This window comes from Candidatus Zixiibacteriota bacterium, from assembly GCA_035574315.1.
Taxonomy (GTDB): Bacteria; Desulfobacterota; Binatia; order UBA9968; family UBA9968; genus DATLYW01.
In genome coordinates, this window is record DATLYW010000007.1 from 1 (window position 1) to 113,675 (window position 113,675).

Below are 113,675 nucleotides of genomic sequence, written 5' to 3' on the forward strand. Positions count from 1 at the left end.
CCGTTTAATTGCCGCATCCCCCTGCTGAGATTCCCCTCCGGAGTTTCGATCATCAGATGATAGTGATTGCCCATCAAGCAGTACGCATAGCAGCGCCAGCGATACCGAAAGATCACTTCGCCCAACAGATCCAAAAAGGCCCTGCGATCCCCATCGTCCTCGAAAATCGGCTCCTGGCGGTCGCCACGAGAGGTGACGTGGTACAGAGCGCCGGAATATTCAATCCGCAAGGGCCGCGCCATAGGCGTCCACCCTATAACACAAAGACGTCATAGTACAATGCTAGACCTGACCCCAACGCCTGCGCTCGAAGATCGGCTCCTGGCGGTCGCCACGAGAGGTGACGTGATACAGAGCGCCGGAATATTCAATCCGCAAGGGCCGAGCCATAGGGGCCCCACCCTATAACACAAAGACGTGATAGTACAATGCTAGACCTGACCCCAACGCCTGCGTGACCCCAACGGCCTGCGCTACGTATGGATTTCCGCCGCATCGATCCGTCGAAGGCGTGAATCCTGTTGCCCGAGGCGGCGGACCGATAGCCCTGCGCTACCCGATAGCACCAATCGGCGCGCTACTTTAGAGGGTCCTGAAATGGGCGATGGTATCCTCGAGAAAATGTTTGAGGCTCGCTTCGTTCTTGCCCGCGCGATATAGATCCATCGACCCAACAAGTTCTCGCGCGAACTCCATGCCGCCCAGCGTGCTCGGATGCCCGGCATCGACGATGGCCTTGGAAAGAACCGCCTTATAATGGCCTCTTTCGCATTTTCTCTTGCCGATTCTCGGGCGAACTCCGACAACCTGCGCAAATGAGTCTGGATCAGCGAGAAACCAGCGCTCGATGTGAGGGTCTGGGCAAGCGATAACTGTCCGGCCGGTAAATTGCGGCTGGATGGTTTTTTCAATATCCCTTCTCGCCCGACTCCAGCGGTTGCAGTTGGCATCGATGGCGACAAAGAGAAGGTCCGGCATCGGAAGACTTTCGGGAGCTTTCAAGACACTTTTTTGATACAGCGACAATTCTTCACATACGCGCGGATGGCCGCCTCTCGCGGAGCGCACGCGAAGAATCAGACTTTTCTTCTGTTCCGTTGCGATCCGGCTGATCATAGCTTTCAGAAATTCTTCGTGGGCACGATCTTCAACGAAAAGATCCGCCGTGAGCGGTCTACTCATCGATCATTCCCCGAAGGATGAGATTCTCGAAGAGCCCATCTTCGGTCCCGGTTGTGAGAGCCTTGGCGATTTCCTGATCTTTGAAGAGTGGCCCGGTTGCAATAAACGGAGAGATCTCGGTACCGCCTGGCCCCTGTCGGACTCTTAACAGAGCGATCTCCTTCGGGCGGTCTTTGGCAAGTTTCAGCACAGCGTCACAGAAAAGAGGCGAGTGGGTGGTGACAATAACTTGCCGGCCTTGATCGCTGGCCAGCGACGCTAGAAGTTCTACGATCAGCTCCAAACGACGCGGATGAACGCCGTTCTCTGGCTCTTCGAAGGCGAGAAGCGAACCGCTCCAGGGGTTGACCGTCAGAGCACACAGTGCAAGCACCCGAAGAGTGCCTTCGGAAACGATACGCGACGAAAATTCTTTTCCGCCCTGACGAACCAGAATGTCCAGCGTGCCGCGCTTCTTGTCCAAGTCCACTGCAAGATCCTCTACGCTTGGTATCAAGGAGCGGAGAGTTCGTTTGACGGCGTCAAACCGCTTCGGCTGCTCGGCTCGTAGCCGGTATAAAAATGGCGCGATATCTTCTCCCAAAACTCCCATGTCCCGCACATCTGACGGTGGACGCGCCGAACGCATGGCAACGCGGGGATCAAGGTAATAAGTGCGCCAACCCGACAGCTCGTTCCGGCAACGCTCGATGGCGCGGTATTCAATGCCGCTCCATCGCGGATCCGACAAAATCGTGTAATTTTGCCCGAGATTTTCCCGTCTGGGATTCGCGGGTTTGCTTTTGCGGCGAATTCGGATGTGATCTTCGATTCTTTCTATCGACGGATTTCCTTTTGGCTCACCCCGTTTCCCCAGCGTAGCAAGATACTCGTCCTGCACGCTCAAGCTGCCGGAACCCGGTTGGATCTCAATCGTTACCCGATAGTTGTAGAGAAAATGCTCCCTGCCTACGTCTAATTCCGCCTCTAGAGAAAACCTTGCGCTCCTTTGGCTTAGCAGCGCAGCGAGTCCCCCCTCCGGGAAAGCAAACGCCTCTATTGGATATCCCCTTATGGGTTCCGACAAGGCATCGGACAACGTCCGGCTCGTTCCAAGGCGAGACAGCGCTTGGATCGCGTCCAGGAGATTACTTTTCCCTGCCGCGTTGGGACCGAAGAGCACCGCCATCCGAGGAAATTCGACAGCGACGTCTTCCAGCGACTTAAAGCGTCTGACGATCAATTTTCTTAACACGAAGTTTCCCTTTTCTTACGAGACCCACCAGTAGCACATTGTGCCCTGACCCAACGGTGTAGCCTTTTTCATGTAATCAAATCTTTACCTTTGACATAAGGCTGATTCAACGTGTTCCGGAGCCGCACGTGCACTTCTCTTCCCGCTGCTCTGTCGCGCAACCGGGTGAACCGGCCAGAAACCGGCCTGGAAACCGGGACTCGGGACGCTGGACGCGGGACATTTCCGTTCCCGCTCATCCCCGCGGTGTGTAGTCGTTCAGCACGACGTCGATGACCGAGAGCCTTCCCCTGGCGCTTTCCTCCAGGGCTCTGGCGACCGCGGCGTGGATCTGTCCCGGATCGGTGACGCGAACGCCGTAGCCGCCGTAAATCTCCGCGTACAGCCGGTAGTCGGGGTTCGGCGCGATCGGCCCGCCGAAATGAACGCTGCTCCTTTTCGCCGCGCCGTCGGGATAATAGCGCAGCAGGCCGCGCTCCATCGACAGGTAGCGCTGGTTGTTGAAGACCACGACGATGACCGGCAGCTCGTATTCCTGCGCCAGGCCGAGGCACGCGGGTACCGGATTGTAGTGAAACCCGCCGTCGCCGATCAGGACGAAAACCGGCTTTTCCGGGCGCGCCAGCTTGGCACCCACGCCGTAGCCGAGGCTGACGCCGAGGCCGCCCGTGACGCGCGCGAGATACGACATCGGCTCGCTGCGCGGAAGCGTGCTCTGGATCAGCGTACGGTGCACCGTCGTCTCCTCCAGCACGATCGCCTCCGCGGGGATCGATTCGGCCAGCGCCTGGCAGAGCCAGCGCGGGTCGATGGGAACGTCGGCCCGATGCGCGGCGGCGTCGCTCCGCGCCGCCGCGGCCTGCCGCTCGTGCTCTTCCCGGATCTCGCGCGCCCGCTCCTCCCAGGCGGCGCGGTTCGCCGCGTGGGCTTCGGTCTGCTTGACGCGGCGCGCGAGCGCGGAAAGCGTCACCGCCGGAGGCGCGACGAGCGCCAGATCGACCGCGTAGCCCCAGAACGGCAGCCGCGAGTACGGGTACTCGTCGCCCAGGAACAGGACCTTGGCGTCCGCCCTCGGCCCTTTCTCCAGCGGATACCACGGAGTGACCGCGTCCGCGACCAGCACGAGATCGGCGCTGGCGACGCGCCGCGCATCGTAGGCGAGATAGAGCGGGTGGGTGCGCGGAAAGTTCAAAAAGGCCGGGCGGAACGACTCCATCACCGGCATCGCCAGCGCCTCGCAAAGCTCGACGAACGGCGCGACCGCCGCGGCGTCGCGCCCCGCGTGCTCCGTCACCGCGACCGGAGACTGCGCGTTCAGCAGCAGCCGGGCCGCTTCGTCGAGCGCGCGTTCATCCAGCTCCGCCGGCCGCGTCACACGGCGGGCGCGACGGTATTCGGGCAAGGCGACCTCGTCCAGCAGGCACTCGAAAGGAAGGCCGAGCAGCACCGGACCTGCCGGCGGCTCCACGGCGATCTCCAGGGCGCGCTCGATCGACGCGATCAGGATCGACGAAGACGCGATCCGCTCGCTCCACTTCACGCAGCGCCTGAGAAGCTCGGCGGGACCGCCGACGTCGGTGAGATCGTGAACCCACTGGTTGCCCGGGTCGGGAAGGCGTTTCTCCTCGCCGAAGGCGGAGGACTCGCCGCAGCAGACCACCATCGGCACGCGCTCCTGGTAGGCGGCGCGAAGAAACATCGCCGCGTTCAGCGGCCCGGCGGTGGCGTGGAGCAGCACCGCCTGGGGCCTGCCTGTGACCTTGGTGTAACCCGACGCCGCGGCGACCGCCGCCGCCTCGTGACGGCAGTTGATGTAAGTCGGACGCGACTCGCCGCGCTCCCGCGCTTCCGCGAGCGCCTCCCAGACCGGGGGCCACTCGGTTCCCGGAGACGAGAAGACGTAGTCGACGCCCGCGCGCCTGAAAATCTCGACCAGTGCCTTTCCGCCGTGCATGCTGCCTCCTCCTGAACGAGTCTCCGGCGGCACCGGGCGGCCCTTGCCGCCGGTCCGAGCGCCGCGGCGCGATCGTAGTCGAGGCCAAGCCGCGCTGTCAACGCGACCCGTGGAATGGATCGATTTTTTCGACTGCAGCGGGCGGAGAAAAAAAGGCGCTTCGAACGGCGGGGTTACGTTGCCTCACCGCGGCTTGACGCCGCGGCGGCGTCCACCGAGCAGCCGGCAAAGATAGCGCGACAAGGGCCGCCCGGTCTCGCACGGAGCCGAGCCCGGATCGGCCTGAATCCGGTCGATCAGGGCCTGGGCCATGAGAAAGGCGCAGGCGTCGGCCTCTTCTTGCGTCGCGAAGGTGCGAGGCGGCGGACCGAGGAGATGGCTGAAGCTCTGGACCCATAACCGCCTCCAGCCTCTCTCGGTGCGGTGGGAGACCCACGCCTCGGGAACCCATTCGGAAGCCTTGATCTGATAGGAAGCGGCGCGCATGGCGCGCCCCTTGTACTCCCGCACGCGAAAGATTTCACCGAGCTCCCACCGCATAGAACAAATCCAACCGGAGGTTGCTCCGCCGTGGGGCAAGAGACGTGCCAGTGACGCCCGCGCACAACGACGAACATCGATGGACAACCTTTCGCACCGAAGCGCCGGGATCGTACAGCCGGCGCCCCGGTTTGTCCGGAGAGAGCCCGCGTGCCAGACCATGATCCAGGGCCGCCGCGATTTGCTCTGATTTTCCGCGCGCTTGCAGCCCCGCGCCCGGTTTTTACAGGCCTTTTGCATCACTCCCGGGCCCGCAAGACCGTAAGGCTATTTTCCCGTCAATCTAGGGTGTTCACCCGATAGCGGACTCCTCAGGGGTGGGCGAGAGTCACCCTCGAAATCGGCCGTTCTCCGGGCGCGCCCGAAGCGGGGCGCGAGAGGGAAACTCATGAGCGATACCACGCCTGCAAGCCTGCCGCGTTCCGCAACGCGCTGCGGGATCGTGCTTTCGGGGGGGACGGGAGGCGACTGCGCGAGTTCGTGCGCCGGTTGCGCGGCGACGATCTCCCCAAGCAGTACGTCAACTTCATCGGCCGCCGCTCGATGCTGGAACACACCTGTGACAGGGCCGCGCGCGTCGTTCCTCTGGAGAAGCTGTTCGTCGTCGTCTCCAAAGAGCACTTGAGCTTTCCGGAAGTCCGCCGGCAGCTCGCGGCCGTGCCGCCCGACAACGTGGTCGTCCAGCCCGCAAACAGGGACACCGTCCCGGGAATCCTGCTCCCGCTGCTCCATGTCCACAAGCGTTATCCGGACGCGATCGTCGCGATCTTCCCTTCGGATCATTTCGTGCTCGAGGAAGAGCGCTTCATGAGCCACGTCCGGCGCGCGTTCAGCGTGGTCGAGTCGGACCTTTCCCGCCTGGTGCTCCTGGGTGTGGACCCTCGAGGACCCGACCCGGACTACGGCTATATCGTGCCGGGAAAAAAGATCGACGATTCTCGATCCTGCTCGGTCCGCCAGATCGAGATGTTCGTGGAAAAGCCCCCTTCCGAGGCGGCAGCCAAGGTCATTTCGCGCGAGGCGCTGTGGAATACGATGGTGACCGTCTTCGCCTGCAAGACCTTCCTGTCGGTGGTCCCGCGCGCGGTCCCCGGGCTTCATCGGATGATCGAGGAGGTCCGGGCCGCCGTCGACACCCCGGACGAGAAGGACGTCACCGAACGGGTTTATCAGAGGCTCCCCGCGCTCAACTTCTCCAAAGGCATCCTCGAGGCGCTCCCGTTCGAGCACCGCCGCTCCCTGGTCGTCCTGCCGGCGCGCGGCGTGACCTGGGCCGACTGGGGAACTCCGGAGCGCCTGCTCGGCACGCTGCGCCTGATCGGGGAGCAAATCAGCGCCCGGCGACCGCGCGATCCCGCGCCGGAAAATCTTCCGGCTTCCACCGCAAGCCGCCGTCCGAGACCCGGAACGTTCAAAAGCGCGCCGTCGCGCTGACCCGCTGAGCCGGCGTGCCTCAGGCCGCCCGCAGAATCTCTTCGGTTCGCGCGTCGACGACGACCTTCTACGAATAAAAAGCCAGAACCCGGGAACCGGAAACCGCAAGTGGTTTGGAGCCGCAACGCGCGGCAAAAGTTTTCGCTCCCGCCCCTCGAATCGAGCTTGATTTCGCTTTCCCGGTGATTGTAGATTGCACGCGTCGGCCAACCCCTCGACTGGAGGAAGCGGAAATGACCAGATTTCCCACCGTCGATGCCGACGGTCACCTGGAAGAGACCCACATCGACTGGCGCGAGCGGCTCCCGGCGCGGTTCCGCGCCGCGGCGCCGGAGCGCCGCCCCGGCAACGACGGCCATACGCGGCTCTTCATCGAGGGCAAGCCGTGGCCGAAGCCGAGCGGTCCCGGGATCGGGATCGGCGGTCCCTACAACCGGCCGCACCCCCGCCGCGAAGGCATGAAGGATCCGCGGGCGCGGCTGATCGACATGGACAGCGAGCAGATCGACGTCGCAGTCCTTTTCGGCGGGAGCTTCGGGGGATCGATCCCGGCGCTGGAAGACGGCGAGCTCGCCGCCGAGTTGGCGCGGGCGCGCAACAGCTGGGTGGCGGAATACTGCTCGGCGAACCCGTCGCGCCTCAAGGGCACCGCAGTGCTCCCGCAACAGAATATCCCCGCGGCCGTGGCCGAGCTCGAGCGCGCCGTGACGCAACTGGGATTCGTCGGCGTCTCTTTCTTTCCCAACCTGCGCGGCCGTCACATGGGCGATCCTTACTTCTTTCCGATCTACGCCGCGGCCGAGCGACTGAACGTACCGATCTGCGTCCACATGTTTCTCGGCCGGTATGGCTCCGAGGCCACGGGGACGATGCGTGTCGACAATTTCTTTTACTCGCACCTCTTCGGCCACGTCTTCGAGCAGATGATCGCGCTTTCGGTAGTCGTCGGCGAGGGGTTGCTGGACCGTTTTCCGAAGCTCCGGTTCGTCTTTCTCGAATCGGGCTGCGGCTGGGTGCCCTACTGGCTCAACCGCCTGGACGAGCATTTCGAGATCCTCGGGGTCCAGCTGCCCACGCTCAAGACCGAGCCCAGCCGGTTGCTGGAGCGCGGCCAGATCTATTTCTCCTGCGAGCCCGACGAAACCGAGCTGGCGCACGCGGCAGAAGCGATCGGCGACGACTGGATCGTCTTTGCATCGGATTACAGCCATTTCGACAGCCGCTATCCCGGCGCTTCCCTGCCGATCGTCAACCACACGGCGCTGAGCGACGCTTCCAAACGGAAAATCCTCAACGACAACGCCCGCCGTCTTTACCCGCTCGACTGACGCGGGCGCCTCGCGGAGGTGCAGATGGACCGCCGACTCGATCGCCTGGAACGACGGCCCTCCGGCCAGTCCCGCCGGCTCCTCGCGTGCCTCGCCGTGGTGGCGGCGTTTCTCCCGCTCCGAGTCGCCGCCGAGAACGTGAAAATCGGCGTGCCGTCGTTCACGGTCACCACGATGCCGCTCGCCGTGGCGCGCGAGCAACGCTTCTTCCAGGAAGAGGGGCTCAACGTCGACCTCATCCTGATGGCCGCCGCGCTGAACATCAAGGTGCTGCTCAGCGGCGACATCCAGTACGCCACGACGGTGGGGTCCGGGGTGGTCGCCGCGGTGCGGGGCATCGACACCCGGGTCGTGATGTGCTTCGTTGACCGGCCGCTGCTGGATCTCGTCGGGACGCCCGACATCGGCGGTATCGCCGACCTCAAGGGCAAGCTCCTCGGCATCTCCTCCCGCGGCGGCCTGCACGACGTCACCATGCGCAGCATCCTGGCCAGGTCGGGGATCGATCCGTCGCAGGTGACGATGCTGGCGGTCGGCGCGCAGGGTAACATGCTCGCCGCGCTCCAGGCGCGGCGCATTGCCGCGGGGCTCCTCAACCCGCCGCACAACTTCATCGCCTACCGCGAGGGCTTCAAGCCGCTCGGCTTCGGCGGCAACTTCGTCCGGCTCCCGAGCACCGGTCTGGTGACGATGAAGGAGACCATCGAGCGCTCTCCGGACCAGGTGCGCCGCGTGATCCGGGCGCTCGCGCGCGCCCGGGCCTTCGCCCGCGCGAACAAGCCGGCAACCGTCGCCATCCTGAAGCGCTTCCTGCGGCTGGAAGACGACGACCTGGTGTCGAAGATCTACGACTACCACAAAAAGGCCGAGACCCCGGACGGCAGGATCGACCCGGAGCTGATGCGCACCGTGATCCGGGAGACCCGGCTCGCCGAGGGGATCACGCGCGAGATCGACCCGAAACAGGTCTTCGACTTCTCGCTGATCGAGCCCGCCCGCTAGCGCAACCGCCCGGCTTGACAGGCGGCCCGGTCCGCGATATGCCCCGATACCCGAGTCCGAACAGGAGGTGGCGCGATGGTTCAAAGGATGATGGCGACAGTCAGTCTTTTCGCTCTCGCGGCTCTGCTCGCCGTGCCTGCGGAGGCGGGCGCGGCCCAGGCCCGGACCAAGATCCGCTATGCCCTGGGCGACGTGGTCTCGATCGACGAGTTGCCGCTGCTGATCGCCGCCGAGCGCGCCAAGGCGCGCGGCGTCGACGTGGAGATCACGTCCTTCAAGAACGAAGAGCTCGCGACCCAGGCCGTGATCAACGGTCAGGCCGATGTCGGCCAGGGAACCCCGTACGCCGCGGTGCAAAAAGCGACGGTTCCGATCCGCTTTTTCTTCCAGCTGAGCGCGCTGCAGTTTTTCCCGGTCGTCAACAAGGAGAGCTACAAGAGCTGGAAGGACCTCGACGGCCAGGAGATCGCGGTGCACGCGCGCGGCTCGGGGACCGAAGCGATCATGATCCTGATGGCCAAGAACCACGGCATCAAGTACAAGAACATCAGCTACGTCCCGGGATCCCAGGTGCGCGCTCTGGCGTTGCTCAAGGGCAACATCAAGGCCACCATTCTCGACGCCCCTAACAAGAACCTGGTCATGAAGGAGGCGCCGGACAAGTTCATCGTGCTGCCGCTGGGAAACGTCAAGGCGAGCGACGAAGCGCTGTTCGCGACGCGCGCGTTTCTCGATAAGAACCGCGCCGCGGTCCGGATCTTCCTCGAGGAGCTGATCAAGGTCAATCGCGCGATCAACAAGGACCCGGCCTGGATCGTCGAGGAACGGAAGCGCCTGGGGCTTCTGAAGGATCTTCCGGCCAAGCTCGAGGGGGAAATCCTGCCGTTTTACAAGGAAGCGGTGCAGAACGGCGTCTTTCCCGACGACGGCGGCGGCGAGAGCGCAGCGAAGAACGACCTCGAATTCTACAGTCTTTCCGGCGCGATCAAGGGCGAGAACCTCAAGGTCGAGGATTTCTGGTATCTCGCCCCGCTCAAGGAGGCCCTGGCCAGCCTCAAATAGGGCCCGGCCCGCGTACCCTGCGCCCGGTGCGGCTCGTTTGCGGGGCGCGCCGGGCGGCTTCCCGCAAACGATCGCATCCCGAGGATACTGCCCGGTGACGACCGCAAGAGAGAAGGCCACGAACCGGCTCTTCTGGCAGCTGCTCTCTTTCGCCTTCTTCTTCGGCAGCTGGGAAGTCGCCGGACGGTGGCCGATCAGCTTCGCCTTTGCGCCCTTCAGCAGCACGCTGTGGGCGCTCCTGGAAATGACCGCCGACGGCAGCCTGCCGAAAGCCTATCTTTCCACGCTGCAGCCCCTCGTGATCGGCATCGCGCTCTGCGGCGCGGGGGGCATCGGCTTCGGTATCGCGATGGGGCTTTCGCGCTCGGTGGAGTGGCTGGCGCTGCCGGCCTTGATCATCCTGCAGGCCGCGCCGATGGCTGCGATCATTCCGCTGATCACCTTCACCTACGGCATCGGTCTTACCTCGAAGGTGCTCGCCGTCGTGGTGCTCGCCGCTCCCGTGGTCGTCATGAATTCCTACAAGGGTATCCGCAATACCAACCCGTCGCTGATCCAGATGTGCCGCGCCTTTCTGGGAACCCCGCGCCAGGAGCTGGTGAAAATCATCCTGCCGCACGCCGCTGCGCTGATCTTCGCCGGCCTGAGGCTCGGCCTCGCCATGGGCTTCATCGGCATCGTCATCGCCGAGCTGCTCATCACCCCCACCGGGATCGGCGACCTGATCAGCTATCACAGCTCGGTCGCCGACTACCCGAAGATGTTCGCCGCGATCGCCTCGATCGTGGCGCTCGCGGCCATTTCGATCTACCTGCTCGAGCGGCTGGAACGAAGGCTCTTTCCGCCGGAAATCCGGGGATCCTGAGAATGTCCGCGGAAGCGATCGTCGAAGTGCGGGGGGTGGGAAAAACCTACGAGGGCGGCGTCGAGGCCCTGCGGGACGTCGAGTTTTCCATTCCCCGCGGCAAGCTCAGCACCCTTCTCGGACCGAGCGGCTGCGGCAAGACCACCCTGCTCAAGATCATCGCCGGGCTCATCCCCCCGAGCCGCGGCGAGGTTCGGGTGAAGGGCAAAAAAGTGGAAGGGCCGGGACCCGAGCGGGCCTTCGTCTTCCAGGACTTCGCGCTGCTGCCCTGGGCGAACGTGCTGCGCAACGTGGCTTTCGGCCTCGAGCTGCGGGGCGTTCCGAAGCCGCGCCGCGAGGAGATCGCGCGCAAATACATCGCCGAGGTCGGGCTCTCGCAGTTCGAGTCGAGCTATCCCCATCAGCTCTCCGGCGGAATGCGGCAGCGGGTGGGGCTCGCGCGGGCCCTCGCCGTCGATGCCGACATCATCCTGATGGACGAGCCCTTTTCCTCGGTCGACGAGCAGACGCGGCGCAAATTCCAGGAAGACCTCCTCGATCTGTTGCGGCACCGGCAAAAGACCGTGGTCTTCGTTACCCACAGCATCGAGGAAGCGGCGTACCTCTCGGATCAGATCGTGCTCTTGTCGCCGCGCCCGGGAACCGTCTCGAAGATCATCCGCCCCGAGATCGACCGCGGCGCGCGCCAGCCGGACGAGATACGCCGCGACAAGAACTACCTCGACGTGATCGACGAAATCTGGCAGATCCTGAGGCGGTACGTATGACGTCGCCGCGGCACGGCTTGAACGTTTTGAACATTCGACCGCTGTTGCGAGATCCCGGCCAGGGTAACAGGATACCAACGTCTGCAGAGCAACGAGCGCACTTGCCGGGCTATTGTTTGTCATGATTCTGTTCGGCAGAAGGATTCCGTCCGTTTTTTCGCTCCTCCTCTGGTTCGTCGTCTGGGAGCTGGTCGGGCGGGCGAGGTTCTCCGCCATCGTTCCGCCGTTCTCGGCCGTGGTGGCCGCCGGCTTCACCTTCGTGCCGACCGAGAAATTCGCCGACGCCGCCATCATTTCGCTGCGCTCTTTCTTCCTCGGCATGGGCTCCGCCCTGCTCGTCGGAGTCCCCGTCGGCATCGTCATGGCGCGGCTGGAGAGCGCCGGAAGGATTCTCGGGACGTGGGTGAACATCTTCGCCAGCGCCCCGATTTCCGCGATCGTGCCGATCCTGATGGCGGTGCTCGGCATCGGCGAGACCACGGTGGTGGTGACGGTCTTCCTGTTCGCCGTCTTCGTCATCGCCCTCGACACGCAGGTGGGCGTCCGGCAGGCCGACCGTTCGCTCGTCGAGATGGCGCGCTGCTTCGGCGCCCGGCCCTGGCAGATCTACACCAAGGTCCTGTTGCTCAGCGCGCTCCCCGAGATGCTCGCGGGATTCCGCCTCGGCGCGATCCGCGGCGTCAAAGGCGTGGTGATCGGCCAGCTTTTGATCTCGATCATCGGAGTCGGCGAGCTTTTCGAGCTCTATTCCCAGTATTTCCTGATGGAAGAGTTCTGGGCGCTGGTCATCATCGTCTTTCTGTTCGCGTTCGCCGTCTCGGAGGCGATCGCTTTCATCGAACGGCGGGTCGAGTACTACGCCGGCGCGCGCTGACGCCGTCCGGCCGTCACGACCGGCCGCTCCAGCCGGGCAGGTAATCCTCGAGCTTGATCGAGTCGGCGCCGGGAACCCGGATCTCCTCCGGATAGTTCGCTTTGCGCGTGGCGTCGACGCCCACCTTGGTCACCAGGTGCGATCCCGCCGCCGGGTCGTAGGAGGCCGGGTCGAGCGGCGAGCCCTTGGCGTGCGTCACCATGAAGATGTCGGTGTCGGCGCGCACGCGGGTCGCGATCGCGTGCAAGACCTCGTCGTCGCTGAGGATGTCGACGTCCTGGTCGACGACGACGACGTACTTGAGGAACGGGTCGGCGGCGAACGCCGCCATCGCGGCGTTCTTGGGCTCGCCCTCGATGATCTTCTCGATGGCGAGATAGCAGATGAACCGGCAGCGTCCCGAAGGGGGCACGTGCACCGCCCGCACCTTGGGCGACGCGAGTTTCACGGTCTTCATGATCGTCGTCGAGCGCACGATCCCGGAAAGGAGCAGGTTGTCCGCGTGCCCGACGAAGCTCGACTGGTAGAGCGCGTCGCGCCTCATGGTGATCGCCTTGACGCGCACGATCGGATTGTTGCGCTGCGGCCCGTAGGTGCCCGGGTATTCGCCGAACGGCGCTTCGGGCTTGCGCACGCGCGGCGGAATTTCGCATTCGAGCACGATTTCCGCCCGGGCCGGAACTTCGAGATCGAGCGTGCGGCAGCGGACCAGCTCCACGGGCTCGCCCAGGATGCCGCCGGCTACGGCGAACTCGTCGGTTTCCAGCGAGGTGAAGGAGAGACAGCCGATGTAGAACGCCGGATGATGGCCGATCGCGACCGCCATCGGCGTCGGGCGGTCGCGCCGCTCGTAGGCCTGCCAGATGTAGTGCCCGTGGGCGGTTTCCGAAAGCTGCACACCGAGGGTGTCGGGGGAGTGCACCATCAGCCGGTAGATACCGGCGTTGCGCACCCCTGAGTCGGGGTCGCGCATGATCCCGAAGCCGGCGGTGATATAACGGCCCGCGTCCTTCTCGTGATAGGTGAGGATCGGAAGCCGCGTCACGTCGACCTCGCTTCCCGTCGACACGATCTCCTGCACCGGCGCCTCGCCGACGATCACCGGCGGCAGCGGAGAATCCTCGCGGGCGGCGTACTCGCGGATGAATTCCGGCAGCGAAGCGTTCTTGAGGCCGATGGCGCGAAAGAGGCGGCGCGCGTCCGCGTGCACGTTGGTCACCACCGGAAGCGCCGAGCCCCTCACCTTCTCGAAGATCACGATCGGAAACTTCCGCTCTTTTTCCAGGCGCGCGAGCACCCCCGTGACCTCGAAGCGCGGATCGACCTCCCGCTGGACGCGCAAGAGCTGCTGCGGCTCCTCGGCTTCGATCTCTCTCAGGAAATCGCGCAGGTCCTTGGGCATGAGGGCATCCCTTGCGAGCGCGCCGCTCACTTCTTCAAGAAGCTCAGGTCGAGCGCGTTTTCGACCTTGACGCGCTGCTGCATCCCGTTTCGCGCGAACCACTCGGCCTGATCGGCGAGATTTTCCACCAGCACGCGACCGTTGGGCTCCTGATAGTGCGGGATCGCGGCGCGGATCGTGTTCGCCGGAACCTTGGTGTACTTCTCGAGGATCGCCGCGATCTCGGGATCCTTGAGGCCGTTCTTGTGAAACAGCGCCGCCCCTTTGAGATAGGCGTTCATCCAGCGCTGCGCCACCGCCCTTCGCTCCGCGATGAACCTGCCCGAATAGATGATCACGCCGACCTGGACGGGACCCAGGCCGCGCACCTCGTCCGGCGTACGGAAGCGAACCGCGACGCCGCGCTCCTGAAAGCGCGCCGCCCACGGCTCGACGGCGTAGGCCGCGTCCACGGCCCTGGTCTCCAGCGCCTTGAGCTGGCTCGGGGCGTTGAGAAAGGTGAGCTCGACGTCGTTGATGGTGAGCCCGACCTCCTCGGCCATCTTGCCGATCAGGTAGTGCTGGATGTTTCCCTTCGCCAGGAGCGCGATCTTCTTTCCTTTGAGGTCCCGGAAACTCTTGACCTGACCCGAGTCGACGAGATCCTTGCGCACCGTGAGCAGCGTGAAACCGTGGCCCTCGCGCGCCTGTCCCTTGTCGGCGACGATGCGAAACGGCGCCTGCTGCGCGACCGCGTTGAACAGGCCCGCGCTCGCCGAACCGACCGAGACCTCCAGCTCGCCCGCGACCAGCGCCGGGACCATCTTGGCCGCCGAAGCGAAGCTCGAGATCTCCGTGACGATGCCCTGCTCCTTGAAAAATCCCTTCTCGATCGCGATGTAGATCGCCGCGTTGGAGATCGCGGAAAGGTCGCCGAGCTTGACGGTGTCCGTTTGCGCGCGGGCGGGGGAAAGCGGCCACGCGCCTGCCGTTGCCGCCAGCATCGATCCGATCAGGAACCAAGCACGCCCTGCATTCTTGCGCATCGTCGCCCCCTCCTCTCGAAGCGGAATGGTCTGAGCGCGTTCTTGCCTTGCCGTGCCGGACGAGACCCCACGGCGCATCTAACACGCGCCCGTGACGCTGTCAACGCGTTCGGCGGGGCTCCTGTCGCGCTCCGATTGACACGAGCCGCCCGGCCGTCATAAGCTCCGTGGCGCTCACGCGAGGAGGTTGGGATGAAGACGATCGATGCCGACGGCCATATTGTCGAAAAGGATCCGGAGATCCGCAGGTTCCTGCCCGAGCCGTTCTGCCGGCGGGGGCGGCCTCTGCTGCCGTCCGACGGCATGGATACGGGAATGGGCGGCCGTCTCGGAGGGCTGGAAAACAACGATGTTCCGACGCGGCTGCGCGACATGGACACCGAAGGGATCGACCTCTCCGTGCTCTTTCCGACGAGCAGCTTCGCCGTGAGCAGCGTCATCGAGCGCGACTACGCGATCGCGTACGCCCGCGCCTACAACGACTTCGTCGCCGACGTCTGCCGCCAGTCGCCCCGGCTCAAGGCGGTCGCCCTGGTTCCGTTCCAGGACCCGCAAGCCGCGGTCCGGGAAGCCGAGCGCGCGATCACGAAGCTCGGCCTCGCCGGAGTCACGATCGCCACCCAGGGGCTCAGGGAGCATCTCGGATCGCAAACCTTCTGGCCGATCTACGAGACGCTGGAGCGGCTCGACGTGCCCCTTTGCGTCCACAACCGGCGCCAGGGGCCCGCAGGAGAGATCCGCTTCGACAGCTTCATCTTCATGCACAGCATCGGGCGCCCGGTGGAGACCTTCATCCAGTTCGCCGGCATGATCTACGGCGGCGTGCCGGAGCGCTTCCCGAAGCTGCGCGTCGCCTTCCTGGAATGCGGTGCCGGCTGGGTCCTCTACTGGATGGAGCGCCTGGACGAGGAATGGGAGAAGCGGGGCGAGGTGGAAGCGCCGCTCTGCAGGAAGAAGCCGAGCGATTACGTGAAGAGCGGGAACTGGTTCTTCGCCACGGAGCCCGAGGAGGAAATGCTCCCCTATGTGATCGAGCGTATCGGCGACGACAAGATCCTGTTCGCCTCCGATTATCCCCACTGGGACGGGATGTTCCCGCGCGCGGTCGCGACCATCCGCGACCGCAAGGACCTCTCGGAACAGACCAAGGCGCGAATTCTCGGCGAGAACGCGAAGCGGTTCTACGGCTGGCCGTAGCCGTTCTCCGGGCTCGTTTCTCTTTCCGGACGGCGAAAAGCTACTGCCTGGAGCGTAAGGCGCGCGATCGGGTGATCGACTGCTCGATTTCGTGCGCCGCTTCCGGGCGCACCCGGCGGACCGCTTGCAGCAGCGCTTCCGCCTGGTCGGGATCGGGATCCCCGACCACGCAACCGCTTTTCAACCGCCGGTAGACGGCCGAGGACCCGGCAACCTTGCCGATTCTCACGAAACCGCGCGCGGCAGGCCGCTTGCCTGAGCGATGATTTCATCAACGCTCCGATCGAGATCGAGAGGCCGGTTGACGCGCGCGGCGTCGCGGCGCGCCACGAGGGCGTAAACTTCCAGGCGGTTGCCCTCGGGATCGAGGAAATAGCACGAGACGGTGTTTCCCATGACCTCGTAAGCGTGGCTGACGCAGTGGTCGATCGGAACGCCGAGCGCCTTGAAGCGCTCGTAGAAGGCTTTCACGTCGGCCGGAGTTTCCACCTGCCAGGCGACGTGCGCGACGATCTTGGCTTCGCCTTCCCGCCCCTTGACGAGCGCCAGCTGGTGATCGTCGAGCCGCGGATCGGGGGTCATGAAAACCATGCGGCCCGGGTACGCGCGGTACTCGACGAGACCGAGCACGTCGCGGTAGAAGGCCGTCATCTTGTCGAGGTCGCGGACGTAGAGCACCACGTGGCTGAGCCTCTGGATCTTCGGCATGGCGAGGCCCTCCGATCTCGCGCCGCTTCGCGGACGGCGCGGTTCAGAACGCTCCCGTATCGAGCAGCGAATAGATGATGTCCTTCAGAGCCGGATCGATGGTGTCGAGGCGGCTGACCGGCGGACCGCCGGCCAGGGATTCGAGGATCTCGGCAAGGTCCTCCTGCCGGACGCCCGCGTACCAGGTCTTCTGCGGGTGAATCACGATATTCGGCCCGTGCTCGCACGCGCCGAAGCAAAGGTAGGGTCTCACCTCGACATCGAGCGAGCGGGCGGCCACCTCCTCCGCCAGCCGGTTCATGAGCTGTTCCGAGCCCCGGCTCTTGCAGTCGACGTTCTGGCACACGAAGCATGTCTGTTTCATCGGCGCGCGCACCTCTCGACCCCAGCTTAGCCCAATCCGAGCCGCCGATACAACAGACGGCGCGGCCCCGGGCGCCGATTTGACAGCCGCCGGCGAGTTCAATAATCTGCGCCGCAACGCGCCGCCTCCTGTCCGGTCCGTCGCCGGCGGCCGGTGCGCGGAGGGAACCGCCGTGAAAGTCGGGTTGAGCCCGCTTCAGGGTCAGGAGAGCTTCGAGGAAACGCTCCGCGAGTGCGAGCGCGCGGAAGAGGCGGGCTTCGATTCGGTCTGGCTCGGCGAGCACCACAACAATCCCGTGCTGTACCCGGCGCCGCTCCTCGGCCTCGCGGCTCTCGCCGCGCGCACGCGCCGCCTTCGGCTCGGAACCGGAGTGCTCCTCCTTCCCCTGTATCACCCGCTGGCGGTGGCGGAGGAAGGAGCGCTGGTGGACCGGATCTCCGCCGGCCGCCTGATTCTCGGAGTCGGCGCGGGCTACGCGCCGGAGGAATTCGCCGCCTTCGGTCTTTCGCTCGCGGAGCGGCGCGGCCGGATGGACGAAGGAGCCATGCTGCTCGGGCGCCTCTGGACGGAAGAAAAGGTCACCTTTCGCGGCAAGCACTATCGAGTGGAAAACGCGACCGTGACCCCGCGCCCCCTGCAGCGTCCGAGACCGCCGATCTGGTTCGGAGCCTGGACGGAAGCCGCGCTGCGGCGGGCGGCGCGCTTCGGCGATGCCTGGCTCGCCGGACCCTCGGCGGCGCTGGGCGAGCTTTCGCCGTGCGCCCGTCTGTACAGGGAGGCATGCGCCGAAAACGGTCGGGGCGCGGGCGAGGTCGCGCTGTTCCGCTACGTGTTCGTGGCCGAGAGCGCCAGCGAGGCGGCCGCTCTCGCAGGCAAAGGTTTTCTGCGCGCCTTCGAGAGCATGTATTTCCGCTGGCCGCATCCCGTCGTGAAACGTCCCGAGGGGAAGATCGACATCGGCAGGCTCGCCGAGGACCGGATCGTCATCGGCGACCCGGATACCTGCCTGAGCACGATCCGGCGCTTCGCGCGCGAGCTCGGAGTCGGGCATCTGATCTGCCGTTTTTCCGTTCCGGGGATTTCCCGGGAAGCCTGCCGCCGCTCACTCGACCTGTTCGCGAGCGAGCTTCTGCCGGCGCTCCACGCGTGCGCGACGTAGCCACGATCTCTGCTGTAGAGCAGCCGGACCGCCGTCCCCCCGCAAGAATCTTGGCTCCAGGCCCCGACGAAGCCTCCCCTCAGGGTTACTTGGCCGGGGGAAGTTTGGCCTCCGGAATCTCGACCCTGCCGATCCGTCTGATCGCTGCCGCGAGCATCTTTGCGTCCTTCTCCCAGAATTTCTGGAATTCCGGCGCATCCATGTAGGCAATCGGGGTTGCCAGCTTCTCCATAGCGGCCTTGAACTCGGGCGTGTTCACCGCCTGCTTCACGGTCTCGCGGATCCTGGCCATGACGGCGTTCGGCGTCCCCCGAGGAGCGAACATTCCCGCCCAGATATAGAACTCGATGTCGTAGCCGAGCTCTCTGAAAGTGGGCACGTCGGGCAGCGAAGCGACCCTCTTCGCGCCCCAACCCGCCAGCGGACGGAGCTTGCCCGCCTTGATTTGCGGAATCACGACAGCCGGTCCGGATGCCAGGGTATCCACATGCCCTCCGAGGATCGCCGTCAATGCCGGCCCCGCCCCGGCGTAGGGCACGTGCTTCAACTCGATCCCCGCGGCGTGGGAAAACATCTCCGTCGCCATGTGCAAGGTGCCGTAGACCCCGGAAGAAGAAAAGGAGATCTCGCCCGGCCGCTTTTTTGCGTCGTCCACGAAGTCCTTGATGCTCTTCCACGGACGGTCCGCATGCACGACGAAGATCGTCGGGTCCGCGGAAATCAGCGCAATGGGAACGAGCTGGTCCATGGTGTAGGCCGGCTTGCGGTTGAACAGCTTGTCCGCTTCCGGGATGATCGAAATGCTCGACAGCGCCATCAGCAAGGTGTAGCCGTCGGGTTTGCTGTTGGCGACGAAAGACATGCCGACCGCGCCGGCCGCTCCGGTCTTGTTGACGACGACAACCGGACTCTTGAGGACCTTCTCCATCGCCGCCGCCACCGGCCGGGCCGTGAGATCGGCCACGCCTCCCGGAGGAAACGGCGCGACCAGCGTGATAGGACGGCTCGGGTATTTCTCTTGCGCCAGCGATTCGACGCCGGTGCCGAGCGCCGCGGCGACCAGAAGCACGAAAAAAGCCATCCGGCGGCGGCCGTGGTGAATATCGCGATCACCGATCGTGCTCATCGTTCACCTCCCGTCAGGGTCTGGATATCCTGTTCTTGCCCGTGGGCAAGCCCGAGTTTTTGCCGCCAATCCTTTCTCTTCATGAGGACAGGAACCGCGCTCAGCAGGAGCAACGCGAGACCCGCGGCCAGCAGCCCCGCCGCGATCGGGCGGTGGAAAAAAATTCGATAGCTTCCCGACGACATCGACAGCGACTGCCGAAAGCTCATTTCCAGCATCGGCGCCAGCACCAGCCCCAATACTATCGGCGCGGTCTCGAAGTCAAACTTGCGCAGCAAATAACCGAGCGCGCCCATGACCGCCATGATGCCGACGTCGACTGCGCTCCCGTTGACCGCGTACACTCCGAGAACGCAAAACATCAGGATGGCGGGGTAAAGCAGAGGGTAGGGAATCCTCAGCACGTTGACGAAGACCCCGACGAGCGGGAGATTCAAGATCAAAAGGACGAGGTTCCCGACGTACATGCTGGCAATGAAGCCCCAGAAAAGGTCCGGCTGCTGCGAGATGAGCAGAGGTCCCGGCGAGATTCCGTGCACCATCATCGCCGCGATCATCACCGCGGGGATCGGGCCCGACGGCACCCCGAGCGCGAGCATGGGCACGAAAGCGCCCGACGTGGCAGAATTGTTGGCCGACTCCGGACCCGCAACGCCTTCGATGGCGCCGTGGCCGAAGCGCTCCGGATGCCTCGACAGACGTCGTTCCAGCGCATAGGAGACGAACGACGAGATGATGTGGGCCGAGCCCGGAATGATGCCGACCAGGAAGCCGAGAACGGTTCCCCGACCGATCGGCCACAGCGAATCCCGCCACTCCTCGCGGGACGGAAGCAGCTCTTTCAAGCGGGGCTTGATCACTTCCGGCACGGAGGGCTGTCCGGCGGTGAGCAGAATCTCGGAAAGACCGAACAGTCCGACCGCCACCGGAACCACTCCGATCCCGTCACCGAGCTCGAGCAAGCCGTAACCGAAGCGAAAGAATCCCGTCATGGGATCGATACCGATCATGCCGAGCAGAAGGCCGAGGATCGCCATGGCGAGAGACTTCAGCGTCGAGCCCCCGCTCATGTACGCGAGCGCGAGGAGGCCTAGAAGCAACAGGGCAAAATATTCAGGCGGTCCGAAACGGAGCGCGAAATTCGCCAGCGGCGGAGCGAGAAGCATCAGGCCGAGAACGCTCGCCGTCCCCGCGACGTAGGAACCGACCGCGGCAACGGCCAGAGCGGCGCCGGCCCGGCCCTTGCGGGTCAGCGCGTAACCGTCCAGGCAGGTCATGACGGAAGCCGCCTCGCCGGGGATGCGCATCAAGATCGAGGTCGTGGATCCGCCGTACATGGCTCCATAGTAGATCCCGGCCAGAAGCACGATGGCCGAAGTCGGATCGAGACCGAAAGACGCGGGCAAGAGCAGGCTGATGCCGGCGAGCGGACCTACTCCCGGCAGCACGCCGACCAGCGTTCCGACGACGCAGCCGATCACCGCGTACGGCAGCACGCCCGGGGCAACGGCCACTGAAAACCCGGTATAGAGATTATTCAGGGTTTCAACCATACGGTCAGAACCCGAGCGGTCCTTCGGGGAGCGGCACTCTCAGGATCGTATGAAAGAGAAAAAAAGAACCGAACGCCATCGTCGAGGCAAATGCCAGCGACACCAGCCAGCCCTGCTTTTCGACGACCTTGACCAGAAACAGCAGCACCAGGACGAGCGTGAGCCGATAACCGAGACGTTCGATGGCAGCTACGGAAAACGCCGAGGCCGCCGAGATCGCCAGCGTATGGCGCCACTCCACCCAGCGAAGCGAGCCGAGCGACGGAGCGCCGCCGGAGACGCAGATCAGGGAGAGACCGGTGAGCAGGAGCAGGGCGGCCAGGACGACCGGCAGGAACCCCGGTCCCGGTTGACGCAACGTCCCGAACGGCAGATGCCGGCTTTCCCAGAGAACCCAGAGCGAGAACAGCGCCAGCACGCCTCCCGAGACCCGGTCGGTCGTCGCCATCGGGCGGATACTAGCAAGCTCTGCGCGGGGTTGCCAGCGGATTTCCGCGTTGACGGTGGCTCGGATGATTTGTTAAATGTCGTCCATCTTGGGCCAGGAGGCCGCCATGGGATTCACACTCGACAGGCTCGCCGCCGAATGCCGCCGCATCCTCGAGGAGGATCCGGGGCCTTCGGGACGGATCCGGATTCGCGATCTCGTACAGCAGGTGCTCGAGGACCGCGAGTTTCTCGCCACCTATCTCAACGACAACACCCCGGAGCGGCAGGTGCTTTACGAGGACCCCGAGCTGGGCTTTTGCATCTGCGCCCACATGAACCGCGGCCCCAAGGAATCCAATCCGCACGATCACGGCTCCTCCTGGGCGATCTACGGCCAGGCGATCGGCGAGACCGAGATGAGCGACTGGGAAGTCCTCGAACCGCCGGCCGACGGCAGGCCGGGGAAGGTGCGCCGGGCTCGGGTCTACACGCTCAAGCCGGGCATGGCCCACCTCTACAACGAAGGCGACGTGCACTCGCCGCGGCGCGCCGCGTCCACCGGTCTTATCCGGATCGAGGGAAAGAACACGGAAAAGATGAAGCGCGCCGCCTACACGGCGGTCTGAAGCGCCCCGCCGGGCGTCTTCACCGCTTTCGCGGCCGGCTTGCGGATTTCCCGAGGGCGACGAGGAACATGACGCTTTTGCGGCTTGCGTGCGGCGAGAAGAAGTCGATCACGTCATCGTCGAAAAAGGTGAGCCCGGAGGCGCCTAGGCCCAGGGCATAGGCGGCGAGATAGAGCCTGCCGCCGGTGATCGCGGCCTCGAGCAGCGCCGCCCGGTAGCCGCGATTGCCGAACCGCCCGAGCACCCGGTGGAGGTCGGCGAGAAAGTAGACGTTGACCGAGCAGTCCGCCGGGATCTCCTGCCCGAGGCCGAGGTATCCCGCCTCGCTCCGGAAGTCCCCCTCTTTCAGCAGCTCGAGAGCGCGCTCCGCCCGACGGTAGACATAAGCGCCGGGGACGAGCCCGTCTACGGCATTGACGATCAGGTAAAGATCGTTGAGCGGCGCCGCGGTGAAATCCCCCGGGATGGGGCGGGTCGCCCGCTCGATCATCGTCGAGAGCTGACGAAACCCGATCGCTTCCCGGGCGAAGCGGCGCGTCGAGCCGCGCCGCTGCACGACCTCCTCGAGTGAATCCCGCGGCAGCTCGCTTTCCCCGAGCGGCTCCAGCGGCACGAGCTTGCCCGTCGGACCGGGCTCCGCCGCCGGCTCCGTCTCGCGAGCCCGCTCGCGCCATACGGCCGCTTCCGCGCCGCTCTCCAGCGATGAGGCCTCGTGCATCGCCCGGATCTCGGGATAATCGACCTCGCTTCTCGACAGCGGCTCGGTCTCGAAGCTCGCTTCTTCGATCGCCGGCGCGCCGGTCGCGGAAACCGGAGACCCCTCGCCCAGCGCAACCAGGCTCAGCGTCCCCTCGCGAAGCGGATCCAGACCGAGCAGGCGCCCGACCAGGGCGTCTTCGAAGCCGAGCACGATGCGCGCGCGCAGGCGCCGGGCCGACGCCGCCGCGAGCAGATTCGCCAGAATCGTCCCGTTGTCCCAGTAGCAATGGCGATAGGCGCGCGCCCGGTATTTCCAGGCATTGCGCCAGTAGGTCGAGGCCGACGCGACGATCACCGGCGCCTCGGAGATCGCCGGCTCGGCGCCGCACGCGGCCGCGACCGCCGATCGGTAGTCTCCGGAGCGCAACCTGCGGAGGGAAAAATCGTGCGGCCCGAAGTGATACACGCCGGCGGCGAGCCCCGGCAACTCTCCGCAGATCGGATAGAGATCGATGTGGTAGAGCGCGCCGGTGCAGGCGGCCGCGCGGAAGAGGATCTCTCCTCCGGGGTAGCGCTTGCGTTTGGTGATTCCCGCGGCCAGGTAGAGAATTTCGGCGAGCGCCTGCAGGGAAGGAATCGCCGGCGCGCCGCTCGCGCCCTCGGCCGCGGCGATCGCGTCGAGCGCGGGCACGCCGGCGGAAGCGAGGTGCTCCGGCAGACGGATCGGCTCGAGCTTCGGATACAGCTTGAAGGGCAGGGGCTGGTTGTCCCAGTCGAGAAAATGCGGTCCGGCCTGCACGCTGCGATAGGAGTGCTTGGTGGCGTTGTGGTAGTTCCAGGCGGCCTGCAGGTCGAGATTTTTCATTCCGTTTTTTACCTCGCGCGAGCCGCAAGCGCCCTTCGGCGGCGGCGCGCCTTCGAGGCGCCTTCTCAGAGGCCTTGCAGCCGGGCGAACACTTTCTCCGGCGTCAGCGGCAGATCGAAGACGCGCACGCCGACGGCGTCCTGCACGGCGTTGGCGATCGCGGCGGCCGTCGGCACGTTGGGAATCTCGGCGATCGCTTTTCCCTGAAACGGCGTCGGTCCGGTATCGCTCTCGATCACCAGCGTCGTCAGCCTCGGCACGTCCGCCGGGTTGGGAATCTTGAACTCGCCGAGATTCGCCGTTGCGATCTTTCCGTCCACCAGCGGATTTTCCTCCATCAGCGCGAAGCCGAGCCCGGTGATCACGCCGCCGTCGATCTGGCCCTGATAGGTCAGGCGGTTGAGCACCTTGCCCGCATCGTGCACGGTGGTGAGCCTGCGTACCGTGATCTTTCCCGTGGCGCGATCGACCTCCACCTCCGCCACCTGGGCGGCGAACGAGGTGATCGGCGCCCGCGACGGCTCGTAGATGCTCAGGTGCGTGAGCGGCCCACGGTTCTCGGCGACCGCCAGGCCGATCATCTCGGCGAACGGAGCCGGCTTGCGCCCCGGCGCGGCGTATCCGCCTTTCTCCGCCCTCAGCTCCTCGCGCCGGCAGCCGAGGCGCGCCGCCGCCAGAGCGAGGATTTTTTCCTTGATCTCCGCGGCGGCCTGGTAGGCCGCATGCCCCACGCTGTTGGTCGACTTGCTCCCGCCGGTCCCCGAATCGTAGGGCGAGCTCTCGGTGTCCTCGACGCGCACCGCTACCCGATCGCGGTCGACCTCCAGGATCTCGCCGACGATCTGCTGGACCACCGTGTGGATTCCGGGACCAACGTCCGGAACGCCCACCAGAACCGTGACGCGCCCTTCGCCGTCGACGGTGATCGCGGCCCCCGAGCGTCCCGCGCCGGACGGCCGCTCGTACAGCGCGATGCCGCGGCCGACGTTCTTGGGCTTGGGCTTGCTCCAGCCGCTCGCGCTCACCGCCTTTTCCAGCGTTTCGTGCGCGAGCAGTTTATGCAGCTTCTGGCCGAACGGCGTCGGCTCGCCGTCGTTCAGGAGGTTTCTCCGCCGAAACTCCACCGGGTCCATCCCCAGCTCGCGCGCGATCACGTCGATTTGCGATTCCATGGCGAAAACCACCTGCGGGGCTCCCGGGGTGCGGGTCTGCGTGCAGGCCGGATGGTTGGTGTAGGCGCACAGCGTCTCCACCGATATCGCCGGGATTCGGTAGTAGTTCGCCACCCGGCGCGGCCCCTGGACCGTGACTTCCGGGTTGGCCTTGAGCGCCGCGTACGCGCCGCCGCCGAAGACCACCCTCGCCTCCAGCGCGCACAGGCGCGCCTTCGCATCCACGCCGGTGCGCAGCGTGATCACCGCCGGGTGGCGGTGCGGTGCGGCAACCAGCTCCTCGGCGTAGCTGTGCACGAGCTTCACCGGCCGGCCGGAGCGCTCGGCCAGAAAATAGCAGATCGGCGCTTCCAGAACCGAGCTCTTGCCGCCGAAGTCGCCGCCGACCGGCAGGATGTGAACCTTGATCCTGGCCGCATCGAGCCCCAGATCTCGCGCAAGCCGGTCCCGCAGCGAAAACGGCGACTTGTTCGAGGCCCAGATCTCCACGCTTCCGTCCGCGCCGGTCCGCACGATGCACGCGTGCGGCTCGATGTAGGCATGAAAGCCGAGCGGCGTGCGAAACGTGTGGGTGAAAATGCGCGCGGCTCTGGCGAACGCCGCTTCGACGTCGCCGCTGCTCCACCGCCCGAGCGACTGGACGTTCGGCAGCTCGGTCGAGCGTTCGGGCGCGTTCCTGTAGGCGGCCGGATTGTCGTGGAGCACGGGCGCGCCGGGCCGGATCGCTTCGAGGGGATCGGTCACGAAGGGAAGCGCCTCGTAGCGGACCTCGATCAACCCGAGGGCTTCTTCCGCGATCTCCGGCGTGTCGGCCGCAACCGCCGCCACCGGCTCCCCCGCGTAGCGCACCCGATCGCGGGCGAGCACCGGCATGTCCTTCATCCTCAGGCCGGTGAGAACCGGAGGAATGTCGGCCCCCGTGATCACCGCGCGAACGCCCGCAAGCCCGGCCGCCCTCGAAGCATCGACGCGGATGATGCGCGCGTGCGGCAGCGGGCTGCGCAAGACCTTGCCCCAGAGAGCGTCCGGCACCGCCACATCGGCCGCATACCGCGTCCGGCCCGTGACCTTGTCCTCGCCTTCGACCCGGGGTACGGACTTACCGACGAACTTGTAGCCCATGGATCTTCTTCCTCCCGATGCATTCACCGGCAGGCCCTGCAGGCCGCCGGTGAGTTCGTATGCAGGCATTGCGGAACCCGCCGAAAAAAACGGTCGAGCGTTTCCGTCTCGCGGTCCGCGGTTCGTAGCTCCGCCATACGGCGAGCCGTAGCACCTGGCGCTTTTCGAACCGCTTGAACCATCCTCGCGTTCTCACCCTCGCCGATCACGCTGGCTGCGCTCGCGCAGCTCGACCAGCCTCGCCTTGTTCACGCTCACCCCGAGGCCCGGCCCGGCGGGAAGCGCGACCCTGCCGCCCTGCAAGACGAACGGAGCGCAGAGGTCGTGCTCGCCGAGGCGCAAAAAGCCCGTCATCTCTCCTCCGCTTTGCGCATTTCCCAGCGCGGCGTGGAGGTGCATTTCGGCTGCCGAGAGGATCGCCGTGCAGGCGCTTCCCTGTCCGATGACGATCGGCAGATCCACCGCCGAGGCGATCGCGGCGACCTGCATCGCTCTGTGGAATCCGCCGATGTGCGTGAGTTTTACCTTGAAAAGATCGGCCGCCTGCTCCCTCACCACCGCGAGCGCGTCGGCTGGAGAGCCGACACTTTCCTGGGCAGCGATCGGAATACCGCAGGCGCGCCTCAGCTCGGCGAGGCTCCTGAGGTCTCCCCGGGCCAGCGGTTGCTCGGCGTCGGCGATGCGAAAGCGGCCGAGCTCGCCCAGGACGCGGCGCGCTTCCGCGAAGGAATAGGCGGCGTTGCCGTCGACCCGGACGATCGCTTCTTCTCCGACCGCCTCCCGCACCGCGGCGACCCGGTCGACGTCGGTTTCCCGGCCTTCCTGTCCGATTTTGACCTTGAAGGCACGAAACCCGCGGCGTTTGAGCTCGCGGGCGCGCTCGGCGATCGCCTGAGGCCCGAGGTCCAGGCCAAGGCCGCCAACAAGATCGATCTCGGTTCGGTACGGACCGCCGAGCAGGCGGTACAGCGGAACGCCGCAAGCCCTTGCGGCCGCGTCCCGCAGCGCCGTCTCGAGCGCGGCCTTGGCCGCCGGATGGCCGGCGCGGCTGCCGTGAAGCCTGGCCAGCACCCGGCCGGTCTCCCTGAGATCCATGCCGATCACCGCCGCAGCGAAATGCCGCTGCACCATCACCTCGAGGGTTTCCAGCGTCTCGTAAGTGTTGCCCGGGCGGCCCTGGGTCGCCTCGCCCCACCCCTCGATCCCGTCCTCCGTTTCGACGCGAACGATCAACGACCGGCAGTCTTCCAGAAAACCGGCAGCACCCCCGTAGATTTCCGCGACGGGCAGAATCAGAGGATAGACTTCGACGCGGACGATCTTCATGGCGCGCGGAGAAGGCGGCCGAGCTGCGAGGCGTCGTCGAGCCTCTCCACCCGGTCGACCGTTTCGATCAGGCGCGCGAGCTTCGCCTCCGGCAGGAGGCGGCGGGTGAGAAGCGCGACTTTTTCCTCCAGCTCCGGCCGGCTGAGCGGGTTGCGCGGCGTCCCGCGGAAGTGGACCACCAGCTCGGAGAGCCGCCTCCCGCCCTTGAGCGTTAGGTTCACGCGCGCGGCCCGGTCCCATCCCTTCCGTTCGATCTCGCGGTCGACCCGCAGCCGCACCTTGCGCATGGCGGCCGCGATTCGCGGGTCGGAGACGATCTTTTCCGAGAACGATTCCGGGTCCTTCGGATCGCGATAGAGGCTGAGCGCGACGCAGAACGGGATGCTGTACTGGGCCGCCATGAGGTCCGCCGGACGGTGGATCGCGTGATGGGTGACGAGCTTTTCGATGCCGCCGATCTCGATTGCCGCGATCTCGTCGGGACGAAAGCCGTTTCGCCGCCGCAGCGCCTCCAGCGCCTCGATCGGCGCGTGCGCGTTGATGTGGCAGGCGTAGCGCTTGATGCAGATGTTGAGCGACTCGAACTCGCGCCCCAGCCCTCGGGTGAGGCGCGCCGGATCGGGCGCGTCGGAAAAGGCGCGGCAAAACCCGAACTCCCCCTCCAGAACCGTTTCCGGCCCGGCGAAGCCGCCGCGCGCCAGGAAAGCCGCGGTCGTGCCCCCCTCGGCCGCCTTGCCGAGGTGAAGCCGCTTGACCATCGCCCCTTCCCGGCAGCGCGAGAACTCGAGAAGGCCGCCGGAATACGATCCCGCGATCCCGAGGGCGTGCACCATCCGGTCTTCGCCGAGCCCCAACAGCTTTGCCGCCGCCACGGCGGCGCCGAAGGTGCCGGTGAGCCCCGGCGCGTGAAAGCCGCGCTTTTCGAGCGAGTTCCCCGCCGCGACACCGATGCGGGACATGACCTCGCAGCCGGCCACGAAGGCGGCGAGAAAATCTTTCCCGGAAGCGCGTCGGGCCTCTGCCACCGCCAGAGCCGGCAGAAACGCGGTGGCCCCCGGGTGGACGCCTGCGCCGGGCTGGCGCACGTTGTCCAGCTCGAAAGCGTGCGCCATGACGCCGTTCGCCAGAGCCGCGAGGTGCGGCGGAACCCCGCCGCGCTGGCCTGCAATCGTCGCCGGGCCGGCGGCCCGCAGGCCCCGTACGAAGCGCACGACGCTACGGCTCCACGGTTTGGTGGAGCCGTAGAGCGCAACCGCCAGGGTGTCGAGCAGGCAGTCCTTGGCGCGCGCGAGCACCTCCCCGGGGATATCCCGGTAGCGCAACGCCACCGCGTAGCGGGCAAGGACTCTCGTCGCTCCGGGACGCATCGTCATCTAGCGCACGACCTTGACGCCGGCTTCCTTGAGGATGTCGCGCATCTGCACCGTGAGCTCATCGAAGAACCGCCGCAGCTCGCCGCTCGCGAGATAGCCGTCCTCGAACTGATTGTCGCTCAGGTATTTTTTCCAGGAAGCGGTTTTGACGAAGCGGCTGAACACCCCTTCCCAGTATTTCGTCACGTCCGCGCCCACGCCGGGAGGCGCCACGACGCCGCGAGCCTGCGGGATCGTCGGCACGTTGATTCCCTGCTCCTTGAGCGTCGGCACGTCGGGAAAGGAGGGCAGCCGTTTGTCCGTCACGGCGGCAATCACCCGGAGGTTTCCGGCCCTGATGTGCTCGCCGGCTTCCTGCGGCTCCATGACCATCATCTGGACGTGGCCGCCGAGCAGATTGGCGATGCGCTCTCCCCCGCCCGGGAACGACACGTAGACCCATTTCGCGCCGGTCGCCTTCTCGATGACAAGGCGCACCAGGTTGTCGCGCCCGGTCACCGAGCCTCCCGATTGCTTGAGCTGGCCGGGATTTTTCTTCGCCGCCTCGATGAAATCCTTCATGCTCTTGTAGGGTGAATCGGCCTTCACGGCCACCACTGCAGGCTCGAGCACGAGGCGCACGATCGGTGTCAGATCCTTCACCGTCACCGTGGCCTCCTTGCTCGTCAGCGGATTGGTGACCCAGACCCCGGTGAAAAAGCCGAGCGTGTGGGTATCCCCCTTCTTCTCCGCGAGATAGGCCATGGCGACGGCGCTGCCGCCGCCGGACTTGTTCACCACCTGCAACCGCTGCGGCACGAGCTTTTCCTTCTGCAGCATCTCGGCGATGGCCCGCGCGAAGATGTCGGAGCCGCCGCCGGGTCCGGTATGGACCACCGCTTCCACCGGCCTGGTGGGCTCGAACGCGCTCGCGCTACCGCCCGCGGCGACGACGCACGATGCGGCAAACGCGACGAAAAGGCGAAACGGTTTGCTTAGCATAAGATCCTCCCCTCGAAAATTGTCGGTGAGCTGTTTCGTTGAGCGTCTATCCATCGCAGTCCGGCCGCTCGGGGCCGCGGTCGCGTGGAGCCCGAACCGTTCAAGCCGTTCAATCGCTTCGCTCCGTTCAAGCCGTGCCGCTCCGCGGCTCGACAAAAACGGGGAGCGGAAACTGTTCATAACAGGTCAGAGTTCTTGCTCGACGGCCTTCACCCTCCACGAACGAACGCGACCCAGCATCGGGACCGCGAGCAATACCCCGGCCGACAACAGCATCGCCGCCGCGAGCGGGCTTGCGACCAGAATGGTCAGCTTGCCCTGCGACATCATCAGCGACTGGCGCAGCGCCAGCTCGAGGCGATCGCCCAGAACCATCCCCAGCACGAGCGGCGCGGCGGGGAAATCGAGCTTGCGCATCAGGTAGCCGAGCAGGCCGAAGACGCCCAGCATCCAGACGTCGAAAAAGCTGTTGCTGATGCTGTACGCTCCGACGATCGAGATCCCCAGGATCGCCGGGTAAAGGACGTAGTACGGCACCTTGAGAATCTGCGCAAAGAGCGGCACCAGCGGCAGGTTCAAGACCAGCAGCATTACGTTCCCGATGTACATGCTGGCCACCAGCCCCCAGAACAGCCCCGGATGCTCCTGGATCAAGAGAGGTCCCGGGCGCAATCCCCAGAGAAGCAGCGCGCCGAGCAGAATCGCGGTCGTCGCCGATCCGGGGATGCCCAGCGTGAGCAGCGGCACGAGCGCTCCTCCGGTCTCGGAGTTGTTGGCGCCCTCGGGGGCGGCCACCCCCTCGATCACGCCGCTGCCGAACTTCTCCGGTCGCCGCGACACGGCCTTTTCCAGGCCGTAGGAGAGAAACGACGCGATCGTGGAGCCGGCGCCGGGGAGCACCCCGATGAAAAAGCCGACCACCGAACCGTTGAGAAAGGCGAAACGCGAGTCCTTGAGATCCTGCAGGCTCGGAAGCAGATTGCGGAGACCCTTGGGCACCTTGAAGATCTCGCCGCCGCTTTTCGTCTCGAGGTTCACGAGGACCTCGGCGATGGCGAACAAACCGATGCTGACGACGACGAAATCGATGCCGTCGAGAAGCTCCATGCGGCCGAAGGTGAATCGCGACTGAGCCGTGAAGACGTCCGTTCCCACTCCCGCGAGCCACAGGCCGAAGAGCGTCGCCAGGATCGCCTTGATGACCGAGCGGCCGGTCAAGAAGGCTACCATCGCCAGGCCGAGAACCATCAGGCCGAAGTACTCGGGGGGCCCGAAGCGCAACGCGAATTTCGCCACGGGAGGGGCGATGAACATCAGGCCGAGAACGCCGAAGGTGCCCGCAACGAACGAGGCGATCGCGGAGATCCCCAGCGCCGGACCGGCGCGGCCCTGGCGGGCGAGCTGGTAGCCATCGAGGCAGGTGACCACCGAAGCCGACTCTCCCGGAACGTTCAGGAGGATGGAGGTCGTCGAGCCGCCGTACTTTGCCCCGTAATAGATCCCCGCCATCATGATCATCGCCGTCGTCGGATCCATCTTGAAGGTCAGGGGCAGCAGGAGCGCGATGGTGGCGGGCGGGCCGAGACCCGGGAGCACGCCGACAATCGTCCCGAGAAACACGCCGACGAAACACCAGAGGAGGTTCGCCGGCGTGAGCGCGATCGAAAATCCCAGGATCAGATTGGCGATCGTTTCCATTTCCCTCAGAAGCCCAGCGGCCCGGACGGCAGCGACACGCCCAGCGCAACGTTGAAAACGAGGTGAAACCCGGCCATCAGGCCGAGCGCCACCGCGGCGGCGACCCACGGCGTGCGGCGGTCCATGACCAGGAGGAGAAACGCGGTCAGCAGCCCGAGGCCGAGGACAAAGCCGAGAAACGGCATCAGCGCGACCGTCAGGGCAAATGCCGCCCACGCGGCGAGCGCGCGGCCGATTTCCCCGCGGGAGCCACGAGCGGCTCTTTCGCCGCTTTCTTTCCCGAACAGGCAGACGTAGAGCATGGCGAGCGCGCCGATGAAGATCCCGATCCCGATCCACATCGGGAAGAAACCCGGCCCCGGCCCGAACTCGGAAACGTAGGGGAGCCGTCTCGCTTCGCGAATCACGAAAAGGCCGAAAGCGGCCGAGAGGATCCCGGCCGCCAGCTCCCCCCTGTCCTTCGTCATAGACCTCGCAACCTTCGCTGTCCGCCGGCCTTCGCCATCGGAGCGCCGGCGAAGGGGCCATTCATACTGCGTTTGGCCGAGGATTTCAAAAGCGCCCGCCCGTCACTCGGCAAGCCCCACCTTTTTCAAATCCAGGTCGACCCCGAGCCCGGGACGCGCCGGCGGCGCGAGAAAGCCGTCGACGATCTCCAGCCCCGTGCACGGATCGTCGGCCATGCGCTCGAACTCGCCGATCTCGCAGGGCAGAGCCAGATCTTTCAGGCTCGCCGCCAGGTGAACGTTGGCGGCATCGATCAGGCGGCTCCCCGGCGTGGTTCCTACGAGGTATTCCACTCCGGCCGCTTCGCACAGCGCGGCGGCCTTCCTGGCCTTGAGAAGGCCGCCGAGCTTGGGAAGCTTCAAGCTGATGACGTCCGCCGCGTCGGCCTCGATGATGCGAAGCGCGTCCTGAACGGTGTTCACGCTCTCGTCGGCCATGATCCGCGTCCGCACCCTTTTTTTCACCTCGGCCATCCCTTTAACATCGCCGGCCTTCACCGGTTGCTCGACGAGGGCCACGTCGTACGGCTCCATTGCTTCGATCCGCCGGATCGCCTCCTTGACGGAGCAAACCTGGTTGAAATCGACCGCGATCATCACGCTCGGGCCGACCGCTTCCCGTACGGCTTTCACTCGCTCGACGTCTTCGGCGAGCGTGGTTCCAACCTTGAGCTTGAGGGCGCTGCATCCCCGGGAAACCAGCGGCTTCACCTTTTCCGCCATCTCCCGGGGCGGATACATTCCCATCAGGCGGGTAACCCGCACGCGCGTGCGGACGGCCCCACCCAAGAGCTTGCAGGCAGGGAGGCCGGCTGCCTTTCCCATCAGGTCGAACAGCGCCAGATCGACGCCCGATTTCGCCGGCTCGGCGCGCGCGGCGAGCGAATCGAGCCTGAGCATGATCGCCTCGACGTCGAAAGGGTCGGCGCCGACGATCGCCGGGCCGAAAACCTCGTTGATGAGATAGAGATGGCCGGCGGCGGTGTCTCCCGTGAGATAGAGCGCTCCCGGGCTCGAAAGCCCGACGCCGGTCGAGCCGTCGTCGGCGTCGATCCGGACGAAGACCAGATCGTAGACGTCGCGCCCACCGAGGGCGACCTTCCAGCCTGTAATGATATTGTGCGCCCGGTAGAGGGCGGCGCGCACCCCGGTGATCCTCATCTCTCTGCCTGCCTTCGCGGGATTCGTCCGCGCATCTCTATTTATGCGATTCGACCGCCCCAGAGCAACCCGGGGGCACGTGCGGCGATCTGCGGCCGAGATCGGGCGGCGGCCCGAATTGACCGCCTCGCCCCCGGGGATGTATAAGAAGCACGCCGGTATCGTTCGGGGTCGCGGTTCCCGGTTCTTTGGCGTCTCAGAGCGGAAGGGCGTCCGGCGTTCAGGGTCCGGCGTCTTGCGTTCGTGCCGCGCTCTGCGTGTCTCGGTTTAAAAGCTCGAAGTTCCAGGTTCGAAGTTCGAAGTGAAGACCGGGGGGAGCTCGACGACCGGCACGATCTCGCCCGGCGCATCGCGGCGCCGGACGGCTTGACCGGTTTGAAGCGCTTGAACGGTTCGAACGACCGCCGAAGGCGGTCTTTCGGCTTGGACGGAGCGAAGCGGTTGAGCGGCTCGAACGATTTGAACGGCTTCTTTAAGCCCGGAGGTGCGCCGCCATGCGCTACATCGATGCCGACGGTCACGTCGAGGAAAGCCCATCCACGTTCGACGACAAGTATCTCGATCCGGCATTCCGCTCGCGGCGGCCGCGGGTGGTAAGCGTCAACGGCCTGATCTACTGGGCGATCGAGGAGCAGCTCTTTCCGCGCCGCGTCGGCCGGGGCTGCAACAACCTCGGAACTCCGGCGAGCTACGAAGGCAGACCCGCGGCCCACAGCCTGGGCAAGCCCGAAACCGTCGGCTGCATGGAGCTTACGGATCTGGAAGCGCGGCTGCGGATCATGGACGAGGAGGAGATCACGGTTCAGGTCCTCTACCCGACGCTTTTCCTCGCCTATCCCCTGACCGAGGACACCGCGCTGGCGAGCGCCCTTTGTTCGTCGTACAACCGCTGGCTGAGCGATCGGCTCGCCGGACAGCCCCGCTTGAAATGGGCAGGCGTCGTCAACCTGGACGATGCGGCCTCGGCGGCGCGCGAGGCGCGCGAGGTCAAGCAGCTCGGCGGCAGCGCCCTCATGGTTCTCGGCACCGCGGGCGAGCGCTTGCTCGATGACCCGGCGCTCTTTCCTTTTTACGAGGCCGTGTGCGAGGAGGGGCTGCCGCTCGCCGTCCACGTGGGGTGGTCCTGTCCGTCGCTGAACAATCTCTACGGCCACATTTATCTCTCGGGAGTGGTCGCGTTTCACTTCCCGGTGTTGATGGCCTTCGCCTCGCTCGTGGGCGGCGGCGTGCTCGATCGGTTCCCTTACCTGAGGGTCGTCTTCCTCGAGGCCGGCTCGATGTGGATACCGTACATGATCGATCGCCTGAACCACCGCTTCGAAAACCAGGGGAAAAAGCTGCCGCAGTTCCTGCCGCAGACGCGGCCGCTGCAAGCGCTTCCCGTCCTCGACTACGTGAAGCAGGGCAACCTCTTCTTCAGCGCGGAGCTCGAGGACACGATCCTTCCGCACGTGCTCGAGCTGGTCGGAGACACGCAGGTCGTCATGGGGACCGACATGCCGCACGGCGACCGGGAACGTTTCGCCGCTCGCGCGCTGCGGGCGCGCGCCGACCTGAGCGGCGCGGTCAAGGAAAAAATCCTGGAGCACAACCCCTCCCGTCTGTACAATCTCGCCGGCTGAAGGTCTCGGGCCGGCTCCCCGGTGGCGCCGGACCTTTCGCGCCGGTATCATGACCTTCGCGATGCGAAACGAGAACGCTTGCGGTGCCCGCCGCCGGATGTTGCGGGCGGCGATCGGGCTTCTGTCGGGACTCTTGCCGTTGAGCGGCTGCGGCAGCGTCGGCACCGAGCCGCTACCCGGACGCCCGCCGCATCACGTCGAGGGCGGCTTTCGCAACCCCAACCCCGATTTCCACCGGCCGTCCTCGTTGACGAGGTGGAGCTTCGTGACGCGGCGTCTCGTCTCGGGGATCATCGCGCCGAGGAGCTTCGACGCGCCCCGCGTCGCGAACGACGGCGCTCTTCTGCGGTCGGGCCACGTCAATCCGAGCGTCACCTGGATCGGCCATGCGACGATCCTGATCCAGATCGACGGCATCAACATTCTCACCGATCCGCAGTGGAGCGCGCGCGCCAGCCCCGTCTCCTGGGCCGGTCCCAGGCGCCTGAATCCGCCGGGCCTGGCGTTCGAGGACCTGCCGCGAATCCACGCGGTCGTCATCTCGCACGATCACTACGACCATCTCGATCTCCCCACCGTCAAGCGGCTTGCCGAGAGCCACGATCCGCTGTTTCTCGTGCCTCTGGGGCTCAAGGCGTGGTTCGCCGCGAACGGCATGAGCCGCGTCGAGGAACTCGACTGGTGGCAGGAGCATGCTTTTCGCGGAGCCCGCTTCGTTTGCGTCCCCGCTCAGCACTTTTCGCAGCGCACGCTCTGGGACGCCAACCGGCGGCTCTGGGCTTCGTGGGTGATCGAAGCCGACGGCCGGCGCATTTATTTCAGCGGCGACACCGGCTATTTCCCGGGCTTCGCGGAGGCGGGCCGCCGGCTGGGGCCGTTCGACATCGCCGCCCTGCCGATCGGCGCCTATCTTCCGCCCGAGATCATGAAACAGGTGCACCTCACTCCGGAACAGGCCGTCCAGGCCTTCATCGACCTCAGGGGAAGCGTGCTCCTCGGCACGCACTGGGGCACCTTCGATCTCGCGGACGAGCCGCTCGACGAGCCGCCGAGGCGCATGCTGGCCGAAGCCCGGCGCCGCGGCATCGATCCCGGGCGGGCCTGGATTCTCAAGATCGGCGAAACCCGCCGCTGGTAATTCCGCCGGGCGAGGCGGGCATGCGCCTCGGCGCGTTCGTTCGCGCGAGTGGACCGCGATCCGCTTCCGAAAACCGGACGGAGGTCGGTTGCGCTTGACAGTCGCGCAAGGGCGCAATAAGGGCTGCACCAAAAGGAGGGAGCCCTGTCATGATCAAGCTGGAGCAAGCCAATCGCATCATCCAGGCGGTTTTTTCCCGCGGCCGGGAGCTCGGCTGCCGGCCGCTCAGCGCGGTCGTCGTCGAGCCCGGCGCCAGCGTCAAGGCCTTCCAGAAAGAAGACGGGTCGTCGATGATGCGCTTTGAAATGGCCTGCGGCAAAGCTTACGCCGCGCTGGCGTTGGGCCGTTCATCCTCGCTCGTCCGGGTGCGCGCGGAGCAGCGCCCGATGTTCATGGACTATCTCATCCGCGCCTCGGGCGACCGGATTTTTCCCGAGGGCGGCGGCATGCTCATCCGGGACGAAGCGGGCGAGGTGATCGGGGCCGTCGGAGTCACCGGCGACACGCAGGAACGCGACGAGGAGCTTGCGGCATACGCGATCCGCGCCGCGGGACTCAAGACGGACCAGGACTGCGCCGGCCTTGGACTCAAGGTGAGGCTGGAGAACTGACGGCCGAGCCCGGATCGCCGCCGGCCGGTCCGCAAAGCCTCACGCGATCCATTCGGACACCGGCGCCGCCGCCTCCTCCAGCGGCTGGCACACCACGTCGACGAGGCTCGGCGCCTCCAGCGCCAGCGCTTCCTTCAGAGCGGGTCCCAGCTCTTCCGGCTCCGTGACGCGCCGGGCGTACATGCCGAAGGCGGCCGCCACGGCCGCATGGTCGGTCGGCAGAAAGTCCACTCCGAAATAGCGGCCGCCGCAGGTTGCCTTCTGCCCGGCCTTGATCCAGCCGTAGCTCGCGTTTGAGAGCACGATGAACGTGATCGGCAGCCAGTACCGGATCGCCGTTTCGAGCTCGCCGCAGCTGAAGCCGAAGCTGCCGTCGCCCATGATCGAGACGCACTTGGCGCCGGGACGCGCCAAGTATGCGCCGATCGCCGCCGGCAGCGAGTAGCCGAGCGCGCCGTGGGCGCGGTTCGAGAGAAAGCGCCGTCCGCTCTGCCGAAGCGGATAGTAAGCGGCAAAATAGGGGCAGGGCGTGCCGGCGTCGGCGACGATGACGGCATCGGGATCGAGAGTGCGGGCGAGCTCCGCCACCACTCGCTCGGGGCGGATCGGCTTTTCGGCCGACGCCGCCAGCTCGGAAAACCTGCGAAATTTCCGCTCGCGCGCTTCCCGGACGGGCGTTGGATCGAGCGGTCGGCGCGTGGTTCCGAGCGCCTCGTCGAGCGCGGCAAGCGCGAGCTTCGCGTCGCCGACCAGCGGCACGTCGACCGGATAATTGGCTCCCATCACGGCGGGGTCGACGTCGATGTGAATTACTCTGGCCGTTCCCGGCGCCGGGTGGCGCCAGCGCTCGGTCGTCACCGAGCCGGCGCGGCAGCCGACGAAGACGACGAGGTCCGCGGCGTCGACGATGGCCCGGGTCTCCAACGTTCCTCCGTTCGAGCCGACGACGCCGACCGCCAGCGGGTGGTCCTCGGCGATCGCTCCCTTGCCGCTGATGCTGGTCGCGACCGGAATCGAAAGGCGCTCGGCGAGACCGACGATTTCCTGCCCGGCGCCCGAGATCAGCACCCCCCCGCCGCAGATCATCACCGGGCGCGCCGCGGTCCTCAGAAGCTCGGCGGCCCGTTCGACCAGAACCCGGTCGGGAGCGACGCGGCGCGACGGGCAGCGCCCGAGCGTTGGATCGCCGCGCAGATCGTTTCCCTCCACGGGCGCCTTTTGCACGTCGAACGGGAGGCTTACGTGAACCGCTCCCGGCCGCCCGGTCGTCGCCCGGGCGAACGCGGCGCGAAACACCCGGGGTATGTCCTCCGCGCGGTCCAGCACCGCGTTCCACTTGGTCACCGGACGCATCAGAGCGCGCTGGTCGAGCTCGGTCAACGCGTAGCGGCCGCGCGCCGGGACGGAGACATCGCTGTTGATGCAGACGAGCGGTACGGAGGAGTCGTTTGCCTCGACGATCCCCGGCAGCATGTAGGTTACTCCGCCCCCGCTCGGCCCTTCGCAGACGCCGACCTTACCGGAAACCCGCGCGTACCCGTCGGCCATGTAGCCCGCCGACCGTTCGTCCCGGGCGAGGATATGGCGGATTCCGGATGGCCGCCGGGCGAGCGCGTCGTAAAACGGCAGACTCGTGTCGCCGCACAGGCCGAAAAGGATCTCCACGCCGTGGACTCTGAGCATCTCCACGACCGCTTCGGCACCGCTCAGCTTGTCGTTCATAGCGCCGAACCTAGTCGACACGACCGGGCGCTGTCAACGAGCGGTGTCGGCGGGCGAGGGGGAGAAACCGGCTTGACACAGAGGCGCGGATTGATTTAAGTGACGGCCCTGTTCAAGCGGCGCCCGATCCACGGATCCGACAACTGGGATAACCGCGTCCCGGCCGGTGGAGGTGATCCCATGCGGAAAATCGTTGGCTTGTTGTCGTTGTTCCTCGCCGTCGCCCGATCCGGCATCCCGCACGCGGCGGCGGACGATTTTTACAAAGGTAAAACCATAAGGCTCCTGATCGGGACCTCGGTCGGAGGGGCGATGGACGACTGGGGGCGCTTCATCGCGCCGCATCTCGGCAGGAACATTCCGGGCGCGCCGGACATCGTGGTGCAGAACATGACCGGCGCCGGGACGGTGGTTGCGGCGAACCACGTCTATACCGTGGCCAGGCCCGACGGTTTGACGCTCGGTCTGGTCAACCCCGGGATCTACATCGATCAGCTTCTGGGAGCGAAGGAGATCCGGTTCGACTGGCCGAAGTTCTCCTTCATCGGCTCGCCGGAGCAGGTCGATCAGGTCCTGTTCATCCGTACGGACGCCTACAGGAGCCTCGACGATCTCCGCAAAACTGCCTCCCCGGTAAGGTGCGGCGCCACCGGACGCTCCGGACTGGCTTACTTTCTGCCGAAGCTGATGGAGGAGGGGCTCGGGCTCAAAATCAACATGGTCGTCGGATATGGAGGCGGCGGCGACATGAACCTGGCGATCGAGAAAGGAGAGCTGCATTGCCGGGCCGGAACCGTTTCCGCTTACGTTGGCCGCGAGCCCACGCGCACGTGGATCAAGAAAGGCTTCGTGGCCGCCCTGGCCCAGAGCGGCGCAAAGCGCTATTCGAAGCTGCCCGACGTTCCGACCATCTACGAGTTGATGGAAGCTCATAAGACACCCGACGCGATCAAGCGCGTTGCCAGGGTGCTGCTTTCCGCGGGCGGTTTTGGCCGTCCGTTCATCGCTCCGCCGGGACTGCCCCCGGAGCGGCTCAAAACCTTGCGGGACGCCTTTACGAAGACCATGCAGGATGCGGAGTTTCTCGCCGCAGCGAAAAAAAGGAAATGGGATATAGACGCCACGAGCGGTGAAGAGCTCGAAGCGATGGCCAGAGAAGTCATGGTTCAACCGCAAGAGGTCATCGAGAGAGTGAAAAAACTGCTGGGAAACTAGGCAGCGCCGTTGGCAGCGTGCGCGGCCCGGCGTCTTTCGTTCGCGCCGCGCTTCGCTCGGCGGCGTGCGGCAGCTGACGCACCCCTTTTCCGGTTTTTTCGTTTGTGCCCGTCTTCGGTCCCCGGTCGCCGGTCGCATCTTTCGGCACCTCCTCTCAAGTGCGTCTTAAAAGAAACACTCACTGTTCACTCGCTCAACAAAGTTGTCCGCGCCGTTTCGAAAAAGCCCGCTGAATCAAGGCCTTGGGTTTGTGGCATTTCTCTTGCGTGTTCGCCTCGTCACCGGTGTCGAACGCCATGAAGGATTGCCTCGGACAACGATGCGCCACGAGCTTTACAAAGGCTACCACATCACCGTGACCGCACGGTTCATCGACGAGCACAAGCTGTGGACCGCGATGGTGACGCTCTACTCCCCGGGAAACGTTTTCAAACGACTCTACAACCCCGACGAGCGGTTCGGTGACCCCGACGAGGCGGAAAGACGCGGCCTCGAAGCCGCTCGCGCGTGGATCGACAGCCAGAGCTGACGTCCGCGCAGGGACGACTCGGATCGGATGCGGTCCGACGAACCTCTGAAGCTCCACTCCTTCGCCGACCTCTCGCCCGGCGACAGCCTCTTGCTCCGGGATTTTCTGCGGCCACTGCGCGCCGCATGCAATCCGGCCGCTCTCATTGCGTCATGAACCCCTCTCGTCCCTCCTGGGATGTCGGGCCGACACGTTGTATAACCTTAGAGTGCCGCTTGCCCGCCGGATGCGGCCGGGCGAGCGAAGGAGGCGGCGAGCCATGGCGATTCATCCCCTGGCGGGCAAACCGGCGCCCGCCGACCTTCTGATCGACGTCGAAAGCATCGAGCGCGCCTACTACGAGCGCAAGCCGGACGTCGGCGACCCGCAACAGCTGGTGCTCTTCGGCACGAGCGGCCATCGGGGCAGCCCGCTGGACGGCACGCTCAACGAAGCGCACGTTCTCGCGATCACGCAGGCGATCTGCGAGCACCGCGCGGGGCGCGGGATCACCGGACCGCTGTTCATGGGCAAGGATACGCATGCGGTTTCCGGGCCGGCGCAAATGACCGCTTTGGAGGTTCTCGCCGCCAACGGAGTGGAAACCGTGATCCAGAGCGGCGGGGGCTTCACACCCACGCCCGCGGTCTCCCGGGCAATCCTCGAGCACAACCGCGGCCGGAGCACGGCGCCGGCCGACGGAATCGTGGTGACGCCATCGCACAATCCCCCGCGCGACGGCGGATTCAAGTACAATCCGCCGAGCGGCGGTCCCGCCGACACCGACGTCACCGACTGGATTCAGCGCCGCGCCAACGATCTGCTGCGCGGCGGCAATCGAGAAGTCAGGCGGATCTCCTACGCCGCGGCGCTGAAGGCGCCGACCACCCACGAGGCGGACTTGCTCGGCCCCTACGTCGAGGATCTGGCGAACGTGGTCGACCTCGCGGCGATCCGCGCCGCGGGCGTGCGCATCGGCATCGATCCGCTGGGCGGGGCGGCGCTTCCGTACTGGCGCCGGATCGCCGAGCGTTATCGTCTGAACCTCGAGGTCGTGAACGACCGGATCGATCCGACCTTCAGCTTCATGACCGTCGACCACGACGGAAAAATCCGGATGGACTGCTCCAGCCCCTACGCCATGGCGCGGCTGCTGGACCTCAAGGACCGCTTTCAGGTCGCGATCGGGAACGATGCCGACGCCGACCGCCACGGCATCGTCACGCCGTCGTCGGGGCTGATGAACCCGAACCACTATCTCGCAGTGGCGATCCATTATCTGCTCACCCATCGGCCCCGGTGGGATCCCCGAGCCGCCGTCGGCAAGACGCTCGTGAGCAGCTCGTTGATCGACCGGGTCGTCGAGCGGCTGGGGCGGCGGCTTTTCGAGGTGCCCGTCGGCTTCAAGTGGTTTTCCGACGGGCTCCACGGCGGCTCGCTCTGCTTCGGCGGCGAGGAGAGCGCGGGGGCGTCGTTCCTCCGCATGGACGGCTCGGTCTGGACCACGGACAAGGACGGAATCATTCTCGGGCTGCTCGCGGCCGAGATCATCGCCGTGACCGGTCGCGACGCGGCGAGCTGGTACGAGGAGCTTGCCCGCGAGCTGGGCCGGCCCTTTTACGCGCGCGCCGATCTGCCCGCGACCGCAGCGCAAAAAAGGGCGCTGCAGAAGATCCGACCCGAGGCGCTGGCCGCCGACAGTCTTGCCGGCGAGCCGGTGGTGGCCAAGCTCACGCGCGCGCCGGGAAACGGCGCCGAAATCGGCGGCCTGAAGGTCGTTGCCCGCTCGGGCTGGTTCGCCGTGCGTCCCTCGGGCACGGAAGACCTCTGCAAGGTGTACGCTGAAAGCCTGCGCTCGGCCGATCACCTGCGAGAGATCCAGGAAGAAGCGATGAAGATCGTACAGGCGGTTTTTGCCATGGCTTGAAAGAAAAACCGTTCAAGCCGTTCCAACCGTTCGATCGCTGCGCTCCGTTCGAGCCGAAAGGCAGCCTTCGGCGGTCGTTCAAAACGGTCAAGCCGTCCGGCGCCGGGAGGCGCCGGGTGCAGCCGTGCCGCTTCTCGGTCTTCGGTCCGCCGTCTTCACCTCGAACTTCGAACCTCGAACCGTTTTTCGCTTTCTATAACCCTCGGATCGTGCCGTCTTCGGCCACGCTCATCGCCGTCGCGTGGGGGGTTTTCGGCAGTCCCGGCATCAGCATCATGTTGCCGGCGACGGCCACGATGAAGCCGGCCCCGCTCGCAAGGTGAACGTCGGTGATGGTCAGCGTCCAGCCCCTCGGCGCGCCGAGCTTCCTGGGATCGTCGGACAGGGAATACTGCGTCTTGGCGATGCAGACCGGAAGTCTCCCGAACCCGAGGTCGGAAAGCATTTTCAGCTTTGCCCGCGCCTCCGCCCTGTAATCGACCGAGGTCGCGCCGTAGACTTCGGTTGCGATGACCGCGATCTTCTCCTCGGGCGCGAGCTCCGGGGTGTAGAGCGGCCTTACGCCGTCCGGGTCGGCTCGATCCGCCGCGGCGACCGCTTTGGCGGCGAGCTCGACGGCGCCCTGGCCGCCGCGGCGGAAGCAATCAGCGACCGCGAACTCGACCCCAAGACCCTCGCAAAAGCGGCCGACCGCGCGGATGCCCGACTCCTCGTCGCCGGCGAACCGATTGAGGGCGGCCACCACGGGCAACCCGAAGCGGCGGAGAACGGCGACGTGACCGGCGAGGTTCTCGAAGCCGGCCTCGAGCGCGGCGGCGCCGCCTCGATCTCCGCCCTGATGGCGCAAGCCGCGGAGCGTCGTCACGAGGACCGCGGCCGACGGTTTGAAGCCGGATGCCGGCATGACCAGGTGGACATACTTCTCCACTCCGAGGTCCGCCGCGAATCCGGTCTCGTTGACCACGTATTCCGCCAGGTCGAGCGCCAGGCGCTGCGCGATGACGCTGCTCGTGCCGTGCGCGATGTTGGCGAACGGCCCCGCATGGATCAGCGCCGGCGCGCGCTCGGTCGTCTGCACGAGGTTGGGCAGCAGGGCGTCGTTGAGCAGAACCGCCATCGCCCCCGACGCCTTGAGATCGGCCGCCCGGACGGGCCGTCCGTCGCGGCCCAGAGCGACGGTCACGGCGGCGAGCCTTCGATCCAGATCGGCCCGCGACGCGGCGAGCGCCAGGACGGCCATGATTTCGGAAGCCGCCGTGATCACGAAGCGCGACCGCCGCGCTGTTTTTCCTCCCAGGCCGATCATCACCTCGCGCAGCGCGCGGTCGTTCATGTCGACCGTGCGCGGCCAGAAGACGCGCTCGGGATCGATGCCCAGCTCGTTGCCGTGATAGAGGTGCGCGTCCGTCATCGCCGCGAGCAGATTGTGCGCCGCGGCGACGGCATGCTTGTCGCCCGTGAAATGGAGGTTGATCTTATCGGCCGGGAGAACCTGCGACCGCCCGCCGCCCGTGGCGCCCCCCTTGATGCCGAAGACGGGACCGAGCGACGGCTCGCGCAGCGTGACGATGCTCTTCTTGCCGATTGCCCGGAGAGCCTGGGCGAGGCCGATCGAAACGAGCGTCTTGCCCTCGCCGTGGGCGTCCGGAGTCGTCGCCGTGACGAGGAGCAGCTTGCCGCGAGCGGCGGTCCCGGGCGGTGGCACCCGGCTCAAGCGAACCTTGGCCGCGTAGCGGCCGTAAGGCTCGATCTCCTCGCCGCCGAGACCCAGCGCGGCGGCGACTTCGGTGATGGGAAGAAGCTCTGGGTTGTCTCCCGCCATCTTTTCCGACCGCCCGTTGAATAGCGCAATTCATGCGCCGTTGTCCACACCGGGGACGATCGAGGCGACGCGCGCTGCGGTCCACGACGGGCTGGCGGAAAGGGATGGCCGGAGGACCGCTGCGCCTGGAAAATCGCCCGCAGCAGGACGCCACGGCGCGGAACGGAAGCGCGAGCACTTCGCCGATCGCGTTGACTATGGCGCTGATCACGCCGCCGTTGCCGTGGCCCTCCCCAGGTGCTTTTCCCCCAAAGGTCTTATGGACATTTTTTCCGCCGGCCGCTATGAAGCTTCAGGGCTCCGGCCTTCAGCGGTCCGGGGCAATCTCTGGTTCCGGGAGAAGCCAATATGAAAACACCGCAGCTTCGATGGCGTGTGCTGCTTTCGGCGTGGCTGTCCGTCTTTCTTGCTTGCGGGCCGGTCCTGGCCCAGCCGGCGAAGCCGTACGAGCCTCAGGTCGGGCAGGAAGGAAAAGACGTCGTCTGGGTGCCGACGCCACAGGCCCTGGTCGAAAAGATGCTCGACATGGCGAAGGTCACCGCCAAGGACTATGTCATCGACCTCGGCTCGGGCGACGGCCGCACGGTAATCGCCGCAGCCAAACGCGGCGCACGCGCTCACGGGATCGAGTACAACCCCGACATGGTCGAGCTTTCCAGGCGCAACGCCGCCAGGGAAGGCGTGAGCGACCGGGCGACCTTCGAGCAGGCCGATCTCTTCGAGAGCGACTTCTCGCAGGCGACCGTGATCACGATGTTTCTGCTCTCGAGCATCAACCTCAAGCTGAGGCCGAAAATCCTCGACCTCAAGCCCGGAACGCGGATCGTCTCCAACACCTTCGACATGGGAGAGTGGAAGGCCGACGAGACCGGCACGGCCAGCGGCTGCAACGACTGGTGCACGGCCTTTCTCTGGATCGTCCCCGCCAAGGTGGGCGGCACCTGGAAGCTGCCGCAGGGCGAGCTCACGCTCAAGCAGACTTTTCAGATGATCTCGGGAACGCTGCGGTCCGGCAACACGGTGACGCCGGTGAGCGGCCGGCTCGACGGCGATCGCATCACGTTCACCGCGGGAAAGGCCCGCTACACCGGCCGTGTGAGCGGCAACAGCATGGAGGGCTCGGTCCAGGGAGCCCGAAGCGGGAGCTGGAGCGCAAGTCGAGCGCGCTAGCCGCCGCGGTCTGAAAAGTTCAAACGGTTCAAGCGTTCGACCGTTGCGCTCCGTTGGAGCCGAAAGACCGCCTTCGGCGGTCGTTCAAACCGGTCAAGCCGTCCGGCGCCGGAAGGTGCCGGGTGAGATCGTGCCGGCCGTCGGTCTTCACTTCGAACCTCGAACTTCGAACCGTTTTCAGCCGACACACACGGAGCGCGGCAGGAACGCAAGGCCTCGGGCCTTCAACGCCGCGCCCCGGCCGCTTCAGACCCCGCCGAACCCTTGGTCCTGCGCTTCGGCGAGCAGCCACGGGTCTTTCACCTCGGTCGTCGGCGGCTCGCCGCGGAGAACCCGCGCCACCTCGCGCGCGGCATGCGTCTGACAGTCCACGTAGGACTCGTTGGAGTTGGCAGCCGTGTGGCAGGTCACGATCACGTTCGGCAGCGTCAGGATCTTGTGGTCGGCGGGCAGGGGCTCGGGATCGGTAACGTCCAGGGCCGCGCCGGCGATCTCCCCGGCGACCAGCGCGTCGTAAAGCGCGTCCGTGTCGACCAGCCCGCCGCGGGCGCAGTTGATCAGGTAGGCGGTGTTCTTCATCGCGCGGAACTGTTCGCGGCCGAACATCCTGCGCGTCTCGTTGGTGAGCGGCGCATGCAGGCTGACGAAGTCCGAGGTGCGAATCAGCTCCGGCAACGAAACCAGCTTCACCCCGAGATCGACGGCGATCCGGGGATCGAGATAGGGATCGACCGCCTGCACGTTGAGCTTCAACCCCTGGGCGCGCGGCGCGACCTGGCGGCCCACGTGTCCCAGCCCCACGATGCCGAGAGTCCGGCCCGCGATACGGTAAACCGGGCCGCGGTACGCGTGCAGCTCGGCGGTGTGGCGCCGCCACCTGCCCTCGCGCACGTACTGGTTCATGCGCACGATCTTGCGCGAAACCGCGATCAGCAGCCCGATGGTATGCTCCGCCACCTCGATCGAGTTGCATCCGGCGGCGTTGCAAATGATGATGCCATACTCGGCGGCGGCCTTGAGGTCCATGCGATCGACGCCCACGCCGGTCCGGCAGATGACCCTGGTCCGCTTGAGCTGGGCGATCACCTCCCGCGGCAGGGGGACCGAGCCGTGCATGATGATGCCGTCGGCGTCGCGTCCCATCTCGACGACGTCCGCCTCGCTCACCGGCCGGCGGATCGTCATCTCGGCGTCCGCTTCCGCGAGGATCGGGCGGATCAGGTCCACCGGAACATCGTTGCTCCCGAAGTAAACCACGTGATACTTTGCCATCGTCAGGCTCCGAGACCGTACATTTGCGTCGGATTGTCCCACAGGATCTTGCGCCGGGCCTCGCTGGAGAGCTTGTCGTTGCCGCTGAGCGCTCCAACGGTCTTGTCCGGAAACTTGCCCACGCAATCGCTGTGCGGGTAGTCGGTGGCGATCATCAGGTAGTCGTCGCCGACGTGCTCGACGAACACCGGCGCCAGCTCCTCGCCCGCCTCGCAGCTCACCCGGCACTGGCGCTTGAAGTAATAGCTCGGCTTTTCCTTCGTGGTCCGGGCAGACCCGTGGGACTCGTGCTCCCAGTGCTCGTCCATCCGCTCCAGCCAGAACGGCACCCAGCCGCACCCGGATTCGAGGTAGGCGACCTTGAGCCTGGGAAACTTCTCGAGCACCCCGTCGGCACAGAAATTCAGGCACGCGAGCATCTGCTCCAGGGGATGGCAGGCAACGTGGCGGCCGAACTCGCTGTAGCGGTCGGAGCCGGCCTGGGGCAGGACCGTGCGCGCGCCCTCGTGCACGCAGATCGTCACGCCGAGATCGGAAGCGGTCTCGTAGATCGGGTAATAGTCCGGGCTGGTGAAGGTGCGGCCGCAGAACTTGTTCGGGCGCCAGAAGATCCCTACCAGGCCGAGCTTCTCGCGCGCGTACTTCAGCTCCGCGACCGCCCGCGCGGGGTCCTGAAGCGGGATCAGCATGACGCCGTAGAGCCGCTTTCGGTCGTAGTCGCAATACTCCGCCAGCCAGGTGTTGTAGGCACGGCAGATCGCGGCGCTGAGCTCGGGGTCGATGTCGTCGCGCCACATGATGTAGAGCCCGATCGTCGGAAAAAGAACCGCCGCGTCGACCCCCTCCCGGTCCATGTCGCGCACGTTGGAGGCCGGGTCGAACTTGCTGGCGTAGGCATCGGCGAAGGTCTCGCGCCAGCTCCTGGACCCGGAAAAGATGTAGCCGTAGTCCTGCATCACGCGCCCGGGCCGGAGCGCGGAGTCCGAGACCGGCTTGCCGTCCACCTCGCGCACCGTCTGGTTTGGCCCCGCGAGGCGCACGCGGTGCCTGAACCGCTCGGGTAGATATCGCTGATAGAGATCGGACGGCTCCAGCACGTGTCGGTCCGCGTCGATCACCTTGAATCCGTCTTTCATGGGGCTCTCCTTCCCTCGATCGGTTTCTGCCCACAAATAGGATGAAACGAGAAGCTGCGTCAAGCGTCGGCCGCATCGATCGCCGACGCGCCTCTATGGTGATCGCGAAAGCGTTTCGCTAGAATGCAGCCCGTGAGCGGACCTCGCATCCTTCAACCGGGAAAAAACTGCTGGAAGACCGCCCGCTCCTCGCGGCTCAAGTTTCTCATCGACGGCGCGGCGTACTTCGCCTTCCTCGCCGATACGCTGGCGCAGGCGCGCGAATCGATCCTGCTGATGGGGTGGGACTTCGACAGCCGCATCCGCTTGAAGCCCCGGTCCGGAAAACCCGCGGAAGCCGCGGCCGAGCTCGGCGCCTTTCTGAACTCGCTCGCCGGCCGCCGCCGCCAGTTGCACGTGCACATCCTGGTCTGGGACTTCGCGATGATCTTCGCGCTCGATCGCGAGCCGGTTCCCTTCTTCGGCACCGGCTGGCGGCGCCATCCCCGCGTTCATTACCATCAGGACGGGAGTCACCCCGTCGGCGCATCGCATCACGAGAAGATCGTGGTGGTCGACGACGCGGTGGCGTTCGTCGGCGGGCTCGATCTCGCCAAAGGGCGCTGGGACACCCCGGAGCACCGCCCCGTCGAGCCGGGGCGCGCGGAGTTCAACGGCGCGCCGCTGCCGCCGCACCACGACGTGCAGCTCGCCGTCGAAGGCGAGATCGCCGCGGCGCTCGGCGAGCTGGTGCGAAGCCGATGGCTGCGCGCGACCGGGGAGCGGCTCCGCGCCCCTTCCCCGGCCTCGAACCGTTGGCCGCCCGGAGAAACTCCCGACATCCAGGACATCGAGATCGCGATCGCGCGCACCGAACCGCCCTATCTCGGCTCCCGCGGCACGCGGGAGATCGAGCAGCTCCATCGCGACGCGATCGCCGCGGCGCGCCGCCTCATCTACATCGAGAACCAGTACCTGAGCTCCGCGGCCGTCGGCGAGGCGCTGGCGAAACGGCTGCAGGACCCGCGCGGACCGGAAATCGTGATCGTGGTTTCCTGCTCCAGCCACGGCTGGCTGGAGGCGGCTACGATGGACGTGCTGCGGGCGCGACTGCTCAGGCGGCTGCGCGAGGCCGATCGCCACGGCCGGCTGCGCGTCTACTGTCCCACCGTGGCGGGTCTGGACGAGGCCTGCCTTTCGGTCCACTCGAAGCTCATGATCGTCGACGACGACTTCGTGCGGATCGGCTCCGCGAACATCAGCAACCGCTCGATGGGGCTGGACTCCGAATGCGACCTCGCTTTCGAGGCCGGCGGCAGGGAAGAGGTGCGGCGGGCGATCGCGGACTTCCGCGACCGGCTCGTCGCCGAGCACCTGGGGGTTCCGGTCGAGAGGCTGCGCAGGGCGCGATCCGACGCGCAATCCCTGATCCGGGCCGTCGAGGCGCTGAACGGCCAGCCCGGCCGCCGCCTCGAGACCGTCGGCGGCGAAGTTCCACAGTGGCTGGAGCCGGTGATTCCCGAGACCGCCATCATCGACCCGGAGCTTCCGGTGGCTCCCGAAAAGCTCATCGCCGAATTCGTCTCGTTCGAGGAGCGCCGTCCCCGCGGGGCTTTGATGCGCGGCGCGGCGCTCCTGGCCGCTCTCGTGGCCGCAGCGGCGCTCTGGCGCTGGACGGGTCTCGTTCAATGGGTGGCGCTCGACGCGGTTTTCGAATGGGAAGCGTGGCTGCGCGGAACCGGAGCCGCTCCGCTGTGGGTCTTCGCAGGCTACCTGCTCGGAGGTCTGGCCGGCGTTCCGGTGACGCTCCTGATCGTCGCGGCCGCGTTCGTGCTGGATTTCGCCCCGGCGTTGCTATGGTCGCTTGCGGGAAGCGTCGGGAGCGCCGCGCTCGTGTACGGAGTCGGACACGTTCTCGGCCGCAAGACGGTCGCACGGTTCGCCGGGCGCCGCCTGAACCGGGTCAATCGCGTGATCGCGCGCCACGGCGTTCTCGCGGTCGCCGCCATCCGGCTGGTTCCTCTCGCTCCCTACTCTCTGGTCAATCTCGCCGCCGGCGCCGTTCGCGTCCCGTTTCGGCACTTTATCCTCGGCACCGCGCTCGGCATGGCCCCGGGCATCCTGGGTCTGACGTTCTTCGGCCGGGAGCTGGAGCTCATGCTGCGGGAACCGAACGAAGGGACCCTGCTTCTGCTTGTCGCCGTCGTCGCGCTCCTGCTCGGCTCGGTCAGATCCCTGCGGCGCTGGTTCGAGGTCAAGTACGCTCCCGGCGTGCGCGGGGCGGCGAACGGGCCAACTCGGGAGGAGCGCCGGGCGGCCTGATCGGCGGCCGGACGATCTCATGCCGCTGCCGGTGCTTTCGTATAACATCCACGAATGCGTCGGCCGGGACCGCCGTCGCGATCCCGCGCGCATCGCCGAGGTGATCCGGCAGAGTGGCGCGGAAGTCGTCGGCTTGCAGGAGGTCCACTCCGAGCACAACGGACGGAACGAACTGCACCAGATGAACTACCTCGCGGAAGCCACCGGCCTCCAGGCGATCCCGGGACCTTCGGTCGAGCGGCGCAACGGCCACTACGGCAACGCCCTGCTCACGAAGCACAGGGTGTTGAGCTTCCAGCGAATCGACCTGAGCGTTCCGGGGCGGGAGCCGCGCGGCGCCATCGACGCCGACCTCGAGATCGGCGGCGAGCCGGTGCGTTTCGTCGTCACGCACCTCGGCCTCAACCCGGCCGAGCGGCGCTGCCAGGTGCAAAAGCTCCTGGCGGCGCTCTCCCGCGAGCGCGCCCGGACCGTCGTGCTGTTGAGCGACTTCAACGAGTGGCTGCCGATCGGTCGCTCGCTCCGCTGGCTTCACGCCCGACTGGGGAAGACGAGCCCCCTCTGCACCTTTCCCGCCCGCTTTCCGATCCTCCCGCTCGACCGGATCTGGGTCTGCCCGTCGTCCGCGCTGCTCGATCTCTCGATCTTCGACTCGCCCCTCGCCCGCATCGCCTCCGATCACCTGCCGTTGAAGGCGCGCGTCAGGATCGCCGAAGCGCACCCGGCGCCCTGAGACCTTCGGCCGCCGGGTCATCGTCGCCGGGGCCGTGGCTCTCCAGGCAGCGATCGACCAGGACTTCGCCCCCCGGTCGAAGAATCGAAACCGGCGCCGCCCTTCCCTCCCTGCTTCAGCTCCGCTAGATTCGGTCCAAACCCGACGGGAGGTCTTATGGATATCATCGCTGCGCAGGATTTCCTGAAGGTTAACCATCACGGCGTGCTCGTGGCGCGACGGCGCGACGGCTCGCTGCAGATGACCCTCGTCTCGCCGGCGATCGCGCGCGACGGCCGCATCCTCATCACCGCGCGCCGGTCGACCTACAAGGTCAAGAACATCCGGCGCAATCCTCAGGTCTCGCTGCTGGTCTTCGGCGAAAAGTTCCACGGCTCGAATTACATCCAGATCGACGGCGAGGCCGAGATCGTCGAGCACCCGCAGGCCATGGAGCTCGTCATGGACTGGCATCGCCAGATCCGCGGCGAGCCCGAAAGCTGGGACGCCGTGCGGGAAAAGACCCGCGCCGAGGGCCGCATCGCCATTCTCGTCGCGATCCGCCGAGCGGGCCCGCAAAACAGAGGTTGAGCGGGCGCCGGTCTTTCTCATCGCCGGGCGATCGGATAGATTGGACCGGTTTCCGGAAACCGATCGATCGAGGTCCGCCCGCGCTGGCCGTGCAAATCAGAGTCGATTCCCGACAGCTGCTCAGGACCTTGCGCGCGGTGATCGGCGAGCGCAACCTGTTTCGCGCCGAGCGCCACCTGCGCGCGGTGGAAGATTTCATCGAGTCCGAGCTGAAAGCCTGCGGGCTGCGCGTCGAGAGCGATTTCTTCTCCTACCGGGGCCGGAGCTTCCGCAACGTGATCGGCCGCCGCGAGGGGCGCCCGGGGTCTCCGCTGGTCATCGTCGGCGCGCATTTCGACACGGTCGAAGGAACGCCGGGCGCCGACGACAACGCCAGCGGCGTCGCCGTGCTCCTTGAGGTCGCGCGCGTCCTCGGGCGGGAGGCCGGAGGACCCGAGCTGCTCTTCTGCGCGTTCAACCTCGAGGAGCTGAACATGATCGGCAGCACCCACATGGCGCGGCGCCTCAAGCGGGCGGGGGTCAAGGTCGACGCGATGATCTCGCTGGAGATGGTGGGCTACACCGACTCGCGGGCGGGCAGCCAGAAGTATCCGCCGGGCCTGAGCTGGTTCTATCCCGACCGGGGCGATTTCATCGGGCTGGTGGCGAACTGGAGCTCGGCCGGATTGCTGCGCAAGGTCGCGCGGGAAATGCGCCGGATTCGAGGCCTCCCGGTGGAGACCCTCTCGGTTCCCGGAACCGGCGGGCTGCTTCCGGCGGTGCGCCTGAGCGACCATTCGCCTTTCTGGGACCTCGGCTATCCCGCGTTGCTCGTCACGGACACCTCGTTTTACCGCAACCCCCACTATCACGCCGCCAGCGACACGCTCGAAACCCTGGACCTCGACTTCATGGCGCGCGTCGCGGAAGCGATCGCCGGCGCGCTGCGCCGATTCTAGCCGCCGCAGCGCGTCGGAGCGCCCCGGGCGAGTTGACGCACACGGCGGCCGGTGTTAACAAGGGCTGGTCTTCGGCCGAACCCCGCGGCCGGCTCGCGCGCCGCGGCGAATCACGGAGAACGTTCATGAAGGGCCCTTCACTGTACGAGAAAACCGCCTACGTCCGCTGGATCAGGGACCAGGGGATCCCGATCCATGAAGGATTCGGCGTCGAGGATGTCCGCGACCTCGCGGTCGCGCCCTGGAGCCGCATCGGCGGGAACGCCGCCTTCGTCCAGCTCCGCGGGATGCAGGGAATCACGGCGATGTACATCGCCGAGATCCCGCCGGGCGGCGCGTTGAAGCCCGAACGCCACCTCTACGAAAAGGTCGTCTGCATTCTTCAGGGAAACGGCGCCACCGAAGTCCTGGACGATCGCGGCCGCAAGCGGACCTTCGAGTGGGGCCCCTGGAGCCTGTTTGCGCCTCCGCTGAACAGCTCGCACCGGATGCTGAACGGCGGCCGCGAGCCGGTCCGGTTTCTGGCGGTGACCAACGCCCCGTTGATCTTCGACATCTACCGCAACGTCGATTTCATCTTCAATTGCCCTTACGCCTTTTCCGACCGTTACCTCGGCGAGGAAGATTATTTCACGGTCGGGAAGAAGCGCTACCCTTATGGCCTGATCAACATCTGGGAGACGAACTTCATCGCCGACGTCAAATCGGCCGCCCTCGAAGCGCTCGAAGCCAAGGGCTCCGGACTGCGGCTGAGCCAGTTCGAGATGTCGGGCAACGCCCTGATCGGCCACCTGGGCGAATGGCCGGTCGGCCGGTACCACAAGGCGCATTACCACGGCCCCGGCGCGATCATCGTGGGGCTGCAGTCCGAAGGGTACGTGCTGTTGTGGTCCAAGGAGCTCGGAATCCGGCCCTACCGGAGCGGGCACGGGGACAAAGTGGTCGAGCTCCGATGGCGCGAGGGAAGCGTCTACTGTCCGCCGGCGAACTGGTTTCACCAGCACTTCAACACCGGCAAGGAGCCGGCGCGCCACCTGGCGGTTCGCTACGGCAGCCGGCTGTATCCTCTCGGTTTCAAGGTCGCCCAGCAGCGGGCTGACGACGACGTATTCATCTCCGTCGAGGAAGGAGGCAACCTGATCGAATACGCGCTCGAGGATCCCGAGATCCGCGCCCGCTACGAAGCGGCCCTGAGGCGAAACGGTGTAACCTCGCAAATGCCGGCAGTCGCCTGACGCCGCGCGCGCAAAAACGCCGGCTCGAGGTCATCGAAGCGGCGCATCGCCGGTAAAGGCGCGCCGTCGAGCAACCGCGGGCTGCGTTTCGGGCTCAAACCCCCTTTCGATTCGATGATCTATCCCGGATGCCTGGCGCTGGCCCTGGTTCTCCTCCTGCTGCTCCTCGTCCCGTTTTTCTTCGCGCAGTTCATGCTCGCCGCGCTGACCAAGCTCGGGCTCAGCCCGGGAGCAGCCCTGGCCATTCTGCTCGGGGTCATCCTCGGGAGCGGCGTCAACATTCCGATCAAACGCTTCCACCGGGACGAAGAGATCCTCGTCGACCCGTTCGTGATGTTCGGGTTCAGCCGACTCTTCTCGCTGCCGCTGCGCCGCCGCCGCTACATGACGCTCGCCGTCAACGTCGGCGGCTGCGTGATCCCGTCGCTCCTGGCGATCTACGAATGCCTGCTGGTCGCTCAGCGGGGAGCCGGCGATCTCACGATCCTCGCCGCCGTGACGCTCGCCGACGTCGCGGTTTGCTATAGCCTCGCCCGCCCGGTGCCGCGGCTCGGCATCACCATCCCCGCGCTCCTTCCGCCGCTGGTCGCCGCGAGCCTGAGTCTCGTCCTGATCCCCGATTTCGCGCCGCCGGTGGCTTTCGTCGCCGGCGTGCTCGGACCGCTGATCGGCGCCGACCTGATGCATCTCAAAGAGATCGTAAGGATCGCTCCCGTGACCGCGAGCATCGGCGGCGCCGGAACGTTCGACGGGATCATTCTGTCGGGCCTCGCCGCCGCCCTGCTCGCGTAGCGGGCGGCCTGCAGCCGTTCAACCGCTCCCGGGCCAGCGCCGCGGAGCGAGGCCGACGGCTCCGAACGCGGGGAGGCGGGAGCAGCGGTGCGGAAACCGGCAAAGCAGATCCCGGCCCATGCGCAGAGCGGCTTCTTTTCCCTGGTAGTAGCCCGCAATCCGCGCCAGCGGCCGATAGCCCATCCGCCGGTAGAAACGCTGCGCGCTCCGGTTGCCCGCGCGCACTTCCAGCGCCACGCTCACGATTCCGGCGGTCACGGCGCACTGCTCGAGCCAGCGGACGAGCCTCCGGCCGAGACCCGCCCGCCGATGCCCCGGCGCCACGGCGAGAAGGTCGAGGTGGGCGGTGTCGTCGCCGTAGCGCATGATCGCGAATCCGACGATCCGGCCGCCCGCGCAAGCGACCACCACGTTGGCATTCGGCGCGCGGATGCTCGCGGCCACCCGCTCCGGCGTCCAGCGCCAGCGCAGTCCGTGCTCGATCAGGTCCCGCGACAGCACGGCGATCGCGGCTGCCTCGCCCGGCCGTGCCAGGCGAAGCTGCGGCTCAGAAGAAGCATCCACGCGAGCGGCTCCTCCGCAACCCTTGTACCGCCAAGCGGTCGCGGCAGCAAGGCTCCGTTCGCGGGTTGTCGGGCGGCGGCGGAGACGGCAAGATGGGGAGAGCGCGCCCAACTCGAGACGCAGCAAGGCCATGGGGAACGAAAAACCGCCGCTTCGATGGCTTCTCACCGGAAACCCGGGCGTGGGCAAGACCACGGTGATTCGCGCCGTCGTCCAGCGGCTGGAAGGCCTCGCCCTGGCGGGTTTCTACACCGGCGAGACCAGGGAAGGAGGGCGCAGAACCGGTTTTCGGATCGTCACTCTGGACGGCCAGGAGGGAATTCTCGCGACTCTGGGCTCCCGACCGCCGGTCGTGGGCAGATATTCGGTGCACCTGGAGGAGCTCGAGCGGCTCGCCGACCGTTGCCTCGACCCCGCCCGCAGCCCCGCGGACCTTTACGTGATCGACGAGATCGGCAAGATGGAGCTGCTGTCGAGCCGGTTCAGGAGGCGCATCACGGAGCTCCTGGAGGGGCCGGCGAACATCCTGGCGACGATCGCGAGAAAGGGGGACGGCTTCGTCGACCGTATCAGGCGCCGACGCGACGTCGAGCTCGTCGAGGTCACTCGCGCGAACCGCGATCGGCTGCCGGAAGAGCTCGCGCGCCGGATCGAAGCCGCCCTGGGCCCGCGCGGCACGCCTCCCGGGGCCCTCCCGCAGCGCTGACCGGCGGCGACTCCTTGCCGCGCCCGCGGCCGCGTCGAGCCGACGACGTCCTGGGATGTTTCTGCGGTCCGGTCGCCGTTGATGATTTCCGGATAAGATTTAAAATAAACCTCGATGTCCCGTGCCAACCTGAGATGTCGAATCCTTCCATGGAACCGATGGTGCGAACCCAAGACGCCTTCTACATCGTTGCGACCGACTCCAGAACCGACGCCACACGGGTCCTGAAAGACGGCGATTCGTTCGCCGTGTTCGATCTCCACGGCGACATCCAGTGGTCCGGGCCGAGCCACGAAGGGCTCTACCACGAGGGGACGCGGTTCCTTTCACGCCTGCTTTTCAAGCTCAACGGCGCCCGCCCCTTCCTGCTGAACTCCACGATCAAGGAAGACAACCTGCTCTTCGTCGTCAATCTCACCAACCCCGACGTCTATCAACGCCAACGCCTCGTTCTGCCGCGCGGCACGCTGCACATCACGCGCACCAAGCTGCTGCGGCAATCCGCGTGCTACGAGCTGATCAGGCTGATCAACTACGGCCTGGCGCCGGTCGAGGTGCAGTTTTCGGTGGAGTTCGGCGCGGATTTCGCCGATCTGTTCGAGGTTCGCGGCATGACGCGGCCGCACAAGGGCGCCTACCGGCGCGCCGAGCTGGAGCGCCAGGAGGAGATCTGTTTTTCCTACAAAGGGCTCGATCAGGTGCTCCGCCGCACCCGCATCCGCTGCTCCCCCGCGCCCGACCTGCTCGACATGTCGCAGGCGCGTTTCGTCCAGGCGCTGAAGCCCAAGGAAGAAAAGGAGTTCTGCCTGTGCTACTCCTTCGAGACCAACGGCGTCGAGCGCTCGCGCAACGACTACCACCGGGCGCGCGCCGACGCGGAGACCGCGCTCCGCGAGCTCAAGGCCCGCAGTTGCGTGATCGAGACCTCCAGCCCGAGATTCAACGCGTGGATCGCACGCTCGTCGTCCGATCTCCACATGATGCTCACGCCGACGCCGCTGGGCGTTTATCCCTACGCCGGCGTGCCCTGGTTCAGCACCCCCTTCGGCCGCGACGGCATCATCACCGCGCTCGAATATCTCTGGGTCAACAGCGAAGTCGCCCGCGGCGTGCTCGCCTACCTCGCCTCGCTGCAGGCCGAAAAGGACGACCCCGACCGGGACGCCGAGCCCGGCAAGATCCTCCACGAGATGCGCAAGGGCGAGATGGCCGCTCTCAGGGAAATCCCCTTCGATCGCTACTACGGCTCGGTCGACGCCACGCCCCTCTTCGTCGTTCTCGCGGGCGCTTACCTGGATTACACGAACGACCTGGGCTTCATCCGGACGATCTGGCCGAAAATCGACCTCGCGCTGCGCTGGCTGGACGAGTACGGCGACGGCGACGGCGACGGCTTCATCGAATACTCGCGCCGCTCCACCCGAGGGCTGGTGCACCAGGGCTGGAAGGACTCGTGGGACTCGGTCTTCCACGAGGACGGTTCCCTCGCCAGCGGCCCCGTGGCGCTATGCGAGGTTCAGGGCTATGCCTACGCCGCGCGCCTCGCGGGAGCGGCGATCGCGGCGGCTCTCGGCGACCGGAAGAGAGAGTCGGCGCTGGCGGAAAAAGCCGAACGGCTCAAGGAGGCTTTCGGGCGCTCGTTCTGGTGCGAGGATCTTTCCACCTACGCCCTGGCTCTCGACGGCGCCAAGCGGCCGTGTCGAGTCCGCGCTTCCAACGCGGGCCATTGCCTGTACTCGGGAATCGCCGGCGTCAGGGAAGCCGCGCGGGTGGCCGGGGTGCTGATGGGTGAAAGCTTCTTTTCCGGGTGGGGTGTGCGCACCCTTGCGGTTTCCGAGGCCCGCTACAACCCGATGTCGTATCACAACGGCTCCGTCTGGCCGCATGACAACGCGCTGATCGCTGCGGGACTGGCGCGCTACGGATACAAAGAGCAGGCTTCGGCGATCCTCAACGCCCTCTTCGACGCGAGCCTGTTCGTCGAGTATCGCCTGCCCGAGCTGTTCTGCGGGTTTCAGCGGCGCGAAGGCGAAGGGCCGGTTCCCTATCCGGTCGCCTGTTCGCCGCAAGCCTGGGCCGCCGGGGCCGTGTTCATGCTGCTGCAGGCCGTCCTGGGGTTGCGCATCAACGCTGCCGCCTCCCGCGTGACCTTCGTCCGTCCGATGCTGCCGGAGTTCCTCGACGAAATCTGGATCAGGAACCTCAAGATCGGCAGCAAGGGATCCGTCGACCTGATCATTCATCGGCGCGCGCGCTACGCGACCATCGGGGTGGAGCGCCGCGACGAGGGCATCGAGGTCTTCACCGAAACCTAGACGCCATCGGCCGGTGCCGTGGAACCCGGGAAAGTGTCGCCGGGGAAGACCTGCAGATACTGTCGGCTGCGCTGGACGACTGCGCCTGCGGCGAGCTCAGATCTCGGCTTCGGAATCCTCGTCGAAGCAGTCCACTTGATGCTGCCGCAACTGGTCCTCGGAGCCGAAGGCCTGGCCGCAGTAATTGCACTCGAATGGCCGCGATTCGCCGGACGCTTGTTGTTCCGCCATCTTCGAGCTTCCTCTCCTGTGAAGGGATCGGCGCCGCCGTGGCATGTTTCTTGGCGAACGCCACCCGCTTCTTACGCAATGCCCGTGCCACCGCCATGCCGGGAACCGACATGAGATCTCACGCCTGTTTACGCATCTCTGCCGGTCGCCGGCGCGGGCGGGGAAGCGTAAAAGATGTCACAGGCTGTGTAGGTTTTGGCACGTCCGGCCCCGACTCAGCGCCGGCACGGCGGACGTCCGGGGGCTAGAATCCGATTCTGCCCTCGAGGAACACGCGCGATCCGGGAAATCTTCGGTCCCGCAGTCTCCGTCTTCTGTCGTCGCGGACCCGGTCGACTTCGTCTTCGATCGTGCGGCCGATCCATTCCGCGTTGGCGACGAGTTTTTCAGGATCGACGTCCTTGCCGCTGATCGCCATGAGGTTGCGTTCGATCTCGGAGCGAATCTCGCGGAACGGATCCCAATAGTCTTCGAAGGGATTGCTGTAAGTCGTGTATTCGAGCCAGGCATGCAGGTCCCGCAGCGCCCGCTCGATCATCCCGATTGCCGCCGAGACCTCCCCTGCACGGGCTCGCGTGAGACCGAGGTAGAGCCGGGCAAGATGGTCGTCGGGGTAAACGGAAAGGGCCCGCTCGAGCGACTCCCGGGCTTCGGCCAGCTTGCCGCTCTTGTACTGGGCGCGGCCGACGTACGTCCACACCCCTTCGCGAAAAAGCTCGTACTCGAAGATGTAGCCCGGATCGATCAGCGCCGCCTGTTGAAAATACGAAAGCGCGCTGTCGGAGTCGCTGATCAGGAGCGCCCGGCGACCGGACTGAACCAGGCCGGCGGCGTGATAGCCGGCGCAGGAGGCAAGCAGACCGGCGAGCGCCATCGAACCGAGCTTCGCCGCGCTCATCGTCAAAGCTTACGAAGCGCTTGACCGCAAGTCAATTCGCTGGACGGGAACGCGGTTTCGTGGCAACAATGAGCCGGCCGTCGCTTCGCTGCCGGGCCGGAAGGCGCGGCCGGGCGGCGTCCGGACGGCGGCGGGAATCCCCGGGTGAGAGAGGTCAAGATGGGAACGTTGCTGCGATCGTTTCTCGGGCTCTGTCTCATTGTCGGTGCGACCTTCGGTCCGGCGGCGGCCCAGGAGCCAAGGCGGCTCCGGGCCGGCTATACGTCGATCTCCGGAAACATGACGCCGCTCTGGGCGGCTCGCGAAGGGGGCTACTTCAAGAAATACGGCCTCGATTTCGATCTGATCTCCATGCCGAGCGGCAACGAAGGCATGAACGCGCTGATCGCGGGCGAGCTGGAGTTCCTCGCCATCGCCGGCAGCACGACCGCCTCGGCGGCGCTGGGCGGCGCCGACGTGGTCGCTCTCGGCACGACGGTCGAGCGGCTGGTGGCGAGCCTGGTCGTCAACCCTTCCTCCGTCCAGAAGCCGGAAGACCTCAAGGGGAAATCGGTCGGCATCAGCCGGTTCGGAACCTCCATCGACACGGGCGCACGGATGGCGATTCAGCACTACGGCCTGGAGCCGGTCAGGGACGTGTCGATCGTTCAGATCGGCGCCGTCGCTTCCATCCTGAGCGCGATGCGCGGCGGCCGGATCCAGGCAGCGATCCTGACCTACCCGTCCATCCTCCAGGCGCGCCGCGAAGGCTACAGGGAAATGCTCGACATCGCCTCCCTGGGCATGCCGTACGCCTCCACCGGCATCACGACCCGCCGCGCCCTCCTGCAGCAGCGCCGCGAGCTGGCTGTGAGCTACGTCAAGGCGATCGTCGAGGCGATTGCGCGAATCAAGAAGGACAGGCCCTTCACCCTCGGGGTGATGGCGAAATACCTGAGGACGAACGACAAGGAGATCCTGGAAGGCACCTACGAGATCTCCATTGCCAGGTACCTCAAGCGGGTGCCCTACCCGAGCCCGGAAGCGTTTCGCGCCGTTCTCGAAGAGCTCTCCCAGGTGAACCCCAGGGCCAAGGGACAGGACCCGAAAAAATTCTACGACGACAGCATCCTTCGAGAGCTCGACCGAAGCGGCTTCATCAAGTCGCTCGAGTAACCGCGGCCGCGGTCGTCCGGCGTGCGGCGGAAACGATCGCCGAACGCGGTCTTTCGGCTTGAACAAGCGAAGCGATTGAACGGCTTGAACGGTTTGAACCATCCTTCTTTCTTTCGTTGACGCCAAAGCGCCGGCGGATTATCCTACGCCGGTCTTGCGAACGGTGGCCCGAAGATCCTCCCCCCGACTGAAGCGGCCGTACGGAGCTGTCCTGCTCACCGCCTGTCTTTTTGCGGCCGCCGGCGCGACGCCGGCCCGGCCGCAGGAAAAAGCGGGGGAAATCCGCCTCTTCGCCGCTCCCGACGAAAATTCCGAGGTCGTCGCGTCGATCGGTAAAGCCGAATCGCTGGCCCCGGTGGCCGAGACGCTGGGCGCCGGCGGGGTTCGCTGGTTTCTGGTGCGGAGCAAGGCCGGCGAGACGGGGTGGATCAAAGCGGGCAGCGCCGAAGCGTCGAAAACGGAGCAGTTCTTCAGGTCGCTGCCCGTCGAGCCGATCGTGATCGGCCCGCCGCCGACGTCTGCGAACGCCCCGGCGCCGGGTTCGTTCGTCGTTCCGGTCATGACGACCGCAAGCTCGGTGCTCGTGCAGGCGACGCTGAACAACAGCGTCTCCGCCTATCTGATTCTCGATACGGGGGCGACCGGGACGATGATCTCGAGCCGGATCGCCAGACAGCTTGCGCTTCACAACGTCGGCATGATGACCGGCTACTCCGTGGCGGGGCCGGTCACGCGGCCCGTCGCCCGGTTGAGCTCGCTCAAGATCGGCGATGCCGAGGTTCGGGACCTGCTGGTGTCGATTCACGACTTTCATCCGAATCCGCGAATCGAGGGGCTTTTGGGGCTGGATTTCCTGAGCCGCTTCCACATCTCCCTCGACGCCCGTAAAAAGCTCCTGGTGCTGACGCCGCGCTAGAGCGGCTCGAGGAGTTCGACTGTGAAAGCCGGCCTGGCGCCCGGGATCGAGCACCGGGAAACCTACGAGACGACGGTCGAGATGAGAGCCCGGCAACTCTCCGTCGATGTCCTTTCCACGCCCGCGATGATCGGTCTCATGGAAGCCACCTGCGTCCGCCTGGTCGCCCCCTACCTCGAGGCGAACGAGCAAACCGTCGGGATTCACGTCGACGTCAAGCATTTCGCTCCGACGCGGATCGGCCGGCGCGTCACCGTGACGGCGCAGTTGCTGGAAGCCAGCGGAAACCGTCTCCGGTTTGCGGTTTCCGCCGAGAACGATGGCGGGGTGAAGATCGGCGCGGGCACGCACCGGCGGGCGCTGATCGACACCGGTACGTTCGCCGCCAGGCGCAAGGAGACCTGAAGATCTGCGCTCCCGGAGGTTGCCGCCATGCTGATCGAGCTTGATTATCCCGAAGCGCGCCCGGTCCAGCTGGACGCGGCGCGCACGCTCCTGCTCATCGTCGACATGGAGAACGAGAACGCGCATCCCGCGGGCGCGCTCTTCATCGGAGAGCCGGTCCGAAAGATCATCCCGAAAATCGCAGGACTGCGCGAGCGCGTCCGGGCCGCGGGCGGACGCGTCGCGCACACGCAGTCGGTCCGCTCCCCCGACGCGCTGGAGTTCACCGTGTTCAACAACGTCGTGCGCAAGCTCGAGGGGAGCTGGGGGGCGGAGCTGATCGACGAGCTCAAGCCCGCGCCGGACGAGCCGCTGATCGTCAAACGGACGCACGACTGCTTCTATCGCACGGGAATGGACGAGCTGCTCTCGCGCATGGGGCTGCGCCCCGGGGAAGGACAGGTGGTCGTCACCGGCATCTCGACGCGCAACTGCGTGCAGTCGGCGGTGATGGGATTCAGCGTTCGCGACTACCGCGTCTACGTGCCGATGGACTGCACCGCACAGAAGGACGAGAAGGAAGTGCTGCAGGCCTTCTCGCTCTTTACCAGCTTCGGCTACCGGCACAACGTGACGATGACGCGCTCGGATCTGATCTCCGTTCGGCCCCTTTCGACCGGCGGCGCCGGATGAGAGGCATCCGTCGGGCGCCTTTTCCCTCGGCCGCGTTGCTTGACCGGCGCCTTCGGTTGGCAGTATTGTCTTGCCGCCCGGTATCAGGCGCGGGAGAAACGCCGTGGCAGAGAAAGGAGGCGGCGATGCCCAAGTTGCGTCACATCGCGCTCCATACCCCCGATCCGGAAAAAACCGCGGAGTTCTACAAGCGCGTCTTCGAGATGGTCGAGGTCGGGAGAACCGACTCCCCGCTCGCCCGCGGAATCTATCTGAGCGACGGGACCGTCAATCTCGCGGTGCTCCGGTTCAAGACGGCCGAAGCGGCGGACCGGCACGACGGCCTCGGACCGGTCTTCGGGCTGCACCATTTCGGCTTCTGGGTGGAGGATGCCGAAGAGACCCGCCGCCGCCTGCTGGCCGCGGGCGCAGAGTACCGCGAGAGCCGCCCGGAGGGCGCGGCCACGAGCTTCTTCGAGGAAAAGTACAAGGGCCCGGACGGCGTCATGCTCGACATCACCGCGCACGGCTGGGCCGGCGCGGAACCGGTCGGCGCGGCCGCTTCCCGGCCTGCGCGGCGGCCGGGCTCTTGAAAAAATCCGGGAGGGCGGCCTGGTCCGGCAACCGTCCGGTAGCACTCGGCTCCATGCAGGAACCTTCTTCGGGATTCATCGGGCGCGGTCTCACGCCGGATAAAACCAGCCGCTTCCTCACGGGGCGCGGAACCTACGTCGCCGATATCCGGCTGCCGTCGATGGCCCACGCCGCCCTGGCGCGCAGCCTGCACGCTCACGCCCGCATCCGCGTCGATGCGAGCGAAGCGCGCTCTCTGGAAGGCGTGCTGGGAGTCTGGACCGGCGCCGAGATCGCGGGTCGCATTGCGCCGTTTCCGGAAAGCTTCGAGATCCATCCCGCGGCGTGGCTCGAGGGAGTGAAGCCGCTCCTGCGCGGCCCGCGGCCGGAGGCGCTCGCCCGCGAAAAGGTCCATTACGTCGGTGAGCCCCTGGCCGTCGTCGTAGCCGAGGATCGCCACCTCGCCGAAGACGCCGCCGACCTCATCCGGGTCGACTACGATCCCCTCCCGGTGCTGGCCGACCCCGAAGAGGCTCTGCGCCCGGGAGCGGCGCTGGTCCATGACGGCGCTCCCGACAACATCGTTTTCAGCTTCACCGTGACCAAGGGGGACGTCGAAGGCGCTCTGCGCACCGCGCCGCGGCGGCTCGCGGAGCGCTTTCGCCACCACCGCTACTGCGCGGCGCCCCTGGAGGGGCGCGGCGTGGTGGCCTGGGCCGAGCCGAAGACCGGCGTGCTCACGGTCTGGTCGTCGACGCAGATGCCGCACCTGGTGCGGCGCCAGATCGCCGCTCAGCTCGGTCTCCCGGAAGCACTGGTGCGCGTGATCGCCCCCGATGTGGGCGGCGGCTTCGGCCCCAAGGTTTTCGTCTATCCCGAAGAAGTCCTGATTCCGTATCTGTCGTTGTGCCTCCGCCGTCCGGTGAAGTGGATCGAGGACCGGCGCGAGCATTTCGTCGCGACGGCGCACGCGCGCGACCAGGTCCACTGGGTCGAGCTCGGCTTCGACCTCGACGGGCGCATCCTGGCCCTGCGCGACCGCTTCGTGCTCGACAACGGCGCCTACAATCCGATGGGCCTGACCGACGCGTACAATACGGCGGCGCACCTCCAGGGGCCGTACAGGATTCCGAACTTCTCGGTGAGCGGCACCTGCGTTTCCACCAACAAGGTGCCCAACGCTCCCTACCGGGGTGCGGGCCGGCCCGAGGCGGTTTTCGTCATGGAGCGCTCGATCGACCTCATCGCCGGCGAGCTGGGGCTCGACCCGGCCGAAGCACGCCGCCGCAACTTCGTCCGGCCGGAAGAGATGCCCTACCTGGCCGGCATGCTCTATCGCGACGGCCGGCCGATCTGCTACGACAGCGGCGACTTCCCCGAAACCCTCGCCCGCGCCCTGGCCGCCGCCGACTACGAAGGCTGGAAAAGACGCCGGGACGAGCCGGGCCGCAACGGCCGCCGCATCGGCGTCGGCATCGGCTGCTACGTGGAGGGAACCGGCGTCGGCTCGTTCGAAGGCGCGCGCGTGCGCATCGATGCCGGCGGCCGGCTGATCGTCGCGACCGGAGCCACCGCCCACGGCCAGGGTCACGAGACCGTCTTCGCGCAGATCGCGGCCGATCTGTGGGGTGTGACGCCCGACGACGTCGTCGTCATCGAAGGAGACACGGCGGCGATTCCGTTCGGTTGCGGCGCCTTCGCCAGCCGCAGCTCGGTGGCGGCAGGCTCGGCCATCTACGAGGCCTCGGCGCGCCTCCAGGAAAAAACCCGCCGGCTCGCGGCGCATCTCCTCGAGGCCCGCCCCGACGACCTCCGGTTCGGCGGCGGGAAGGTGTTCGTCCGCGAGGCGCCGGGCCGCGCGGTGACCTTCGCCGATCTGGCGCGCGCCGCGCTTCCGGGATGGGCTTCGAACATGCCCGCCGGGCTGGAGCCGGGGCTCGAGGAGACTTTCTATTACGTTCCGCCGACGGTTACCTGGGCGAACGCCGCGCACGTGGCGGTGGTGGAGGTCGACACCGAGACGGGGGAGATCCGGCTGCTCGACTACGCGGTCGCCCACGACGCGGGCAAGCTGATCAACCCGCTGTTCGTCGCCGGCCAGATCCACGGCGGGGTGGCGCAGGGAATCGGGGCGGCGCTCTACGAGGAGATCGTCTACGACGGCGAGGGGCAGCCCTTGAATCCGAGCTTCATGCACTACCTGCTGCCCTCGGCGGCCGAGATTCCGCGGATCAAGATCGTGCACCTCGATTCGCCCTCCTCGCTCAACCCGCTGGGAGTGAAAGGGCTGGGCGAGGGTGGCGCCATTGCGCCGCCGGCGGCGATCGCCAATGCCCTGGCGGACGCGCTCGGGGGCAAAAGGGCGCGCGTGAACGAGATCCCGCTTCACCCGGAGCGGGTCCTCCAGATTCTCGCCGACGCGGAGGGCGCGAAGTGAAACCCGCCCCTTTCGACTATCTCCCGGCGAAAAGCCTGGACGAGGCGCTCGAGGCCCTCGGGAGGAACCCTCGCGGCGCGAAGCTGATCGCCGGCGGGCAGAGCCTGGTCCCGATGCTCAACCTGCGCCTCCTGCGGCCGGCGCTGCTCGTTGATCTCAACGGCGTTCCCGGCCTCGACGGCATCGCCGAAGTCCCCGGCGGGCTGGTGGTCGGAGCGGCAACGCGGCAGAGCGCGGTGGAGCGCTCAGCCGTCGTGCGGGAGAAGTGTCCGGTGCTCCCGGAGGCGATCCGCCACATCGGCCATGCGGCGATCCGTCATCGCGGCACGATCGGCGGCAGCCTGGCGCACGCGGATCCGGCGGCGGAGCTTCCGGCCGTTGCGCTGGCGCTCGACGCCGAGCTCGAGATCGCCCGCAACGGCGCTTCGCGGACGGTGCCGGCGCACGACTTTTTCGTCGACTATCTGACCACGGTGCTCCGGCCCGAAGAGATCCTGCTCCGCATTCGTTTCCCGGCCCTGGGGCCGCGGAGCGCCGGCGCCGTCGAGGAGATCGCCCGGCGCCGCGGCGACTTCGCCATCGCCGGCGTGGTGACGGTGGTCGAGCTCGACGGCGCCGGCAGGATTGCCCGCGCGTGCGTTGCGCTTTTCGGCGTTGCGCCGGTCCCGGTGCGCGCCCGCGCCGTGGAGTCCGCGCTCGCCGGCGGGCGGCCGGGTCCGGCGCAGATCCGCGAGGCGGCGGCCCTGGTCGATGCCGCCATCGATCCGCCCTCGGATATTCACGCTTCGAGCGCGTACCGGCGGCGGGTGGCGAGCGTGCTCACCGCGAGAGCTCTCGGGCGCGCGCTGGAGCGGGCGGAGGGTGGCGCTCCATGAGACCCGTACGGACCATAGAGATCGTCGCCAACGGCAGGCGCTACAGGGAGGCGGTCGAGCCGCGGCTTTCACTGGCGGACTTTCTGCGCGACCGGCTCGGGCTGACCGGGACACACCTCGGCTGCGAGCAGGGAGTTTGCGGCAGCTGCACGGTGCTCCTGGACGGCAAGACCGTCCGCTCCTGCCTCGTGCTCGCGGTGCAGGCCGACGGGCGATCGGTCACCACCGTGGAAGGGCTGGCGGGAGGGCCGGAAGATCCCGGCGGGCTGCACCCGGTCCAGCGGGCCTTCCTGGAGGCGGCCGCATTTCAGTGCGGCTACTGCACGCCGGGCTTTCTCCTGACAGTCGACGAGCTCCTGCGCGAGAACCCGGCGCCTTCGGAAGAGGAGATCCGCGAGCGGCTGAGCGGCAATCTCTGCCGCTGCACCGGCTACCAGCACATCGTCGACGCGGCGCTGCGGGCGGCCGCGCGCCCGCGCCCGGAGCAAAACCATGGCGGTCATCCTGCGCCTTAAGGACGTCCGCAAGGTCTGGCGCATCGAGCGGACCAACGAGGAGGTCGTGGCGCTCGCCGGCATCGACCTCGAGGTCTCGCAGGGAGAATTCCTCGTTCTGGTCGGGCCGTCGGGTTGCGGCAAATCGACCCTGCTGCAGATCATCGCCGGGCTGGAGACGGCGGCCGGCGGAACCGTGGAGATCCTCCGGGCGGCGGACGGGCAGAAGCAAACCGGCATGGTTTTCCAGGAGTATGCGCTCTTCCCGTGGCGTACGGTGCTGGAGAACATCGCCTTCGGTCCCGAGGCTCGCGGTATCCCGCGCGCCGAGCGCGAGGCCAACGCCCGCAGGCTCATCGACCTCGTCCATCTCAAGGGCTTCGAGAGCCGCTATCCGCACGAGCTTTCCGGGGGCATGCGCCAGCGGGTCGCGCTCGCCCGGGCGCTGGCCAACGATCCGGCGATTCTGCTGTTCGACGAGCCGCTCGCATCGCTCGACGCTCAGACGCGCAGGGTGCTGCAGGCCGAGCTGGTCCGGATCTGGCAGGAAACCAGGCGGACCTTCATCTACGTCACCCATGCTCTCGAGGAGGCCGTGCTGCTCGGCGACCGGGTCGTGCTCTTCACGGCGCGCCCGGGCCGCATCAAGGAAATCGTGCCGGTCCGCCTGCCGCGGCCGCGCAGCATCACGGGCCGCGCGGAAGCCGAGCTGCTCGAGTATCTCTCGGAGCAGATCCGCGAGGAGGTGGAGCGCTCGCTGCGGGCGGAAGGGCTGGCGTGAGCGGGCGCGTCATCGTGCAGGAGAGGAGAACCCCGCCATGGGAAAACGTTATCGGCCGCTTCGGATCGTTTCGCCGATCGCCTTTCTCGGCCTCTGGGAAATCGCCGTTCGACTGGCGGACATCGATCAGCTGCTGATCCCGTCCCCGGTTTCCGTCGTGCGCACCATGTTCGACCTCACGATCGACGGCCGGCTGCCCTGGGCGATCGGCGTAAGCCTCGTGCGCGTGCTGCAGGGTTTCGTCTACGGCGCCGCGCTGGGGATCGTGGTGGGACTTCTGGTCGGCTGGTTCCGGGCCGTCGAGGACGCCGTCGACCCGCTGGTCGCCGCGATCTACCCGATTCCCAAATCGGCCCTTTTCCCCCTCTTCATCCTGTGGTTCGGTCTCGGCGAGACCTCCAAGGTGATGACGATCATGATCGGCGTGCTGTTCCTGGTGCTCATCAACACCGTGACGGGCGTGAAGTCGCTGGATCCCGTGCTGCTCAAGGCGGCGCGCGATCTCGGCGCGAACCAGCGCCAGATCTTCACCAAGGTCGTGATTCCCGGCGCGTTGCCGAACATCTTCACCGGGCTGAGGCTCGGCGCGGGCATGGCGCTGATTCTCGTCTTCATCACCGAAATCGAGGCGACCCGCGAGGGTCTGGGTTTTCTGCTCTGGGAGTCTTATCAACTGTTGCTGGTCAAGCAGGTGTTCGGCTGCACGATCGCGTTCGGCATCCTCGGCATCCTGAGCACCTGGAGCCTGCAGTGGCTGGAGCGAGCCTGCTGCCCCTGGCGGCGGGTCTGACCCGGAGGCGCGGGAGAAAGGAAAGAGCGCATGGCGGAACGACCTCTGGTCGTGCAGGGAGGAAAGCTGATCGACGGGACCGGACGGCGCCCGGTCGAAAACGCGGCGATCGTGATCCGCGGCGGCCGGTTTCAGGCGGTCGGAAGAACGGGAGACGTCCCGATTCCGCCCGACGCCGAGGTGATCGACGTCCGGGGCAAGACCATTCTCCCGGGCTTCATCGACGGCCACGGCCATCTGGAAGATTTCCACGGCGAGCTCTACCTCCATCTGGGGATCACCACCTGCGCCTCGATCGAGCTCTACCAGGACGGTCCCTGGACGCGGGCGCAAAAGCAGGGAACCGACCTGGGGAAGATCCGCGGCCCGCGCATCTGGATGTCCGGCCGGGCGATCGGCGCGCCGGGCACCGGACACGACGCCTTCGGCTCGCGTACGCTTCGCGACAACATCATCGTGACCACCCCCGACGAGGTGCGCGCCGCCGTGAGGCGGAAAAAAGAGCTCGGCTGCGACATCCTCAAGGTCAACGAGTTCCTTTCCATGGAGCTGTTGAAGGTGGCGGTGGAGGAGGCGCACCGGCTCGACATGCCCGTGGCCGCCCACAGCTGGGACGCGGTCGGCTCGTCGCGGGCGGGCGTCGACGCTATCGAGCACATCTGGTCGGTCGGCTACAGCTCCATTCCCTACGTGCCCGCCCGACGCAAGCTCGCCGAGGATCGGCTGGGCGGGGTGATCGACCAGGAGCTCGCCGGCGCCTACTACCAGACGGAAAACTACGGCGCGGTGATCGCGGCCATGGTCGAGCACGGCGTCGCGTTCACGCCCACGATCGCCAAGTGGCTGCGTCCCCTTTCGCCGAGCGCGGAACGCTTCCGGGCCCGCGAGAACCAGATCCTGAGCCATCCGGAGGCCGACCTGCCCGCCTCGGTGCGCGCCGTGACCGAGAACGCTTACGACAAGCTGCTCAAGCGCTACACCCCCGAGCAGCTCGCGCAGGCGCGGGTCGGCTACGAAAAGGCGAACGAGTTCATCCGCCGTTTCGTCGAAGCCGGCGGCCTGCTGAAGGAAGGCTCCGACCCGCCTCGCGGGATGGCCGCCTTGCTGATGCACGAGGCGCTGGTGATGGACGTCGAGGCGGGCGTGCCGCCGCTGACCGCGATCCAGGCGGCAACCCTCAACGTGGCGAAGGCCTTCAAAAAGGACAGGGATTACGGCAGCGTCGAGCCGGGCAAGGTGGCCGACCTTTCCATCGTCGAGGGCGACCCGCTCCAGGACATCTGGGCCACGCAAAACGTGAAGATGGTGGTCATGGACGGAAAGGTAATCGATATCGAGTTCCACCGCTACAAGAACCCGATTCCTTCGTTCTACTCGTACCAGAGCCTCCCGCTCGACCTCGAGGTCTCTCCTTTGTTTCTCGTCGAGGGGACGGGCCCGACGACGCTGCGCGTGCGCTCGAAAGGAGGCATGTGGCCGTTTCACCGCGTCCTGCTGAACGGCCGGCCGCTGCCGACGAGCTTCGTCTCGAAAAACGAGCTGAAGGCCGTGATCGCGCCCGAAGCGATCCCGACGGCGGGCACTTACATCGTCACCCTGAAGTGCGAAGGAGAAACTCTTCCCGAGTCGCACCGGGCCCATCTGGTCGTCGGTTTCAAACCCTAGCCCGGACCCGGCCTCGAGCGAAGTTGCGTTCCACCGATGAAGCTTACGATCGATACGAAGCTGAACCTCAACGACGGTCATTCGATTCCCCGGCTCGGGCTCGGCGTGTGGCAGATCCGCGCGGGGCGATCGTGCGAAGCCGCGGTGCTCGCGGCCCTGGAAGCGGGGTACCGCCACATCGACACGGCGTCCTTCTACGGCAACGAGGAGAGCGTCGGAAGCGCCGTCAGAAAGAGCGGGATTCCGCGGGAGCAGATCTTCGTCACCACCAAGCTCTGGAACAGCGACCACGGAAATCCCGAGCGCGCCTTCGACGCGAGCCTGCGCCGGCTCGGCCTCGACTACGTCGATCTCTATCTGATTCACTATCCCGTGCGCGAGCGGCGGCAGAGCTGGCGTGTGCTCGAGCGGCTGCGCGAGAAGGGCAAGGCGCGCTCGATCGGCGTCAGCAACTTCACCGCGAGGCACCTGACCGAGCTGCTTGCCGGGTCGACGACGGTCCCCGCCGTGAACCAGGTCGAGCTCCACCCCTACCTCTATCAGAAGGAACTGATCGATTTCTGCCGGGAGAGGAAGATCGCCGTCGAGGCGTACAGTCCACTGACGCACGGCGAGCGGCTGAACGATCCGAGGCTCGCCGCGGTCGCCGCCCGGTACTCGTCGGGCCGCAGCGGGAAGACGAAATCGCCCGCTCAGGTCCTCATTCGCTGGGCGCTGCAGCACGACCTCGTCGTGATTCCCAAGTCGGCCGAGCGCGAGCGCATCTTCGAGAACGCCGACGTTTTCGATTTCGAGATCAGCCCGGAGGACATGCGGCTCCTCGACGGCCTGAACGAAAACCTCAGGACCTGCTGGGATCCGACGCACGCGCCGTAACGAGGGAGAGCCGCGCGCTTTCCCGCTTACCTGCGGACCGACGGCGCGCCGCCTTCGGTGCGCGGCCGGACGGCCCCCTCCTGCGCCGAGGCGCGGTTTCGATGCTCCCGCCTCCGTCCGGAGGAAGCTCCGCCGGCGGGGTGTTTTTTCTCCGGAGGAATGCTATGGTGCGTGCGCGCCGGCCGGCGCGCGCCGCGCCATCGCGTGAAAAAGCGACGGCGGGCTTCGCCGGCCGCAACGTCCGAGGAGGTGACCCATGCCGGTCAAGGTGATGCGGATCGAGGATGCGCCGATCAGGATCATGCGCTGGAACCGGGGCAAGGCGCTCCGGCTGGTGGACGAGGCCGACGGCGCGAAGAACGTCGACGTGCACATCAATCTCATCAACGTCGACTCCGGTCCGGGGCCGACTCACTACCACGCGAAGGCCGAAAACGTCTACGTGGTTCTCGAGGGAACCGTCGAGGCGATCGTCGAGGGCAAGAAATACCGGCTCGGCCCGGGAGAGGTCGCCTTCATTCCGCCCGGCGTGAGGCACGCCGCCGGCAACTGCGGCGACACCGTCGCCCGCGTGCTGGAGATCTACGCGCCCGCCGGCGAGGACTTTCACATCGTCGACGACTCCGAGAACCGCTGAGGCGCGATGCGGTTCGGCGTCCTGTTGCCTCACTTCGGCAAGCAGGCCTCGCGCTCGCGCATCATCGACGGCGCGTGCATGTGCGAGGAGCTGGGCTTCGACTCGGTCTGGGTCCGGGATCATCTCCTCTGGAACCCTCACGGAATGGAGCGCTCGGACCTCACGTTCATCGAGCCTTTCGTCACGCTTTCGGCGGTTGCGGCCGTGACGCGCAGAATCGTTCTCGGGACCGCCGTGCTCGTTCCGCTGCGCTGGCCGCTGAAGCTGTGTCAGGACCTTGCGAGCCTTTCCTTCCTTGCCGGCGGCCGGGTCATCGCCGGCATGGGGCTGGGGTTCAATCCGCCCGAGCTCGCCGCTGTCGGGCTTCGCGGGGAGGATCGTGCGGAGATCCTGCGCGAGACGGTGGCCATCGCTCGCCGGGTCTGGACGGAGAACGACGTCACCTACCGGGGCAGGCTGTTCTCGTTCGAGAACGTCACCCTCGAGCCCAAGCCGGTCGAGCCGATCCCGATCTTCTACGGCGGCAGCACGCGCGCGTCGATCCGTCGGGCCGCGGAGTACTGCGACGGATGGATCCCCGGCCGCGTCCCGCTGGCGACCTTCGACGACCGGGTGAGCTACCTGCGCCGGCTGACCGACCGGAAGATCGTCCTCGGAAACATCCCGATCACGCGCATCGAGAGGGACCGAAAGCGCGCCCGCGCGGACATCGACGTCCGGGCGCTCGCGGAAAGCTCCGAGGGGAGCAGTCGCTGGATCAGGCCGCCCTCGGGGAAATTCCAGACGATCGAGGACCTCGAAGGGCTCCTGATCGTCGGCGATCCCGACGACTGCGCCGCCGAGATCGAGAAATTCCGCGTGCGCGGAGTCGAGCACCTGGTTTTCGACCTGCGCCTCCAGTACGATCGTTTCGAGGAGAGCCTGGAGCTGATCGGCAAAGAGCTGCTCCCCCGCTTCCCCGCCCCCGCGCCCTGACGCGCGTGCGCGACCGCCTTTCCGGGGAGACGAGAACGGCAAACATCCATTGAAAGAGGAGTGAACGCACCATGCGTTTTGGAATCGAGTTCGGGAGCTATCCGGCGGATCTGCCTCCGGCCGAGGCGTGCCGCCAGATTTCGGAAAGAGCCGAGGCCGCCTACAAGAACAACTACGACGGCCTGTTCGTCGCTCAGCACTATGTCACGGGCCCGGATTCGGCGATCCTGCAGTCGATCCCGCTGCTTTCCTATCTCGCCGGCCGCTGTCCCGGCATGCACGTCGGCACGTCGATCTTCATCCTGCCTCTGCACCATCCGGTCATGGTGGCCGAGTACACGGCGACGCTGGACAATCTTTCAGGCGGGAAGTTCCTCTTCGGCGTGGGCCAGGGCTACCGCGACGCCGAGTTTCGCTCGTTCGGGATCGACAAGCGGGAGCGCCGCCAGCGGCTGGTGGAGGGACTCGAGGTGATTCGCCGGCTCTGGTCCGAGGATTCCGTGACCTTCCACGGCCGCCATTTCCGGCTCGACGGCGTCGGCATCGCCCCCAGGCCCCTGCAGCAGCCCGGGCCGCCGGTCCTGCTGGGGGCGGACACGCCCAGGACCGTGGCGAGGGTGCCCGAGGTCGCCGATCACTGGATCGCGAGCCGGCGGCACTCGAAACCGTTCCTGCGCGAGGCCCTGCCCGGTTACAAAGCCGCCCTCGAGCGGCGGGGAAGAGAGTTTCGCGGGCTGTACATGTTCCGCGACCTCTGCATCGCCGACAGCTCGCGCCAGGCCGAGGATCGAATCCGCGACGGCTACGAGCGGCGGTACCGGCGCTACCAGCAGTGGGGACAGCCGGGCGAGCGCTACGACCTGGCGTTCGACGAGCTCAAGCGCGATCGCCTGATCCTCGGCAGTCCGGCCGAGGTGACCGAGCAGGTCATGGCGTATCACGAGGAATTCGGGGTCGAGTTCATGTGGTTCATGGTGGACTGGCCGGGGATGGACCCGGGCTACACCCTCGAGACCATCCAGCGCTTCGGCGAGGAGGTGATTCCGACGGTCAAGCGCCTGACGGCTTCTTCGAGAAAGCCGGGTTGACCGGACCGGCGCGCCGCGCCTCGCCCCGAAGCGGCCCCAGCAGCTTTTGCTCCAGCTCGAGGAAGCGGTCGAGGTCCACCGCCGCGAAATACTCCTCGACGGTTGCCATGCGGTCGCGTATGCCGACGGTCGACTGGTGTTCCCTGAGGTAGGCGAGATTCTCGCGCACCGCGCGCACGACCGTGTAGCGAACCACGCCGGGAAAGGAGGCGATCCTGTAGCCGGCCGAGGCGAGAAGGGAAAGCGGGTTGAGCGACATCGGCTTGCCCTCGTCCATGCTCGCCATCAACGGGACGGGCAACCCCGCCCTGCCGATGCGCTCGATCTCCTGGGGAAGGCCCGCAACCTGGATGTTCAGCAGGTCGGCTCCCGCCTCGGCGTAGAGAAAGCCCCGACGGATCGCCTCGTCGAGGCCGAGATCGGCCGCGGCGTCGGTCCTGGCGCCGATGACGAAATCCGGATCGCTCCGAGCCGCGCACGCCGCGCGGATCTTGGCCGCGTGCTCCTCGGCCGGGACCACGGGATGCTCGGCCTCGATCATCGCGCATTTCTTGGAAGCGACCTGATCCTCGATGACGATTCCCGCTGCGCCGGCCCGCTCCAGCTCGCGCACGGTTCGCAACACCGCCAACGCGTTCCCGTAGCCCGTGTCCGCGTCCACCAGCACCGGGAGGGAGACCGCTCCCGCGACCCGGCGCGCCACGCTCGCCATGTCGCTCAGGTTCAAGAAGCCGAGATCGGGCAGGCCGAGATAAGCCGCCGCCACCGCGTTTCCCGACAGGCCGACGATCTCGAAGCCGGCTCGCTCCACCAGCCGGGCGAGGAGCGGATCGTGCGCCGAAACCGAGATCGTACAGCGCGGCTCGGCGAGGATGCGGCGCAGGGCCCGGGCGGGTCGCTCGGTCATTTGCCCCTCCCGGATCACCGGCGCGGCGGCAGCGGTCCGGCCCCCGCAAACTTTTTCAGGGTGTCGATGACCTCGGGATCGCGCGGCATCTCCGCGATCAGCCTTTTCAGCTCCGCGGCCCCGATCGGCGACGCGTCATCGCTCACGAGCTTCTTGAAGTAAGGGGCGAACTCGGGGTCCTTGAACGTCCTGGCCATCGCTTCTTCGAGCACCGCGACCCGCTCCTTCGGCGTTCCGGGCGGAAGAATGTAAGGCGATCCCACCGACCGGAAGGCACGCCACAGCCCGATCAGCTTCTTCTCCTTTTCGCTCTTCGCAAAGCTTCCGATCTCGGGCAGGTGGCCGAGCTTCGGATGTTTGTCGCCCAGCGGCACTTCCATGATCGAATGGAAGTTCATCACCCCTTTGTCCAGCCAGTCCGGGTTGCGCCGCAGCACCGAGCTGGCGTTGTTGGCTCGGGCGTCCAGCTCGCCCCGGAGCAGCGAGGCGTCCAGCTCCCGCGCGCTGTAGCCCGCGATGAAGTTCGGCTCCTTCAGATTCAGGAAGTACGCGAACAGCCTCCCGGCGACGTAGGAGACGTGCCCCACGGTCTGCGCGCCGATTCTCAGTCCGGGACGGGAGGCGAGCTTTTCCAGAGAGTCGAGCCCCAGCTCCCTGCGGGTGTAGATCACGTAATGGTTCTCGCTCTCGGGCGACCCGAGATAGATGAATTTGTCGACCTCGTAGCTCACCCCGCTCTCGCCCATCACCGCAAGGCCGACGATGGCGCCGCTCGCCGCGCCGATCGTGAGCCCGTCCGGGCGAACGTTTCTGTACAGATAGTTCGCTCCCTTCCGGCCGCCGCCGCCGTCCATGTACTGGACGACGACCGTGGGGTTTCCCGGGATGTGCTTTTTCAGAAACGGCACCACCGCCTTGACCCTGAGGTCTCCGGTCCCGCCGGGCGACGTGGTCGCGAGTAACGTTACGGTCTTCCCTTCGTAAAAATTGCTCTGCGGCCATGCCTCGACCGGCGCCAGCCACAGCAGCGCGCCGAGCGCCAGCGCGCCCGCTGTCATTTTCCCGAGGGAGCTCATAGGGTGACCTCCTTTCGTCGGTGAAGCCGTCGCGCCCGTCCCGAGCGCGCGCCCCTGCCGCTTCGCCTACGACTCCTAGCAAAATTCGCGGCGCGGTTACAAGGGTGTCTCCGGGATGAGCAAGGACGACAGCGGGTTGACAGCAAAACGCATGTCTGCGTATAGCTTCAGTGCGTCCTCCCGGGAGCGAGGTGGAACCATGGGTATGACGATCACCGAAAAGATCTGCGCCCGCGCCGCCGGAAAAGAGCGGGTAGGCCCGGGGGACATGATCGAGGCCGAGGTCGACAAGCTCTACATCAAGGACTTGAGGTTCTCGAAGGCGGAGGATCCCCAGGGTCTGTACGGCGTCTTCAAGGAAGTCCTCGCCGCGATGGGGGTCCGAAGGGCGTGGGACCCCGGCAAGGTCGTGGTCAACCTCGACGAGCAACCCGCGCGCAGCACGGCGCGCCTGGAGGGTCAGCGGCGGGCCAGGGAATTTTCCCGCGAGCACGGCGCGACCCTCTACGAAGGCTACGAGGGCGGCATCGGCCACAATGTCATGGTGGAGAAGGGACACGTTGCTCCGGGCGAGTTCATCGTCGGGGCCGACTCCCACACCTGCACCTACGGGGCCCTCGGCTGCTTCGCCACCGGCATCGGCTTTACCGAAACCGTCGGCGTGCTCGCGACCGGACGGATCTGGCTCAAGGTGCCGCCTGCCATCTACATCGAGCTGACGGGCAGCCGCCCGGCGTGGATTTCAGGCAAGGACGTGGTGCTGCGCGTGATGGCCGAGCTCGGGCCCAGCGGCGCCGTGAACCGGACTCTCGAATACGGCGGCAGCGCCGTGGCCGATCTGAGCATCGACAGCCGCCTGTCGATGTGCAACATGGCGGTGGAAAGCCTGGCGCTGAACGCGATTTTCCCGCCGGACGCGCTCGCCCTGGATTACGTGCGCCGCGTCGGGCGTGTGGAGCGCGAGCCCGTCGAGAGCGACGCGGACGCCGGGTACGAGAAGCGCCTTCGCTTCGATCTCTCGGATATGGAGCCCTTCGTCGCGGCGCCCGGCGTCCCCTCCAACGGCCGGCCGGTTCGAGAGCTCGTCGGCACGCCGATCCAGCAGGCCTTCATCGGCACCTGCTCCAGCGCGCGGATCGAGGATCTCCGGGAGGCCGCGAAAATCCTCAAGGGGAGGACCGTGCGTCCCGGGGTGCGGATGATCGTCACGCCGGGCTCCTACGGCGCCTATTTCCAGGCGCGCGAGGAAGGGCTGCTCCAGATCTTCGAGAAAGCCAAGGTGCTGATCACCGCATCGGAATGCGGCATCTGCAGCCGCCCGTCGCTCGCGGCGGGGGAGGTCTGCGTTTCTTCGGGAAACCGGAATTTCCCGGGACGGATGGGAGACCGGGGAGCCCGGATCTTTCTTGCCAGCGCGGCCACGGTCGCGGCCAGCGCCGTCGCCGGAGAGATCGTCGACCCGCGGGAGTTCCTGCCGTCATGAGGAAGCGCTTCACCGGCCGCGCCTGGAAGTTCGGCGACTGCCTCGACTCGGGCAACATCAAGAACGTGATGGCGGGCGTCGACCCCGAGTTCCGGCAGAAGGTCCGCCCCGGAGACCTGATCGTCGCCGGGATCAGCTTCGGCATGGGCTCGAGCGCGGAGGAAGCGCCGCGTTCGCTGCGCGACGCCGGGGTCGCGGCGGTGCTCGCCGAGTCGATCTCGAACATCTACCTGCGCACGCTGATCAATCTCGGCTTGCCGGCGATCGAGTGCCCCGGCATCTCGGAAATGGTCGAAACCGGGCACGAGCTCGAGGTCGACCTGGAAACGGGGACGGTGCGAAACCTCTCCACGGGACGCGCCCTCGCCTTCCCGCCCTTTTCCGATCACGCGCTCGCGATCCTCGAAAAGGGCGGATTGATTCCGTACCTCAAGTCCACGCTCGCAGGCGGGCCGGAAAAGCGGGCCTGACCGCACGGCCGCGAAGCGGGCAGGTCCTCTTGCGAAAGCCCGGCGGAAAAACGGCTCGGAGGAAACCATGAAGGCAACGACGAAGCTCAGAGAGGCGCTCCGAAGCGGCGAGCTGATCATCACTCCGGGAGTCTACGACTGCCTGACGGCCCGGCTGGCCGAGATGGCGGGATTCCCGGTCGTCAAGCTGCTCGGCAACGTCACCTGCGGCAGCATTCTCGGTCTTCCCGATCTCGGGCTCATCGGCCTCGCCGAGATGGCCGGCCACGCGAAGAACGTGGCCGCCGCGGTCGAGATCCCCGTCATGGTCGACGCCGATACCGGCTACTCGGCCGGAGCCCTCGGGATCGCGCGCACCGTAAGGGAATTCGAGCGGGCCGGCGTCGCCGGGATCGGCATGGAAGACCAGGTCACTCCCAAGAAATGCGCGCTGATTCCCGGCGGTACGCCCGTGGTGCCGCTCGACGAGCAGCTGAAGAAGCTCCAGGCCGCGGTCGAGGCCAGACAGGACCCCGACTTCGTGATCAGCGCGCGCACCGACGCCGAGTCCGTCAACGGCCTGGACGACGCGTTGCGGCGCATCAAGGCCTACGAGGCGGTCGCCGCCGACATGGTTGGTGTCGCTCTGCCGTGGATGCGAAGGGAAGGAATGCGCGAGCGCACGCTCGAGGCCTTGAAGCGCATCCGCGACGCGGTCCGCGTGCCGGTCAACTGCATGTTCATGGACGAAGCGATCCAGGCGGGCAACGTCACGCTGGAGGAGCTCCAGCGGATCGGCTTCAACATGGGCGGAAGCAACGCCGTGCGCTATACGGTCGTCAAGGCGGTCTCCGAGATGCTGGCCGTCCTCAAGAAGGAGGGCTCGACCAGGAGCTACGCCCACCGGCTCGCCACGCTCAAGGAGTACGAGGCCGTCGTGCGGCTGCCGGAATTTCTCGAGCTGGAAAAGCGCTACACTGCGTAACGACCCCGCCCGCCCTCCGTTCGTGCCGCTCTGTTCCTTTGCATGCGCGACGTCGTCCGTCCGGGGTCCTGCGTCCGGGCCGGGCTCCGCGTATCCCGGTTGAAAACGGTCTGAGGTTCGAAGCTCGAGGGGGACGAAGACCGAAGAGGGCACGAGCTTACCCGCGTCCCCCGGCGCCGGAGACGGCTTGACCGGCTTGAGCTGCTCGAACGTTTTGAACGGCCGCCGAAGGCGTCTTCCGGCTTGAACGGCGGCGAAGCGACTCTTACCTTATCTCTGGAACCGCCGCTTCGCGGCGGACAGCCCGAACGGAGTAAAGCGATCGAGCGGACTCGAGCGTTTTGAACGCTCTTTTTACTGAACCTTTGAACCGTACTACGTACCCCATTCACGAGATCGAGGAGCCTCTGCTCCAGGCGGCGCGCCGTTTCAAACGCGTGGTGCTCACCGCGCCGACCGGCTCGGGCAAGTCCACCCAGGTGCCTCAGATGCTCCTCGACGGCGGGCTTCTCGGCGACGGCCAGGTCATGGTTCTGCAGCCGCGCCGCCTCCCTGCCCGGATGCTCGCCCGGTGGGTGGCGGAGGCTCGTGGAGTGCAGCTCGGCGCGGAGGTGGGCTACCAGATGCGCTTCGAAAGCGCGGCGTCCGCCGCCACCCGCATCTGCTACGTCACCGAAGGGGTGCTGCTGCGCCGGATGATCGCCGATCCCGATCTCCGCGGAATCCGCGCGCTGGTATTCGACGAGTTTCACGAGCGGCATCTCTACGGCGACATCACCCTGGCGCGCGCTCTCGAGCTCCAGGAATCGACGCGCCCCGACCTGATTCTTCTCGTGATGTCCGCCACGCTCGACGCGGCGCCGCTCGAAAGCTATCTGCGGCCGTGCGAGCGCATCTCCTCGCAGGGCAGGACGTATCCCGTCGACATCGAATACCTGCCGCGTGCGGTCGAAAAGACCCCGGTCTGGGAGCTCGCCGCTCGCGAGCTTCGGCGGCTCCTCCGCGAGCATCCCGCCGGCGACGCCCTGGTTTTCATGCCCGGAACGTACGAGATCGCGCGCACGGTCGATGCCGCGCGCGCGGCGCTCGGTCCCGAGTTCGTCGTTCTCCCGCTCCACGGAGAGCTGCCGCGCGCGGAGCAAGATGCCGCCGTGGCCCGGTACGAAAGGCGCAAGGTCGTTGTCGCCACCAACGTCGCGGAAACCTCGCTCACCATCGACGGCGTCCGGCTGGTGATCGACACCGGACTGGCGCGGATCCCGCGTTACGACCCCTATCGCGGTATCAACACCCTGCTCGTGGAAAAAATCAGCCGGGCGGCCGCCGACCAGCGGGCGGGGCGCGCCGGCCGCACCGCCCCCGGCCGCTGCCTGCGCCTGTGGACGGTACACGAGCACGCCGGCCGGCCCGCCCAAGAGCTTCCCGAGATCAAGAGGTTGGACCTGTCGGAAGCGATCCTTACCCTGAAGGCGACCGGGGTGCGCGATATCCGCGCGTTTCGCTGGCTCGAGCCGCCGGAGCCGCGTGCGCTCGAACGCGCCGAAACGCTCCTCGCCGACCTGGGCGCAATCGACGGAAAGACCGGAGCGGTCACCGAGCTGGGGCGGCGCATGCTGGCGTTCCCCGCCCATCCCCGTTACGCGCGCATGCTGCTCGCCGCCCGGGACCACGGCTGCGTGCGGCCGGTCGCGCTGATTGCCGCCATTACGCAGGGACGCGATCTGCTGGCGCGCCGGAAGGCCGGAAGCGACTCCGCGCCCGCCGTCGAGCGCTTCGGCGTGAACGCGGAATCCGATTTCTTCGTGCTGGCGCGCGCGTGGCAGTACGCCGAGCGCTGCGGCTACGACCCCGAGCGCTGCCGCCGCTACGGCATCAACGTTCAGGCCGCGCGCCGGGTGCGGGCGCTCTTCGATCAGTTCCTCGAGATCGCCGCCGCGGAAGGGCTCGACGTGAGCGAGCGGCCGATCGACGACGCGGCCGTGCGCCGTTGCGTGCTCGTCGGCTTTTCCGACCATCTCGCCAGGCGCCTCGACGCCGCCTCGGCGCGCTGCGAGCTGGTCCACGGCCGAAAGGGCGTCCTGGCGCGCGAGAGCGCGGTCAAGGCGCCCCTGCTGGTCGCCTGCGAGGTGCGGGAGGTCGAAAGCGGCGGGGGCCGCGAGCGCGCGCTCAGCGTCGTCCTGAGCCTCGCCACCGCCGTCGAAGAGTCGTGGCTGCGGGAGCTTTTCCCCGACGAGCTCAACCGGGCGCGCGCGGTCGTCTTCGATCCGGCGTTGCGCCGGGTCGTCGTGCGGGACCAGCGACGCTTCCGCGACCTCGTCCTGGAAGAAAGCATCGCGGGCGATCCGCCGCTCGACGAGGCGGCCGAGGTCCTGGCGCGCGAGATCGCCGCGGGACGCTGCGCCCTGGAGAACTGGAACGACGCGGTGGAGCAATGGATCCTGCGCGTGAACCGCCTGCGCGAGTGGATGCCGGAGCTGTCGTTGCCGCCGATCGGAGAGGACGACCGCGCGGCGATGCTCCAGCTCGTCTGTCACGGCGCCGTGAGCGAGAAGGAGGTCCGCGAGCGGCCGGTGCTGCCGGTGGTGAAGTCGTGGCTCTCGGCCGAGCAGCAGGCGTGGGTCGAGGAGCACGCGCCCGAGCGGATCCGGCTGCCCCGCGGCCGCGCCGTCAAGGTCTCCTACTCGGAGGGCGGCCCGCCGACCATCGCGGCCCGGATCCAGGATCTCTATGGAGTGGACGGGACTCTGCGGATCGCCGCCCGCCGCGTCCCCGTCCGCGTCGAGGTGCTCGCGCCCAGCAACCGCCCGGTCCAGGTCACCGAAAATCTCTCCGCCTTCTGGCGCGACACCTACCCGAAGCTCAAGCAGCAGCTCCGGCGCAGGTACCCCAGGCACGAGTGGCGTTGAGCGGCGTGCGCTGTTTGATTTCCCGCGCGGTTTCACACACAATCCGGGTATTTACCGCCAGCGGTTTCCGGTTTCCGGCTTCAACGTTGAAGCGGCCTTCGGGCGGCACGGCTTGACCGGAGCGAAGCGATTGAACCGGTTTGAACGACCGTCGAGGTGAAATTCCATGACGCAAAAGATCGTGTCGATGCACGCGGCATACGCCAGCCGGGGCGAGGTGGTCGATGGCTTCCTGGCACGGCCCCTGACCCGCAAGCCGACGCCGGCTCTGGTGCTGCTGCACGGCTATCGAGGCGTGGACGAGGCGCAGCGTGCGGTGACGCGGAAATTCGCGGCTGCGGGCTTCGTCTGCCTTTCGCCCGATCTGTTTCACGGCAGGGTATCGCGCGATCCGGTGACCTCGGCTTATCTCAAGACCTCGCTCGATATCGAGCGGGCGGTGGAAAAGGCCGTCGACGCCGCCGCCTATCTTCGCAGCCTTCCGTTCGTGGGCGAGCGCAAGATCGCGCTTTCGGGCTTCTGCATGGGCGGAGGGCTCGCGCTCTTCGGGCTGGCTCGCTCCGACCGGTTCGCCGCCGGGGTGATCTACTACCAGAGCCTCTTTCCCGATCCCACCGAGCTGAAAACGATCCGGGCTCCGCTGCAGTGCCACTACGGCACCAACGACGCCAACACCACTCAGGCCGAGATCGACATGTTCTGCGCCGCGCTCAAGCAATACGGCAAGAAGTACGAGATCCACATGTACGAGGGGGCGAGCCACGGCTTTCTCAACAGCACCGGGAAGAAATCGGAGGTCGACCGGACCGCGTCCGAGGCGGCCTTCGCGAAGACATGCCGCTGGCTGAAGCGGGTCCTGGCGTGAGCGCGGCGACCCGCCCCGCGGTTGCCGCACCGCCTGCGTGGTGAGGCGGGCGCCGAAGATGTTCCCCATCGCTCTGGCGCTCTCGGGCTCCTTCTGGTTCGCCGCTTCGATGATCCTCATCAACCGCGGCCTGCTGACCCTCGACTACTTCAGGGGCCTGCTCGCCAACCTCGCCGTCAACGCTGCCTTTCTCTGGATCTACATCCTGATCTTCGGGGCCAGCGTCCAGCTGTGGCTGCCGGTCAACGGCGTCTTCGTCGCGGTCGGGGTTTTCGTTCCCGGGGTCGCACGGTTCGTGATCTTCAAGGGCGTGGAGCGCCTCGGCGCTGCGATCTCCTCCTGCCTGACCAACAGCGGACCGCTCTTCGCCCTCGCCCTCGCCGTAGCGTTCCTCGGTGAGCGGCCGACGACGACCAACGTTCTCGGCGCCGTCTCGATCGTGGGCGGCATCGTCGCCCTTTCCTGGAAAGGGGTGAGCAAAACCTGGCGCACGCTCGATCTCGCCTTTCCGCTGACCGCCGCTCTGCTGTTCGCCGCGCGGGACAACCTCGTGCGCTTCGCCGTGGTCAGGATCCCGGATCCGGTCGTCGGCGCGGCGATCTCGGCGACCACCTCGCTGGGAACGATGGCCGCCGCGTACGCGATCTTCGGCGAGAAGAAGCCCCTGCCGCGATCCGCCGCCGCGGGCGTCGCGTGCTTCGCCCTTTCCGGTTTCATGAACTTTCTCTCCTACGTCCTGACCTACACCGCGCTCAGCCTCGAGCGGGTCTCGATCATCTCGCCTCTGGTCAACGCCTCGTCGCTCTTCATCCTTCCGCTTTCCGCTCTCTTCCTGCGGGACGTCGAAACGCTCACCGCGCGCAAGATCGGCGCGATCGGCTTGGTGATCCTCGGAGTGTTCCTGATCTCATGGGAGAAGCTCTGACGGCGCGGCGCCTCGAGGCAGGACGCGGACCGACCCGGGCATCCACGCGGGCACCGGCCTGCGGCAAAACGAAACCATGAAGCTCCCCTTCTTTTACGGCTGGGTCATCGTCGCGATCGCGATGATCGCCGGCTTTTTCTCGGCCGGCGTGAGCAACATCACCATGGCCGTGGTGCTCAAGCCGATCAGCGAGGACCTCGGCTGGAGCCGCTCGCTCACGGCCGCTGCGGTGACCTTGGGCGCGCTCCTCGGCGGCGGGCTTTCGCCGTTCTTCGGACCGGTGGCCGATCGACTCGGCCCGCGCCTGCTCCTTCCCGCGGGCGGCCTGGTCGTCGGGCTCCTCGCCTTCGGCGTAAGCCTGAGCACGGAGCCCTGGCAGTTCTACGCGGCCTTCATCCCCGCCCGGGCGCTCACCGAGTTCTTGCTGTGCGGGATCGTTCCTTACACGGCCGTCGCCAACTGGTTTTATCGCAGGCGCCCGCGCGCGATGGGTCTGGTGGCGATGTCGGTCCCCCTGGGCTCTTCGGTGCTGTCGCTCGTCTATCAGTTCTTCGTCGCCCATTACGGCTGGCGCGGCGCTTTCGCCGCTCTCGGCTTTTCGCTGTGGTTTCTGGTCGCCCTCCCGGGGGCCATCCTCCTGCGCCGCCAGCCGGAAGACCTCGGCCTGGGCCCAGACGGAGCTCCGCCGGGAGCGACGGAAGACGCAGCGCCGCGAGGCAGCGGACAGCCCGCGGCCGCGGCGGAGCACAGCTGGAGCCGCGCCGAGGCGATGCGGACCGCCGCCCTGTGGCTGGTGGTGGCCGGCACCTTTCTCGCCTCGCTCGCCACCGGCGGCATTGCCTTCCACGCCGTCGCCTATTTCACGGACGCCGGCGTCGCTCCCGCCACGGCCGCCGGCGCGCTCAGCGTCATGGCTCTTTCCGGCGCCTTCGGCAACGCCGTCTGGGGCGTCGTTGCGGAAAAGTTCGAGCCGCCGCGGCTGAACGTCGCAACGATGCTCCTGTCGGCCGGCACCGTGGCTCTGCTGGCGCAGGTGAAAGGCGGCGCGGCCGCCTACCTTTTCGGGGTCTCCTTCGGGCTGGCGGCTCGGGGCGCCGCGGTGCTGACTCCGATTCTGCTCGCGCGCTACTTCGGCCGGCGCTCCTACGGCGCGATCAGCAGCGTGCTCGAGCCGTTTCACAAGGGAGGTCTCGGCCTCGGCGCCCTCTTTGCCGGGATGGCGTTCGATCTTACGGGCGATTACCGGCTGATCATCTGGATTTTCCTCGCAAGCTACCTCCTCTCCGCGCTGCTGATCTCCCTGGCCCGCCGGCCGGTGCCCCGCGCACACCGCGCGTGACGGAATGCGCCCGGGGGCGCGGCAGCCCCGCGAGAATCGGCTTGACGGCGCCGGGGAGTTTCGACTAACGTCGGGCCGTTTGCGCCCATCGAGCCGTCCGAGGAGGATCGGAATGCAACGACGTCTGGCGTTCCTTTGGGCCCTCTGCTTCCTGGCAACCGCTGCGGCACCCGCGCCCGCCGCCCAATCCCCGACCAAGGTCATGGTGACGACCGGCTCCTTCAGCGAGCGCGAGGCGGCCATGTTCGTCGCTCAGGACCAGGGGTTTTTCCGCCGCTACGGCCTCGATCTGACCTTCGTGCACGTCCGCAGCGGCCCCGTCGGCATGGCCGCGCTGGCGGCGGGAGAGTCGCAGCTCCACGAAGGCTCGGTCACAGGAGCCGTGCTCGGCTCGGCCGCCGAGGGAACCGATCTCGTTTTCGTCGCCGGCCTGATCAACAAGCTGATCGGCAACATCATGGCGTCGCCGAAGATCAAGAGCCCGGCGGACCTCCGGGGCAAGGTCATCGGGGTGACCAGCACCAGCGGCGGGAGCTGGATCTTCACCACGCTGGCGCTGGAGTACTGGGGGCTCGAGGCCAAGCGCGACGATATCAGCTTCCGGGTCCTCGGCGACGAGTCGGTGCGCAGCCAGGCGCTGCTCAACGGCGCGATCGCGGCGACGCATCTGGGCTACACCTTCGCGGCGCCTCTGAAGAACCGCGGCTTTACCACGCTCGCAGACCTCGCCCGGTTGCCGATTCCGTTTCAGAGCACCGGCATCATGACCCGCAAGAGCTTCATCCAGTCCTCGCCGGAGGTCGTGGAGGGCGTCCTGCGGGGGGTCGTCGACGCGATGGCGTTCATCGCCCAGCCCGAGAACCGGCCGGCGGTGCTCAAGAGCATCGCGAAAGGGCTCCGGCTGGCAAGGCCCGAGCAGGCGATCGAGGGCTACGAAAGCCTGCCGCTGCTCTACGAGCGGCGCATCTACCCCCGCGTCGACGGCATCCGCAACGTGATCCGTCTGCTCGGCGCGAGCAACGAGAAGATCCGCCGGCTGAAAGCCGAGGATCTGGTCGACGACCGCTTCGTGAGAAAACTCGAGAAGGAAGGACGCTTCTAGACGGCCGCGACGCGGCGTCGCGCATGAAGGGTCCGGCGTCTTACGCTTGCGCCGCGCTGCGCGCGGGCGGGCTTGAGCGGAGCGCAGCGGTTGAACGGCTTGAACGGCCGCCAACGACGGCCCTTCAGCTCATGATCCGCCCGCCCGAGACGTTGAGCGACTCGCCGGTGGTGTGAGAGGAGTCGCTCGATGCGAGAAACAAGGCCGCCTTCGCCACCTCGTCGTGCTTTGCGTACTTCCTCAGCGGCGTCTGCTCGAGCACGCTCTTTTCCAGCTCGGAAAACTGCATTCCCAGACCCCGCGCCCGCTCCGCGTACATCTCCCGAAGCTCGGGCTCGTCCATTCCGCCGGGGCAGATCACGTTCGCTCGCACCCCGTACGGCCCGGCTTCCTTGGCGATCGTCTGCGTGAGACCGAGAAGCCCCCACTTGGCCGCGCAGAGCGAGCCGCGAAGCGCCATCCCCTCTTTGCCGGCGGTTCCCGAGACGCTGACGATGCTGCCGCTCCGCTGCGCGATCATCTTCTTCAACACCGCCCGGCAGCAGAGAAAGACCGCTTTGAGGTTGACGGCGAGGACCGCGTCCCACTCGGCTTCGCTGATCTCCTGGACCGGGACCAGCGGGCCGCGCAGCCCCGCGCTGTTGACGAGGATGTCGATCCGGCCGAACCGCCGCGCCGTCTCCTCCACCATCGCGTCGACCTGACGGGCGTCGGTGCAGTCGGCGATGATCGCGGCGGCCTGGCCGTCCGAGCCCGCGATGTCGGCGGCCACGGCTTCGAGCTGCGCTTTCATCTTTTCCAGGTCGACCAGCGCCAGGCTTGCCCCCTCGCGTGCGAAGGTCCGCGCAATCGCCTCGCCGATCCCTCTCGCGCCGCCGACGACTATGGCAACCTGCCCTTCCAGCTTCATCTTCGCTCCTTTCTCTCGAATCTGTCGATCGCCCCGGTTTTCTTAGGATTCCCGCAGGAGCTTGTCAACGCGGCGGAGGCTTGAAAGCCGGATGACTTTCGAATAAACGACGGGTACACGGCATCCGGATCCGGCAAAAACCACCTTCGGGAGGCGTAACATGAACAGGCTCGGATCGCTGTCCCTGCTTCTCGCCGCTTTGCTGCTCGCACCTCCGGTGGCGCTGGCGCAAAAAACCGTGGTCGCCTGGACGGCCGTGAGCGCGCTCAACGGCCCCTACTGGGTGATGAAGGAGGGGGGCTTCTTGAGGCAGGAAGGGCTCGACGTCGACCTGATCTACATTCCGAGCTCCCAGACGGTCGCGCAGGCGATGCTCGCCGGGGAAGTGGCGGTTTCAGCGGCCAACAGCCAGGTCGTGGCCGACACCGGGCTGCAAGGCGGCGATCTCGTATCGATGGGCGCCATCATCAACGTCGTCGCCTTCTACATCATGGCCGTTCCCGAGATCCAAAAAGTGGAAGACCTCAGAGGGAAGGCCGTCGGCGTCACCCGCTTCGGCGCCTCCACGGATTTCGGTCTGCGAATGCTGTTGTCCAAGTACGGTTTGACCGCCGGACGCGACGTGCCCGTGCTGCAGATCGGCGGCATGCCGGAAATCGCCGGCGCGCTTTCCAAGCGCGCCATTTACGCCGCGCCGATGTCGTACCCGATGGCATACGTCGCCCAACAGGCCGGCGTGAAGATGCTCGCGAATCTGGCGAAGGAAGACATTCCCTTCATGCACGTGGGGCTGACGACCACGCGCAAGTTCCTGCGGGAACGGCGCCCTCAGGCCAAGGCGTTGATCCGCGCCTACGGGCGGGCGGTCCACTTCATGCACACGCGGAAAGAGGAGACCAAGGCGATTTTCGCCCGCTACACGAAGGTGACCGATCCCGGGATGCTGGAGGGAAGCCTGCAGTACGCCCACGACTTCGTCGAGAAGGTGCCGCTGGTCAAGGCCAAGGCGTTCCAGGTGACGCTCGAGCAGATCGCTCTCAAGAATCCCAAGGCGAAGCAGGCCAGGCCCGAGGATTTCTTCGACAACAGCCTGGTGCAGGAGCTGATCAAAGAGGGGTTTTTCACCGCGCTCTGGGGCAAGACCCCGAGTTGAGCCGCCGCGTCCCGCGAGAAGACCGTAACGGACTGACCGCGCGCCTCCCGGCGTCGGACGGTCGAACGGCTCGAGCGGCTTGAACGGCCGTCAGGCGATCGTGAGCGCCAGGCACTTCGCGCTCCCTCCGGCCTTGAGGAACTCGCCGAGCGGCGTCTCGAAAACCGCAAAGCCCAGATCCTCAAGCCGCTCGCGCACCGCGGGGCAGCCGTCGTTCATGACCACCGCATTCCCGGCCACGATGGCGTTGCAGGCGAACCTCGCCGCCTCCTCCGCCCTGACGGCGATCAGCTCCGGAACGTTCTCCTCCAGAACCCGCCGGGCATAGGCGTCGAACGCCGGCGGGTAGAACAGAGCCCTTCCGTCGCCGAGCGGACAGAAGCAGGTGTCGAGGTGGTAGTACCAGTCGTCGGTCAGCTCGAGGGAGAGGATCTCGCGCTCGACGATCTCCGCCACTTTCTGGTGCGCCGCGATGTCCGAGCGGATGTGGTACCCCGCGAACCACAGCTCGCCGCAGCGCAACAGGTCGCCCTCTCCCTCGAAGTAAAGCTCCGGCGGCAGCCGCACGATCTCGTATCCGCGATCGTGAAACCACCGCTCGAAGTGGGCTTGCTCGCCGCGCCTCGCCTCGGGGCGGAAGTTGCTGGAGATGAACCGGCGTTCCCAGACCAGCCCGGCGTTCGCGGTGAACACCATGTCCGGAAGCCCCGGCGCCGGGTCGATCAGCTCGACCTCGACGCCCAGCCGCTCCTCGAGCACCCCGCGCAGTCGCCGCCACTGCTCCTCGGCCAGCCGGCGATCGCTCGGCCGGCTGCGGCTCATCCAGGGATTGATCTCGTACTCGATGCCGTAGTAGGTCGGCGGGCACATGAGCAGCTTCATGTCGCTGCTCCGTCCTGCGCGCGCGGCTCGGCTTGCCGCGCCTCGAGCGCCAGGCACTGGCACAGCTCGCGCAGGAACGGCTCCACGTCGGTCACCAGGCCCATCGCCTGAAACGTGCCGCGGTCGGCGAGCTTCGTGACCACGGCCGGATTGATGTCGACGCAGACGGTCTTGACCGTCGCCGGAAGCAGGTTGCCCGTGGCGATCGCATGCAGCGTGGTCGCCATCATCAACGCGAAACGCACGCCCCGGATCTTCTCGCGCATGATATCCTGCGCCCGCAGCGTGTCCGTGACCACATCCGGCAGCGGCCCGTCATCGCGGATCGAGCCGGCGAGGACGAAATCGACGCCGTAGCGGATGCAGCTGTAGAAGATTCCGCTGCGCAACACTCCTTTCTCGACCGCCTGGCGGATGCTCCCGGCCTTTCGGATCTCGTTGATCGCCCAGAGGTGGTGCTCGTGGCCCTCCGCGGTGCGGATCTTCTTGTCGAGGTAGACCCCGAGCGATGTACCGTAAAGGGCGCTCTCGATGTCGTGGACCGCGAGGCCGTTTCCCGCGAACAGCACCTGAACGTACCCTCCCTCGATCAGGCGCACCAGATAGCGCCCGGCGCCCGTGTGCACGAGCCCCGGGCCGGCGACGACGAGGATGCGCCCGTTCTCCCGCCGGACGCTTTTCATCGCCTCCGCGATTTCCTGGATCAGGAGCCCCTTGGGCTGCTCGGTCGAAACCGCGCTCGACATGAACTCGAAGGCTTCCCGCGGAACCTGCCGCTCGACCGGCTGGATCTTGACCCCGCGATGGCCGACGACGATCGAGTCGCCCTTGCGCACGCGGTGAATCGGCACGCACTCGGCGCGCATCGCCTCGAGGTCCACCCGGATGCCGCAGTCCATCTCGCTCGGCTCGACCTGGATCCAGCGGTCGCCGACGCGCACCCAGGTCGGCAGGTTGGTCGTCGAATAGAAACGGTCCGGGAAAACCCCGTCCGCCGGAGCGGGCTCCAGCCGCGCCGGCTCGATTTCCTCGCTCGCGGGCAGCGCGCCGTGCTCCTTCAGCCGCGCCAGCACGCGATCCAGCTCTTCGGGCGTCGGCGCGTCGACCTGGATCCGCGCGTAGCTGCGGTCGGAGCGCCGGTGGCCGATCTTGATGTCGAGGATCTCGAACTCCGCCCCGAGATTGACGATCAGGTCGAGCACCTTGGGAAGGATCAGGGAATCGATGATGTGGCCGGAAATCTCGACGACGCTGCGCGCCATAGGCACCTCCCGCCGAAGCCGCGACCGCTATTGTCTCCCACGGGACCGCCCGGGATCAAGGCGGCGCCGGAGAGCCTCATGCCCGGGTCAACTGGCGATACTTGATCCGATGCGGCCGCTCGGCCGCGGCCCCCAGCCGGTTCCTCCGGTCGGCCTCGTACTCCGAATAGTTGCCGTCGAACCAGACCACCTTGCTGTCCCCTTCGAAAGCGAGGATATGCGTGGCGATACGGTCGAGAAACCACCGGTCGTGCGAGATCACCACCGCGCATCCGGCAAAGCTCTCCAGCGCCTCTTCCAGCGCGCGCAGCGTGTTCACGTCCAGATCGTTGGTCGGCTCGTCGAGCAGCAGCACGTTCGCCCCTTCCTTCAGCATCTTCGCCAGATGGACCCGGTTGCGCTCCCCGCCGGAAAGCTGCCCGACTTTCTTTTGCTGATCCGTCCCGGAAAAGTTGAAGCGCGCCACGTAGGCGCGCGAGTTCACCTCGCGCGGGCCGAGCCTCAGCACGTCGACCCCACCGGTGATCTCCTCCCAGATGGTCTTGTCGGGATCGAGCGCGCGGCTCTGATCGACGTAGCCGAGCACCACGGTCTCTCCGACGCGGATGGTACCGCGGTCGGGGCGCTCCTGCCCCGTGATCATGCGAAACAGCGTCGTCTTGCCGGCGCCGTTCGGCCCGATCACGCCGACGATGCCGCCCGGAGGCAGCGAAAAATTCATGTCTTCGATCAACAGCCGGTCGCCGTAGGCTTTGGAGACCCCGCTGGCCTCGATCACGACGTTTCCCAGGCGCGGGCCCGGCGGAATGTAGATTTCGAGGTCCTCGCGCCGCCGCTGCGATTCCTGGCTGAGCAGCGCCTCGTAGGCCTGGATGCGCGCCTTGCCCTTGGCGTGACGCGCCTTGGGCGACATGCGGATCCATTCGAGCTCGCGCTGCAGCGTCCTCTGACGCTCGCTCTCCGACTTCTCCTCGCGCCGCAGCCGTTCCTGCTTCTGCTCGAGCCAGGAGCTGTAGTTCCCCTTCCACGGAATGCCCGCGCCGCGGTCGAGCTCGAGAATCCAGCCCGCGACATTGTCCAGAAAATAGCGGTCGTGGGTGACCGCGATGACGGTTCCAGGGTAGTTCTGCAGGTGGTGCTCCAGCCAGGCGACCGACTCGGCGTCGAGATGGTTCGTCGGTTCGTCGAGCAGCAGGATGTCGGGCTTCTGGAGGAGCAGCCGGCACAGCGCGACCCGGCGGCGCTCGCCCCCGGACAGCACCCTGACCGGCGTCTCCGGCGGCGGGCACCGCAGCGCGTCCATCGCCATCTCGAGCCGCGCCTCGAGATCCCACGCGTCCAGCCGGTCGAGCTTCTCCTGGACCTCGCCCTGCCGTTCGAGGAGCCGGTTCATCTCCTCGTCGGAAAGCGGCTCGGCCAGCTTCGCGCTGATCGACTCGAACTCCTTCAGCAGGTCGGCGGCTTCCCGGACCCCCTCCTCGACCACCTCGCGCACCGTCCGCGTCTCGTCCAGCAAAGGTTCTTGCTCGAGGTAGCCCACGGTGTAGCCCGGAGACAGGACCGCCTCGCCCTCGAACTCCTTGTCCACCCCCGCGAGAATCCTGAGCAGCGACGATTTGCCCGAGCCGTTGAGACCGATGACCCCGATCTTGGCGCCGTAGAAATACGAAAGGTAGATGTCCTTGAGCACCGGCTTCTTGTCGTAGTACTTGCCGACGCCGACCATCGAGTAGATGACCTTGTTGGGCTCGCTGCTCATCCGTTCACAATCCCGCGTTTTTGGATCAGGCTAACCCGCCGACCCGGATTGTTCAAGAAAGCCGTCGCAGTCGAAAGGAGCTCGAAAAAACCGATGGCTCGCGGGTACTCTTTTGCAGGGTCCGCCCGTCGCTTTTGCCCTTGACTGGGTTTTTCCGTTTAACCTATTTTACGGGCGTATGAGTATCGACGGCGCACGGCCGCGGCATTGCTCACGAACGCAGATGAAAGGAGCCTCCCATGCGCGCCACCCGATTGTCGATCACCCGACGAACAAGCGGACTTTTGCTTCCGGCGACGTGGTTTATCGTGACGATGACGTTTGATCCCGCTGCGGCGCAACAACAACCCGGACAGGAGACCCCCCGGGTCAAAGGTCCGCCGGTGTGGCTCGATATGGACCAGAAGGCGCTGGATGACGCCTACGATCAGAGCGTCTGGGCGCCGAATCAACGGCACATCAGCAGGAGAAGGGCCGTGTGGAGCGAGTCGGTGCGCGCGCGGCTCAACCCGGAACGATTGGCCTACGGTCCCACCGAAGTCGAAAAGCTCGACCTCTACCGGACGAAACGGCCCAACGCGCCGACGATGATCTTCCTCCACGGCGGAGCCTGGCGCGGCGGCTCGGCGAAAGATTCGGCGTATCCCGCGGAGATGTTCGTCAGGGCCGGCGCGCATTACGTCGCGGTCGATTTCATCGACGTAATAAAAGCGGGCGGAAACCTCATGACGATGGCCGAGCAAGTGCGCCGTGCCGTCGCGTGGGTCTACAGGAACGCTGCGAGCTTCGGCGGCGATCCGAACCTCGTCTACGTTTCCGGGCACTCTTCCGGCGGCCACCTTGCCGGCGTGGTCATGGTCACGGACTGGAAAAAGGATTTCGGTCTGCCGCCCGATACCGTCAAGGGCGGAATGCTGATGAGCGGCATGTACGACCTCAAGCCCGTCCGCCTCTCGAAACGCAGTACCTATGTGAAGTTCACCGACGAGATCGAACAGGCGTTGAGCAGCCAACGGCATCTCGACAGGCTCAACGCGCCGGTCGTCGTGAGTCACGGCACCCTCGAGTCGCCCGAGTTCCAGCGGCAAGGTCGCGATTTCGTCGCCGCTCTCAAAGCGGCCGGCAAACCGGTCCGCTATATCGTCGGCGAGGGGTACAATCACTTTGAAATGCCGGAGACCTTCGGCAACCCGTACGGCCTGCTCGGCCGGGCTGCGCTCGAGCTCATCAAGCTTGCCCCGGCGCCGTAGGCGTCGGACGTTCCGGCTCGCGGCGCGTTTCCACGGATCTTGCAGCGGCAGCGGAGAAATCATGAAACCCGGAGTGGCGTCCGCGACCGTCGACCCCCTCGATGACCAAAAACGGTTCGAAGTTCGAGATTCCCGGTTCCAGGTTCGCAGCGGACGGTGCCTTTAATTATGGCCGCTTCGGCTCAATTGGTGACGGTCACGCCATAACGCTGAGCGAACTGCTGATCAGTAACTCCTGGCGTTCGAGGGGGATGGCGGAACAAAACAAAAAGCCTAAATCGCCGGCTTCCGAACGAAAGTCGTCGCCAGCAGAGCGATGGATTTCGTTTGGCTCGCTGTTTGTGGCCGTCTGTGCCCTTGCCGTCTCTATTTTTACACCAGTTGTTTGAATCATGACTACTTAAGCGCCTGATGGTGGTACTCGCCGAACAACATAACGGTGGAGATAGCTGCCCAATCATCTGGCGTGGCCGGTGAGAGCATCGAGCCGGTAGCGCGGGGGGCGAACGCTCGGAGGCGTCCAGGATGGAACTTCACATCACCGCTGTCCGCAATGACGGCCTGATCATCGAATTGGACGATGGCTCGTCGTGGGACGTGTCGGTCGGGGACAACACCAAGTCCATATGCTGGTATCCAACCATGCGCGTCATCATCGCCGAGACAGGCTTGTCCCCTTACCCGTTCACCTTGACGAATCTGGATACCGCGGGGCCAGACGTGGTTCAGGCAAGACGCAGGGAAAAAGGTCACGCATAACCTCACGCTACAAATGGCCGGGGCTCGCGAGCTTCTCGCGGGTCTGGTCTCCGCTTATATGCTCAACCAGTTAGACGAACGTCGTACCCTTCCTGCGCTTATGATCCTCACGCCACTAAACATGGTGCGGCTCCGAATGCAGGATGTCCTCGGTGCAACGGCCACGATCCGCGAGGAGAGCGTCCTATAACATTCCGCGCCAGCCGACCGGCTTCGCCGGCGGCCGAGCGCCGACGTTAGACCCACAAGGATGAACGGTCTGGAGATTCTTATCGGCTTCGCCCTCGGCATCCTGGCGTCTACGATAGCCGCCATCGTGCTAGATTATGCTGGCCGCCCACTATCTACTATGAGCGTGGACGGGCCGAGCAAGACGTGTTGCTCCACAAGGAAGGACCCTCGTGTGACGACGTGCGCATTGAACTCGTGTGAACGAAAGAGCGGTGCAATGAAGAAGCCTCGCGAGGCTCGAATTCATGCCAGCTTGGCCTTGAACCGTCCAAAAGGCGGTTGTAGCAGTTTTAGAACACTGCCCTTGTGTAAAAAATAATCGGCCGAAAAGTTTTCGCATTTTTTTCACCGCTCTTTTCGCATTTTGCAACATTGAACGGGTTGAACCGCTGAAGGCTTTCTAGCGCTTTTCCCCGGTCCGCGGAGCGCCGCCGCGATGCGGCTCCAGCCGCCAGCGGCCGTAAGCTACGAAAGATGCCATCGCTCCGACCACGAGCGGGATCAGCACGGTTACGGAAAGGCCGCCGGCCAGAGTGACGGCCGTCGCGCCGATCATGATGATCAGCAGGCCCGCCGCGGCGAGCGGGACCAGCTCCGGCCGGACCCCCAGAAGTCCAGGAAGAACGACTCCGAGACCGCCGGCGACCTCCAGCACGCCGACCAATCGAAGGAAGCCCACCGGGAGCGGCACCGGCCCGGCTAGCTGCTCGGCCGGCAGAACCAGCTTGATGCCGCCGGCCCACAGAAAGATCGCCGCCAGTAGAGCTTGACCGACCCACAACGTTTTGTTCATCGCGCGCTCCCCTCGCTGTGCTCTCGTCGCCGCCGCGCTCGACGGCGTCGAGTCGCTCGTCGAAACTCCCTCCTCAGCGCTCGAGGATTCCCTTCAAGATGTCCAGGTCCTTTTGCACCGACGCGGCATCCTCCTCGAATTTTTCGTCCGACAACCGCCGCCGAGAGAAGTGCGCGACAGAATTCGCGTGCACGTGAACCCGCACCCTCACCGGACGCTCGTGGCCGACCGCCGGCGGGATTTCCAGGTCTTCGTCCCCGGTCGTTTCCTATCCCCCGGCGATTGCTCCCACGATCATGAACGGCTCGGCGCCGCCTGCGACCGCATCCGGGAGCCTGGTGTCGGCGGCATCGTGCGAAAGGTCCTGCCCGCAGGCGAAGTAACGCACGAAGGCGCGCCGCCTTTGCGTGACGTGGTCGCGGATCGTGCCGCGGAGCATCGGGTACCGCGCCTCGAGCGCATCGAGCACGGCGCGCTGCGTGACCTCGCCCCGGACCTCCAGGACAACCTCGCCGTCGACCCGGGCGAGCTTGCGCAGTTGCGCGGGCAACACCACGCGAATCATGGCAGCGTCTGGACTTCCACGGACAGCACCGCCGGCAAGTCCCGGACGATGGGCGCCCAGCCGTCGCCGCCGTTCGCCGAGGCGTAAACCTGTCCGCCGGTGGTGCCGAAATAGACGCCGCAGGGATCGAGCGAGTCGACCGCCATGGCGTCGCGCAGCACGTTGACGTAGCAGTCGCTCTGCGGCAGCCCCTTCGTAAGCGGCTCCCATTCGTTTCCACCCGTGCGGCTGCGGTAGACGCGGAGCTTGCCGTCGGGCGGAAAATGTTCCGAGTCGCTCTTGATCGGCACGACGTAAATCGTCTCGGGCTCGTGCGCGTGCACGTCGATGACAAAGCCGAAGTCGGTGGGCAGATTGCCGCTGACCTCATGCCAGTTGCCGCCGGCGTCATCGCTGCGCATGACGTCCCAGTGCTTTTGCATAAACAGGACGTTCGGGCGAGAAGGATGCATCGCGATCCGGTGTACGCAGTGGCCGATCTCCGCTGTGGGGTCGGGGATGTACAGCGAGTGAAGCCCCTTGGTGATCGGCTTCCAGCTCTTGCCGCCGTCATCGGTGCGAAAAGCGCCGGCCGAAGAGATCGCAGTGTACATTCGACCGCTATTGCTCGGATCGAGCAGGATCGTATGGAGACACAGCCCACCGGCGCCCGGCGCCCATTTCTCGCCGGTGCCGTGTCCGCGCAGGCCGGCCAGCTCATGCCAGGTGCGTCCCCCGTCGGTGGTGCGAAACAGGGCCGCGTCCTCGACCCCGGCGTAGACGGTGTCGGGATCGTTCAGCGACGGCTCGAGGTGCCAGACGCGCTTGAATTCCCAGGGATGGGGCGTCCCGTCGTACCATTGGTGCGTCGTCAGCGGCTTGCCGGTCTCGGGGGAGGTGTCGTAGACGAACTTGTTGCTCTCGCCCTTGGGGAAACCTTCGGGCGTGGTCATCGGCTGGCCGGGCGGCGTGCCCGGCTGGTGCCACGTCATGCCGCCGTCGTCGGACCGCTGGATGATCTGCCCGAACCAGCTGCTCGACTGCGAGGCGTACAGCCGATCGGGATCCGCAGGCGACCCTTTCATATGGTAGATCTCCCAGCCTGCAAAAAAAGGCCCCTTGACGTCCCAGCGCCCCCGCTTCCCGTCCGAGCTCAAGACAAAACCGCCTTTCCGTGTCCCTACAAGAACCCGCACTCCGCTCATTCGAACTCCTTTCCGCAGTTACTTCCGCGCCGGCTCCGCCTGCTCAGGCGGCGTGACGTTGACCATCCATCCGATGCCGAAGCGGTCGGTGAGCATGCCGAAGCGCGGCGACCAGAAGGTCTTGCCGAGCGGCATCTGCACCTGGCCGCCTTCCGACAGCGCGACAAATACCCGCTCGGCGGCGCCGACGTCGGGCACCGACAGGGATAGCGAAAAACCCCGAAACGACGGCTTTCCCGAGCAATGGCCGTCGGAGGCCATCACGATCGTGTCGCCGATGCGCAGGGCTGCGTGCATGATTTTGTTTTCGCTGCCCGCGGGCAGTATGCCCGGCGGCGGCTCCGGACTGTCTTTGAAGCGCATGAGCATCAGCGTCTCGGCTCCCACGGCGCGCTGGTAGAACTCGATCGCCTCTTCGCAGCAACCGTCGAAAAACAGATACGGTTGGACTTCCACGACTCCCTCCTTTTGCCTCCGGCAGGTTTTGGACCTGGTTCAGAACGGCTACCGGCCCGGCAGGCCGGGAAGCTCGACCACCGGCCGGACCTCGACCGTACCTTTGCGCGCAACGGGAATGCGGGCGGCGACATCCAACGCCTCATCAAGGTCGCTGGCCTCGATGAGAAAATAGCCGCCGAGCTGCTCGCGCGTTTCGGCGAACGGTCCGTCGGTGACGAACCGCTTGCCGTCGCGGACACGCACACTCGTCGCGGACGCGGCGGGTTGCAGAGGATTGGCGGCCACGTAAACCCCCTTTTCGTAGAGCTCGTGCGCGAGCTGGGTCGATTCAGCATAACAGGCCTGTCGTTCCGCTTCGTTCAGCGCCCCCTCTTCGAGATAAATCAACAACATGTATTTCATTTCGATCCCTCCGCAGCCGGGGAACTCTCGGCTCCCCCCACCGCTTAGTCGAACGGCCGGCCGGAAAATCGACACGCTTCCGGCGGGGGGATTCCTGTCGGGCCTATTCGCCGTCCCGGGAGTGGGACGATAGTCTTTCGGCCGCAAGCACCGTGCCACGCACCCGGATGGCCCAAGATCGCGATTCCCCGAAAAGGCTCCCACCCGTTCGGCAACGCGACGATCCGGGATGTGCCGATGGACCGGCACGCGCCGAAATTGCGGCACTCTTGTGCAAGGCCGACAAGATCTCTTTTCAGCCCAGCTCGGCCAGTCGCCGGCCAAGAAACCGCCTTTCGGGCTCCTGCCGGGCGAGGCCGAGCGCCCGCTCGTAGGAGGCCCGGGCCTCCGCCGTGCGCCCCAGTCGGCGGCAGAGTTCCGCGCGCGCCGCATGCGCGAGATGGTAATTCACCAGCTCGCCCCGCCCGAGGATTTCTTCGATCAGCTCGAGCCCGGCCTGAGGGCCGTCCCGCATCGCCACGGCCACCGCGCGGTTGAGCGCGACCACGGACGACGGGTCGGCCGCGAGCAGCATGTCATAGAGACTCACGATCTGCACCCAGTCCGTGGCCGCGGAAGATCGAGCCCGGGCATGAGCAGCCGCAATCGCGGCTTGAATCGCGTAGGTACCGACCTGACCTGAGGCGAACGCCCGCGCCACGAGCGCCGTGCCCTCGCGGATCTGCCCCCCGTCCCACAGCGAGCGGTCCTGATCCTCCAGCAGCACCAGCTCTCCCGCCGGACTGACGCGGGCCGCGCGGCGGGAGTCGTGCAGGACCATCAAGGCCAACAAGCCGAGCGCCTCGGGATCCGGAAGCAGCTCCGCCAGCAAACGCCCCAGCCGGATCGCTTCGGCGCAAAGATCATGCCGCGTGACCGATTCGCCGAACGAGGCCGAGTAGCCTTCGTTAAATACCAGATAGACGGTCCGCAGGACCGCATCCAGCCGGTGGGGCAAATCTTCTTTAGATGGCACGACGTAGGGAATGCGCGCGTCGCGGATCTTTTTCTTGGCTCGTACGATGCGCTGCGCCACGGCCGGAGGGGTAGCGAGGAAAGCGCGCGCGATTTCCTCGGTCGTGAGCCCGCAGACCTCGCGCAGCGTCATCGCGACCTGCGCCTCCGGCGCGAGCGCGGGGTGGCAGCAGGTAAAGATCAACCGCAGCCGGTCGTCCTCCAGGCCTTCTTCGTCCCGGTCCGCTACGGCCGCCTGGAGGCGCTCGGCGATCTCCGCCGCGGAGCTGTCGAATCGAGCACGCCGGCGCAGCGCGTCGATGGCCTTGAAGCGTCCGGCCGAGATCAGCCAGGCGCGAGGGTTCCCGGGGACGCCGTCGCGAGGCCACTGCTCGAGCGCGGCCGTGAAGGCCTCCTGGAGCGCGTCCTCGGCGAGATCGAAATCGCCCAGCAGCCGGATCAGGGTGGCGAGAACCTGGCGGGATTCGGAGCGATACAGCGACTCGAGGGTCGCGCGCACCCCTTCAACGACGTCGCTCATGACCGCCAAACCTCGGCTTGCTCGTCTCGAGGTCGTTCAATTGTGCTGCGCCTTCGATCGCTATTTTTTCGCTTCTTTTCACTTCGGAAAGGTATCGACCAGTTCCCGGAGCCGGTCCTTTGCGCGCTGTAGAATCGGCTCGCCGTCCCCCACCAGCAGAGTGTCGAAGTCCAGCGCGAGAAGAGCGGCGACGCTCCGGCGCAACCGCGGCGGATCGTCCACCACCCTGTCCGGAAGCAACTTGCAGCGCCCCGGCGGATCGCCGACGACCGCGTCTCCGACCAGCAGGATTTTTCGCTCCGGCCAGTAAAGAGCGATTTCCCCCGGCGACTTCCCCGGCACGGCGACCGCCGTGAACGGACCGATTCGATCTCCGGGACGGAGATCGCCGTCCAGCTCCGCGCCTTCCTTGCGCGCGTGCAGCGCGTCCGCCGGATGGATTGCGGTGCGCGCGCCGGTGCGTGCCCTCACCTTGTTGGCGGCGCGGGAATGATTGCGATTGGTCAGCACGATGCGCGTCACGCCGTAACGCGCCATCTCTTCGAGGTCTTCCTCGGCGGGCTCCACGGGATCGACGCATACGTTCCCGTCAGCGTGCCGGATGAAATGGCCGTTGAAATTGTAGCCGTGGGGCTGCGAGTACCACGGCCACGTGTAGACGTCGGGCAGAAGTTGCCGCATGCCAACCTCCTTGCGCCACGATTGCGAACCGACTGTCCGGAGCCGCCTGCCAGAGTCTTCCTATAACCGAAACCGGCAAGGCATGCCACTTCGCTCTCGGGGCAAAGCGCGCTGTCGCTCGGCCGGCGGCGGGCGAAGGAAGGCCCCGAAGACGGTTTTCCGCCCCCATTCCCGTGCGCCGGCTTCCGCGCTACGCGCGCCTTTTCTTTGCTCGAAGGAACCATTAGTAAGGATAAGGGAGTCCTGCCTGCGGGGAGGGAGCTCATGAACACGAAAATCCTTGGATGCGTGCTTTCGGCGCTTTTGACACTCCTGGGCGTCGCCTGCCAGACCGTCCAGCAAACGGGGCGTGCGCAGTTCATCGTCGTTTCCGAGTCCCAGGAGCAGCAGCTCGGAGAGGACGCCTTTCAGGACGTGCTCAAGAAAAACCGACTTTCGACGCGCAGCGACTGGCAGGCCCAGCTGCGCCGCGTCGGCCAGCGCATCGCCGCCGCCGCCGACAAGCCCGACTACAAATGGGAGTTCCACGTGCTCCAGGGCAAGGAGATCAACGCCTTCGCGCTTCCCGGCGGCAAGGTCGCGTTCTGGGAGGGGATCATGCCGGTCGCCGGGGACGACGAGGGCGTCGCCGTCATCATGGGCCACGAGGTGGCGCACGCGCTCGCGCGCCACGGCGCCGAGCGCATGAGCCAGCAGCTCGGAGTTCAGGCCATCGGACAGATTCTTGCGCTCGGCGTCGGCAAGGTGAACCCGGGCCTGCAGCAGGACTTTCTCAAAATGTACGGCCTGGGCGCGACCGTCGGCGTGCTCCTCCCGTGGGGAAGAGCGCAGGAATCCGAAGCCGATCGGATCGGACTCAACCTGATGGCCAGGGCGGGATACGATCCGGCGGCCGCCGTTGCTTTCTGGGAACGGATGGCCAGGGTAACGGGAGACAAGCCGCCGGAATTTCTTTCCACACACCCGAGCGACGAGACGCGCATCGCGCAGATCAAGGCCTGGCTGCCCGAAGCCCGCGCGCAGTACCGCCGCCGGTAGGCAGGCCGCTCAGGATCCGTAGCAACTCTTCACGGCCAGTTCCTGCCCGGAGCTCACGGCCTGGAATTTCTATCCCACCTCCGCCGTACAATGGATGCAACAGGTCCCTTGGCGGAAATGGCGGAAAAGCAATACGAACATTCCCTGCTCGCCGTGGTCGCGAGCGGTCCTCTCATCGCGAACTCCCTGAACTCCTTGAATGCGGCGTTTTCTCCTTTCCGCGCTCTCTCGAAGGACCCCTCAGCGCCGCCCGCTCGGCGGCTACGGTCGCCTTCCCGCTTGCATGCCACCCGCCCGCGCCATGAAATCGGCGAACAGCGCGGCGATCTCAGGATTTTTCTCGTCCCACTCCTCTCGCGGGCTGAGCGCCATGTCGTAGTGCTTCGGGAACAGCACATGGACCTCGGCCCGGGGCAGCAGACGCGCCAGGTTTTCGCCGGTCGCGCGCGAATGCGTGTTGTCGTTGCCGGGAATGATGCACGCCGGGGCGGCGATCGACCGCAGCTCCGCCTCGGTCGCGCCGATGACGGGCAGGTCGGCGCTCCGCACGAAGTACTCGCGCCAGTGCGACATCACGGCGACGAAGCGCGCCGGATCCATGGCCATGAGCCGATCGCGGTTTTCCGGCCGCGCGCGAATCCGCTCCTGCCAGTGCTCCATCTCGCACACCGCCGCCATTCCGCCCCGCCTCGCGGCCTCGATGTACTGGCCGTAGTACTCCTGCGCCAGCCGCTCGCAGGCGAAGCGCCCGCCGGTCACGCGCCAAAGAAGCAGGCCCCGGACGGCTTCGGGATGGCGCAGCGCGAAAAGAAGCGCCGTGCGGCAGCCCGAAGAGCTGCCGCCGACGAACGCTGGCAGCGCGCCCAGTTGCAGAAGCAGTCCGTGGAGGTCGTCGGCCCAGATCTCGTACTCCGAATCCTCGCCCGCGATCGACACGTCCGAGGCGCCGCAGTTCCGACGGTCGAAGACCGCGACGCGATGGCCGGCGGCGGCGACGAGCGTCGCCAGCGGCTCGACGGCGCCGAGGTCGCGCCGCCCTCCCGGCGAAAGCGCCACCCAGGGACCGCGGTCACCGAGGACCTTATAATGGATCGTCACGCCGCGCACGCTGGCAAAAGGCATGGTCTCCTCCCGAACGCAAACGGCAGATCTGAAAAGCCTCTCTACTACACAAGGTCCGGCGACACAAACCCGGATCCGTGCCGCAGGCAATTCAGGGCGGACCATCTCACTGGGAAAAGTGGCCCGGGCCCTGGAAAACAACACATTCCCGTTTCCTGTTTTCGGTGTCTGGTTTCTTTGAACGCTTGAACCGCCGCGAAGCGGAGCGGTCGGCCGGCCCCGGCCGTGCGCCACCATGCCGGCCCCGGAGTTGACCGATCGACCAGATGTGCTAAAGGGGGGCGTGGACTCCGGCCGGCACCCGGGGAGGATCGGCCGGGGTCCAGGGCGGGAAATTCAGGGCGGCGAGACGTGCTACGCCGCCGAAACGGCGCTCACCTGGCATCGACCCGAGATGGCCTAATTCGACGAGAAGGAGGAATCCCCATGTCGAGGTTACAGGTCAAGATCGTGATCGCTCTGCTCGCCGCCTTCGCTCTGAGCCTGGGCACGGCAGCCCGCGCGGCGGCGCAGGCCGTCCAGCTGCCCACCGGATGGAAAACCCCGAGCGAGCTTTACGCGATGCTCGCGAAGCTCCCCCGCGACCGGCTGGACCAGGTGCTCTACGAGGGGGCCAAGAAAGAAGGCGTCGTGGTTTACGCTTCGCCGGCCGAGGAGAACCAGGTCGGCAAGCTGCTGGAAGGCTTCATGGCCAGGTACCCCGGGATCAAGGGTCAGAGCCTCGGTGGCCAGCAGGAGGACATCAGCAACCGCATTCTCGCCGAGGCTCGCGCCGGGCGCAGCAGCTTCGATCTGATCAGCGTCGGCACGTTTCTCGGCCAGTATCGGGAAGCCAGGGCTCTGGCGGAGCTTCACGATCTCGTCGGCAACGACCGCTACCCGCCCCAGTTCCGCGGCAAGGACTTCTACTCGTGGAACCTGCTGAGCATGGTGATCGCCTACAACACCAATCTGGTGAAGCCGGCCGAAGCTCCCAAAGGCTACATGGAAATCCTGGACCCCAAGTGGAGGGGCAAGGTCGCGGTCGACAATTCCCCGGATACCTGGATGTTCGGCATGCTCCACAAGTGGGGCTTCGACAAGACCTACGACTATCAGAAGCGGCTCATCCAGGAGCAAAAGGCGCTCATCCGCAAGGGCCACACCAATCAGACGAATCTGCTCGTGGCCGGTGCCTTTCCGCTGGCGATCGAGCTGTACTCGTACAAGATCGCCGACATGAAGCACAAGGGCGCGCCCGTCGACATGATCCTCCCCAGGGAGTTCGTCGCCGCGGAAGCGACGGGGGTCGGCGTCAGCAGCCGGGCCGCACACCCCTACGCGGCGCTGCTCCTCGCGCGGTTTCATGTCGATCCCGAGGGCGGGCAAAAGATCCTCGCGCAGTTCGGCCGGGTCATGGCCCACCCGGACACCAGGCTCAAGTACGAGGAGCTCCAGCAGGTCACGGCGAAGGACACCCTGGATCGGATGTCGCTCCTGACCGCAGAGGAGCTGGTGAAGTACGCCAAGCCGTACGCGAAGATCATCAAGGAAATCTACAACCCCGCGTTTCGCGGCGGCAAGTAGGCGCGCCGCGAGCCGAACGCGCTCCGGCTTTCACGGACCGCGGGGCCGGGCCGGCTCCGCAGCGAAAGAGCCGTTCTCATGAGCACTCGTGCCGCTCCCTTCCCGGCGAGGCGCCTGCTCCGTTTGCGCTTCTCTCCGCCCCAGTGGCTCACCGGCCAGACTATCGGCGTCGGCGCGCTGACCGCGCTCCTCATCTGGCTGATCATGGTCCCCCTGGCGGTCGTGATCTGGGGCGCGTTTCGCGACGGGCAGCCCGGCCAGGCCGGCGAATATACTCTGATGAAGTTTGTCGAGGCCTACCGGGACACCCTGCTGCAGACCGTCGGCAACACTCTGGTCTTCGCGCTCGGCGCCGCCCTCCTCTGCCTGGCGATCGGCGCCTATCTCGCCTGGATCACCGAGCGCACCGACGCGCCGCTGCGGCCGCTGATCTACGCGATGGCGCTTTTTCCCCTGATCGCCCCCGGAGTGCTGATGGCGAGCGCCTGGGTCCTCGTCCTCCACCCGAAGATCGGGGTCGTCAACGTCGCCGCGCGGAACCTCCTGGGCATCGAGGGAACTCTGTTCAACGGCTACAGCATGGCGGGGATGATCTGGGCTCAGGCGATGGACCAGATCTCCCTGCCGTTCCTGCTCATGGCGGCGGCGTTCCGCTCGATGGACCCGTCGCTGGAGGAAGCCTCGGCCGTGGCCGGGGCGCGCTTCTCGACCACGCTGCGCCGGGTGACCCTGCCGCTCCTGCTGCCGAGCGTGCTCGCGGTTTTCCTCCTCGTCTTCGTGCGCGCCATCGAGAGCTTCGACGTGCCCGCGGTGCTCGGCGTGCCGGCGGGGGTGCCGGTGTTCGCGACCCAGGTGTTCCTTGCGGTCTGGGACGTGCCGCAGGACTACAACGTCGCGTCCGCGTTCGGCGTCGGCTACCTGGCGGTGAGCCTTTTTCTCCTCTACCTGTACCACCGCGCCACCCGCATGTCGGAACGCTTCGTGACGGTCACGGGAAAGGCCTTCCGGCCGCGCCGCATCCAGCTCGGGCCCTGGCGCTGGCCGCTGAGCCTTTCGAGCCTGCTGCTGCTCGGAGCCAGCGTCGGTCTGCCGGTCTTCGTTTTCACCTGGACCTCCTTCGTCCAGTTCTACCAGGTCCCGTCGCTGACCCAGCTCCGGCACTTCAGCCTGGAGAACTACCGGGCGATCCTGGAGCTGCCCAACACCGCGCAAAGCATCTACAACACGCTGCTGGTCGGTGGCGTTTCGTCGCTCATCATCGTGCTGCTCGCCGCCACGATCTCCTGGGTCGTAATCCGCAGCCGGGTGCCGGGAAGAAAGTTCCTCGATTTCCTCTCCTTCTCCCCGATCGCGATCCCCGGCACCGTCATGGGCCTCGCCCTTTTGTGGCTCTACCTCGTGGTGCCGATTCCGATCTATGCGACGATCTGGATTCTGATCGTCGCCTTCGTCGGCAAGTACATCACGGTGGCGGTCCGCTCGACCCACGCCTCGCTGCAGCAGATCAGCCCGGAGCTCGAGGAGGTCTCCACGGTGAGCGGCGCTTCCTGGGGCCGCACGTTCCGCTCGGTGGTGCTGCCGTTGATGGCCCCGGGCCTGTCGGTCGCTTTCGTCTACACGCTGTCGCTTACCTTCAAGGTCCTCTCGATGCCGATCTTGCTCGGCAGCGTCGAGACCAAGATGATGGCGGTGACGATCTACAATCTCTACGAGGACGGGCAGTACCCGATGCTGTCCGCGATGGGAGTGATCCTGCTCCTGCTCGTCCTCACGCTCTCGCTCATCGGCACCTGGATCGGCCGGCGCTTCGGCGTGAAACAGGACTAGCCACCGGGCGCTTCAGCGTACGAGCAACGGCAGCAGGTCGGAGGCGCGCTCCAGGGTTTCCAGCCTGTCCACGGTTTCGACGATCGCGTCAACCTTCGTACCTGGAAGGACGGCCCCGGCGAGCCGGCGGAATTTCTTCCGCAGCTCCTCCCGGCTCATGGGATTGAACGGGCTTCCCGGTGGATACTGCTGAAAGGCTTTAAGCGTCTTTCCTCCGGCAAGCTTCACTTCCATCGTGGTGTTGTAGTTCTGCTCCCCGCTGGCGTTCGGGTCGGCGTAGCTCTTCACCTTCGCGGCCATCGCCAGGATCGCCGGATCGCGCCAGAGCTTCGGGTCCATGTAAAGGCTCAGGTCGTTGTCGCGTTTGAGCACGCGAAGCGCGAGCGAAAACGGCAGGCTGAACTGCGCGCCCGCGACGTCGGTGGGCTCGTAGATCGCCCCACCGTGCGCCAGCGAGGTCTCCGACATACCGACCCGGATTTCTTCAACCTGCTCCGGCTGGACGTCGTGCTCTTCGACGAGCTTCGCCAGCGTATCGATCGGCCCCTGGACCGTCGCGACGCTCGGGTAAACCTTGAACCAGATCCTCATGATCTTGAAATCGACGCCCAAGTCGCGGGTGATCGTGTCGAGTTCGTACTCGTCGGCGAAGACCCTGCAGAAGCCGCGCTTGCCTTCGATGATGGTCGGCGGACCGGTCAGCCCCAGGCGCGCGAGGAGAGCCGCTTGAAGCCCCCCGCGCGCGGCGATTCCCGCGTGCACGCGCTTCACCTCGCCCCCGGTCTGGTCGTATTCCATGGTGCCCGAAGCATGGCTTCCAGCGATGCCGAAGGCATGAAGGGTCTGCTCCTCGCTCAACCGTAGCAGCCGCGCCGCCGCGGTCATCGCGCCGAACGGCCCCCCGATGCCGTGACTGTGAAACCCCCGCCTGCCGGCCGAAGGCCGAACGGCCGAAAGCAGCCGGTACATAACATCGCACCCGACCACGACGGCCGCGAGCAGGTCGCGCCCCGCAACTGGCTCGCGCTCGCTCAGCGCCAGCGCGACCGGGACGGTCGCGGCGCTCAGATGTCCGCCTGCCGCAAAGCCGAGGTCGTCGAGCTCGCAGCCCTGTCCGAAGGTCGCGTTGACGAAGGCTGCGTCCAGCGCCGGCACCCGGTTGCCGTAGTGGATGATCGTGCTTTCCGGCCGGCCACCGATTTCCAGCACGTAGCGGTACACGATCTTGTTCCAATCCAGCGTCGAGCCGATCAACTCTACCCCGAGCTGGTCCAGGATGCAGTCCTTGGCCTTCGCGATCGCCTCGCCGGGGATCTGCTCGTAGCGCACCTTTGCGACGTGAGTAGCAAGCCTCTTCGTGATCCCGTCTTCCATTGCATTACTTTCCCTAGCCTGCGCTCGGCGACGCATTCGCCGCCGAGCGAGCCTTCTTGAGCAGCGCGGGCAGCAACTCGAACACGTCGGCGACGACGCCGCAATGCGCCACCCTGAAAATAGGCGCCTCCGGATCGTCGTTGATCGCTATAATCAGCTTGGAGCGGTTCATCCCGGCGACGTGCTGCGCCGCACCGGAGATGCCGAACGCGAGATAGACCTTGGGCTGAACCGTCGCACCCGAGAGGCCCACTTGATGCTCCCGGCCGAGCCAGCCCGAGTCGACCACCGGCCGCGAGGCGGCAAGCGCTCCCCCCAGAGCGCGAGCGAGCTCGCGAAACCAATGGAGGTTCTCCGGCCCTCGAATCCCTCTCCCCACGGCCACGATCACGTCCGCGCGTTCGATCTCTCCTGGGCTAGTCGACCGGCTCGACTTCACTACCCGCACTCCGCCTTTCGCCTCGAAGACTGCCGGCAACCGCTCGACCGACGCTTGTGCCCCCTCCGGAAAAAGGCGGGGAAGCCGCGCCTCCCCGGACACCGTCGCCACCACCGGCACCCCCTCCAACGCTTCCACCGTCGCGATATACCGCCCGCCCAGAATCGGCCGACAAAACACAAGGCCCCCCTCTGCCACTTCCACCGAGCGGCAGTTGCTCACCACCGGCGCGCCGAGCTGAACCGACAACCCGGCTGCGATCTCGAGCCCGACGTGTACATGCGGCAGGAGGACCAACCGCGGCCCGACGTCTCGAACGGCACAAGCGATGGCAGCAACGTGCAGGGCGGGGTTATAACCCTCCAGGCGAGCATCTTCCAGGACAAAGACACGGTCGACGCCGGAGCAAGCCAGGCGTGCCGCGTTGCCCGCGACGTCGAATCCTGCGAGTAGTACGCCCGTTGTCCAGCCTTTCGCGCCCGCGATCTTCGCTGCACACGCGACGAGATCGAGGTCGACCCGATCCGAATCGCCGCCGTTCGGCTCTACCACCACAAGGATCTCGCACTTCATATCAAAGCGCCTGCCGGACCCTCGTTATGAGCACCGAGGCGACTTCTTCAGGCGTCCCGGCTATCCACTCGATAGTACCGCCGGCTTTGGCCCGTTCCAACCCGAGAAACTTGAGCCTTCGCTCCCGGCGCAGCTCGTTTTCCGACAACCCCAGATCTCCCGCCGACCAAAAGGGAATCGGTCGCCGACGGGCTTGAATCAGTTTAGCTGCCGGCGGATAGCTCGGCGGCTCGCTTCCGGATTGCACCGAAAGCAGCGCCGGCGTGTCGATCTCCAGCGTCTGACGACGACCACCGCCGATCTCCCGATCGACCCTCAGTGTCCCGGGACGTGCGAGATCAATTCCGACCACACCGTAAGCACAGGCGATTCCAAGCCTTGCGGCAACGAGCAGTCCGACTTGCGACGACATACCGTCCAGCGACTCGACACCTGTGAGGATCACGTCATAGGCGAGCTTGCCGACGGCGCGCGCCAGCTTCAACGCCGTAACATTGGCGTCGAATTCGTCGCCATCAACCCTGATCGCGGCGTCCGCTCCTTTCCCCAAACACCGAAACAAGACATCTTGACTTCGGACCGAGCCCACTGTCAAAACCGTCACGGTTCCGCCAGCTTCTTTTTTCAGCGACAGGGCGCGTTCCAGAGCATGCTCGTCGGATTCGTTCATCGAAAAACTTTTGCTGTGGAGCCGAACGTTGAACCCGCCGTCCGCTATCTGCGGGTCTTCAGGTTGGGCCGCCACCGCTTTGACGCAGACGAGGATATTCATCCGCCCGTGCTCAACTGTTCTCGTCAGGAGCTTCGGCGGCGGCGTTTTTACCCGCGATGCGCCCGAACGCCAACGCCTCGCTGACGTTGCCGCCGCCCGGGTAGTTGCGATACCAGAGCGAGCCCAGCTCCCCAGCGCTGTAGAGACGTTTTATCGGTCGACCGTTGAAATCGAGAACCTGCGCCTTTGCATTCCGTTTCGGACCACCCTGGGTATTGTAAAGGCAGGGCCAGATCGGAATCGCATAAAATGGCGGCATCGCGATCGGGGCGAGGGTGTGCGGCGAACGGCCAAACTCGGGATCGTACCCGCTCACCGTCAGCAAATTATACTGCGCGATCGTCGCTTGCAGTTGATCCGGCCGAAGCTGGATCAAAGGCGCCAAGTCCGCGATAGTCTGCGCGGCCTTGATCCAGCCTTTACGGATTTCAGCGCTGTTGTCCGCGCTCCATTGGTAGATGTCGCTGATTCGACCGCGATCGGTTCGAGCCACCGCTCCCCGGGTTCGGGTATCTTCGTCAAAGATGACATATGCAGGAACACGAGTTCGCCGGAGAGTTTTCATGTCGATGTAGGACGACGGCGCCCACATCGCGTGGACATCGATTCCCGTTTCATCCATGAAGCGTTTACCCGACTGATCCACGTACACGAACCCGGGATACGGCATGAAATGCCTGATCGCGCACGGGAACTCGGGGAATTTGTACCCCCACGTAGCGGCTACCGCGCTCATGTGCCACAGGTCGGCACCGATTTCCGCCGCCATCCGGATTCCGTCGCCGGTGTTGCCGGGGTTGCACAGTCCGAAATAGCTTTGCCCCAAATAGTTCATGTGCATCGGCACGTTGTACTCGAAGCCTCCACATGTAAGGACGATTCCTCGGCGTGCTCGGATCTTGATTTCCGCGTCTCCCTTCAGAGCGATCAGCCCGGTAACACCATGGCTCTTGTCATAGATCAGCTGTTTTCCCGAGCACGAATACAAGACCGGTATCTTTCGCCCGTCGACGTTCCGCTGGAGAACGCCCCATAGGTCGATCCCGGCCGCTTCTCCCGCCCCTTTAACACGCACTCTCGGGCCGATGCCTTCCGCGCCGCGAATCGTCGGAAAAGCTGCTCCCGGCAAGCCGATCGGGAATCCTTTGGTTCCGGAGGGCGGTCCGGGAACGATTTCCCCTCCCAGTTTTGCCACCCATTCCTTATTTCGGTCGCTCTCCTGTACGAACGTCTCCACGACCGACCGCTCCGTGGTTCCCTCGCAGACCGCCTCGATGAAATCGATCGCCTTCGCCAGGTCCGTGTAGGTTCGAATACTCCCGCCGGAATACCTGGTGTTTCCGCCGCCTTCGTTATTTTTTTCGACCAGCAGCACCCGTGCACCCGCCTCAGTGGCGGCAAGAGCTGCGGCCCCGCCCGCCCCGCCGTAGCCGACGATCAGCACATCTGTTTCATAATCCCACATTTTGGTCTGACCCCAGCGCAATTCCCGCTACTTCAATCCGAAAATTTCCCTGAATTCCTTGTCGTACCGCGCATAATCTTTCGCGAGATTGATGTCGCTCACGTAGAGCTTCACGCCCTTCCTTTGCAATTCGTCCGGCTCGATACCCTTCCGCGCCGAGCTCCTGCCGAAAGAGCGAAGTATCTTTTGACCTTCCTCGGAAAGGCAGAAGTCGATGAACAGTCTTCCCACATTGGGATGGGGAGCGTACCGTCCGAGCGCGATCGGGGTGATCCGGCTTATGACCGGGCTCGCCGGGATCGATTCGACCGGTGCTCCCCGTTTTTTCGCGGCCTGCACGAGATGATGGTAGTTGTTCACCGCAAGTGGCGCCTCGCCGGAAGCCAGCACCTGCGTGATGAGCGTGCGCCCGGGCCGGAAGCTCAGGTCTTGCTTCGCCAGGCCCCGCATCAGGCGCAACCCCTTCTCGCGCCCCAGGATCTGAAGCATGCTCGCGTACCACTCGGTTTCCCGATTATCCATCAGCATCTTCCCCTTCCATTTTGGATCGAGCAGGTCGTCGTAACTCTTGGGAAGATCGGCCGGCTTCACGAGAGTCGTGTTATAGGCGATGACGCTGGCGTTGTGATAAGCGCTGGTCCAGAAATCGTCCTTGTCCTTGAAATCTTCCAGAAAAGCCTTGCGTTCCGGAGAATCGTATCTCTGGAACAAACCCTCCTTGAAAATTTCATAGAACTGGAAGCTGGTCGCCGATATCACGTCGAACAGGTGCACCCCGGCGCGATGTTCCTGGAGCACCTTGATGACCACCTGCGTGCTGCCCAACCGAAAGAGCTTGGGCTGGACGAAGGGGTGCTTCTTCTGGAACGCATGCACCAAAGCCGTACCGTCCCGGATGTCGGCCGTGCTGTAGTACACGAGGCTCCGCTCTTCCTTGGCCTTCGCGACGATTGCGTCCCGGTCTTGTGCGAACGCGGCGACCGTTCCGCCCGCCACGAGCCCCATGGTAAAAAGTGAAACGACGATTTGCTGTAAACGAATCATGAATTGTCTCTCCCTGTGATCCTGTCGATGCTTCAGAATCACGCCCGCCTGGACTTAGCGGCTCGAGCGGCGTGCGTCCCCGCCAGCTTGCCGAAGACGGCTCCCTTCATAAGCCCGGAACCGCCGGGATAGTTGTGATAAAAAGAACCACCCGTGATTTCGCCGGCCGCGAACAATCCGTCGATCGTGCGGCCGGTGCTGTCCACGACTTCGGCCTTTTCCGTGATCCCGATCCCGCCGAACGTGAACGTAATCCCGCACGTGACGGGAAAGGCGTAATACGGCGGCGTGTCCAACCGTTGCGCCCAATTGGACTTCACCGGCCGAACCCCGCGGGTGCACTTCCCGTCGAGTTTCGAAGGATCGAAAGGAACGTCCGTGACCGCATCGTTGAATTGCTTTACCGTCCTAACGAGGTTGTCCGTGTCCAGCCCCGGCAGTTTTCTCCCCAGAGCCTCGATCGTGTCGGCGGATACGTACGAGCCACGGTTATACTCGGAGCGCAACAACGGCCGGGTCTTGCAGTCGAAGATCTGGTAGGCGGTCCGCCAGGGAAGGCGAAGAACCTCGCGGCCGCATTTGGCGTAGGTGTAGCTAAAGAAATCTTCGCCCTCGTCGACGAACCGGTTCCCGTTGATGTCGACCATGATGCCGTACGGGTAGGAGTAGCGGTGCTCATAGGCCGCTTCCACGTCCGGGGCTTCCGCGTCCACCAGGACGGCGTGACAGCCGCTCCAGTGACCGGTCGGATTGGCCCCGAGACCCAAGGCCAGGTTGAGGACCTCGCCGGAGTTGTAGCGCGATCCTCTGACCTTCACTAGGTCCCATCCGGCACCGAGGTACCGGGCGCGCATCTCCGGGTTGGCTTCGAACCCGCCCGCGGCGAGAACGACGGCGCCGGATCGGACCTCCCGGATGCCCTCCCCGTCCTGTAGTCGTACACCGCAAATCGCTCCCTTTTCATCGGTCGAAACGGCCGTGACTCGGGTCTCGTAAAGAATGTCGATCCCCATGCTCTCGGCCGTCGCGAACAGCACCTCCACGAGGCCGAGGCCGCCATCGTTGACCGAGATCACACGGCCGGAAGGAAACTTTATCTTCCCCTCCGTTTTGACCGCATGGGTGCTCGTCGAGAGGATCCACTTCACTTTCATTTCGGTGAGCCAGCGCACGGTGGGATAAGACTGCTCGACGAGAATGTTCGTGAGTTTCCTGTCCGCCGCGTATTCCGTCACCTGCATCACATCTTCGAAAAAATCGGCCGTGGTGTAGCTTCCGACGTCGAGCCGCGACGCCTCTTGATCCGACACTTGCGGGATCATCGGCCTGATATCGTCGATCCCGCTGTACGTGAAGCGGAAGCCCCCGCCCGAGAACCGCGTGTTGCCGCCGCGGCTGGATTTCGGACACTTGTCGATCAGCAGAACTCTCGCGCTCAATTGCCGGGCCGCGAGCGCTGCCGTCAACCCGGCGTTGCCCGCCCCGACGACGATCACGTCATAACCTGGGTCGGCCATCTACCGCCTCCTTTACCTCTTTTGAGTTCTACGAAAGCCGGTACTCATTGCCCAGGCGCGGCCAGCAGCGCCGACAAGCTTCGCAGGTCCCGGAGGTTTTCCAGGTCCTCGAGCGAGCGCAGGAGCTCCTGCGCTCGGGCCTCGGAGAGCACCATGGTCGAAAGGCTGAGAAACTTCTCGCGCAACTCCTCGCAGCCGAGGGGATTCTCCGGGCTTCCCTTCGGATGGAAAACTTTCGCCTGGTACTGCTGTCCGTCGGTCGTCTCGACGGTCACTTTCCCGAGCCGGGTCCGCGGATAGATTTCCTCGGCTTCGTCGTCGTGAACGACCGAGACTTTCTCGGCGGCCGCAACCACTTCGGGATCGCTGAAATCGCCTTTGAGCGCCTCGAAGTAGGCTCCGAAATCGTTCCTGCCCTTCACCAGCGTCAGCCCAAGACTGAAATGGCTGCTGAACTGCGCGCCGGTGATGTCCCTGGGACGCGGACCTACGGTCCCAACGTGGCTCAACGCCCGGTTTTCGACACCGACCGTGATGCCCTTGACCCGGCGATGGTCGACCGGATGGTCCCGCAGGATTTCCCTCAGCGCATCGATCTGCGGAATGATCGCGCCGCAGCAGGCGTAAGGCTTGATTCGCGTCTTGAGCATGAAATAGTCACCGCGCAGGTTTTCCGTCAGTTTGCCGGGCTCGGGGCTGCTCGAGAAGGCGTTCAGGATACCGTTTTTCCCTTCGAAGATCGTGGGCGGCGCGGTGAAATTTCGCTTCGCGAGCAGGGCCGCCCTGATGCCTGCCATACCGGCGATGCCCGCATGCAATCTCTTGATATCGCCGCCGGTCTGGTCGTACTCCGTCGTTCCGGACGCATGCGACCCGGCGATTCCGATTGCATGCGTTGCGGCATCCTCGCTCAAGCCCAAGAGCTTTACGGAGCTCGCCACGGCGCCGAACGGACCGTAGACGCTCGTCGAGTGAAATCCCCGAGCGGCAATACCCCTGACTGTGAGCGCAAAACCCACGCGAAGCACGATTTCCGCCCCCAAGGCGACAGCCGTCAGGAAATCGCGTCCGGTTGCGCCGGCCTGCTCACCGAGCGCCAGCGCCGCGGGAATCACCACGCACCCGACGTGGGCGCCGCAAGGGGTGCAGTAGTCGTCTAGCTCGAATCCGTGGCCGAACGTTCCGTTGACCAAGGCCGCGTATTCCAGTGAGGTGCGGTAGTCCGTTCCGATCACGGTCGAAGCGCCCGACGCCCCGATCTCCCGCGCATACTCGAGGACCTTCCGGTTCCAAGGCAACATCGAGCTGGCGAGCGCCACGCCCAGTTGGTCGAGGATCAGCTCTTTCGCCTTGCTAACGACGCCTTCCGGCAAGTCATCGTAGTCGATCCCGACGATAAACTCCGCTAATCGCCGCGCAACGCCGTTTTGTGCCACAATTCCTCCAGTCGGCATACGGTCTCAGCACAGCAGAAAATCGAACAGCTTTCCTATGTCCACGGCTCGCTCCAACCGCCACGCGAAATCCAAGAAGGCGTGGCACCGGTCGCGTGAAAGCAAGGGTTCGGCCAGCCGGACAAACTTCTCCTCCACCTCGTCGTCCGTCAGCGGGTTCTTCGGATGGCCTTTCGGAAATGACTGTTGAGCCACCTGCGTCCCTCGCGAACCTGTGACCGCAGTAATTCGGCAATTCCAAACTCCCGGGTACTGACGCGTAAACTCGGGATCCTCGCGGATCTCGATCCTGGACATCAACTCGATCACCTCAGGATCCAAAAACCGCTTGGACTCGAACGTCGCAAGCGTGATCTCACCGTCGAGAAGCGCAGCGGCAACGCAGAACGGCAGGCTGTGATCCGCTGTTTCCCGGGAGGTCGGCCGCCATTTTTCCGGATCCGTCGCACCCCTGCCGAGGAGCCGCTTGTACGATTCGACAACGATCGAGCGGATCTCCTTGACGTTGACTCTTTCCCTGAGCGCGAGGGCCGTCTGCACCGGAAGCTGTGCCGTGTAAAAAACCGGCCACCTCTTGAGGTACACGATACCCGCACGCAGCGGCCGGCGTCCGAGGCGGGAGAGGTCGAGAGGACCGGTAATCAGCTTTGTGACTCCGTTGTTGCCTTCGAAACAGTTCTCCGGCGCCGTCACCCCTTCTTTGGCGAGGAGGGCGGCAAAGACGCCGTTACGGCACGCGTTGGCGGACGCCAGCCCTTTCCACATCGAAAGGTCGCCGAGCCGGGTTTGCCCCAAAGCGCAGTTGGGGACGATCGCCAGGCTGAGCGCGTTTCGGCTCTGTTCTTCCGACAATCCGAGGATCTTGCCGGTTCCGAGCGCAGCGGCGGCGGCCGTGAACGTGACGTAGTCCCATCCGAGCTCACGCAGTCCCACCGCATCGGCGAGACCGCAGAGGACCTCGTACGCAACCACAACCCCAGTGATAAAAGACTCGCCGTCGGCGTGAACTGCATCGGCGGCGGCCAGGACCGCCCCCACCGTATCACTCGGATGCGGGCCGTCCTTGCCGAAGTAGTCGTCGTTGAAGTCCAGGCACCGGATCATTGCGGTATTCGCGAACGCGGCAAGCTCGGGAGACGTTTTGA

General features: G+C 66.0%; 105 protein-coding genes and 1 pseudogene (1 of these 106 running past the window's edge). 55 read left to right on the forward strand and 51 right to left on the reverse strand.

Annotation, left to right across the window (positions count from 1 at the left end):
• From VNN77_00845 to VNN77_00870, 6 genes and pseudogenes are all read right to left on the reverse strand, one after another.
• The coding region (locus tag VNN77_00845; GenBank protein HXG49937.1) for a transposase at positions 1 to 242 on the reverse strand (242 nt) is incomplete at its 3' end.
• Between the two features lie 64 nt (positions 243 to 306).
• Positions 307 to 390: pseudogene (locus VNN77_00850) on the reverse strand (addiction module toxin RelE).
• 192 nt (positions 391 to 582) lie between these two features.
• The gene (locus VNN77_00855; protein HXG49938.1) at positions 583 to 1,182 is read right to left on the reverse strand and encodes a hypothetical protein; all 600 of its coding nucleotides are present in this window, start codon (positions 1,180 to 1,182) and stop codon (positions 583 to 585) included.
• Positions 1,175 to 2,416 carry an AAA family ATPase gene (locus VNN77_00860; protein ID HXG49939.1) on the reverse strand — a complete coding sequence of 414 codons (1,242 nt, stop codon included), beginning with the start codon at positions 2,414 to 2,416 and terminating at the stop codon, positions 1,175 to 1,177. The genes VNN77_00855 and VNN77_00860 overlap by 8 nt, the downstream gene beginning before the upstream one ends.
• A 235-nt stretch (positions 2,417 to 2,651) precedes the next feature.
• Entirely contained in the window at positions 2,652 to 4,370 is a 1,719-nt protein-coding gene (locus VNN77_00865) for a thiamine pyrophosphate-binding protein (protein HXG49940.1), read from the reverse strand.
• 183 nt (positions 4,371 to 4,553) lie between these two features.
• Positions 4,554 to 4,910: a hypothetical protein gene (locus VNN77_00870; protein ID HXG49941.1), complete on the reverse strand. Its 357-nt coding sequence runs from the start codon at positions 4,908 to 4,910 to the stop codon at positions 4,554 to 4,556.
• A gap of 432 nt (positions 4,911 to 5,342) precedes the next feature.
• Here VNN77_00870 and VNN77_00875 point away from each other — a divergent pair, with 432 nt between their 5' ends.
• From VNN77_00875 to VNN77_00905, 7 genes are all read left to right on the forward strand, one after another.
• Positions 5,343 to 6,344: a sugar phosphate nucleotidyltransferase gene (locus VNN77_00875; protein ID HXG49942.1), complete on the forward strand. Its 1,002-nt coding sequence runs from the start codon at positions 5,343 to 5,345 to the stop codon at positions 6,342 to 6,344.
• A 233-nt stretch (positions 6,345 to 6,577) separates the two neighbouring features.
• Positions 6,578 to 7,672 (forward strand): amidohydrolase family protein, encoded by a 1,095-nt coding sequence (locus tag VNN77_00880; protein ID HXG49943.1) that lies wholly within the window; start codon positions 6,578 to 6,580, stop codon positions 7,670 to 7,672.
• A 24-nt stretch (positions 7,673 to 7,696) separates the two neighbouring features.
• Positions 7,697 to 8,674, forward strand: a complete 978-nt coding sequence (locus VNN77_00885; GenBank protein HXG49944.1) for an ABC transporter substrate-binding protein — start codon at positions 7,697 to 7,699, stop codon at positions 8,672 to 8,674.
• A gap of 75 nt (positions 8,675 to 8,749) precedes the next feature.
• Entirely contained in the window at positions 8,750 to 9,736 is a 987-nt protein-coding gene (locus tag VNN77_00890; GenBank protein HXG49945.1) for an ABC transporter substrate-binding protein, read from the forward strand.
• A gap of 94 nt (positions 9,737 to 9,830) precedes the next feature.
• The gene (locus tag VNN77_00895) at positions 9,831 to 10,601 is read left to right on the forward strand and encodes an ABC transporter permease subunit (GenBank protein ID HXG49946.1); all 771 of its coding nucleotides are present in this window, start codon (positions 9,831 to 9,833) and stop codon (positions 10,599 to 10,601) included.
• Positions 10,602 to 10,603: 2 nt separating this feature from the next.
• Positions 10,604 to 11,368, forward strand: a complete 765-nt coding sequence (locus VNN77_00900) for an ABC transporter ATP-binding protein (GenBank protein HXG49947.1) — start codon at positions 10,604 to 10,606, stop codon at positions 11,366 to 11,368.
• A 121-nt stretch (positions 11,369 to 11,489) separates the two neighbouring features.
• Entirely contained in the window at positions 11,490 to 12,242 is a 753-nt protein-coding gene (locus tag VNN77_00905) for an ABC transporter permease subunit (GenBank protein HXG49948.1), read from the forward strand.
• A 13-nt stretch (positions 12,243 to 12,255) separates the two neighbouring features.
• On the opposite strand, the gene VNN77_00910 is transcribed toward VNN77_00905, so the two are convergent.
• Positions 12,256 to 13,644, reverse strand: coding sequence for a UbiD family decarboxylase (locus VNN77_00910; protein HXG49949.1), 1,389 nt, complete (start codon positions 13,642 to 13,644; stop codon positions 12,256 to 12,258).
• Positions 13,645 to 13,670: 26 nt separating this feature from the next.
• Positions 13,671 to 14,669: an ABC transporter substrate-binding protein gene (locus VNN77_00915; protein ID HXG49950.1), complete on the reverse strand. Its 999-nt coding sequence runs from the start codon at positions 14,667 to 14,669 to the stop codon at positions 13,671 to 13,673.
• A 192-nt stretch (positions 14,670 to 14,861) separates the two neighbouring features.
• Here VNN77_00915 and VNN77_00920 point away from each other — a divergent pair, with 192 nt between their 5' ends.
• Complete coding sequence (locus VNN77_00920; protein ID HXG49951.1) at positions 14,862 to 15,866, forward strand: amidohydrolase family protein; 1,005 nt, start codon at positions 14,862 to 14,864, stop codon at positions 15,864 to 15,866.
• A gap of 40 nt (positions 15,867 to 15,906) precedes the next feature.
• On the opposite strand, the gene VNN77_00925 is transcribed toward VNN77_00920, so the two are convergent.
• Genes VNN77_00925 through VNN77_00935 form a run of 3 tightly spaced genes read right to left on the reverse strand, consistent with a single transcriptional unit; the run spans position 15,907 to position 16,938 of the window.
• Positions 15,907 to 16,095 carry a hypothetical protein gene (locus tag VNN77_00925; GenBank protein ID HXG49952.1) on the reverse strand — a complete coding sequence of 63 codons (189 nt, stop codon included), beginning with the start codon at positions 16,093 to 16,095 and terminating at the stop codon, positions 15,907 to 15,909.
• Positions 16,092 to 16,574: a VOC family protein gene (locus VNN77_00930; GenBank protein ID HXG49953.1), complete on the reverse strand. Its 483-nt coding sequence runs from the start codon at positions 16,572 to 16,574 to the stop codon at positions 16,092 to 16,094. The genes VNN77_00925 and VNN77_00930 overlap by 4 nt, the downstream gene beginning before the upstream one ends.
• Positions 16,575 to 16,617: 43 nt before the next feature.
• On the reverse strand, positions 16,618 to 16,938 hold the full coding sequence (locus VNN77_00935) for a (2Fe-2S) ferredoxin domain-containing protein (protein ID HXG49954.1): 321 nt from the start codon (positions 16,936 to 16,938) through the stop codon (positions 16,618 to 16,620).
• Positions 16,939 to 17,110: 172 nt separating this feature from the next.
• Between VNN77_00935 and VNN77_00940 the strand changes: the two genes are divergently transcribed.
• Complete coding sequence (locus VNN77_00940; protein ID HXG49955.1) at positions 17,111 to 18,097, forward strand: LLM class flavin-dependent oxidoreductase; 987 nt, start codon at positions 17,111 to 17,113, stop codon at positions 18,095 to 18,097.
• A gap of 85 nt (positions 18,098 to 18,182) precedes the next feature.
• Here VNN77_00940 and VNN77_00945 read toward each other — a convergent pair whose 3' ends face one another.
• The 3 genes from VNN77_00945 to VNN77_00955 are packed head-to-tail and all read right to left on the reverse strand — an operon-like array spanning position 18,183 to position 21,224.
• Positions 18,183 to 19,223: a tripartite tricarboxylate transporter substrate binding protein gene (locus tag VNN77_00945; GenBank protein ID HXG49956.1), complete on the reverse strand. Its 1,041-nt coding sequence runs from the start codon at positions 19,221 to 19,223 to the stop codon at positions 18,183 to 18,185.
• Positions 19,220 to 20,776: a tripartite tricarboxylate transporter permease gene (locus VNN77_00950; GenBank protein HXG49957.1), complete on the reverse strand. Its 1,557-nt coding sequence runs from the start codon at positions 20,774 to 20,776 to the stop codon at positions 19,220 to 19,222. The genes VNN77_00945 and VNN77_00950 overlap by 4 nt, the downstream gene beginning before the upstream one ends.
• Positions 20,777 to 20,780: 4 nt before the next feature.
• Positions 20,781 to 21,224, reverse strand: coding sequence for a tripartite tricarboxylate transporter TctB family protein (locus VNN77_00955; protein HXG49958.1), 444 nt, complete (start codon positions 21,222 to 21,224; stop codon positions 20,781 to 20,783).
• Between the two features lie 106 nt (positions 21,225 to 21,330).
• Between VNN77_00955 and VNN77_00960 the strand changes: the two genes are divergently transcribed.
• Complete coding sequence (locus tag VNN77_00960; protein ID HXG49959.1) at positions 21,331 to 21,831, forward strand: hypothetical protein; 501 nt, start codon at positions 21,331 to 21,333, stop codon at positions 21,829 to 21,831.
• 19 nt (positions 21,832 to 21,850) lie between these two features.
• Here VNN77_00960 and VNN77_00965 read toward each other — a convergent pair whose 3' ends face one another.
• The 8 genes from VNN77_00965 to VNN77_01000 form a co-directional block, all read right to left on the reverse strand.
• Complete coding sequence (locus VNN77_00965; protein HXG49960.1) at positions 21,851 to 23,395, reverse strand: SagB family peptide dehydrogenase; 1,545 nt, start codon at positions 23,393 to 23,395, stop codon at positions 21,851 to 21,853.
• 65 nt (positions 23,396 to 23,460) lie between these two features.
• Positions 23,461 to 25,758 (reverse strand): xanthine dehydrogenase family protein molybdopterin-binding subunit, encoded by a 2,298-nt coding sequence (locus tag VNN77_00970; GenBank protein ID HXG49961.1) that lies wholly within the window; start codon positions 25,756 to 25,758, stop codon positions 23,461 to 23,463.
• Positions 25,759 to 25,881: 123 nt separating this feature from the next.
• Positions 25,882 to 27,015, reverse strand: coding sequence for an enolase C-terminal domain-like protein (locus VNN77_00975; GenBank protein ID HXG49962.1), 1,134 nt, complete (start codon positions 27,013 to 27,015; stop codon positions 25,882 to 25,884).
• Positions 27,012 to 28,388 carry an MmgE/PrpD family protein gene (locus VNN77_00980; GenBank protein HXG49963.1) on the reverse strand — a complete coding sequence of 459 codons (1,377 nt, stop codon included), beginning with the start codon at positions 28,386 to 28,388 and terminating at the stop codon, positions 27,012 to 27,014. Before VNN77_00980 ends, VNN77_00975 begins: the two co-directional genes overlap by 4 nt.
• Positions 28,389 to 29,369: a tripartite tricarboxylate transporter substrate binding protein gene (locus tag VNN77_00985; GenBank protein HXG49964.1), complete on the reverse strand. Its 981-nt coding sequence runs from the start codon at positions 29,367 to 29,369 to the stop codon at positions 28,389 to 28,391.
• A 186-nt stretch (positions 29,370 to 29,555) separates the two neighbouring features.
• Positions 29,556 to 31,067 carry a tripartite tricarboxylate transporter permease gene (locus VNN77_00990; GenBank protein HXG49965.1) on the reverse strand — a complete coding sequence of 504 codons (1,512 nt, stop codon included), beginning with the start codon at positions 31,065 to 31,067 and terminating at the stop codon, positions 29,556 to 29,558.
• A gap of 5 nt (positions 31,068 to 31,072) precedes the next feature.
• Complete coding sequence (locus VNN77_00995) at positions 31,073 to 31,534, reverse strand: tripartite tricarboxylate transporter TctB family protein (GenBank protein ID HXG49966.1); 462 nt, start codon at positions 31,532 to 31,534, stop codon at positions 31,073 to 31,075.
• Between the two features lie 102 nt (positions 31,535 to 31,636).
• Positions 31,637 to 32,734 carry a mandelate racemase/muconate lactonizing enzyme family protein gene (locus tag VNN77_01000; GenBank protein ID HXG49967.1) on the reverse strand — a complete coding sequence of 366 codons (1,098 nt, stop codon included), beginning with the start codon at positions 32,732 to 32,734 and terminating at the stop codon, positions 31,637 to 31,639.
• Positions 32,735 to 33,228: 494 nt separating this feature from the next.
• Between VNN77_01000 and VNN77_01005 the strand changes: the two genes are divergently transcribed.
• The 3 genes from VNN77_01005 (at position 33,229) to VNN77_01015 (ending at position 36,105) form a co-directional block, all read left to right on the forward strand.
• Entirely contained in the window at positions 33,229 to 34,356 is a 1,128-nt protein-coding gene (locus tag VNN77_01005) for an amidohydrolase family protein (protein HXG49968.1), read from the forward strand.
• A 61-nt stretch (positions 34,357 to 34,417) separates the two neighbouring features.
• The gene (locus tag VNN77_01010) at positions 34,418 to 35,494 is read left to right on the forward strand and encodes an MBL fold metallo-hydrolase (GenBank protein HXG49969.1); all 1,077 of its coding nucleotides are present in this window, start codon (positions 34,418 to 34,420) and stop codon (positions 35,492 to 35,494) included.
• Between the two features lie 149 nt (positions 35,495 to 35,643).
• Positions 35,644 to 36,105, forward strand: coding sequence for a heme-binding protein (locus VNN77_01015; protein ID HXG49970.1), 462 nt, complete (start codon positions 35,644 to 35,646; stop codon positions 36,103 to 36,105).
• 39 nt (positions 36,106 to 36,144) lie between these two features.
• Here VNN77_01015 and VNN77_01020 read toward each other — a convergent pair whose 3' ends face one another.
• Complete coding sequence (locus VNN77_01020; GenBank protein ID HXG49971.1) at positions 36,145 to 37,827, reverse strand: thiamine pyrophosphate-binding protein; 1,683 nt, start codon at positions 37,825 to 37,827, stop codon at positions 36,145 to 36,147.
• Between the two features lie 180 nt (positions 37,828 to 38,007).
• Between VNN77_01020 and VNN77_01025 the strand changes: the two genes are divergently transcribed.
• The 3 genes from VNN77_01025 (at position 38,008) to pgm (ending at position 41,477) form a co-directional block, all read left to right on the forward strand.
• The gene (locus tag VNN77_01025; protein HXG49972.1) at positions 38,008 to 39,042 is read left to right on the forward strand and encodes a tripartite tricarboxylate transporter substrate-binding protein; all 1,035 of its coding nucleotides are present in this window, start codon (positions 38,008 to 38,010) and stop codon (positions 39,040 to 39,042) included.
• A gap of 319 nt (positions 39,043 to 39,361) precedes the next feature.
• Positions 39,362 to 39,571: a hypothetical protein gene (locus tag VNN77_01030; GenBank protein HXG49973.1), complete on the forward strand. Its 210-nt coding sequence runs from the start codon at positions 39,362 to 39,364 to the stop codon at positions 39,569 to 39,571.
• Positions 39,572 to 39,830: 259 nt separating this feature from the next.
• On the forward strand, positions 39,831 to 41,477 hold the full coding sequence (pgm, locus tag VNN77_01035; GenBank protein ID HXG49974.1) for a phosphoglucomutase (alpha-D-glucose-1,6-bisphosphate-dependent): 1,647 nt from the start codon (positions 39,831 to 39,833) through the stop codon (positions 41,475 to 41,477).
• 193 nt (positions 41,478 to 41,670) lie between these two features.
• Here the strand turns inward: pgm and VNN77_01040 are convergent, their stop codons facing one another.
• Complete coding sequence (locus tag VNN77_01040) at positions 41,671 to 43,299, reverse strand: formate--tetrahydrofolate ligase (GenBank protein ID HXG49975.1); 1,629 nt, start codon at positions 43,297 to 43,299, stop codon at positions 41,671 to 41,673.
• A gap of 348 nt (positions 43,300 to 43,647) precedes the next feature.
• Between VNN77_01040 and VNN77_01045 the strand changes: the two genes are divergently transcribed.
• Positions 43,648 to 44,469: a class I SAM-dependent methyltransferase gene (locus VNN77_01045; GenBank protein HXG49976.1), complete on the forward strand. Its 822-nt coding sequence runs from the start codon at positions 43,648 to 43,650 to the stop codon at positions 44,467 to 44,469.
• A 246-nt stretch (positions 44,470 to 44,715) separates the two neighbouring features.
• Here the strand turns inward: VNN77_01045 and VNN77_01050 are convergent, their stop codons facing one another.
• Both VNN77_01050 and VNN77_01055 read right to left on the reverse strand, forming a co-directional pair.
• Positions 44,716 to 45,741 carry a C-terminal binding protein gene (locus VNN77_01050; GenBank protein HXG49977.1) on the reverse strand — a complete coding sequence of 342 codons (1,026 nt, stop codon included), beginning with the start codon at positions 45,739 to 45,741 and terminating at the stop codon, positions 44,716 to 44,718.
• 2 nt (positions 45,742 to 45,743) lie between these two features.
• Positions 45,744 to 46,877, reverse strand: coding sequence for an amidohydrolase family protein (locus VNN77_01055; GenBank protein ID HXG49978.1), 1,134 nt, complete (start codon positions 46,875 to 46,877; stop codon positions 45,744 to 45,746).
• A gap of 132 nt (positions 46,878 to 47,009) precedes the next feature.
• Between VNN77_01055 and VNN77_01060 the strand changes: the two genes are divergently transcribed.
• The 6 genes from VNN77_01060 to VNN77_01085 all read left to right on the forward strand — a co-directional run bounded on the left by VNN77_01060 (position 47,010) and on the right by VNN77_01085 (position 53,446).
• Entirely contained in the window at positions 47,010 to 49,178 is a 2,169-nt protein-coding gene (locus VNN77_01060) for a VTT domain-containing protein (GenBank protein HXG49979.1), read from the forward strand.
• Positions 49,179 to 49,197: 19 nt separating this feature from the next.
• The gene (locus VNN77_01065; protein ID HXG49980.1) at positions 49,198 to 49,911 is read left to right on the forward strand and encodes an endonuclease/exonuclease/phosphatase family protein; all 714 of its coding nucleotides are present in this window, start codon (positions 49,198 to 49,200) and stop codon (positions 49,909 to 49,911) included.
• A gap of 156 nt (positions 49,912 to 50,067) precedes the next feature.
• Positions 50,068 to 50,481, forward strand: a complete 414-nt coding sequence (locus VNN77_01070; protein ID HXG49981.1) for a TIGR03618 family F420-dependent PPOX class oxidoreductase — start codon at positions 50,068 to 50,070, stop codon at positions 50,479 to 50,481.
• An 89-nt stretch (positions 50,482 to 50,570) separates the two neighbouring features.
• The gene (locus VNN77_01075; GenBank protein HXG49982.1) at positions 50,571 to 51,419 is read left to right on the forward strand and encodes a M28 family peptidase; all 849 of its coding nucleotides are present in this window, start codon (positions 50,571 to 50,573) and stop codon (positions 51,417 to 51,419) included.
• A gap of 125 nt (positions 51,420 to 51,544) precedes the next feature.
• Positions 51,545 to 52,654, forward strand: a complete 1,110-nt coding sequence (locus VNN77_01080) for a hypothetical protein (GenBank protein HXG49983.1) — start codon at positions 51,545 to 51,547, stop codon at positions 52,652 to 52,654.
• A 114-nt stretch (positions 52,655 to 52,768) separates the two neighbouring features.
• Complete coding sequence (locus tag VNN77_01085; GenBank protein ID HXG49984.1) at positions 52,769 to 53,446, forward strand: DUF1614 domain-containing protein; 678 nt, start codon at positions 52,769 to 52,771, stop codon at positions 53,444 to 53,446.
• An 18-nt stretch (positions 53,447 to 53,464) separates the two neighbouring features.
• Here the strand turns inward: VNN77_01085 and VNN77_01090 are convergent, their stop codons facing one another.
• Positions 53,465 to 54,010, reverse strand: coding sequence for a GNAT family N-acetyltransferase (locus tag VNN77_01090; protein ID HXG49985.1), 546 nt, complete (start codon positions 54,008 to 54,010; stop codon positions 53,465 to 53,467).
• A gap of 130 nt (positions 54,011 to 54,140) precedes the next feature.
• On the opposite strand from VNN77_01090, the gene VNN77_01095 reads away from it, so the two are divergent.
• Together VNN77_01095 and VNN77_01100 are read left to right on the forward strand one after the other, a co-directional pair.
• Positions 54,141 to 54,716, forward strand: a complete 576-nt coding sequence (locus VNN77_01095; GenBank protein HXG49986.1) for an NTPase — start codon at positions 54,141 to 54,143, stop codon at positions 54,714 to 54,716.
• Positions 54,717 to 54,865: 149 nt separating this feature from the next.
• Positions 54,866 to 57,031 carry an amylo-alpha-1,6-glucosidase gene (locus VNN77_01100; protein HXG49987.1) on the forward strand — a complete coding sequence of 722 codons (2,166 nt, stop codon included), beginning with the start codon at positions 54,866 to 54,868 and terminating at the stop codon, positions 57,029 to 57,031.
• A 96-nt stretch (positions 57,032 to 57,127) separates the two neighbouring features.
• On the opposite strand, the gene VNN77_01105 is transcribed toward VNN77_01100, so the two are convergent.
• Positions 57,128 to 57,262, reverse strand: a complete 135-nt coding sequence (locus tag VNN77_01105) for a C2H2-type zinc finger protein (protein HXG49988.1) — start codon at positions 57,260 to 57,262, stop codon at positions 57,128 to 57,130.
• Between the two features lie 244 nt (positions 57,263 to 57,506).
• Positions 57,507 to 58,160, reverse strand: a complete 654-nt coding sequence (locus VNN77_01110) for a tetratricopeptide repeat protein (GenBank protein HXG49989.1) — start codon at positions 58,158 to 58,160, stop codon at positions 57,507 to 57,509.
• Between the two features lie 144 nt (positions 58,161 to 58,304).
• On the opposite strand from VNN77_01110, the gene VNN77_01115 reads away from it, so the two are divergent.
• From VNN77_01115 to VNN77_01185, 15 genes are all read left to right on the forward strand, one after another.
• Positions 58,305 to 59,315 (forward strand): ABC transporter substrate-binding protein, encoded by a 1,011-nt coding sequence (locus tag VNN77_01115; GenBank protein HXG49990.1) that lies wholly within the window; start codon positions 58,305 to 58,307, stop codon positions 59,313 to 59,315.
• 163 nt (positions 59,316 to 59,478) lie between these two features.
• Positions 59,479 to 60,231 (forward strand): aspartyl protease family protein, encoded by a 753-nt coding sequence (locus VNN77_01120; protein HXG49991.1) that lies wholly within the window; start codon positions 59,479 to 59,481, stop codon positions 60,229 to 60,231.
• 21 nt (positions 60,232 to 60,252) lie between these two features.
• Complete coding sequence (locus VNN77_01125; protein HXG49992.1) at positions 60,253 to 60,636, forward strand: thioesterase family protein; 384 nt, start codon at positions 60,253 to 60,255, stop codon at positions 60,634 to 60,636.
• Between the two features lie 27 nt (positions 60,637 to 60,663).
• Positions 60,664 to 61,308: an isochorismatase family cysteine hydrolase gene (locus tag VNN77_01130; protein ID HXG49993.1), complete on the forward strand. Its 645-nt coding sequence runs from the start codon at positions 60,664 to 60,666 to the stop codon at positions 61,306 to 61,308.
• A 125-nt stretch (positions 61,309 to 61,433) separates the two neighbouring features.
• Positions 61,434 to 61,880 carry a VOC family protein gene (locus VNN77_01135; GenBank protein ID HXG49994.1) on the forward strand — a complete coding sequence of 149 codons (447 nt, stop codon included), beginning with the start codon at positions 61,434 to 61,436 and terminating at the stop codon, positions 61,878 to 61,880.
• A 53-nt stretch (positions 61,881 to 61,933) separates the two neighbouring features.
• On the forward strand, positions 61,934 to 64,297 hold the full coding sequence (locus tag VNN77_01140; protein HXG49995.1) for a xanthine dehydrogenase family protein molybdopterin-binding subunit: 2,364 nt from the start codon (positions 61,934 to 61,936) through the stop codon (positions 64,295 to 64,297).
• Positions 64,294 to 65,172, forward strand: a complete 879-nt coding sequence (locus tag VNN77_01145) for a xanthine dehydrogenase family protein subunit M (GenBank protein ID HXG49996.1) — start codon at positions 64,294 to 64,296, stop codon at positions 65,170 to 65,172. Before VNN77_01140 ends, VNN77_01145 begins: the two co-directional genes overlap by 4 nt.
• Entirely contained in the window at positions 65,169 to 65,687 is a 519-nt protein-coding gene (locus VNN77_01150; GenBank protein ID HXG49997.1) for a (2Fe-2S)-binding protein, read from the forward strand. Before VNN77_01145 ends, VNN77_01150 begins: the two co-directional genes overlap by 4 nt.
• The gene (locus VNN77_01155; GenBank protein ID HXG49998.1) at positions 65,665 to 66,447 is read left to right on the forward strand and encodes an ABC transporter ATP-binding protein; all 783 of its coding nucleotides are present in this window, start codon (positions 65,665 to 65,667) and stop codon (positions 66,445 to 66,447) included. The genes VNN77_01150 and VNN77_01155 overlap by 23 nt, the downstream gene beginning before the upstream one ends.
• A gap of 37 nt (positions 66,448 to 66,484) precedes the next feature.
• Positions 66,485 to 67,237: an ABC transporter permease gene (locus tag VNN77_01160; GenBank protein HXG49999.1), complete on the forward strand. Its 753-nt coding sequence runs from the start codon at positions 66,485 to 66,487 to the stop codon at positions 67,235 to 67,237.
• 30 nt (positions 67,238 to 67,267) lie between these two features.
• Positions 67,268 to 68,902, forward strand: a complete 1,635-nt coding sequence (locus VNN77_01165; protein HXG50000.1) for an amidohydrolase family protein — start codon at positions 67,268 to 67,270, stop codon at positions 68,900 to 68,902.
• Positions 68,903 to 68,938: 36 nt separating this feature from the next.
• Complete coding sequence (locus VNN77_01170) at positions 68,939 to 69,778, forward strand: aldo/keto reductase (protein HXG50001.1); 840 nt, start codon at positions 68,939 to 68,941, stop codon at positions 69,776 to 69,778.
• A gap of 256 nt (positions 69,779 to 70,034) precedes the next feature.
• Positions 70,035 to 70,415: a cupin domain-containing protein gene (locus tag VNN77_01175; protein ID HXG50002.1), complete on the forward strand. Its 381-nt coding sequence runs from the start codon at positions 70,035 to 70,037 to the stop codon at positions 70,413 to 70,415.
• A gap of 6 nt (positions 70,416 to 70,421) precedes the next feature.
• On the forward strand, positions 70,422 to 71,390 hold the full coding sequence (locus VNN77_01180; protein ID HXG50003.1) for a TIGR03619 family F420-dependent LLM class oxidoreductase: 969 nt from the start codon (positions 70,422 to 70,424) through the stop codon (positions 71,388 to 71,390).
• Positions 71,391 to 71,461: 71 nt separating this feature from the next.
• Complete coding sequence (locus VNN77_01185) at positions 71,462 to 72,478, forward strand: LLM class flavin-dependent oxidoreductase (protein ID HXG50004.1); 1,017 nt, start codon at positions 71,462 to 71,464, stop codon at positions 72,476 to 72,478.
• On the opposite strand, the gene VNN77_01190 is transcribed toward VNN77_01185, so the two are convergent.
• Positions 72,441 to 73,385, reverse strand: coding sequence for an oxaloacetate decarboxylase (locus tag VNN77_01190; protein ID HXG50005.1), 945 nt, complete (start codon positions 73,383 to 73,385; stop codon positions 72,441 to 72,443). The two genes, VNN77_01185 and VNN77_01190, sit on opposite strands and share 38 nt — an antisense overlap.
• Before the next feature lie 14 nt (positions 73,386 to 73,399).
• Positions 73,400 to 74,461 (reverse strand): hypothetical protein, encoded by a 1,062-nt coding sequence (locus tag VNN77_01195; GenBank protein ID HXG50006.1) that lies wholly within the window; start codon positions 74,459 to 74,461, stop codon positions 73,400 to 73,402.
• Positions 74,462 to 74,666: 205 nt separating this feature from the next.
• Here VNN77_01195 and VNN77_01200 point away from each other — a divergent pair, with 205 nt between their 5' ends.
• The 8 genes from VNN77_01200 to VNN77_01235 all read left to right on the forward strand — a co-directional run bounded on the left by VNN77_01200 (position 74,667) and on the right by VNN77_01235 (position 84,515).
• Positions 74,667 to 75,944, forward strand: a complete 1,278-nt coding sequence (locus VNN77_01200; GenBank protein HXG50007.1) for an aconitase/3-isopropylmalate dehydratase large subunit family protein — start codon at positions 74,667 to 74,669, stop codon at positions 75,942 to 75,944.
• On the forward strand, positions 75,941 to 76,414 hold the full coding sequence (locus VNN77_01205) for a 3-isopropylmalate dehydratase (GenBank protein HXG50008.1): 474 nt from the start codon (positions 75,941 to 75,943) through the stop codon (positions 76,412 to 76,414). The genes VNN77_01200 and VNN77_01205 overlap by 4 nt, the downstream gene beginning before the upstream one ends.
• 67 nt (positions 76,415 to 76,481) lie before the next feature.
• Complete coding sequence (locus VNN77_01210) at positions 76,482 to 77,378, forward strand: isocitrate lyase/PEP mutase family protein (protein HXG50009.1); 897 nt, start codon at positions 76,482 to 76,484, stop codon at positions 77,376 to 77,378.
• Positions 77,379 to 77,743: 365 nt separating this feature from the next.
• Positions 77,744 to 80,284 carry an ATP-dependent helicase HrpB gene (hrpB, locus tag VNN77_01215; protein HXG50010.1) on the forward strand — a complete coding sequence of 847 codons (2,541 nt, stop codon included), beginning with the start codon at positions 77,744 to 77,746 and terminating at the stop codon, positions 80,282 to 80,284.
• A gap of 166 nt (positions 80,285 to 80,450) precedes the next feature.
• Positions 80,451 to 81,149, forward strand: coding sequence for a dienelactone hydrolase family protein (locus tag VNN77_01220; GenBank protein ID HXG50011.1), 699 nt, complete (start codon positions 80,451 to 80,453; stop codon positions 81,147 to 81,149).
• A 58-nt stretch (positions 81,150 to 81,207) separates the two neighbouring features.
• Positions 81,208 to 82,074: a DMT family transporter gene (locus VNN77_01225; GenBank protein HXG50012.1), complete on the forward strand. Its 867-nt coding sequence runs from the start codon at positions 81,208 to 81,210 to the stop codon at positions 82,072 to 82,074.
• Positions 82,075 to 82,150: 76 nt separating this feature from the next.
• Complete coding sequence (locus VNN77_01230) at positions 82,151 to 83,413, forward strand: MFS transporter (GenBank protein ID HXG50013.1); 1,263 nt, start codon at positions 82,151 to 82,153, stop codon at positions 83,411 to 83,413.
• Positions 83,414 to 83,525: 112 nt separating this feature from the next.
• Positions 83,526 to 84,515, forward strand: coding sequence for an ABC transporter substrate-binding protein (locus VNN77_01235; GenBank protein HXG50014.1), 990 nt, complete (start codon positions 83,526 to 83,528; stop codon positions 84,513 to 84,515).
• A 124-nt stretch (positions 84,516 to 84,639) separates the two neighbouring features.
• Here the strand turns inward: VNN77_01235 and VNN77_01240 are convergent, their stop codons facing one another.
• Positions 84,640 to 85,425, reverse strand: coding sequence for an SDR family NAD(P)-dependent oxidoreductase (locus VNN77_01240; protein ID HXG50015.1), 786 nt, complete (start codon positions 85,423 to 85,425; stop codon positions 84,640 to 84,642).
• 160 nt (positions 85,426 to 85,585) lie between these two features.
• Between VNN77_01240 and VNN77_01245 the strand changes: the two genes are divergently transcribed.
• Positions 85,586 to 86,578, forward strand: a complete 993-nt coding sequence (locus VNN77_01245; GenBank protein ID HXG50016.1) for an ABC transporter substrate-binding protein — start codon at positions 85,586 to 85,588, stop codon at positions 86,576 to 86,578.
• 90 nt (positions 86,579 to 86,668) lie between these two features.
• On the opposite strand, the gene VNN77_01250 is transcribed toward VNN77_01245, so the two are convergent.
• The 3 genes from VNN77_01250 to ettA all read right to left on the reverse strand — a co-directional run bounded on the left by VNN77_01250 (position 86,669) and on the right by ettA (position 90,481).
• Entirely contained in the window at positions 86,669 to 87,460 is a 792-nt protein-coding gene (locus tag VNN77_01250; GenBank protein HXG50017.1) for an arginine deiminase-related protein, read from the reverse strand.
• On the reverse strand, positions 87,457 to 88,722 hold the full coding sequence (locus tag VNN77_01255) for a TIGR00300 family protein (protein HXG50018.1): 1,266 nt from the start codon (positions 88,720 to 88,722) through the stop codon (positions 87,457 to 87,459). Before VNN77_01255 ends, VNN77_01250 begins: the two co-directional genes overlap by 4 nt.
• 76 nt (positions 88,723 to 88,798) lie before the next feature.
• Entirely contained in the window at positions 88,799 to 90,481 is a 1,683-nt protein-coding gene (gene ettA, locus VNN77_01260; protein ID HXG50019.1) for an energy-dependent translational throttle protein EttA, read from the reverse strand.
• A gap of 314 nt (positions 90,482 to 90,795) precedes the next feature.
• On the opposite strand from ettA, the gene VNN77_01265 reads away from it, so the two are divergent.
• The 3 genes from VNN77_01265 (at position 90,796) to VNN77_01275 (ending at position 92,490) form a co-directional block, all read left to right on the forward strand.
• The gene (locus VNN77_01265) at positions 90,796 to 91,731 is read left to right on the forward strand and encodes an alpha/beta hydrolase (protein HXG50020.1); all 936 of its coding nucleotides are present in this window, start codon (positions 90,796 to 90,798) and stop codon (positions 91,729 to 91,731) included.
• Positions 91,732 to 91,832: 101 nt separating this feature from the next.
• The gene (locus VNN77_01270; GenBank protein HXG50021.1) at positions 91,833 to 92,120 is read left to right on the forward strand and encodes a hypothetical protein; all 288 of its coding nucleotides are present in this window, start codon (positions 91,833 to 91,835) and stop codon (positions 92,118 to 92,120) included.
• Between the two features lie 136 nt (positions 92,121 to 92,256).
• Complete coding sequence (locus VNN77_01275; protein ID HXG50022.1) at positions 92,257 to 92,490, forward strand: hypothetical protein; 234 nt, start codon at positions 92,257 to 92,259, stop codon at positions 92,488 to 92,490.
• Between the two features lie 631 nt (positions 92,491 to 93,121).
• On the opposite strand, the gene VNN77_01280 is transcribed toward VNN77_01275, so the two are convergent.
• From VNN77_01280 to VNN77_01310, 7 genes are all read right to left on the reverse strand, one after another.
• Positions 93,122 to 93,514 (reverse strand): DoxX family protein, encoded by a 393-nt coding sequence (locus VNN77_01280; GenBank protein ID HXG50023.1) that lies wholly within the window; start codon positions 93,512 to 93,514, stop codon positions 93,122 to 93,124.
• Positions 93,515 to 93,782: 268 nt separating this feature from the next.
• Complete coding sequence (locus VNN77_01285; GenBank protein HXG50024.1) at positions 93,783 to 94,079, reverse strand: MoaD/ThiS family protein; 297 nt, start codon at positions 94,077 to 94,079, stop codon at positions 93,783 to 93,785.
• Positions 94,076 to 95,263, reverse strand: coding sequence for an exo-alpha-sialidase (locus tag VNN77_01290; protein ID HXG50025.1), 1,188 nt, complete (start codon positions 95,261 to 95,263; stop codon positions 94,076 to 94,078). The genes VNN77_01285 and VNN77_01290 overlap by 4 nt, the downstream gene beginning before the upstream one ends.
• Before the next feature lie 18 nt (positions 95,264 to 95,281).
• Positions 95,282 to 95,719 (reverse strand): VOC family protein, encoded by a 438-nt coding sequence (locus VNN77_01295; GenBank protein ID HXG50026.1) that lies wholly within the window; start codon positions 95,717 to 95,719, stop codon positions 95,282 to 95,284.
• A gap of 48 nt (positions 95,720 to 95,767) precedes the next feature.
• A complete protein-coding gene (locus VNN77_01300) occupies positions 95,768 to 96,124 on the reverse strand; it encodes a YciI family protein (protein HXG50027.1) in 357 nt (118 codons plus the stop codon).
• Between the two features lie 295 nt (positions 96,125 to 96,419).
• A complete protein-coding gene (locus VNN77_01305; GenBank protein ID HXG50028.1) occupies positions 96,420 to 97,658 on the reverse strand; it encodes an RNA polymerase sigma factor in 1,239 nt (412 codons plus the stop codon).
• Between the two features lie 78 nt (positions 97,659 to 97,736).
• Positions 97,737 to 98,339, reverse strand: a complete 603-nt coding sequence (locus VNN77_01310) for an MBL fold metallo-hydrolase (GenBank protein ID HXG50029.1) — start codon at positions 98,337 to 98,339, stop codon at positions 97,737 to 97,739.
• Positions 98,340 to 98,603: 264 nt separating this feature from the next.
• Here VNN77_01310 and VNN77_01315 point away from each other — a divergent pair, with 264 nt between their 5' ends.
• A complete protein-coding gene (locus tag VNN77_01315) occupies positions 98,604 to 99,377 on the forward strand; it encodes a M48 family metallopeptidase (GenBank protein ID HXG50030.1) in 774 nt (257 codons plus the stop codon).
• 261 nt (positions 99,378 to 99,638) lie between these two features.
• On the opposite strand, the gene VNN77_01320 is transcribed toward VNN77_01315, so the two are convergent.
• Positions 99,639 to 100,499 carry an alpha/beta hydrolase gene (locus tag VNN77_01320; protein ID HXG50031.1) on the reverse strand — a complete coding sequence of 287 codons (861 nt, stop codon included), beginning with the start codon at positions 100,497 to 100,499 and terminating at the stop codon, positions 99,639 to 99,641.
• Between the two features lie 426 nt (positions 100,500 to 100,925).
• Here VNN77_01320 and VNN77_01325 point away from each other — a divergent pair, with 426 nt between their 5' ends.
• Positions 100,926 to 102,065: an extracellular solute-binding protein gene (locus tag VNN77_01325; protein ID HXG50032.1), complete on the forward strand. Its 1,140-nt coding sequence runs from the start codon at positions 100,926 to 100,928 to the stop codon at positions 102,063 to 102,065.
• Positions 102,066 to 102,143: 78 nt separating this feature from the next.
• Positions 102,144 to 103,892, forward strand: a complete 1,749-nt coding sequence (locus tag VNN77_01330) for an iron ABC transporter permease (GenBank protein ID HXG50033.1) — start codon at positions 102,144 to 102,146, stop codon at positions 103,890 to 103,892.
• A 12-nt stretch (positions 103,893 to 103,904) separates the two neighbouring features.
• Here VNN77_01330 and VNN77_01335 read toward each other — a convergent pair whose 3' ends face one another.
• The 8 genes in view from VNN77_01335 to VNN77_01370 are tightly spaced (at most 44 nt apart) and all read right to left on the reverse strand, a layout consistent with a single transcriptional unit that may run on beyond the window.
• Positions 103,905 to 105,266, reverse strand: coding sequence for an MmgE/PrpD family protein (locus VNN77_01335; protein HXG50034.1), 1,362 nt, complete (start codon positions 105,264 to 105,266; stop codon positions 103,905 to 103,907).
• A gap of 13 nt (positions 105,267 to 105,279) precedes the next feature.
• Positions 105,280 to 106,278: an electron transfer flavoprotein subunit alpha/FixB family protein gene (locus VNN77_01340; GenBank protein ID HXG50035.1), complete on the reverse strand. Its 999-nt coding sequence runs from the start codon at positions 106,276 to 106,278 to the stop codon at positions 105,280 to 105,282.
• Between the two features lies 1 nt (position 106,279).
• On the reverse strand, positions 106,280 to 107,050 hold the full coding sequence (locus tag VNN77_01345; GenBank protein ID HXG50036.1) for a hypothetical protein: 771 nt from the start codon (positions 107,048 to 107,050) through the stop codon (positions 106,280 to 106,282).
• A gap of 10 nt (positions 107,051 to 107,060) precedes the next feature.
• Positions 107,061 to 108,515: an FAD-dependent oxidoreductase gene (locus VNN77_01350; GenBank protein ID HXG50037.1), complete on the reverse strand. Its 1,455-nt coding sequence runs from the start codon at positions 108,513 to 108,515 to the stop codon at positions 107,061 to 107,063.
• A 27-nt stretch (positions 108,516 to 108,542) separates the two neighbouring features.
• Complete coding sequence (locus tag VNN77_01355) at positions 108,543 to 109,559, reverse strand: extracellular solute-binding protein (protein HXG50038.1); 1,017 nt, start codon at positions 109,557 to 109,559, stop codon at positions 108,543 to 108,545.
• A gap of 38 nt (positions 109,560 to 109,597) precedes the next feature.
• A complete protein-coding gene (tcuA, locus tag VNN77_01360) occupies positions 109,598 to 111,076 on the reverse strand; it encodes an FAD-dependent tricarballylate dehydrogenase TcuA (GenBank protein HXG50039.1) in 1,479 nt (492 codons plus the stop codon).
• Between the two features lie 44 nt (positions 111,077 to 111,120).
• Complete coding sequence (locus VNN77_01365; protein ID HXG50040.1) at positions 111,121 to 112,512, reverse strand: MmgE/PrpD family protein; 1,392 nt, start codon at positions 112,510 to 112,512, stop codon at positions 111,121 to 111,123.
• A gap of 24 nt (positions 112,513 to 112,536) precedes the next feature.
• A protein-coding gene (locus VNN77_01370) for an MmgE/PrpD family protein (GenBank protein ID HXG50041.1) crosses the window boundary here: on the reverse strand, positions 112,537 to 113,675 show its 3' portion. It continues 211 nt past the right edge of the window; the window shows 1,139 of its 1,350 coding nt (coding positions 212–1,350); its start codon lies off the right edge, out of view; its stop codon occupies positions 112,537 to 112,539.

Bases quoted from the DNA above. Each gene is read 5' to 3' on its own strand.
- VNN77_01245 (HXG50016.1), top strand. From the start codon at position 85,586: ATGAACAGGCTCGGATCGCTGTCCCTGCTTCTCGCCGCTTTGCTGCTC.
- VNN77_01165 (HXG50000.1), top strand. From the start codon at position 67,268: ATGGCGGAACGACCTCTGGTCGTGCAGGGAGGAAAGCTGATCGACGGG.
- VNN77_00880 (HXG49943.1), top strand. From the start codon at position 6,578: ATGACCAGATTTCCCACCGTCGATGCCGACGGTCACCTGGAAGAGACC.
- VNN77_00990 (HXG49965.1), bottom strand. From the start codon at position 31,067: ATGGAAACGATCGCCAATCTGATCCTGGGATTTTCGATCGCGCTCACG.
- VNN77_01000 (HXG49967.1), bottom strand. From the start codon at position 32,734: ATGAGGATCACCGGGGTGCGCGCCGCCCTCTACCGGGCGCACAATATC.
- VNN77_00975 (HXG49962.1), bottom strand. From the start codon at position 27,015: ATGAAGATCGTCCGCGTCGAAGTCTATCCTCTGATTCTGCCCGTCGCG.
- VNN77_01275 (HXG50022.1), top strand. From the start codon at position 92,257: ATGGAACTTCACATCACCGCTGTCCGCAATGACGGCCTGATCATCGAA.
- VNN77_01045 (HXG49976.1), top strand. From the start codon at position 43,648: ATGAAAACACCGCAGCTTCGATGGCGTGTGCTGCTTTCGGCGTGGCTG.
- VNN77_01310 (HXG50029.1), bottom strand. From the start codon at position 98,339: ATGCGGCAACTTCTGCCCGACGTCTACACGTGGCCGTGGTACTCGCAG.
- VNN77_00930 (HXG49953.1), bottom strand. From the start codon at position 16,574: ATGCCGAAGATCCAGAGGCTCAGCCACGTGGTGCTCTACGTCCGCGAC.
- VNN77_01190 (HXG50005.1), bottom strand. From the start codon at position 73,385: ATGACCGAGCGACCCGCCCGGGCCCTGCGCCGCATCCTCGCCGAGCCG.
- VNN77_00970 (HXG49961.1), bottom strand. From the start codon at position 25,758: ATGCCTGCATACGAACTCACCGGCGGCCTGCAGGGCCTGCCGGTGAAT.
- VNN77_00965 (HXG49960.1), bottom strand. From the start codon at position 23,395: ATGAAAAATCTCGACCTGCAGGCCGCCTGGAACTACCACAACGCCACC.
- VNN77_01220 (HXG50011.1), top strand. From the start codon at position 80,451: ATGACGCAAAAGATCGTGTCGATGCACGCGGCATACGCCAGCCGGGGC.
- VNN77_01080 (HXG49983.1), top strand. From the start codon at position 51,545: ATGAAGGGCCCTTCACTGTACGAGAAAACCGCCTACGTCCGCTGGATC.
- VNN77_01315 (HXG50030.1), top strand. From the start codon at position 98,604: ATGAACACGAAAATCCTTGGATGCGTGCTTTCGGCGCTTTTGACACTC.
- VNN77_01335 (HXG50034.1), bottom strand. From the start codon at position 105,266: ATGGAAGACGGGATCACGAAGAGGCTTGCTACTCACGTCGCAAAGGTG.
- VNN77_00870 (HXG49941.1), bottom strand. From the start codon at position 4,910: ATGCGGTGGGAGCTCGGTGAAATCTTTCGCGTGCGGGAGTACAAGGGG.
- VNN77_00955 (HXG49958.1), bottom strand. From the start codon at position 21,224: ATGGCGACGACCGACCGGGTCTCGGGAGGCGTGCTGGCGCTGTTCTCG.
- VNN77_01330 (HXG50033.1), top strand. From the start codon at position 102,144: ATGAGCACTCGTGCCGCTCCCTTCCCGGCGAGGCGCCTGCTCCGTTTG.
- VNN77_01040 (HXG49975.1), bottom strand. From the start codon at position 43,299: ATGGCGGGAGACAACCCAGAGCTTCTTCCCATCACCGAAGTCGCCGCC.
- VNN77_01230 (HXG50013.1), top strand. From the start codon at position 82,151: ATGAAGCTCCCCTTCTTTTACGGCTGGGTCATCGTCGCGATCGCGATG.
- VNN77_00885 (HXG49944.1), top strand. From the start codon at position 7,697: ATGGACCGCCGACTCGATCGCCTGGAACGACGGCCCTCCGGCCAGTCC.
- VNN77_01325 (HXG50032.1), top strand. From the start codon at position 100,926: ATGTCGAGGTTACAGGTCAAGATCGTGATCGCTCTGCTCGCCGCCTTC.
- VNN77_01005 (HXG49968.1), top strand. From the start codon at position 33,229: ATGCGCTACATCGATGCCGACGGTCACGTCGAGGAAAGCCCATCCACG.
- VNN77_01210 (HXG50009.1), top strand. From the start codon at position 76,482: ATGAAGGCAACGACGAAGCTCAGAGAGGCGCTCCGAAGCGGCGAGCTG.
- VNN77_01170 (HXG50001.1), top strand. From the start codon at position 68,939: ATGAAGCTTACGATCGATACGAAGCTGAACCTCAACGACGGTCATTCG.
- VNN77_01050 (HXG49977.1), bottom strand. From the start codon at position 45,741: ATGGCAAAGTATCACGTGGTTTACTTCGGGAGCAACGATGTTCCGGTG.
- VNN77_01020 (HXG49971.1), bottom strand. From the start codon at position 37,827: ATGAACGACAAGCTGAGCGGTGCCGAAGCGGTCGTGGAGATGCTCAGA.
- VNN77_01240 (HXG50015.1), bottom strand. From the start codon at position 85,425: ATGAAGCTGGAAGGGCAGGTTGCCATAGTCGTCGGCGGCGCGAGAGGG.
- VNN77_00995 (HXG49966.1), bottom strand. From the start codon at position 31,534: ATGACGAAGGACAGGGGGGAGCTGGCGGCCGGGATCCTCTCGGCCGCT.
- VNN77_00855 (HXG49938.1), bottom strand. From the start codon at position 1,182: ATGAGTAGACCGCTCACGGCGGATCTTTTCGTTGAAGATCGTGCCCAC.
- VNN77_01070 (HXG49981.1), top strand. From the start codon at position 50,068: ATGGATATCATCGCTGCGCAGGATTTCCTGAAGGTTAACCATCACGGC.
- VNN77_01280 (HXG50023.1), bottom strand. From the start codon at position 93,514: ATGAACAAAACGTTGTGGGTCGGTCAAGCTCTACTGGCGGCGATCTTT.
- VNN77_01350 (HXG50037.1), bottom strand. From the start codon at position 108,515: ATGTGGGATTATGAAACAGATGTGCTGATCGTCGGCTACGGCGGGGCG.
- VNN77_00910 (HXG49949.1), bottom strand. From the start codon at position 13,644: ATGCCCAAGGACCTGCGCGATTTCCTGAGAGAGATCGAAGCCGAGGAG.
- VNN77_01205 (HXG50008.1), top strand. From the start codon at position 75,941: ATGAGGAAGCGCTTCACCGGCCGCGCCTGGAAGTTCGGCGACTGCCTC.
- VNN77_01320 (HXG50031.1), bottom strand. From the start codon at position 100,499: ATGCCTTTTGCCAGCGTGCGCGGCGTGACGATCCATTATAAGGTCCTC.
- VNN77_00935 (HXG49954.1), bottom strand. From the start codon at position 16,938: ATGAAACAGACATGCTTCGTGTGCCAGAACGTCGACTGCAAGAGCCGG.
- VNN77_01150 (HXG49997.1), top strand. From the start codon at position 65,169: ATGAGACCCGTACGGACCATAGAGATCGTCGCCAACGGCAGGCGCTAC.
- VNN77_01265 (HXG50020.1), top strand. From the start codon at position 90,796: ATGACGTTTGATCCCGCTGCGGCGCAACAACAACCCGGACAGGAGACC.
- VNN77_01255 (HXG50018.1), bottom strand. From the start codon at position 88,722: ATGGCGCGCAGCGTCGTCGAGATTTCCGGCCACATCATCGATTCCCTG.
- VNN77_01355 (HXG50038.1), bottom strand. From the start codon at position 109,559: ATGATTCGTTTACAGCAAATCGTCGTTTCACTTTTTACCATGGGGCTC.
- VNN77_00950 (HXG49957.1), bottom strand. From the start codon at position 20,776: ATGGTTGAAACCCTGAATAATCTCTATACCGGGTTTTCAGTGGCCGTT.
- VNN77_01130 (HXG49993.1), top strand. From the start codon at position 60,664: ATGCTGATCGAGCTTGATTATCCCGAAGCGCGCCCGGTCCAGCTGGAC.
- VNN77_01160 (HXG49999.1), top strand. From the start codon at position 66,485: ATGGGAAAACGTTATCGGCCGCTTCGGATCGTTTCGCCGATCGCCTTT.
- VNN77_01340 (HXG50035.1), bottom strand. From the start codon at position 106,278: ATGAAGTGCGAGATCCTTGTGGTGGTAGAGCCGAACGGCGGCGATTCG.
- VNN77_01290 (HXG50025.1), bottom strand. From the start codon at position 95,263: ATGAGCGGAGTGCGGGTTCTTGTAGGGACACGGAAAGGCGGTTTTGTC.
- VNN77_01345 (HXG50036.1), bottom strand. From the start codon at position 107,050: ATGAATATCCTCGTCTGCGTCAAAGCGGTGGCGGCCCAACCTGAAGAC.
- VNN77_01135 (HXG49994.1), top strand. From the start codon at position 61,434: ATGCCCAAGTTGCGTCACATCGCGCTCCATACCCCCGATCCGGAAAAA.
- VNN77_00960 (HXG49959.1), top strand. From the start codon at position 21,331: ATGGGATTCACACTCGACAGGCTCGCCGCCGAATGCCGCCGCATCCTC.
- VNN77_01140 (HXG49995.1), top strand. From the start codon at position 61,934: ATGCAGGAACCTTCTTCGGGATTCATCGGGCGCGGTCTCACGCCGGAT.
- VNN77_01270 (HXG50021.1), top strand. From the start codon at position 91,833: ATGACCAAAAACGGTTCGAAGTTCGAGATTCCCGGTTCCAGGTTCGCA.
- VNN77_00920 (HXG49951.1), top strand. From the start codon at position 14,862: ATGAAGACGATCGATGCCGACGGCCATATTGTCGAAAAGGATCCGGAG.
- ettA (HXG50019.1), bottom strand. From the start codon at position 90,481: ATGAGCAGCGAGCCCAACAAGGTCATCTACTCGATGGTCGGCGTCGGC.
- VNN77_00905 (HXG49948.1), top strand. From the start codon at position 11,490: ATGATTCTGTTCGGCAGAAGGATTCCGTCCGTTTTTTCGCTCCTCCTC.
- VNN77_00900 (HXG49947.1), top strand. From the start codon at position 10,604: ATGTCCGCGGAAGCGATCGTCGAAGTGCGGGGGGTGGGAAAAACCTAC.
- VNN77_01285 (HXG50024.1), bottom strand. From the start codon at position 94,079: ATGATTCGCGTGGTGTTGCCCGCGCAACTGCGCAAGCTCGCCCGGGTC.
- VNN77_00890 (HXG49945.1), top strand. From the start codon at position 8,750: ATGGTTCAAAGGATGATGGCGACAGTCAGTCTTTTCGCTCTCGCGGCT.
- VNN77_01085 (HXG49984.1), top strand. From the start codon at position 52,769: ATGATCTATCCCGGATGCCTGGCGCTGGCCCTGGTTCTCCTCCTGCTG.
- VNN77_01010 (HXG49969.1), top strand. From the start codon at position 34,418: ATGCGAAACGAGAACGCTTGCGGTGCCCGCCGCCGGATGTTGCGGGCG.
- VNN77_00980 (HXG49963.1), bottom strand. From the start codon at position 28,388: ATGACGATGCGTCCCGGAGCGACGAGAGTCCTTGCCCGCTACGCGGTG.
- tcuA (HXG50039.1), bottom strand. From the start codon at position 111,076: ATGGCCGACCCAGGTTATGACGTGATCGTCGTCGGGGCGGGCAACGCC.
- VNN77_01030 (HXG49973.1), top strand. From the start codon at position 39,362: ATGCGCCACGAGCTTTACAAAGGCTACCACATCACCGTGACCGCACGG.
- VNN77_01300 (HXG50027.1), bottom strand. From the start codon at position 96,124: ATGAAATACATGTTGTTGATTTATCTCGAAGAGGGGGCGCTGAACGAA.
- VNN77_00945 (HXG49956.1), bottom strand. From the start codon at position 19,223: ATGAGCACGATCGGTGATCGCGATATTCACCACGGCCGCCGCCGGATG.
- VNN77_01200 (HXG50007.1), top strand. From the start codon at position 74,667: ATGACGATCACCGAAAAGATCTGCGCCCGCGCCGCCGGAAAAGAGCGG.
- VNN77_01110 (HXG49989.1), bottom strand. From the start codon at position 58,160: ATGAGCGCGGCGAAGCTCGGTTCGATGGCGCTCGCCGGTCTGCTTGCC.
- VNN77_01235 (HXG50014.1), top strand. From the start codon at position 83,526: ATGCAACGACGTCTGGCGTTCCTTTGGGCCCTCTGCTTCCTGGCAACC.
- VNN77_00915 (HXG49950.1), bottom strand. From the start codon at position 14,669: ATGCGCAAGAATGCAGGGCGTGCTTGGTTCCTGATCGGATCGATGCTG.
- VNN77_01095 (HXG49986.1), top strand. From the start codon at position 54,141: ATGGGGAACGAAAAACCGCCGCTTCGATGGCTTCTCACCGGAAACCCG.
- VNN77_01100 (HXG49987.1), top strand. From the start codon at position 54,866: ATGGAACCGATGGTGCGAACCCAAGACGCCTTCTACATCGTTGCGACC.
- VNN77_01155 (HXG49998.1), top strand. From the start codon at position 65,665: ATGGCGGTCATCCTGCGCCTTAAGGACGTCCGCAAGGTCTGGCGCATC.
- VNN77_01180 (HXG50003.1), top strand. From the start codon at position 70,422: ATGCGGTTCGGCGTCCTGTTGCCTCACTTCGGCAAGCAGGCCTCGCGC.
- VNN77_01185 (HXG50004.1), top strand. From the start codon at position 71,462: ATGCGTTTTGGAATCGAGTTCGGGAGCTATCCGGCGGATCTGCCTCCG.
- VNN77_01225 (HXG50012.1), top strand. From the start codon at position 81,208: ATGTTCCCCATCGCTCTGGCGCTCTCGGGCTCCTTCTGGTTCGCCGCT.
- VNN77_00985 (HXG49964.1), bottom strand. From the start codon at position 29,369: ATGCTAAGCAAACCGTTTCGCCTTTTCGTCGCGTTTGCCGCATCGTGC.
- pgm (HXG49974.1), top strand. From the start codon at position 39,831: ATGGCGATTCATCCCCTGGCGGGCAAACCGGCGCCCGCCGACCTTCTG.
- VNN77_01250 (HXG50017.1), bottom strand. From the start codon at position 87,460: ATGAAGCTGCTCATGTGCCCGCCGACCTACTACGGCATCGAGTACGAG.
- VNN77_01055 (HXG49978.1), bottom strand. From the start codon at position 46,877: ATGAAAGACGGATTCAAGGTGATCGACGCGGACCGACACGTGCTGGAG.
- VNN77_01015 (HXG49970.1), top strand. From the start codon at position 35,644: ATGATCAAGCTGGAGCAAGCCAATCGCATCATCCAGGCGGTTTTTTCC.
- VNN77_01175 (HXG50002.1), top strand. From the start codon at position 70,035: ATGCCGGTCAAGGTGATGCGGATCGAGGATGCGCCGATCAGGATCATG.
- VNN77_01195 (HXG50006.1), bottom strand. From the start codon at position 74,461: ATGAGCTCCCTCGGGAAAATGACAGCGGGCGCGCTGGCGCTCGGCGCG.
- VNN77_01065 (HXG49980.1), top strand. From the start codon at position 49,198: ATGCCGCTGCCGGTGCTTTCGTATAACATCCACGAATGCGTCGGCCGG.
- VNN77_01105 (HXG49988.1), bottom strand. From the start codon at position 57,262: ATGGCGGAACAACAAGCGTCCGGCGAATCGCGGCCATTCGAGTGCAAT.
- VNN77_01025 (HXG49972.1), top strand. From the start codon at position 38,008: ATGCGGAAAATCGTTGGCTTGTTGTCGTTGTTCCTCGCCGTCGCCCGA.
- VNN77_01305 (HXG50028.1), bottom strand. From the start codon at position 97,658: ATGAGCGACGTCGTTGAAGGGGTGCGCGCGACCCTCGAGTCGCTGTAT.
- VNN77_00865 (HXG49940.1), bottom strand. From the start codon at position 4,370: ATGCACGGCGGAAAGGCACTGGTCGAGATTTTCAGGCGCGCGGGCGTC.